This is a genomic window from Leucobacter sp. WKLB1, assembly GCF_059696215.1.
The window spans coordinates 791,994-907,336 of sequence record NZ_AP046115.1 but is presented as its reverse complement, the minus strand read 5'-3'; the positions used below and the strand labels follow the sequence as shown (position 1 = coordinate 907,336).

Genomic DNA, 115,343 nt, shown 5'->3' with positions numbered 1-115,343 from the left:
ACGGTCTTCGACCTGGTCCGCAAACTCGCGCAGATCGGGGCGACCGTTCTCGTCGCTCATGGTCGAGACGACGCCGGTGGGCTTGTTGAGCACGAAGTAGCGCTTTGAGACGTCGAGCTGCACGACGACGCCGTCGACGCGCACCTCATCGGTATCCGGATCTACGCGTGAGCCCAGCTCGCGCTCCTCCACGCCGTTCACGGCGACGCGTCCGCTCGTGATCAGCGTCTCGCAGGCGCGGCGCGAGGCGACGCCCGCGTGCGCGAGCGCCTTCTGCAGGCGAACGCGCCCGTCATCGTCGTGCGCCGCATCGCCGCCCTCCCCACCGGCAGCGCCCGAGCCGGCACCGGTGATGGGCCGATCCCACCCGAACTCCGCGAGGTCGACCTCGATGTTCTCGCCGTCGACGGAGAATGATCCGCCTAGGCCCTCCGAGCGCGTCATTCGTCGAATCCTTCCGTGGGCTCATCGAGGAGCGGTGAAATGGGCGGCAACTCCGAGATGTCGCCGATGCCGAGGTACCCCAGCAGCGCGTCGGAGGTGCCGTAGAGAATGGCGCCGGTCTCGCCGTCTTGCCCAACCTCGGTGACGAGGCCGCGGCCGAGCAGCGTGCGCACGACCGAGTCGACGTTCACCGCGCGAATCGATGCGATCGCGCCGCGCGAGATCGGCTGGCGGTAGGCGATCACCGAGAGCGTTTCGAGGGCCGCCTGCGAGAGGCGCGACGGCGACTGCTGCTGCACGAAATCGGCGACGACGGGGTCGAGGCTCTCGCGCACGTAGAAGCGGTATCCGCCGGCGACCTCGCGGAGCTCGAAGCCGCGGGGCGATCCGGAACCCGCGCTTTCGCCCGCTGCGCCCGCCGCTCCAGACCCCACAGCGTCACCGTTGAACTCGGCAACGAGCGCCGACAGTGCCGCCCGTACCTCGCGCACCGGCCGGTCGGTCGCCGTCGCCAGGGCGACCGCGCTGAGCGGTTCGTCGGCGACGATGAGCAGCGCCTCGAGTTGTTGCGACAGGGAGTGGGCGGCGCGGGCGCGCTCGAGCTCGGGGTTCGCGCCCGGCTCGGCCGTCTGCTCGAGTGTCGCCTCAGTCATAATCGTTCCCTAACGTAGCAAGTTCGTCGTCTGACCAGCTCTCGCCGACCCACTGCACGTGCAGCTCTCCGAGCGGCTCGGCCTGCTCGAACGTCACTGCAGCCCGGCGATACAGCTCCAGAATGGCGAGAAAGCGCGCAACCACCACCCCCCGCTCCGGCTCCCCTGCGATGAGCTCTCGGAAGCTGCGCACGCCGCCGGTGCGCAGCAGCGCGACCACGACCGCCGCCTGCTCACGAATCGAAACGAGCGGCGCGTGCAGGTGGTCGAGGCCGACCGTCGGAATCTCGCGCGGCGCGAACGCCAGCGTCGCGAGCGCGGCGAAGTCGGCGGCGTTCAGCGTCCAGACGAGTTCGGGCCCACGGTCGCGGTACTTCGCGTCGAGCGGCACGAGACGCGCGTGCCGGTCCCCCTCGGCCTCGAGCCGGTCGCGGAACCACGCGCTCGCCTGCTTGAACGCCCGGTACTGCAGCAGCCGCGCGAAGAGCAGGTCGCGCGCCTCGAGCAGCGCGATATCTTCGGCGTCGACCGCCTCGCCCTGCGGCAGCAGGCTCGCGATCTTCAGGTCGAGCAGCGTCGCGGCGACGACAAGAAACTCCGAGGCACGGTCGAGGTGCTCGACGCCCTCGCCCTCGATCGTCGCGAGGTAGGCGATGAACTCGTCGGTCACGAGACTCAGCGACACCTCGGTGATGTCGAGCTCGTGCTTGCCGATGAGGTTCAGCAGCAGGTCGAACGGCCCGTCGAAGATTTCGAGACTGACGCGGAAGCCGGCGGGCGCGACCTCGGTCGCTTCCGCGGTCGCAGACGCAGACGCTGACGCAGAGGCAGACGCCGGATCGGCCGCTCCCTGTGCAGGCGCGGCCGCATTCGCCGCGGGCACCGGATCCGTGCCTGCCGCAGCGGCGCCCGGATCGGTGCTCACCACCATGGCGCTAGGCGACGACGCCGCGCTGCACGAGCTCGCGGGCCAGCTTGAGATACGCCTCGGATGCGGCGTTGGAGGGGGCGTAGTCGAGAATCGGCTTCGCAGCGATCTGCGCGTCGGGCAGCTTCACCGTGCGGCCGATCACCGTGTCGAAGACCTTGTCGTCGAACGTGTCGACGACGCGTTCGAGCACCTCGCGCGCGTGCAACGTGCGGGCGTCGTACATGGTCGCGAGAATGCCGTCGAGCTCGAGCGCGGGGTTCAGACGATCGCGCACCTTGTCGACGGTCTCGACGAGCAGCGCGACGCCGCGGAGCGCGAAGTACTCGCAGGCAAGCGGAATCAGCACGCCGTGGCTCGCGGTCAGTGCATTGACTGTGAGCAGACCGAGCGAGGGCTGGCAGTCGATCAGAATGACGTCGTAGTCACCCGCAACCTTGCGCAGCACGCCGGCGAGAATCTGTTCGCGGGCGACCTCGGTCACGAGGTGCACCTCAGCTGCCGAGAGGTCGATGTTGGCCGGGATCACGTCGAGACCCGCCGTCTCGGTGTGCTGGATCGCCTCGTGCGGATCCTTCAGCTTGCCGAGCATGAGGTCGTAAATCGTGGGCACGTCGTGCGCCTGAATGCCGAGACCTGCCGAGAGCGCACCCTGCGGATCGAAGTCGACCGCGAGCACGCGACGGCCGTAGCGCGCGAGCGCGGCAGCCAGGTTGATGGTGCTCGTCGTCTTGCCGACGCCACCCTTCTGATTGCACATCGCGATGATGCGCGCAGGGCCGTGGCGGTCGAGCTTCTTCGGCGCCGGAATGATGCGATCGGGTCGCCCGGTGGGCCCAAGTTCGACCTGCTTCGCCATACCCGGTCTCCTCCCGCTCGCTGACATTCCATCCTAGCCTGGAGCGGCCGTCGCTAGGATCGGGGAACGTGACCGAAACCGACGCGCCCCCGCTCTCGCAGCTCACCGACCGGGTGGGCAACGCCGCCACCGCTCGCGGCATCGACCTCGATGCGCAGCAGCACGAGCTGCTCGCCGAGATCGCTCAGCTCTCGGAGCGCTGGGCCGATCCGGATGCGCTCGTCGGCGCCTTCGTGCACGGGCCCGCCGGTCGTGGCAAGACCTGGCTCATGAGCGAGATCTTCACCGCCGTTGATCTGCCCGAGGCCGCGAAGCGCCGCGTGCACTTCCACACCTTCTTCCAGGAACTGCAGCGCCGCTTCGGCGCGCAGGTGACCGCGCGCGAGGCGATCGATGACACGGTCGCCGAACTGCTCGACGGCGCCGAACTGTTCTTCTTCGACGAGCTGCACGTGCACGATCCGGGCGGGGCGAGCCTGCTCAACCGGCTCATCGCGGTGCTCGTCGAGCGCCGCATCCCCACGCTCTTCACCTCGAACTACGCCCCCGAGGGGCTGCTCGCGAACCCGGTGTTCCACCACGTGGTCGAACCGAGCGTGCGCCTCATCCGCGAGCATTTCGCGGTGCGCACCCTCGACGGAGGCACCGACTACCGCACGGCGGCAGCGTCCGCGGGCGATGCGCGGCCCACGACCGGGTTCGCATCGGGGCGCTGGATCGCGGTGCCCACCGGCACCCCTGCGGCGAGCGCCGTCAGCGCGGCCCAGCTCACCCCGCCGACCGCCGCTGAGTCCACGCTGGTGCTCGACGGCCATCGCGCACTGCGCGCGCTCGCGGTGCGCCCGGTCGCGCCGGCTTCCACCGAAATCTGGTTCTCCTTCGACGACCTCCTCGAGGCGTCGTCAATCGCCGAGGACTTCCTCGACCTCGCCGCGCAGCACGACCGCTGGGTGCTCGTCGACGTGCCCCCGCTGTCGCGCGCGAGCCGGGAGGCGCGTCAGCGGTTCGTCGCGCTGCTCGACGTGCTCGTGCACGCCGACCTGCCCTTGACGGTGTTCGCGAGTACCGACCGCGCCGGGCTCGTCGATATCGCCGACCCGCCGGCCGACCTCTTCCGCACCGTCAGCCGCCTCGCGCTGCTGGGCGAATGACGCCCGTCGCGCAGGGCCTGCTCCCGTTCGGGGTGCGCCTCGCGTGGCGCGCGTACCCCGCCGACCAGCCGAATGACACACACGCTCCGGATCGCCGAGACATCGCCCACGAACTCCTCGCGGGCCTGCTCCACGAGCTGCACCGGGGCCTCGCCCCCGAGGCATTCGCCTTCGCCCGCCAGTGCGCGTCGTGCGGCAGCACCGAGCACGGCGTGCCGAGCGCCCGCGTCCTCGGCGAGCACAGCTCGCCGGTCCCGGCGCTCCCCCGCATCGGCATCAGCTACGCGACGGGCCTCGTGGCGGTCGGCGTCGCGCCGCCCGAGGCCACGGCCTTCGCGATCGATGTCGAGCTCGACGACGCCCGCACGCGCGCCCGCATCGCGGAAGCGCTCGACCTCAGCCCGGCCGACACTGATACCCGCACTTGGACCCGCCTCGAAGCCATCGCGAAGGCTTCCCGCACCGGCCTGCGCACCCGGCTGAGCCCACCAGCGGTCGAGAGTCGCGCCGACGGCACCTGGCGCACCAGCACGCAGCCGACTCTGGTCGGTACAGACCTGCCCCTGGCGGTCCCGAACCCGATGCCCCGGGCGATCCTCACTGTCGCCGTACAACATCCCCGCCACCGAACACGCTGACCAACGAGCGCCCACCCAGGCGTTCGCCGAGCACCGCCCAACACGAGCGGCCGGGCGCGCACGGGGCGGCGGGCTCCCCGGTGTCGCATTTGCGACCGAGAAGCGTGCGACCATGCACGCGCCGAGGTCGCAATGAGCGACGCCGGGGAGCCTGCCGCCCTGTGCGCGCCCGGCAGACCTACCGAGCCGGCAGCGCAGGCAACGCCGCAGCAAACACCCAGGAGTCGAACACCCCGTCGACCGGTACGGGGCTCATCTCTTGCACGAGCGCGATGAAGTCGGGGGTGCGCACCAGGCTGTGACGTCGTTCGGTGGCCCAACGCAGCAGCAGTGCCCGGAAGACGTCGTCGCCGAGGGTGCGTCGCAGCGTTTCGAGCACGAGTGCGCCGCGTTTGTAGACGCGGTCGTCGAACATGTCGGCGGGGCCGGGGTCGGCGAGTACGAGACGCTGCGGCAGCTCGGCGAGTCGTGCGTGGTGCTGCTCGGCGAGGTCGGCGATGCTCGGCCCGCCCGAGGCTTCTGACCAGATCCATTCGGCGTAGCAGGCGAAGCCTTCGTTGAGCCAGATGTCTTGCCATCGGGCGAGGCCGACGGAGTTGCCGAACCACTGGTGGGCGAGTTCGTGCGCGATGAGGCGCTGTTCGCCGGGGGCTTCGTGGTTGCGCCCGAACGTCGCCATGCCTTGCGCTTCGAGGGGAATCTCGAGCTCTTCCTCGGTGACGACGATGGTGAGGTCTTCTTGCGGGTACGGCCCGAACCACTCTTCGAAGACGTCGATGATGCGCGGCACGGGTGCGAAGGCGCGTTGCACGGCGCGTGAGCGCGCGGGTGGTGCGATGAGGCGGGCGCGGTCTCCGAGACGGTACTCGGCGTATTCGCCGATGTGCGCGGCGAGCAGGTAGGTGGCGGTCGGCACGGTCGTTGAGAACGTGCGCAGGGTCTTGCCGGATCGCCCGGTCACCGTGCCGGGCACCCCGGTGATGGCGACGAAGAAGCCGCGATCGGTGGTGAACGAGACATCGTAGGTGGCGCGGTCGTCGACGCGGTCGTTGCAGGGGAACCAGGTTGGTGCCCCCGTGGGCTGCGATGCGACGAGGGCGCCGTGTTCGAGTTCTTCCCAGCCCAGTTGGCCCCAGCGCGATCGTCGGGGCGCGGGTCGACCGGCATACTCGATGTCGAGCTGCAGTTCGGCACCGGGTTCCGTCGGAGCATCGAGGCGGATCGTCAGCGCGTGCGGGCCCTGCTTCACCTGCCGCTGCAGCGCGCCGTCGACGCGTACCTTGCTCGCACTGAGCCCGATGAGGTCGATGCGCAGCTGGTCGGTGGCCTCGAGCACACGCACCTGCAGGCAGGCGCGCCCTTCGAGCCGGTTCGTGCGCGGGGTGTAGCGCAGGTCGAGGCCGTAGTGCGCGACCGAGTATCTCGGGTCGCCGCTGGTCGGGGTGTAGGGGTCGCTCATCGCGGCCTTTCGCAGGTGCATGCTCGACTACTACTTCGTCGTTTGATAGGCGCGCAGCTTGAGCGCGCGCCAGGGTCCGATGGGGTTGCCGCTCCAGCGCGAACCGACGGGCACGCTTTCACCACGCATGACGAGTGATGCGGGGCCGACGGTGGCGTGGGCACCGATGACGGCCGCGGGCAGAATGACGCTGTGCGGCCCGAGGGTCGCGCCCGCGGCGAGTTCGACGGTATCCATGCTCATGATTCGATCATGGAACAGGTGCGTCTGCACGACGCACCCCCGGTTGACGGTGGATCCATCGCCCAGTGTCACCAGGTCGGGTTCCGGCAGCCAGTACGATTCGCACCACACGCCCGAGCCGATTCGGGCCCCGAGCGAGCGCAGCCAGACGGCGAGAGCGGGAGTGCCGGTGGCTGCGCGAGCGAACCAGGGCGCCGCGAGCATTTCGGTGAACGTGTCACTCACCTCGGTGCGCCAGACAAAGCTCGACCACAGGGGCGCTTCGCCTGCTCGGATCGGGCCGACAATGATCCACTTGGCCGCGGTCGAGATTCCGGCGGCGACGGCGCCCGCGGCGAGCATCACGAGGCCCGAGAGCAACGTCGTCCAGACGGCGCCGACCGAGGTCCAGAGCCAGGCGAACACGAAGAGCACGGTGAGGCCGAGCGCGGTTGTCGCGAACACGGCGAGGATGCGTCCGAACTCCCAGAGTGCCCGCGCCAGGCGCAGCGCGGCACCCGGGTGGTAGGTGCGACTGTCGTCGCCGTCCTGCGCCAGGCGGCGCAGGCGCACGGGCGGCGAACCGAGCCATGAGGAGCCCGCCTTCGCTTTGCCGGGTGCCACCGAGAGCACGGCGACGAGCGAGTCCTTGGGTACGCGGTGCCCGGGACCGGCCATCCCCGAGTTACCAAGAAAGGCGCGCTTGCCGATGCGCACGCGGCCGATGCGCATCCACCCGCGGTGCAGCTGGTACGACGCCACCATCGTGTCGTCGGCGAGGAAGGCGCCATCGTCGATGCGCGTCATTTTCGGCAGCAGCAGCACCGTCGACGCCTCGACGTTGCGGCCGACGCGAGCGCCGAGCAGACGCAGCCATACCGGTGTGAAGAGGCTCGAGTAGAGCGGGAAGAGGAAGGTGCGTGCGGCGTCGAGCAGCCGCTCGGTCGTCCAGGTTTGCCAGCCGACGCGGCTGTGCACGGGGAAGGTGCCTTCGTCGAGCCCGATCGCGAGCAGCCGCACGAACAACACGACCGCGCCGGCGTAGACGACACCGGTGACCAGTGCAGCCGGAACCAACCAGAGCAGTGCCGCACCGAAAGCAGCGCCGAGCGACTCCGCACCGCGGATTCCGGCAGCGATGAGCAGGCCGCCGACGGCGAACGAGACAAACGGCAGCAGCGCGAGCACGATCGACGACCCCGCGTACGCGAAGCGCCACACGGGCTTGTGGTGCGGCTGGCCGTCGGGCCACTCCTCCGCTCGATTGCCGCCGATGCGCACGGCCGGCGATCCTGCCCAGGTCTGCTCCGACTTCACGCGACCGAACACCGCCGAACCGGGCGCGATCTCCGCGCCGTCGTCGATGCGGGTGCCCGGCGCGAGCGTGCTGCGCGAGCCGACCGTGACATCGCTGCCGATGCGTACACCGCCGACGCGCAGCAGGTCGCCGTCGATCCAGTAGCCGGTGAGGTCGACCTCGGGTTCGATGGCCGAGCGCGCACCGACCTCGAGCATGCCCGTGATGGGCGGCAGCGTGTGCAGGCTGACATCGCGCGCGATCTTCGCGCCGAGGGCACGGGCGTAGACCGTGATCCAAGGCGCGCCCGCGAGCCCGACCGCGTCGATCTGCTGCGCGAACTGCTCCGCGAGCCATAGCCGCATGTGCGTCACGCCGCCGCGTGGGTAGTCGCCGGCGCGCACCCCGACGAGCAGCACGCGCGCCACGAACGCCGCGATCGCCATCTTGCCGAACGGCGTCGAGAGCACCAGAATGCCGATGAGCAGCATCCAGATCGGCACGCTCGGCAGCACCTCGAACCCGGTCGTCAGATTCAGGATCGTGCCCGCCGTCAACAGATACACGAGCCAGCGCAGGCCGCTCGCGATGAACAGGGGCACGCCGGCCAGCGTCTGCGCCCACTGCGTGCCGCGCGGCGTCGGGGCGGGCTGGTGGAAGCTGCTCGCGTCACCCGCATCATCGACCGCCGCGATCGCCTTCGCCATTGCCGCGAGACGCGGCACGTCGTAGATGTCGGCGACGGTGAACTCGGGCACCCGGGTGCGAATGCGCGAGACGAGCTGCGCCGCCGGCAGCGACCCTCCGCCCAGATCGAAGAAATCGGCGTCGGCACCCGGCACGGGCACCCCGAGCACGGCCTGCCACTGCTCCGCCAGCCAGGCCTCGCTCGCGTTCAGCCCCTCGGCCGCCGGAGCGTCGGCACCCGGGAGCGGCCACGGCAGCGCCGCGCGATCGACCTTGCCCGAGGTGCGAATGGGGAGCTCGTCGACCACGGCGAGCAACGGCGTCACTCCGGCCGCGAGCCGCGCGGCGAGGTGCTCGCGGGCGAGCGCACGATCGAGCGGCGCCTCTCCCTCGACCACGAGGTAGCCGACGAGCACCGGTACGCCGGCGTCGCTCGATCGCACCGCAGCGGCGGCCGCCGTCACGCCGGGCAGATCCTGCAGCGCGTTCTCGACCTCGCCGAGCTCGATGCGCCGACCGCCGACCTTCACCTGATCATCGGCACGGCCCAGGAACATCAGCCCCGTCGGCTCGTAGCGCACCAGATCGCCCGAACGATAGGCGCGCTCCCAGCCCAGCTCGGGCATCGGCGCGTACTTCTCGGCGTCTTTCGCGGGGTCGAGGTAGCGCGCGAGGCCGACTCCCCCGATGATCAGTTCCCCCGACTCCCCCGGTGCCACGCGGCGCCCTTCGCCGTCGACGACCGCCAGGTCCCAGCCGTCGAGCGGCAGACCGATGCTGATCGGCGAGACGCCGTCGAGCGGGCACCCGCAGGCCACCACCGTCGCCTCGGTCGGGCCGTACGTGTTCCAGACCTCGCGACCGTCTTCCACGAGACGGGCGGCGAGCTCGGGCGGGCAGGCCTCGCCGCCGAAGATCAGCAGGCGCACGTGCTCGATCGCCTCACGTGGCCACATGGCGGCGAGCGTCGGCACGGTCGACACGACGCTGATGCTCTGCCGCACCAACCACTGCGCCAAGTCTTCCCCGGCCCGAACGATCGCCCGCGGAGCCGGCACCAGGCAGGCGCCGTGCCGCCACGCGAGCCACATCTCTTCGCACGAGGCGTCGAACGCGACCGACAGGCCCGCGAGCACCCGGTCTCCGGGGCCGAGGGGCTCGCGCTGCAGGAACATGCGCGCCTCGGCATCCACGAACGCGGCGGCGGATCGGTGGGTGACGGCGACGCCCTTCGGTACGCCCGTCGACCCCGAGGTGAAGATGATCCACGCATCATCATCCGGGGTCGGGTCGACCAGGGTGCCTGCGTCGATCTCAGTCGCCTCAGGTGCAGGCACCTCGATCGCGGATTCGATGACCGCCGGCGCATCACTCGCCGGCTCATCAATTGTCGGCACGTCGCTTGTCGCTTCGTCGCGTCTCGGCCCGTCACTCGCCGGCCCGTCACTCGCCGGCCCGTCATTCGCCGGCCCGTCACTGGCACGCGGCACGAAGCCGTGGTTGCCGAAGGTGCCCACCACTCGAGCCTCGCCAAAGACAAGGCGGGCCCGCTCGTCGGTATCGTCGGCGTCGACCGGCACGTACGCCGCCCCCGCGCGCATGATCGCGAGGATCGCGATGTACAGGTCCTGCGATCCCGAGTCCACACGCACGCCGACGCGGTCGCCGATCCGCACCCCCGCCGCCCGCAGTTCGCTGGCGCGCTCATCGACCGCCGCGACGAGCTCGCGGTAGCTCAGCGCCCCCGATCCGGCGTCGATTGCCGAGGCCTCGGGGTATGCCGCCGCTGTCGCACGCAGCACGTCGATGAGTGTGCGTTCGGGGGCGGCGTGCGCACCGCGGGTCAACGGGATCTGAGGATCTTCACGCAGTGAGTCGTTCAAGAGGCGGAGTCTTCTCGCAGTCGTTCGGGCGCGACGCGACCGGTCGGCGCGCGCGGGTGCTGCTTCGAGAATGTCACCCGCGCGCGAGCTGGCGGGCCCGTATTGCCGAGATTTCCGCTCGCAGCACCGAGTCTTTCCCCGTTGGCTACCCGGCGTTCACCTGGAGGCCGCTCCAAGCCATTCGGGTCACCGGCATCCGGAGGAAGATCTGCGCCCAGAGGAACCCCAGACCCGAAACGAACCTGCTGAGTGCAGATCTTCCTCTGAACGCGCGGCGAGATGGGAGCGCGACGGCGTAAGCCCGTTGCGGCGCGTGCGGCCGAACCCCACGCCCGGCGGCTGCTACTTCGCGCGCGGGTGCGACAGGAGGTAGTGCTCACGCAACGTGTCGGCGGTCACCTGTGTGTAGATCTGCGTCGTGGTGACCGAGGCGTGTCCCAGCAGCTCTTGCACGGTGCGCACGTCGGCGCCACCGGCGAGCAGGTGCGTGGCGAACGAGTGCCGCAGGGTGTGCGGAGATACCTCCTGCGTGATGCCGGCGCGGTCGGCGGCGGCGCGGATCACGAGCCAGGCGCTCTGACGCGACAATCTCGCCCCGCGCGGCCCCACGAAGAGCGCCGGTGTGCCCCGGCCGCGCGCGACCATGGTCGGTCGAGCGCGTACGAGGTACGCGGCGAGCGCGCGACCCGCATAACTGCCGTAGGGCACGATGCGCTGCTTCGATCCTTTGCCGGTCACCCGCAGAAAGCCGCCGTCGCCGAGCGCAGCTTCGGGTTCGCTCACCGCGTCGGCACGGCCCGGAACCGCCAACAGATCATCGACGTCGAGCGCCGTCACCTCGCTGACGCGCGCGCCACTCGCGTAGAGCAGTTCGAGCAGCGCTCGGTCGCGCAAGTCCACGGGGTCGTCACCGCCGACCGCGCCGAGCAGCGCCTCCACGGATTCGACGGGCAGGGCCTTGGGCAGACGCTGTGCGCGTTTCGGTGTGCGCAGTCCACTGCCGGCGTGCTCGGTAAGCAGCCCTTCCTCAAACAGGAAGCGGTGCATTCCGCGCACCGTCGAGAGTCGACGCGTGATCGACGCCGGAGCGAGTGCAGACACCGAGTGGCCTTCGCTCGACCGGGGCGGCTCGGCGAGGTCTGCGACGTAGGCCGCGAGGGTGTCGGGGTGAACGTCGGCGAGGTCGCCGACGCCGCGCTCCCGCAGCCAGCCGCCGTAGGCGATCAGATCGCGGCGGTACGCGGCTTGGCTGTTGGCCGATAGCCCGAGTTCGAGGGCGACGTGGCGCAGATAGCGCTCCGCACCCTGCTCCGGGCTCAGTGGCATCAGCGCGAACGTTCTCCGCGCACGGCCGCGCGGCCAGCCCATGGGAGGGCAGGATCGCGCAGCGTTGACCACCCGCGCGCCCGTGCCGCTTCTGCGGCGAGCACGGCATTCGCGGTAACCGTGTTCTGCACACGACCGTCGAGCACTGCTGCCACAACCTCGTCGAGCGGCACCCATTCCGGAGTGAGCTCGGCTTCTTCTTCCGAGCGCACGTAGTCGTGCGCAACCGGCTGCAGGTCTCGGGCGAGAAAGACTCGCATGGCCTCGGTCGAGCTGCCGGGCGCCAGAAACAGATCGAGCAGCAGATGCCAAGAATTGGCCTGCAGATCGGCCTCTTCGGCAAGCTCACGGCGCGCGCCGGTCAGGCCCGATTCACCGGGTACATCCATCAGCCCTGCGGGGATCTCCCAGAGTCGGTGCCCGGTGGAATGCCGGTATTGCTTGATCAGCAGGACGCGGTCGTCGGCGTCGAGTGCGAGCACCGACACGGCGCCGGTGTGATCGAGGTAGTCGCGCGTGAGCTCGGTGCCGCCAAACGGAAAGCGATCTCGTCGCATGTCCCAGACGTGCCCCTCGGCAAGCACCTCGCTCGCCGCGACGATGACGTCGTCGGCACGGGAATCAGCGAGGGAGCCGTTGCGGCCCGCCTCACCGACTCCCGTGCCGAACGTGTCACTCACCGTGCTCGGCGGCTTCCTCGGGCTCGACCTCGAAGAGGCTCGCGGCCTCGCGGCGATCGATTGCGGCACCGACCAGCCCGGCGAAGAGCGGGTGCGGGGTGCCTGGGCGCGAGCGCAGCTCGGGGTGCGCCTGCGTTGCGATGTAGAACGGATGCACGTCGGTCGGCAGTTCGACGTACTCGACCAGCGCGCCGTCTGGGCTGGTGCCCGAGAATGACAGGCCCGACGCCGCGATCTGATCGCGATAACGGTTGTTGACCTCGTAGCGGTGACGGTGACGCTCGCTGGCGCTCGGGGCACCGTAGAGCTTCGATGCCAACGACCCGTCGGCGAGCGCGGCCTCGTACAGGCCGAGGCGCATCGTGCCGCCCAGATCGCCGCCGTCGATGATATCGACCTGCTCGGCCATCGTCGCAATGACCGGAACCGGCGTCTCGGGGTCGAACTCGGTTGACGACGCGCCCTCAAGGCCGGTGACGTGGCGCGCGTACTCGATCACCATGCACTGCAGGCCGAGGCACAGGCCCAGCGTCGGAATGTGATTCTCACGGGCGAATCGCAGTGCGCCGAGCTTGCCCTCGATGCCGCGGATGCCGAAGCCGCCCGGGACGCAGATGCCATCGACGTCTCCGAGCGCCTCGCGGGCGCCCTCGGGCGTCTCGCAACTATCAGAGGGCACCCACCGGATGTTGACCTTGGTCGAGTGCGCGAACCCGCCGGCGCGCAGCGCCTCGGTGACCGAGAGATAGGCGTCGGGCAGATCGATGTACTTGCCCACGAGCGCCAGGGTGACTTCGCCCTTCGGCTGGTGCACGGCATCGAGCACGGGCTGCCAGCCGGTCCAGTCAACGTCGCTCGAGCGATCCGAAAGCCCGAGGTTCTCAACGATGATGCTGTCGAGCCCCTGCGAGTTCAGCAGCTGCGGCAGGTCGTAGATGCTCGGCACATCGATCGCATTGACGACCGCGTTCTCATCGACGTCGCACATCAGCGCGATCTTGCGCAGGTTGTCGTCGGTGACCGGGCGATCGCTGCGCAGCACCAGCGCGTCGGGCTGGATGCCGATCGAGCGGAGGGCCGCGACGGAGTGCTGCGTCGGCTTGGTCTTCTGCTCGCCCGAAGCCCCCATGAAGGGCACCAGCGAGACATGCACGAAGAACACGTTCTTGCGGCCGAGTTCGTGACGCACCTGGCGCGCCGACTCGAGGAACGGCTGCGACTCGATGTCGCCCACTGTGCCGCCGACCTCGGTGATGATGACGTCGGGGCGCGGGGTCTCCGATGCCTGGAGGCGCATGCGGCGCTTGATCTCGTTGGTGATGTGCGGGATCACCTGCACCGTGTCACCGAGGTACTCGCCGCGCCGCTCCTTGGCGATCACCGTCGAGTAGATCTGTCCGGTGGTGACGTTCGCCGCCTCCGAGAGGTTGATGCCGAGGAATCGCTCATAGTGCCCGATGTCGAGGTCGGTCTCAGACCCATCGTCGGTGACGAACACCTCGCCGTGCTGGAACGGATTCATCGTTCCGGGATCCACATTCAAGTAGGGATCCAGCTTCTGCATCACGACGCGCAACCCGCGCGCGGTAAGCAGATTTCCGAGGCTCGCGGCCGTCAGGCCCTTGCCCAGCGATGAAACGACACCTCCGGTCACGAAGATGTGTTTGGTGATTCCGGTCTGGTCCGCGCTCTGCTCTGTTCCCACGGGCTTCAATCCTATCAGTTCAACTCGGACGTGTTCGCTTCGGGCCTATCGCAGCTCTTGCCGCGGCACCCAGACTTGCTTGATGATCATCAGCACCATCGCGGTGACGGGGATCGAGATCAGTGCTCCCAGCAGGCCGAGCAGGGTGCCGCCCGCAAGCGCGCCGATCACGACGAGCGCGCCCGGAACCGAGACCACCCGATTCATGACGCGCGGGGTGAGCAGATACGACTCGATCTGCATGTAGATGAGGTAGTAGACGGCCACGATGATCGCAGCGGAGGGCGACTGGAACAGCGCCACGATCGTCACCAGCACCGTCGCCATCACGGAACCGATCAGCGGGATCAACGCGAGGAAGAAAACGCCAACCGCCACCAAACCAGCGAACGGCACATCGACGATCGTCATCATGACGAAGCCGAGCACGGCGTTCACGAAGGCCAGAATCACCATGCCGTTGACATAGCCGCCGACGGACTTCGTGACCTGCTCGGTGATATCGATCACCTTGGCCCGACCGGAGCGCGGCACCAGTGAGTAGAACGCCCGCTTGATCGACTGCAGCGAGGCGAGGAAGTACAACGTGAGGATGAGCACGATGAGGCCCGCGGTCAGCCCGTTGGCGATGCCGATACCGGCCTGCCAGACGCCGCCGGCGACCTGGGCCCAGTTCTCGGGCTTGCTGACGAGATTCTGCCCCATCTGGAGCAGACCGTCGAAGTCAACGAACTGCCCGAACCGCTCGTTGAGATCGAAGAACCACTGCTGATGGGTGATGTCACGGAAGAGCGCCGGTGCGCTGCGCACAAGCAGCGTGATCTGGTTCGCGATCATCGGAATGATGATCGCGAGGAGTCCCGCGATGACCAGCACGAAGCCGCCGAACACGACGGCGATGCCGAGCGGGCGCTTCAACCCGCGGCGCTCCAGTGCTCGGACGACGGGGTCGAGGCCGAGCGCGACGAACAGCGCCGCCGCGACGTACATGATGATCGTCGTGAGCTGCTCGATCATGCCACCGAAGAGCATCGCAACGAGCACGCCGAGGGTGATGGTGAATCCCAGCTGGAACGGGCTCCGCACGACGAATTCGCGGGTCTGCGTCTTGGCCCGCTCCTCGCGCGCGTCGACCGCGGCGTCTCGCGCGTCGCGGTACATCTCCCGCGTGTCGGCGTCCATCTGTTCGATGTCGGCATGCTTCACGTCGGGGTGCGCATCGAGGTATGCGGCCTTCGCGGCGGCGTTGTCGTTGAGATCGGGCTTCCGGGCAGCCGAGGGCCGCAGGCGGCCGAAGAACTTCACCATGTGGGGAGCGTAGCAGTGACCACGGACAGGGAGTGCCGACTCACGCGGCGTCACGCAGTGCGAGCAATTCGGCGGCGTGTTCGAGCGCACTCCCGGAGTCGCTGAGCCCCGAGAGCAGTCGAGCCATCTCGGCGAGCCGCGCGTCTCCCTCCAGTCGTTGGCAGCTGCTCTCGGTGAATCCGCCCGCAGAGTCTTTCACCACCTGCAGGTGATTCGATGCGAACGCGGCGACTTGCGCGAGATGCGTCACCACGATCACCTGAGACGTGCGCGAAAGTCGTGCGAGTCGCCGCCCGATCTCGATCGCGGCTGCCCCGCCGACGCCGGCGTCGACCTCGTCAAAGACGAAGGTGGGCACCGGATCGACCGCCGCGACGACCACCTCGAGTGCGAGCATCACGCGCGAGAGCTCACCACCGGAGGCCGTCTTCGCGACCGGGCGGGGTGCCGCTCCGGCATGAGGACTGAGCAGCAGCTGCACTTCATCGGCTCCGGAGCCACCGAGCGCCGACAAGGGCGCGACCTGCACGACGAATCGGGCATCCGGCAGCGCCAACTGGCGCAATTCGGCGCTGACGAGTTCAGAGAGTTGTTCGGCTGCGGCCGTACGCAGCTCGGTGAGCCGCTCGGCAAGGCCACGCTCACGGGCCGCCTCGGAGTCGAGACGCGCAGCGAGCTCGTCCACAAGGTCGCCGTCGCCGTCGAGCTCTGCGAGTCGCTGGGCGGCTGTTTCGGCAGCAGCGATGACGGTGGCCGAATCGTGGCCGTATTGGCGGAAAAGCACGTTCAGCGCGGCCAGGCGCTCGTTCGCTCGCGCGAGTTCTCCCGGACCTTCCTCATCGAGGTCGCCGGCGTACGCGGCGAGTTCTCGGGCCGCATCTGCGACTTGAAAACTCACTGCGCGCAGCGATTCGAGCACGGCAGCGAGGCGCGGGTCGTACTCCGCGACCCGTTCGAGCTCGCGCGCGGCTTCGTCGATCAGCCCCGATGCATCGCGCGCGAGGGGGTCGTCGGATTCGCTCGCCAGCGCCTCGTGAGCGGTCGCCGTGGCGGAGCGCAACGCCTCGACATTGCTGAGCAGCTCGATACGGCCCGAGAGCTCGATCTCCTCGCCCGCTTGCGGATCGACCGCTGCGATCTCGTCGAGCTCAGTGCGCAGGCGCACCGCCTCCGCCGCGCGCTCCTCGCGTGCTTCGGTGAGTTCGTGCACGCGTGCGGAGAGGAGCTGACGCTCCCGATGCGACTCGCGGTACTCCACCAGAGTCGTCGCAAGCATCTCGCCGCCGAAACGGTCGAGCGTTTCTCGCTGTGCCGACGCCGACTTGAGGCGCAGCTGCTCAGACTGGCCGTGCACCGCGAAGAGCCGGTCAGCCAGTTTGCCCAGGCTGCCAACCGGCGCGCTCGCTCCGCCGATGCCGGCGCGGCTGCGCCCCTCGGCGCTCACCGTGCGGCTGAGCACGAGCTCGCCGTCTTCGACTTCTCCACCGAGCTCGTCGACGAGGTCGATGACCACGGAATCCTGCGTGCGCACGATGCCGTGCACGCGGGCCTGAGCGGCACCGGATCGCACGGCGCCAGCGTCACTGCGCTCGCCCATAAGCAGCCCCAGCGCGCTCACCACCATCGTCTTGCCGGCACCTGTCTCACCGGTGATCGCGGTGAAACCCGGGCCCAGCGGTACTGTCGAGTCGACGATCACGCCCAGGTCTCTGATGCGAAGTTCCTCGATCATGCGACTTCCCCTCCGCGTCGACTGCCTCGCCACCCCGAGGTCGGCAGGTGGAACTTGCGCACGAGTCGATCGGAGAACACGCCTCCGGTGAGTCGTCCCAGGCGCACCGGGAGGTCTGACCGTCGCACCGTGACCATCGAACCCGCGGGAAGCTCGGTGCGGCGACGACCGTCGCACCACAGCACACCCGGGCCGATGTTCTCGGGGAGAATGCGCACTCGCAGTTCGGAGTCGGTGCCGGTGACGAGCGGGCGGTCGAAGAGCGCGTGCGCGGCAATGGGCACGAGCAGCATCGCCTGCACCGACGGCCACACGATGGGGCCGCCCGCGGAGAATGCGTACGCCGTCGACCCGGTCGGTGTCGCGAGCACGACGCCGTCGCAGGCAAAGGTCGAGATCGGTTTGCCGTCGACGCCGATCTCGACTTCGAGCATGCGCCGCTGCTTCTCGACGCTGGCTTCGTTGAGCGCCCAGGTCTCAGCGATCACGACGCCGTCGTGGCTGGCCTGCACGTCGACCGTCAAGCGTTCTTCGACGGTGTAGTCGCGACGCAGTACGCGATCGATCGTAGTCGTGAGATCGACGCTCTCCATCTCTGCAAGAAATCCCACGTGCCCGAGGTTGACCCCGATGATGGGGCATTCCGAGCCTCGAAGCAGTTCCGCAGCGCGGAGAATCGTGCCGTCGCCACCGAGCACGATCGCCGCTTCGAGCTCATCGATCGAGACGTCGTCGCCGAGTCGACCGATCTGCTCGACTTCGAGATGCGGTGAGAACGCCTCGCGATCCGGCGCATCAAAGACAGGCAGTACCCCCGCTCCGATCAGCGTGGTCACCGCTTCGACCGTCGCCGACACCGCCTCGTCGCGGTGCGTGTGCGAGACGATCAAAATACGCCGTTGCTCGGACTGCTGCTGCGCGTTCATCGCCCTCCATCCGCTGTCGATTGCGTGCCGGCCGTTTCGACCGCACCCGCATCGGACTCAATCGCATCGGGCTCAACCGTCGCCGCCGCACCGGTGAGTGCAGCGATGCGCGACTCCCATTCTGTCGGAACCGGTGCCGCGGCGCGCTCGAAGTGCGCCAGATACTCGCGGTTGCCCGCCCCGCCCTCGATCGGGGAGTCGGCAATGCCGCGGGCCGCGAAACCGTGTCGCGCCGCAGCTTCGAGCACGATGCGGATGGCTTCGGCCCATTGCTCGGGCGAAGTCACCACCCCGTCGCGCACGCGCCCCACTTCGAACTGCGGTTTGATGAGCAGCAGGAGCTCGGCTTCGGGAGCCGCGCACTCCGAGATTGCGGGGAGCACCAGGCTGAGCGAAATGAATGAGAGGTCGGCGACCACGAGACTGGGGCGCTCGTCGAGCCCGGTGTCGGCGGCGAGATTCTCAGGGGTGAGTTCGCGGGCGTTGCGCCCCTCCACCAGATGCACGCGCGCATCGCCACGCAACTGCGCGGCGAGTTGATCATGCCCGACATCGATCGCCTGCACCGCGGTGACCCCGCGCTCGAGCAGCACCTGCGTGAACCCGCCGGTGGACGCCCCCAAATCGAGGGCGATTCGGCCCGCCGGGTCGACGTCGAATTGTTCGAGTGCGGCGATGAGCTTGTGCGCCGCTCGCCCGACGTAGTGATCGTCACCCGACACTCCGACCCGGGCTCCACGAGGCACGTTCAACGAGGCCTTCGTTGAGCTACTGCCATCGACCGTGACACCACCGGCTGCGATCAACTCGGCCGCCCGGCTGCGGGAGCGAGCGAGGCCGAGCTCTGCGAGCACCCGATCGAGACGCTCGGGTGCCGCACTCCACACCGCCTCACGAGCGTGCTCGACAGCTTCCGGCGGCCGGTTCATGTCAGCCTTCACCCCGGTCGCCTCTCTGGAGTTCGGAGAGCAACTCATCGTGCACCTGTTCGAAACCTGCCGCCCGCTGCGCCAGCGGCTGCGACTCGATCACATCGAGACGACTCATCAGCCCGTCCTCAGACACCGCCGGGGTCGCCGGAGACCCGGCCGAGCCCGAGTCGGTGTCAGGAGCGGCTGATTCCTTCATGACACCAGACTAGCGATGACCGGGGACATCTACCCGCGCTTTCCACAGGCTAGACGCGCCAGTGATCCTCATACAGAATCTCGGGCACTTGCAGCCCGTAGATCGCGAGACCGGAGGCCCAAATCGCCGCGCACCCCGCCCGCAGCAGGTTGATCGGCGAATCGCCTTCGGCGACAACCGAAGCGATGTGTCCGTCCATCCGCACCTTCGCCGTGCCCACCTGCATCGTGCCGTCTTTCAGGCGCTCGGTCGTCGGATAGGGCTCGTGCAACTCGGCCAGCGTCGCGACGATGAACTCCGGGCGCATGTCCTGCGACGCGGCGACGAGCTGCTTCGGACGGTCGACACCGGTGAGCACGTGGAGTGACGGAATGCCAGCCGCCACCGCGCCCTTGATGTCGGTGTCGAGACGATCCCCGATCATCAGCGCATTGCGCGTGCCGAATCGTTCGAACGCAGCCTCGAAGATCGGCGTCTCGGGCTTGCCCGCGAACACAGGAAGCCGCTGCACCGCGGTGTGCACCGCAGAGACAAGGGTGCCGTTGCCCGGGGCGAGACCGCGCTCGACGGGGATCGTCCAGTCCGTATTCGTGGCGATCCAGGGCAGCGGCTCGCGACCTGGCTGCTCGGCAAGCGCGAACGCGGCCTCGGCCAGATGCACCCAGCCCACATCGGGCGCGAAGCCTTGCACCACCGCCGCAGGCGCGTCATCCGCGCTGCGAGTGACCTTGAACCCGGCCTTCGTGAGCTCATCGACGAGCCCGTCACCACCGATCACCAGCACGCGCGAGCCTGCGGGGACCGTGCGCGCGAGCAGTGCCACGGCCGCCTGCGGAGACGTCACGACGTCCGATGGCGTAACGTGCAGGCCGAGCTCTTGCAGATGGTGCGCGACGGTCGCGTCAGTGCGCGACGCGTTGTTCGTCACATAGCCTAGGCGCAGATGCTCACTCGCACGGTTCAACTCGGCAACCGCGTGCGGGATCGCCTGTGGCCCGCGATAGATCACCCCGTCGAGGTCCGCGAGCAGCAGCTCACGCCCCGCGAGCGGGGTGTCGCCGAGGGCTGTGGAGCGCCTGCCGAACAACCCCATCAGTTCTTGCGATCCGCGTCGTCGTCCGACTCATCCGCGTCGAGCACGCCGATGCCGGCCGCGGCGAGCAGCTCGTCGACCTCATCTTCGATTGACATGTCCTCGGGCAGGTGGGCTTCTTCAGCGCGAGCCGCGTCAATCGGCGAGACGCTGGGCTCAGCTTCAACCTCTGCCTCAGCCTGGGCATCAACATCCTCGCTTGAGGCAATGGGCTCAGCTTCAGCGGTCGCGCCATTGTGGCGGGCGCCGTCTGCGTCGGCCGACATGCCGCGAGAAGCGTCAACGGCGAACTCTTCGCGCGCACCTTCATGATCGGTAATGCGTTCATCCGAGGATCCGAGCGACTCAGCCTGAGTTTCAAACTCTTCGGGCTCGGACTCGTACACCTCGAACACCTCGAGTTCGTCTTGCGAGCCGTGGTGCGCCTGCAGAGCCCGCGCGGCGTGGTTCGCATGCTCGAGCCACGTCGCGGCTTCTTCCGAGCGCCCCAAATCTTCGAGTACTGCGGAGTAGGCCGAGAAGAGGTCGGGGCTCCATGAGAACGCCTTTGTCGGGTTCAGCTCTGGAATCTCGAGCTCGAACAGCGCTTGCTGGGTCTGCCCGAGATCAAGTCGCGCGCCCGACATCGCAATCGCCAAGTGCACTCGCTGGTCGGTGTCGAGCGCCGACGCGTCGACAGCCAGACCGGTCTCAAGCGCCTTATCAGGGCGACCGAGACCGCGCTCGCTGTCGACCATGATCGCGACGTGCCCGTCGAGACCGCTCAGTCGGCGGTAGGTGCGGAGCTCTCGAAGTGCGAGTGCGAAGTCTCCGGTACGGTACGCCGTGATCGCGAGTGTTTCGCGCGCGACGGGAATGCGCCCCGCTCGTCGACTCGCCGAAAGCGCATGCTGATGCGCGAGCTCGGGATCATCGTCGATCAGGAATGCCACCATCGCGAGGTGACGCGCGACGCGCTCCTGCACGTCAGCTTGCAGCGTCTTCAACTCGTTGCGTGCGGCAGGGTGCAGATCGCGCGGCTCAACGGTCTCCGGGAGTACTGGATCCCGATGGTCGGCGCGGACCGGACGGAGCTCGTGCTGGAGGCGCTCCGCCTCGGTGAACACCCGGTCTTTGCCGCCACGGTCGCTTCGGCCGCCACCACGAGTACCGCCGCGACCGTAGTCGGCGCGATCGTCGCGCTGCGGGCGACGATCTTCGCGGTCGGAGAACTGACGACGCGGACGATCACCGTCACGCTGGGGACGACGATCATCACGGCCACCAAAGTCGCGACGCGGACGATCTTCGCGGTCGGAGAACTGACGACGCGGACGATCACCATCGCGCTGCGGACGACGATCATCACGGCCACCAAAGTCGCGACGCGGACGATCATTCCGATCGCCAAAGTCCCGACGCGGACGATCGCCGTCACGCTGCGGACGACGATCATCACGGTCAGAGAACTGGCGACGCGGGCGGTCGTTCCGATCGCCGAAATCACGACGCGGACGATCTCCATCGCGCTGCGGACGACGATCATCACGATCGCCAAAGTCGCGACGCGGACGATCATTCCGATCGCCGAAATCACGGCGCGGACGGTCACCGTCACGCTGCGGACGACGATCACCACGGTCATCGAACGAACGACGCGGACGATCGTCACGGTCGCCAAAGTCGCGACGCGGGCGATCGCCGTCGCGCTGCGGACGACGATCATCACGGTCGGAGAACTGCCGGCGCGGACGATCAGTCCGATCACCGAAGTCACGACGCGGGCGATCACCATCGCGCTGCGGGCGACGGTCAGAGCCTCCGTCGCGCCGATCGCGGTCGTAGGGCTGGCGACCTCCGCGATCATCGCGGCGCGCACCTCCCCCACGGGAGTCGTTGCGCTGGTTTCGGGGTCCGCGATCCGAGGATTCGTTCCGATCGGGTCGTTCATTCATGGGGTGCCTCCGAAAATCAGCGCTGTTGAAATGTCGTAAAATAGCGAAAGGGCCGCACGGTGACTGCCAGCTTTGGCATTCACTGTACGACCCTTTCTGTAAAAGGTGTCCGGCGGTGTCCTACTCTCCCACAAGGTCCCCCTTGCAGTACCATCGGCGCTGTCAGTCTTAGCTTCCGGGTTCGGAATGTGACCGGGCGTTTCCCTGACGCTATGGCCGCCGTAACTCTATTCACATATGACCACACCCCAACCATCTCGGGGGTGTGTGGCCGTACGTCTAGAACCACAAAGTGGACGCTTACATCGTTACTGAAGATACTCATGCCCCAACCACTCAAGGTTGGGAAGAAATCAAGTCATCGGCTTATTAGTACCAGTCAGCTCCACAAGTTACCCTGCTTCCACATCTGGCCTATCAACCCAGTCATCTACTGGGAGCCTCACCACCACAAGGGTGACGGAGATCTCATCTCGAGGCCGGCTTCCCGCTTAGATGCTTTCAGCGGTTATCCATCCCGAACGTAGCCAACCAGCCATGCCCTTGGCAGAACAACTGGCACACCAGAGGTCCGTCCAACCCGGTCCTCTCGTACTAGGGTCAGATCCTCTCAAATCTCCAACGCGCGCAGAGGATAGGGACCGAACTGTCTCACGACGTTCTAAACCCAGCTCGCGTACCGCTTTAATGGGCGAACAGCCCAACCCTTGGGACCAACTCCAGCCCCAGGATGCGACGAGCCGACATCGAGGTGCCAAACCATGCCGTCGATATGGACTCTTGGGCAAGATCAGCCTGTTATCCCCGAGGTACCTTTTATCCGTTGAGCGACAGCGCTTCCACAAGCCACTGCCGGATCACTAGTCCCGACTTTCGTCCCTGCTCGACCTGTCAGTCTCACAGTCAAGCTCCCTTGTGCACTTACACTCGCCACCTGATTGCCAACCAGGTTGAGGGAACCTTTGGGCGCCTCCGTTACTTTTTGGGAGGCAACCGCCCCAGTTAAACTACCCACCAGGCACTGTCCCAGAACCCGATCAGGGTCCGTAGTTAGATGTCCAATATGACCAGAGTGGTATTTCAACAACGACTCCACCCAAACTAGCGTCTGAGCTTCACAGTCTCCCACCTATCCTACACAAGCCACACCGAACACCAATACCAAGCTGTAGTAAAGGTCACGGGGTCTTTCCGTCCTTCTGCGCGTAACGAGCATCTTTACTCGTACTGCAATTTCGCCGAGTTCACGGTGGAGACAGCTGGGAAGTCGTTACGCCATTCGTGCAGGTCGGAACTTACCCGACAAGGAATTTCGCTACCTTAGGATGGTTATAGTTACCACCGCCGTTTACTGGGGCTTAAATTCAAAGCTTCGACCAAGGTCTAACCTCTCCTCTTAACCTTCCAGCACCGGGCAGGCGTCAGTCCGTATACATCCACTTGCGTGTTGGCACGGACCTGTGTTTTTAGTAAACAGTCGCTTCCCACTGGTCTCTGCGGCCACCACACCCTTTCCGGAGTAAATCCGTATAAGTGGGTGGCCCCCCTTCTCCCGAAGTTACGGGGGCATTTTGCCGAGTTCCTTCACCATGATTATCTCGATCTCCTGAGTATTCTCTACCTGACCACCTGAGTCGGTTTGGGGTACGGGCAACAGCAAACCTCACGTCGATGCTTTTCTTGGCAGCATAGGATCACCTGCTTCCCCAAACGGGTCCGCATCATGTCTCACCCAAAGCCGAAAACTGTTCATAATCGACGGGCTACACATTTACACCGGGACAACCATCGCCCGGCACAGGCTACCTTCCTGCGTCACACCTCACGCTCACCACCCCAGTTCGGGTTCGCAACCGCCACCCCACATCACCCGAAGGATCCATGAAGTATTGGATAGCTGAGCACTACTGGTTAGGTCTTTGACGGTTTACCGCCGGTACGGGAATATCAACCCGTTGTCCATCGACTACGCCTGTCGGCCTCGCCTTAGGTCCCGACTTACCCAGGGCAGATTAGCTTGACCCTGGAACCCTTGGTCTTCCGGAGGACGGGTTTCTCACCCGTCTTTCGCTACTCATGCCTGCATTCTCACTCGTGTGGCATCCACGACTGGTTCACACCGCCGCTTCACTCGCCACACGACGCTCTCCTACCCATCCATACGGCTGGACCACGAAGGCCTACCTGTTATATGAATGCCACAACTTCGGTGGCGTGCTTGAGCCCCGTTACATTGTCGGCGCGGAATCACTTGACCAGTGAGCTATTACGCACTCTTTCAAGGGTGGCTGCTTCTAAGCCAACCTCCTGGTTGTCACAGCAACTCCACATCCTTTTCCACTTAGCACGCGCTTTGGGACCTTAGTTGGTGATCTGGGTTGTTTCCCTCTCGACAATGAAGCTTATCCCCCACTGTCTCACTGCTGCGCTCTCACTTACCGGCATTCGGAGTTTAGCTGACGTCAGTAACCTTGTAGGGCCCATCGGCCATCCAGTAGCTCTACCTCCGGCAAGAAACACGCAACGCTGCACCTAAATGCATTTCGGAGAGAACCAGCTATCACGAAGTTTGATTGGCCTTTCACCCCTATCCACAGCTCATCCCCTCAGTTTTCAACCTAAGTGGGTTCGGTCCTCCACGACGTCTTACCGTCGCTTCAACCTGGCCATGGATAGATCACTTCGCTTCGGGTCTAGGACATGCGACTGAACCGCCCTATTCAGACTCGCTTTCGCTACGGCTACCCCACACGGGTTAACCTCGCCACATATCGCTAACTCGCAGGCTCATTCTTCAAAAGGCACGCTGTCACACCTACAAGGGTGCTCCAACGGATTGTAAGCAAACGGTTTCAGGTACTATTTCACTCCCCTCCCGGGGTACTTTTCACCTTTCCCTCACGGTACTAGTCCGCTATCGGTCATCTGGAAGTATTTAGGCTTATCAGGTGGTCCTGACAGATTCACACGGGATTTCTCGGGCCCCGTGCTACTTGGGATACACACCACGCGGTAAAACCATTTCGGATACGGGACTCTCACCCACTCCGGCCGCCCATTCCAAGGCGTTCTCCTATAGCTTCACTCTCACGTCCGAAGCTCAGCAGCGCTCCGAGGCATGTCCCACAACCCCGACCATGCAACCCCTGCCAGGTATCACACATGATCGGTTTAGCCTGATCCGGTTTCGCTCGCCACTACTCCCGGAATCACTATTGTTTTCTCTTCCTGTGGGTACTGAGATGTTTCACTTCCCCACGTTCCCTCTACCCGCCCTATATATTCAGGCGGGAGTCACCAGGTACGCACGCGCCCTGGCGGGGTTTCCCCATTCGGAAATCCTCGGATCACAGCCCGTTTATCGGCTCCTCGAGGCTTATCGCAGATTACTACGTCCTTCTTCGGCTCCAGATGCCAAGGCATCCACCGTTTGCTCTTTGAGACTTGAAATCACATAAGTATTCAGAACCACACACCCACCACCAAAACCCGAAAGCTTCGACAGTCAAAGTGTGTGACCAATGAAATTATTAGTATCAGCAGCACCAAACCACCCCGAACCACACCCAAAGGCATGTCCCTGATGTTTTGACGCTGCAAGATGCTCGCGTCCACTGTGTAGTTCTCAACGTACGGTCGATCCCACCCCTGAAGACAACACGTTCTCCAACAGTGGGTCAAGGATCCAGTCCACCACACCCCAAGGTGCGGCCGGCTGGTCTCCCAGGACCCAATAGTATGCACTCTTTACGCAAACCAGACCACTCACCCACGCGTTCCAATCACCCCGCCAAAACGGAAGTGACGTACTAGCACAGGCGAGCCATCAAAGCTTGCTTTGTCGTATGTTCCACCCATGAGCTGTGTGCGTCACGCGTTTGGTGACGATCACACATTCTCTGCACCAACCAATGGTTGGTGAGTGCTCCTTAGAAAGGAGGTGATCCAGCCGCACCTTCCGGTACGGCTACCTTGTTACGACTTAGTCCTAATCACCAGTCCCACCTTCGACGGCTCCCTCCACAAGGGTTAGGCCACCGGCTTCGGGTGTTACCGACTTTCATGACTTGACGGGCGGTGTGTACAAGGCCCGGGAACGTATTCACCGCAGCGTTGCTGATCTGCGATTACTAGCGACTCCGACTTCATGGGGTCGAGTTGCAGACCCCAATCCGAACTGAGACCGACTTTTTGGGATTCGCTCCACCTCGCGGTATCGCAGCCCTTTGTATCGGCCATTGTAGCATGCGTGAAGCCCAAGACATAAGGGGCATGATGATTTGACGTCATCCCCACCTTCCTCCGTGTTGACCACGGCAGTATCCCATGAGTTCCCACCATAACGTGCTGGCAACATAGGACGAGGGTTGCGCTCGTTGCCGGACTTAACCGAACATCTCACGACACGAGCTGACGACAACCATGCACCACCTGTTTACGAGTGTCCAAAGAGTTGACGATCTCTCGCCCGTTCTCGTATATGTCAAGCCTTGGTAAGGTTCTTCGCGTTGCATCGAATTAATCCGCATGCTCCGCCGCTTGTGCGGGCCCCCGTCAATTCCTTTGAGTTTTAGCCTTGCGGCCGTACTCCCCAGGCGGGGAACTTAATGCGTTAGCTACGACACAGAACCCGTGGAACAGGCCCTACATCTAGTTCCCAACGTTTACGGCATGGACTACCAGGGTATCTAATCCTGTTCGCTCCCCATGCTTTCGCTCCTCAGCGTCAGTTACGGCCCAGAGATCTGCCTTCGCCATCGGTGTTCCTCCTGATATCTGCGCATTCCACCGCTACACCAGGAATTCCAATCTCCCCTACCGCACTCTAGCTTGCCCGTACCCACTGCAGGCTGGAGGTTGAGCCTCCAGTTTTCACAGCAGACGCGACAAGCCGCCTACGAGCTCTTTACGCCCAATAATTCCGGACAACGCTTGCACCCTACGTATTACCGCGGCTGCTGGCACGTAGTTAGCCGGTGCTTTTTCTGCAGGTACCGTCACTTGCGCTTCTTCCCTACTAAAAGAGGTTTACAACCCGAAGGCCGTCATCCCTCACGCGGCGTTGCTGCATCAGGCTTGCGCCCATTGTGCAATATTCCCCACTGCTGCCTCCCGTAGGAGTCTGGGCCGTGTCTCAGTCCCAGTGTGGCCGGTCACCCTCTCAGGCCGGCTACCCGTCGTCGCCATGGTGAGCCATTACCTCACCATCTAGCTGATAGGCCGCGAGTCCATCCCGAACCAAAATTCTTTCCACCTACACACCATGCGGTGATAGGACATATCCAGTATTAGACGCCGTTTCCAGCGCTTATCCCAGAGTTCGGGGCAGGTTACTCACGTGTTACTCACCCGTTCGCCACTCATCCACCCCCAGCAAGCTGGGAGCTTCAGCGTTCGACTTGCATGTGTTAAGCACGCCGCCAGCGTTCGTCCTGAGCCAGGATCAAACTCTCCGTAAAAAACGATTGTCACAAGCTCCCGGGGAAAAACCGGAAACCGCAACGAGTTCAATCAGGCAACAGAACCATCAATACTGACGATTCTTGTTATCCAAAAAAGGAATCTCCCACACCCACACGAATGTGAATGTCGGGGATTGTTAAATAATTGGCATATGACAATTAAAAGTGCACACTATTGAGTTCTCAAAGACCAGACACCACCCGTCACCCCCAACCAAGGAGGCTCCGAACAGCAACCTGTCTAACTTACCACATGAACTGTGGTGAGAAGCGCATGAAGAAGAACCGGACCGTTTCAGTCCGGCTTCGTCGCGCTGACAAGGGAATAGATTACGTGGATCCCACACCCCCAGCAACACGAGCCCACATCCCGGGCGTGTTGCCGCAGGAAACCGCCAATTCATGTTCCCGATATCCCCACGACACCCACACCCACACACGGCGACCAGCAACCCAAAACACCCCAAAACCCGGCGCACGCGCCCAGAAACACCGAATCCCGGGCGCGCCGCGCCCCGGCGCCCAGGCGCCAACCTCCGAAACGCACGAAACGGGCGCCGCCTCCCAGGTCTGGAAGGTGACGCCCGTTCATTCGCACTCGCGAAGGGGTGTGTCTACAGCAGCGCGACTCCGCGCTCGCCTGCCACGACGGCGCGCGGCAGCGTACCCGTGCTGAGCCACTCCACGATCGCCCGGGCTGGGTCCAGCGTGTAGTGCTCGAGCGATCCGTCCGAGAGGAATGCCACGTGCGGCGTCACCAGCACGCGCTGATCATCACGCAGTGGGTGATCCGCCACCGGGGGCTCCCCGTCGAGCACATCGAGAGCGGCGCCACGCAGGGTTCCCGTATCGAGGGCGGCCCCCAGCGCAGCACTGTCGACGAGTTCACCGCGCGACACATTGATCAGGCTCGCGCCCGGGCGCATCGCCGCGAACGCCTCGGCGCCGATCGCTCCCTCGGTCTCGGGCGCCAGCGGAAGGTGGAGCGACAGCACGTCGGCGCCCGCCAGGAGCGAATCGCGGTCGACCAGTTCGACGAGCCCGTCGCCGTCGGCGACGAAGGGGTCGTGCGCGATCACGGCTCCGAAGGTGGGGGCGGCGATCTCGGCGAGGCGGCGAGCGATGCGCCCGTAGCCAAAGAGACCGAGCGTCAATCCGCTCAAGCGCCGCGGCACCGCAGCGACGTCTTCGGTCCACCCGCCGGCGGCGGTCACCGCCCAGCTGTCTCGCAACCCGCGCTCCAGCGCCAGAATCAGCGACAGCGCGTGCGCAGCCACCTCTTCTGTCGCGGCATCCACGAGGTTGACCACCCAGATGCCCCGGTCGCGCGCGGCGTCGAGGTCGACCATGTCGACGCCGGCGCTCATCGTCGCGATGCAGCGCACCTGCGGCAGATGATCCAGCACCTCCGCATCGATGCGCGCATAGCCGACCACCAGGGCAACGGCTGCTTCTGCCCCGGCGGGGAACTCACGCATCGCACCGGGTGCCGCCGGCAGATCGAGCAGCATGGTCGCGGCGCCGGCCCGCTCGAGCAACGCACGCCCGGGCGCCGGATCGAGATCGGTGGTGTCGGTGAAGAGGACGAGCGGGCGGCTCACTCCCCCGCCCCCGACAGACGATGGAGGTGGGTCGGCGCGAACAGCTCGAGCACGGCCGGGAGCACGACGACGCGGGGGCCGCCGGCTGCGAGCGCGCGCGCGACGGCATCCGGTGCGTCGGCGAGCGAGGTCAGCTCGGCGGGGATGCCGAACGACTCGGCGAGCGCCACATAGTCCGGGCGGGCGAGTTCAGTCGCGGTCGCGGTGCCGAACGCTCCCTCCATGTACTCGCGCAGCACGCCGTAGCCGCCGTCATCAACGATCAGCCACACGACCGGCAACTGGTGCTGCGCGGCGACCGCGAGCTCTGCGATGCCGTAGAGCGCGCCGCCATCGCCCGAGACGGCGAGCACCGACGGGGCTTCGGATCCGGCCACCACGCGGCGACCGAAGGCCGCACCCAGTGCTGCGGGGTACCCGTAACCGAGGCCGCCGGCGCCCTGGGCCGATGCGAACTCCAGCCCGCGCGGGTCCCAAGCCGACCAGCCCCAGTACGCGAGGATCGTCATGTCCCAGTACACCGGGGTTGAGGCGGGCACGGCCTCGCGCAGCCCACGGACCAGCGCGAGCTCGGAGTCGAGCCCCTGGCCTTCAACGCGGGTGAGTACCGTTTGGAGCAGCGTGCGCACCGCGTTGACCGATGCCTCGCGGCGCGGCGCGGTCGACGCGCGCCCAGCACTCGCAATCGCGCCGTCCAGCTGCGCGAGGGCGATCTTCGCGTCGGCGTGCACTCCGATGCCGGGGTGATTCGAACCGAGCTTGCCGAGGTCGGCCTCGATCTGCACCACGCGACCTCGCGGAGCGAAGGTGTGGTAGTTGCTCGACAGCTCACCGACGCCGCTGCCGACGATGAGCAGCGCATCCGCTGCTTCGAGAAACTCGGTCGTCGCGATGTCTTCGATCCAGGATCGCGCGGAGAGCGGATGCTCCCAGTCGATCGCACTCTTTCCACCGATCGTGGTCACCACGGGAGCATCCAGCCGCTCCGCGAGTGCGACGAGCTCGGCCTCGGCCTCGGCCCGCACCACGCCGCCGCCCGCGAAGATGACGGGGCGCTCGGCCGCCGCGAGCACATCGGCCGCGAGCGCGATCGCCTCGGGCAGCGGTGCGAGCGGTGCCGCCGCCGCGATCGCGGGGGCCGAGGTGATCTCGGGGACGCGGCCATCGGCCGGCTCGAGCAGGATGTCTTGCGGCACCTCGACGAGCACGGGGCCGCGCGGCGCGGTATCGGCGATACGCCAGGCGTTCGCGATCGCGGTCGGGATCTGACTCATCGATCGCACCGTCACCACGTGCTTCACGACACCGCGGAACGAATCGGACTGCTGCGGCAGCTCATGCAGGTAGCCGTGACGGCCGCCGCCGAGGCCCGCCACCGGAATCTGCGCGCTGATCGCGAGCACCGGAATCGACGAGGCAGCGGCCTCCTGGAGCGCAGCGAGCGAGGTCAACGCTCCCGGGCCAGTTGAGAGGAGCAGCGGGGCGACGTCGCCGGTGACGCGGGCCAGACCGTCGGCCATGAAGCCCGCATTGTTCTCGACGCGGGCGCTGAGATACGCGAGGTCGGATCGGCGCAGCGCGTCGAAGAGGCCGAGTGCGTGCTGCCCGGGAAGGCCGACGATGCCGCGCGCACCGAGCGCGCGGAGCGTCTCGAGCACGACGTCGCCGCCGATGCGGCGGCCATCGTCGCCGGCGGGCGAGGCAGCGGCAAGTGAAGCGGCAGCCGAAGCCGCGGCGGTGGGTGAAACGTCAGCGGGCACGCCCGGCGATTCGATGGTCATCTATTCCTCCTGAAAGGGGTCGATGGCACTCGTTGCGCGGGCGTGCCCTCCGTGTCCGGGCCGGCGGGGTGCCGGCCCGGGGAATTCGGGTGCGAGTCGGGTCAGCGGGTCTGCTGCACCTCGTCGTACACGACGTCGTTGACCGCGGTGCGGTCGTCGAGGCTCAGTCGCATCGTCCACTCATCGAGAATGGGTGCGGGCGTCGGCTTGGTGGCCAGGCTGACGATCACGTACGTGAGCAGGCTCGCGATGAGGCTGTAGTAGATGGGCTCGTTCGCGAGGATGCCCCAGATGGCCATCGAGACGATCACGACGATCGTGCCGACGAGCATGCTGCTCACGGCGCCGATGCGGGTGCCGCGCTTCCAGAACAGGCCGCCGATGATCGCGACGCCGAGGCCGCCCACGAGAATGTCGTACGCGACGGTGAGCGCTGCGACGACATCCGTCACGATTGTCGCGATGAACATCGTGATGCCGGCCAGGATGAAGATGGTGACGCGGTAACCGAGCAGGCTCTCGCCCCCGACGTGGCCGTCGTGCATCTCGACGCGCGCCGTCTTCACACCGAAGATGCGCTTGATCGCGGGCAGGAGGTCGGTCGAGAACACCGTCGCCGAGGCGATCAGCGCACCGCTCGCGGTCGACATCATGGCCGAGAGCGCCGCAGCGAGCACGATGCCGCGCACGCCCGGGGGCAGCATCTCCTGCGCCATGAAGGCGAAGGCGTCGTTGCGGTTTTCCATCTCGGGGAAGAGCACGCGCGCCGCGATGCCGATGAGTGCACCGGCGAACGCGTAGAGCAGGCAGTACACGCCCGAGGTGATGCCGCCCCACTTCGCGACGCGCGGGGTGCGCGCGGTCACCACGCGCTGCCAGATGTCTTGCCCGATCAGCAGTCCGAGCGTGTAGACGATCACGTAGGTGACGATGGTCATGCCGCCGATCGACCACGGCGAGAAGAACGAGTCGCCGAGGCGCTCGCGGATGCCGCCCCAGCCGCCGGCCTGATCCGACGCCGTCATGAGCGCGATCGGGAGCAGCAGCAGGAACATGCCGACGGTCTTGATGACGAACTGCACGACGTCGGTCATGGTGATCGACCACATGCCGCCCATGATCGAGTAGATCGCGACGATCGTGCCGCCGATGACGACGCCCCACAGGTTCGAGATGCCGAAGAGCACGTGGAAGATCGTGGCGTAGGCCAGCGTCGAGGTCACCGTGAGCATCAGCGTGTACAGGAACATCACGATGCCTGAGATGAGCCCGTTCGAGCCGCCGTAGCGCAGATCGAGCATCTCGGTCACCGTGTAGACCTTGAGCTTCACGATGCGCTTGGCCAGGAAGGCGCTGAGCACGAGGATGCCGAGACCGATGCAGGTGACGAGCCAGGCGCCCGAGAGGCCGTACTCCCAGCCGAGGCCGATGCCGCCGACGGTCGATGCGCCGCCGAGCACGATCGCCGACATGGCGCCCGAGTACATGAAGCCGCCGAGGCGGCGGCCGGCGACGAGGTAGTCGCTCTTCGACTTCGAGCGGCGCATGCCCCAGTACCCCACGCCGAGAATCCCGACGAGGTAGACGGCCATGACGATGTAGTCCAGGACCACAGTGTCCTCCTAGTGGGAACGGATGGTGCAGCGCCGCTTCCCACACTCAGCGACACTGATTTCGTACGCTGAACGCTACCTGGGAAACGCGCGTGCGTCTTGGGCGATTCATCCCGAATGCAAGAGACTCGGGATGTTCTATCCTGGCCTCATGGAATTCGAACCCGAGTCGGTGGCCGCGCAGGCCACCGTGCCGCTCTCGACCCTGCTCGACGCCCCGGCCTTCGAAGCCAGTCTGCGGTCGCCGGCTCCTGAAAAGCTGGCGCAGGATCCCACAGCCTTCGACCGCGTGCGCGCCACAGAGGTGTCGGCCTCGATCGTCATCGACCTCGCCGACCCGAGTCGCTACGTCACGCGGGGCGACCTGCTCCTCATCACCGGGCTCGGCCTCCCCGAGCACCCCACCGCCATCGACGCCTACGTCGAGGGTCTGCGCGAGGGCGGCGTCGCCGCGCTCGTCTTCGGCGTCGAACCGGTCTATGACGCGGTTCCCGAGGCCCTCGTCGAGGCCTGCCGTCGCCAGTCGTTCCCGCTCATCGAGCTGCCTCCGCACGTGCATTTCGCGCCGATCACGATGCACCTGAACCGTGCGCTCGAGACCGAACGCACCCGCACGCTCGAGGTCATGAACACGTTCGCACGACGGGTGACCGAGGCGGCGCTGCAGCACGGACCCGCGCAGCGCATCACCTCCGTGCTCGCGCAGAGCGGTGAGGGGTGGGCGCTGCTGCAGATCGATGAAGACACGTACACCGGAGGGCCGGTGCCGGAGGCGCTCGACATCGATTCCCTGCTCGCCGATGTCGCGACCAGATTCGACGCGCAGGGACGTGCGCGCGGTGCCGTGCCGACCGCATTCACCACGGTGGAGGCCGCCGGCCAGCGGTACGAGGTCACCGCGCACCGCATCACACCGACCCGCACCCGAGCCGGAATCGTCGCGCCCTCGGCGGTGCTGCTGCTCGGCCGGGCCCCGCGACTCACGAGCACCGACCGCACGGCACTCCTGCTCGCCGCGAACCTCATCGGGCTCGTGGTGCAGCTTCCCGTGGAGCAGTCAATGGCGGTGGACCAGTTGCTCATGCACCTGATGGTCGACGCGAACCAGCGACGGGGCGGCGGGGGCGAACGCGACCGCTTCGCGCGGCTCGTCGCGAACTCGTTCGGCGGCGGCGCGCGCACCGTGCACGGGCTGGTTGCGATTCGGGATCCGCAGCACCCGCGAGACCAACGCGGTTCAGACGAAACCTACTCCTCAGACGCCGGTTGGCTGCGGCGACTGCTGCATACGCCGTTCGTCGAGCACCGCGCGCGCCGCATCCGCGCGTTCGTGTCGCGGCCACCGTCGGCTGCCGACTTCTCGCAGGCATCTGCGCTCGGCTGGCTCTTCGCGGTGAGCCGGCCCCACGAGCTCGACGAATTGCAAGAGGCGATGCTCGAAGCGGAAGAACTGGGCCGCGCCGCACGGCACCTGGGCCGGCACCTGAACGACGGCGATCCCGAATCTGCGGCCGAGGCCTGGCCGACCAGCGCGATCGCCGATCCGAGCGTGGCTCGCGTCGTTGCCGGTCGGTGGCTCGCCCCGCTCGATGACGCGGCGTTCACCGAGCATCGCAAAGCGCTCGCGGAGTGGCTGCGCCAGCACGGATCCTGGGATCGTACGGCACGGGAGACCGGGCTGCACCGCAACACGGTGCGCCGGCTCATCGCCGAGTCGGCGAAACAGCTCGGACGCGATCTCGATGATCCTGTCGAGCGGGCGCGGATGCTGCTCGCATTCACTGCACTCGACGCGAGCAGCTGAAACCCGAGCCGCCTGCCGCTATTCGACGAACGCGACGGCGCGAATGGGCGAGCCGTCACCCGCAGCGATGCGCAGCGGGAGCAGCACGACATCGACCGACTCGGGCAGCTCCGTGAGCCGGGCGAGATTCTCGACAATGACCCCGTCGCCGCCGAGCCAGAACTCGTGCACGGGCATGCCGCTCGCGTCGGAATCAGCCGGGACCGTGCCCGTCGAGTCGGGGCTGAGCACATCGACGCCGAGCACGCGTGCGCCCCGCTCCCACAGCAGCTCGGCGAGCTCCGGCGCCACCGCCGGGTGGTGCAGTGCCACGGACGAGCCGAAATGCGCGTCCCAGCCCGTGGCGATGCAGACGATCTCGGGCAGGCGATCCGGCACCCCGCCTGCAATGCGATCGCTGCCGAGCATCTCCCCCGGCCGCGCCGGTTCGGGGCCGACCACGAGCACCCGTGCCGCGCCCGCGAGCTGCTCAAGCGGAATGCGGTCGACCGTGCGGCCGCCGACGATCGAGTGCGCGGGCGCATCGAGATGGGTGCCCGCGTGCGAACCGAGATTTAGGTGCGCGACGGCGACGCCGTCGATCTCGACCGTGAGTGCCGGCTCCACCTTCACCTCGGGGTCGCCCGGATAGACGGGCATGCCGGAGAGGATCGGGTGGCTGAGATCGACGGCGCGCACGGTCAGTGCTCCAGGCGCAGCGCCGCAGTCTCGTCGGCACCGTCGAGCAGATGCCCCGTGCGCATACGGTCGCGCGGGTCGATGAGCCCGAGCGCGCCCCCGCGACCGATGCCGAGCATGAGCCCGAGGTAGAGCGCGAAGCTGATGACGAACGCCGGAATGTTGGCACCGATCGGGCTCGGGGCGACGTACGACAGCACGTACGACAGCACCGCGCCGACCACCCAGACGAACACGGCGATCCAGTTCACGCCGCCGCGGTACCAGTACCGGCTCTCCGGGCGCTCGTGCAAGATCTGGCGCGAGTAGCCGCGCCGTTTCAGCAGGTAGTAGTCGGCGATCATGATCGCGAACACCGGCACGAAGAACGCGCTGATGATGAAGAGGAAGTCGGTGAACTGATTCAGCAGCCCGAGGAACGTGGACCCGATCACCGAGATGATGCCCAGTACGATCGCGGTCGGCAGGAACCTCAGGTGCCACTTCGACTGCGCGTTCACGACCGAGGTCACCATGCCGAAGACGACCATCGTGTTGGTCGCCATCACCGACAGGAAGATCGCGATGCCGAGCGGCCAGCCGAACTCGGCGACGATCACCGACGGATCGAACGGCGTGGCCTCGTGCCCGCGCAGCAGAACCGCACTGAACGCGACCAGCCCAAGGAACATCGCGATGCTCGTCGAGAGCGTGTAGCCGATACCCGACCCCACGATGCCCGCGGTGCTGCTCTTCGCGTGCCGGTTCATGTCAGCGGAAAGCACGGTCCACGAGATCGCCGTGGCGATCACCATGTCGAGCGTGATGAAGGGGGTGCCGCCGAGCGAGGCGTCGACCGGCATCGCGGCAAACTCCCCGGGGCTGAACGCGCTGAACGCCGCGGCGAAGACGAAGCCCATGACGATGAGGATCGCCAGTGCGAGCCACGGCTCGACGCGTGAGATGCCGGTGTGCCCGAAGATCGCGAGCACGACGACGATCGCCTGGCAGATCGCGGAGAACAGCATCGGGTTCGAGAAGCCCGTCGCCTCGTGGACCAGATAGTTCACGGTGACGCCGGCGAGCATCGCCTGCACCCAGCTCCACCCCATGAGAATGATGAGGTTCGCGACCGCCGGCAGGATGCTGCCGCGGATGCCGAACGACCCGCGCGTGAGTGCCATCGTCGGCAGACCGGTGCGGGTGCCCATGTTGCCGACGAGCACCAGCACGAGCACCCCGATGAGCGTGCCCACCACGATCATGGCGCTCGCCGTGCCGAACGAGACGGCCGGGGTGAACAGGGTGCCGGTGAGCAGAGTCGTGACGACGAGATTCGCCGCCAGCCAGATCATGCCGATGTGCAGCAGCGACTGGGTGCCGCGAACGGGACCCGCGGAATCATGCTGGCCGTCGAGATTGACGGCCATGGTCTCGGGGCTGGTCATGATCAGAGCGCCGTATCGACGGGAGCGGGAGCATCGGGCACCGTCGAGAGGTGCTCGTGCACCGCGACCAGACCGTCGGGCTGGTCGCTGTCGGCGCGGAAGATGATGCTCTCGCGCTCGACGTACGAGTCGGGGCCGTCGGTCGAATCAATGCTCGTGGCGACCGTGTGGCTGAAGATCGCACCGCCCGGGAAGGTCTGCACCAGGCGATCCGTCGAGCTGCACGAGGTGACCCGCCAGCCGGAGGCGACCCACCCGGCCCACAGCGCTTCGTACTCGGCGCGCGAGTTCAGGCGCGACGCCTCGGGGTGGAAGATGAAGCTCGCGTCCTCGGCGAAGCCGGCGAAGTAGGCCTCGGTGTCGGTGGCGGCGAAGGCCTCGATGATGGCGTCGGCGGCGGCGAGAACGGCTGCCTGATCCGGGGTGTGCATGGGGTGCCTCCGTTGGCGAGGTGAATCGGGGTGGTGCGGGGGGTGAAACGGGAGCGGGGTGCGGATCGTGATGATCCGCACCCCGGGTGCACTCAGTCGCGGGCCGCCATGGCGCTCACAAGTTCGTACACGACGTGGCTCGCGGCCACGGCGGTGATCTGCGCGTGGTCGTAGGCCGGAGCGACCTCGACGACATCTGCGCCGACGATATGCAAATCGGCGAGACCGCGGATCAGGCGGAGCATTTCGCGGCTGGTGAGTCCGCCGGCCTCGGGCGTGCCGGTGCCCGGAGCGTGAGCCGGATCCAGCACATCGATATCGATCGAGATGTAGAGCGGCTTGTCGCCCACGCGCTCGCGGATCTTCTCAAGGACTGCGGGAATGCCGTGCTCTTCGATGAACTCGCTCGTGACGATCTGGAAACCGAGCTTCAGATCGTCTTCGAGGTCGCTCTTGCCGTAGAGCGGGCCGCGGGTGCCGCCGTGCATTGACGCGGTGAGGTCGATGAGCCCCTCTTCAGAGGCGCGACGGAACGGGGTGCCGTGGGTGGTGGGGGCGCCGAAGTAGGTGTCCCACGTGTCGAGGTGCGCGTCGAAGTGCAGCACGGCGACCGGGCCGTGCTTCTTGTTGATGGCACGCAGCAGCGGCAGCGCGATGGTGTGGTCGCCGCCGATCGTGACGATCTTGTCGACCTTCTCACCGAGCTCGGTGGCTGCGGCCTCGACCTGGTTCACGGCTTCGTCGAGGCTGAACGGGTTCGCGACGATGTCGCCGGCGTCGACGACCTGCTTCACGTTGAAGGGCGAGACGTCTTGCGCCGGGTTGTAGGGGCGCAGGAGGCGCGAGGCGTCGCGCACGTGCGACGGGCCGAAGCGCGCACCGGGGCGGAAGCTCACGCCGGAGTCGAACGGAACACCGACGACTGCGATGTCGGCGGCCGGAACATCCTCGATGCGCGGCAGCTTCGCGAAGGTGGCGATGCCGGCGTAGCGCGGCGTCTGGCTCGCGTCGACCGGGCCCTGAGGAGTGTGAGAAGTCACGATGCGTCTCATCCTTTCCAAGTTTCCTAAGAGTAAACAAGTGAGTTCTATCGGTGAACTCGCTTTCACTCTAGACTGGTGCTCGCGTCGCGGTCAACGCGGCGAACGAAGAACGAGGACCGCATGCGACCGATTCACCCGACGGCAGCCGTCGATCCCATTCGCATCGGCGCGAAGCTCCGCTCCTCGCGGCTCGCCCAGGGCCTCACGCTCGAGCAGCTCGCGCAGGCGACCGGGCTCACCAAGGGCTTCATCAGCCGCATCGAACGCGATGACACCATGCCGAGCGTGCCCACACTCGTGCAACTGTGCCAAGCACTCTCGCTGCCGATCGGCAACCTCTTCGAGGAGCCCGAGCTGCAGCTCATCCCACTCGAGACCGCGCCCGCCATCAACATGGGCGGCACCGGCGCCGACGAGCGACTCGTGACCCCGCGGTCGGAAGATCGCGTGCAGGTTCTGCGCTCGTCGCTCGAGCCCGATGCCAGCGGCGGCGACCAGCTGTACACCGTCAACTGCAACCTCGAGTCGCTGCACGTCGTGTCGGGCGAACTCGAGATCCAGTTCGCCGACCGGCAGATCGCACTCGTCGCCGGCGACACGCTCACCTTCCCCGGCCGCACCCCGCACACCTGGCGCGCGGGCGCTTCGGGCGCCGAGGCCGTGTGGGTGCTCGTGCCGGCCGCGTGGAGCGGCTCGGCCTGAGCACCCGGCACCGCGTCGACTAGGCGGCGGCTTCGTCGGCGTCGACGACTTCGTCGGCGGCGTCGGCTTCGGCGGCGTCGGCTTCGGCGTCGAACACGATGACACTTCGCGTGCGCTCACCGCGACGCATCGCGTCGAAGGCCTCATTGACTTCGTCGAGCCCGACGCGGGCGCTGATGAGGTCGTCGAGCGGCAGCGCCCCCGACAGGTACGCGCCCGCGACGCGCGGGAAGTCGCGCGCCGGCACGAGCCCGCCGTAGTTCGAGCCGATGATGGTCTTGCCCTCGTAGGCGAGCAGCAGGCCGTCGATCTCGACCGTCTGCCCCTCCGGTGGGAGCCCGACGAACACTGCACGGCCACCCGGGCGAATCAGTTCGGGCAGCTGCTGCATCGTCTGCACGCGGCCGATGGCCTCGAACGCCACGTCGGCTCCCCCGTCGGTGAGCGTCGCGACCTGGTCCGCAAGGTCGGGCGCGCTGAGCACCGTGTGGGTCGCGCCGGCACGCACCGCCTCGGCGAGCTTCGCCTCGGAGACGTCAACTGCGACGATCGGGTTCGCGCCGGCGAGGCGCAGGGCGGAGATGATCGAGAGGCCGACGCCGCCCGCGCCGACCACGACCGCGGACTCCCCCGCGACCACGCGCGCGTTGTTCGCGACCGCGCCGTAGCCCGTGCCCACTGAGCAGCCGATGAGGCTGGCGACATCGAAGGGCACGCGCTCGTCGATCTTGATGGCGGCGAACTCGGGCACCACGATCGACTCGGCCATCGCGCCCGTCGCGAGGTACGGGTACGCCGTCGAGCCGTCGCGGTCGCTCCAGCGGGTCGTGCCGTCGGGCAGCAGTGAATCATTCGACTTCGCGCGGGTGCACGCCCACGGCTTGCCGCCGGTGCACTCGCCGCAACGCTGGCACGCCTGGTGCCACGCGATGACGACGTGGTCGCCGACCGCGAGACCGCGCACTCCGGCGCCCACGGCGTCGACGACACCGGCTGCCTCATGCCCCATCACGGCGGGCAACGGCACCTGCCACTCGCCGTCGAGCACGTGCCGATCCGATCCGCAGACGCCGGCCGCTCGCACACTGACCCGCACTTCGCCGTGCTGCGGCGGGGCGAGCGTGAGCGTGTCGACGGTCAGCCGGTCGCCGTCATCGCCGCGGTAGACCGCCGCCCGTACCTCGATCGCCTCGGTCATCTGCTTACTTCCTTCCGGCGGCCGCGAACGGATCGACCTGCCCGTACGCACCGCGGCCGCGGCGCACGTAGAGCAGCCAGTTGAGCACCAGGTAGACGACGATCGCGATCACCACGGTCGGCACGGTCGCCGTCGCGTAGCGGAAGATCGGCTGCGTCTCGAGGGTGATCGGGTTGTACACCCACAGGTAGAACACCGACGCGATCGCCACGGCTGCCATCGCCGCGAGGTTCACGCCGCCCGTGAAGCGCAGCGGATCCTGCGCACCACTCGCGTAGAGGGCGCGCAGCGGCACGTTCTGTCGACGCAAAATGAGGTAGTCGGCGATGATGACGCCGCAGATCGCCGCGATGAACGCCCCCGAGATGACGACGAAGGTCATGAACTGGCCGTACATGAAACTCGGGAACAGCGCGAGCACTGCGGGGAAGAACAGGAACACCGCGCACAGCGCCGGCCACCGCAGCCTCGCGAGCAGCTGCCCGCTCGACTGCTTGATGGCGAGGACGGTCGAGTAGGCGATCGACCCCATGCTCGTCACGTTCGCGAACCCGACGAAGAGCAGCGTGAGCACGCCGAGCACCGGGCCGCCGAGCGGCACCATCCACGCCGTGGGATCCGCCGCTCCGAGCATCAGCGCCGCGGCCATGCCGACGACCTGGGCCACTGCGGTACCGAAGAAGATCCCGGCGTACGCGGGCCACAGCGCCGCCTTCGGCCCGCGGGTCAGGCGTGCGAGTGTGCCCATCACGGGCCACCACGAGAGACCGGCACCGAGGTTGAACTCCACGGCCATCGCGAAGTTGAGCGTCTGGTCCTCGAAGGGGGCCAGCGGCTCGGCGGCGAAGAGGTCGCTCCAGGAGTGCTGCGACATGAGCAGCACCATCATGAGCGCCACGATGATGAGCAGCCCCGGGGCGACGAAGCGGTTCAGCTTACTGATCGCGACCGGCCCGCGGGAGAGCAGGAACCAGCCGCCGAGGATCGCCGCCAGCGCGAACACTGTGACGATGGGGCCCTCGACGTTGAACGCCGTGCCGAACGCCTGGTTCGAGATCTCCGTGAATGCGCGTCCGAACATGATGCCGAGCAGCGAGCTCCACCCCATCTCGGTGACGAGCACGACGGTGAAGACGACGATGGCGACGCCGACAGCCCCGAACACCGACTTCAGCGCGCGGTACTGTTCGACGCCGAGTCGCTGGCTGAGCAGCACGCTTCCCAGCACCATGATCGCGAGGCCCAGCGTGTTGCCGAGCAGCATCGCGGCGATGCCGTCGCCGAAGCCGACGAGCAGCACGGTGGATCCGCCGGTGAGAAACGCCCAGGTCGCAATGGCGAGGCTGAGCGTGACCCAGCTGAAGTCGGCGGCGCGCCACGTGCGCTCCTGCTTCGTCAGCGGCAGTGAGCCGTAGGTCGCCTCCTCCGCGACCGCCGCTTCGACGCGCACGGCCTGCGTTTCGGTCAGCTCGTCTCGGGCGCTCACAGTGCACCCGCCAGCCACGAACCCACCGCGATCACGGCGACGACGCCGAGAAACAGCGCCAGGCTCGCAGAGCCCAGCTTCGCATGGACGGGGTCGGTCGCCTCGACCGTTTCGACTTCGGTGAGACGTCGCTCGAGCTCTTCGGCGAGCCGCGCTTCTGTACTCATGGGACAGACCTCCTTGTGTATCCGTGCAGATCCCGGTCTCGCCGCAGCGAGAACGGAGCCAGCCTAGGCGAGTCATGCGCATTTCGTTCGCCAGAGTTCGCGGCTTCTGCGCTTCCGCTCACCGTAGCACCCGAATTCGCACGACTCACGCCCTTGAGTCCGATTCAGATGCATAATTGCACGAGAACAATCCGCTGATTTGGGAGACGCATGGAGCACGGAACCGAGACAGCCGAGCTGCGTCGACGCGTGCTCCGCGGCCTGCGTGAAAACGGTCGCGCCAGCTACTCGCGCATCGCCGCTGAGCTCGGGGTCACACGACGGCAGGTGACCCAGATCGTGCAGCACGCGATCTCCCGTGGGGAGCTGCGTCTTTCGGTGTCGATCAGCCCAGATCTGCTCGGCCTCGAGCGCTTCGCTTACCTGCAGCTCTCAGTGACGGGCCCGATCGCCCCGGTGCGCACCGCGCTTGCTGCCATGCCCGAATCAACGTTCGTCGCCGACATCAGCGGGCGGTACTCCATCGATGTGGAGGTGCGCGTCGGCGCCGATCCGCACCTGCGCGACACCGTCGACCGGGTGCGCGAGCTCCCCGGGGTGCACGAAGTGCGCACGCACCTGTACGAGAGCATCGAGGTCAATCGCTACTCGCCACTGCGCACCGGGCGCACCGCATTCGCGATTGACGATGCCGATCGCGCCATCGTCCAGCATCTCCAGAGCGATGGGCGCGCCTCATTCCGAGAGCTGGGGGCAGCAGCCGGGATCTCACCGAGCGGGGCGCGCCTGCGATTCGAGCGTCTGGCCCGCAACGGCGCGGTGAAGGTGGTGGGCATCCCGGTGCGTGGAGCGCTTGCCTCCGCCGACGGCTCGAGCGATCGGGTCGAGACGCCATCATTGGGCGTCGGCGTGCAGATCCGCGGCAAACTCGCCGACGCACTGACCAGCGTGCGCACACTCGACCCCGAATTCGTCGCAGTGACCGTGGGCGACTACGACCTCATTGCAACGCTTTCAGCAGACAGCTACGAGGAGTTGCTCGATCTCGCCGATCAGTTGCGCACGCTCCCCGAGGTAGCCCGCATCGAAACCTGGGCCAACCTGCGCATCGTGAAAGAACAGTACGGCGAGAGCGATCGACTCAGCGCCAGCCCGCGTACACTTCGGGCCGCCGATCGCGCAAATACTGCGCACCGGCGCCCGGCATCGGAAGCGCAGGATCCGCCCCCTCGAAGTCGGGAATCTCAGCGATAAGCAGTTCGGGATCGGCCCCTGCGGCAGCCAGCACCGCACCTTCGATGCCCGCGACCGTACTCAACCCCGCGAAGATGCCGCCCGCGTGGTCCGCATACGCCACGACGATGCGGTTCTCGGCGGATCGCGCGCGCACGAGGAGCTCGGGGACGTAGGCCGAATCGTGATCGATCGCCGTCGGCACGAGCAGCAAATCGGCCCCCTGTGCCGCGACGTATCGCGCAGGCTCGGGGAACTCGATGTCGTAGCAGATCTGGAAGGCGACCCGTCGCCCGTTCCACTCGGCAACGCGCGGGGCCTCGGTCGCGGCGGTGAAGGCGAGGCGCTCGTCTTCACCCCAGAGATGCACTTTCTCGTACTGCAGCACTTCGTCGCCCTCAGCGTTCCAGAGCCCCGCAGCGATGGCGAAGCTGCCGTCGGCTCTGGCCAATGGGAACCCCGCAGCGACCGCGATGCCGTTCTCGCGAGCTATCCGCGCGATCGCTGCCGGAAACCCGGCAACGCGCTCCGGAGTCAGCCAGCCGGCGAGTTCCGCCGGAGCGTATCCCGTGACGAACAGTTCAGGCGTGAGCAGCAGGTCGGCGCCCGCCTCGCGTGCCCGGCGCGCGGCCTCGTGCACCGCCGCCAGATTCACCTCGGGTTCGAGCGCAGACGCCGCCGCCTGCAGAATCGCGATACGCATCTCGGCTACCCCGCAATCACGCCCGCGAGCGTCTTCTTGCCGCGACGCAGCACCGCGACCGCGCCGTGCAGCAGATCATGTGACTCAAGCACGCGATCTTCGGTCTCGACCGCGACGTTGTTCACGTAGACGCCGCCCTGCGCGATTGCGCGACGGGCCTCGCCCAGGCTTTTCACGAGCTCGGTATCGACGAGTAGCTGTGCGATCGCGGCACCGACGACTGCGGGGGTCTGCGCCAGCTCGGACACTGCACCGCGCAGCGACGACTCGTCGAGCGCGGTCAAGTCGCCACGACCGAACAGCGCCTCGGACGCGTCGATCGCGCCCTGCGTCGCAGCCGCACCGTGCACGAGGGTGGTGACCTCGACTGCCAGACGCTTCTGCGCGGCACGTTTGAACGGCTCCTCGGCGACCTGGCGCGCGTACTCCTCGATCTCTGCCCGCGACAGGAAAGTGAAGACCTTGAGGCGATCCACCACGTCGGCATCGGCCTGGTTGAGCCAGAACTGGTAGAACGTGTACGGCGAGCACATCTCGGGGTTCAGCCAAATAGCGTTGCCCTCGCTCTTGCCGAACTTCGTGCCGTCGGCGTTCGTGATCAGCGGGGTGCCGATCGCGTGCGCGGAGGCGCCCTCGGCCTTGCGGATCAGCTCCGTGCCACTCGTCAGGTTGCCCCACTGGTCGCTGCCGCCCGACTGCAGCTTGCAGTCGTACTGGCGGTAGAGCTCGAGGAAGTCGAGACCCTGCAGAATCTGGTAGCTGAACTCCGTGTAGCTGATGCCCTCTTCCGAGTTGAGTCGCTTCGCCACGATGTCTTTCTTGACCATCGTGCCGACGCGGAAGTACTTGCCGATCTCGCGCAAGAAATCGATCGCCGAGAGCGGCGCCGTCCAGTCGAGGTTGTTCACGAGCCGGGCTGCGTTCTCACCCTCGAAACTGAGGTAGCGCGACACCTGCTGACCGAGCGAATCGACCCACTCCGCAACGGTCTCGCGCGAGTTGAGCACGCGCTCCGCGGTCGGACGCGGATCGCCGATCAGACCAGTGGAGCCGCCGACAAGGCCGAGCGGCAGGTGGCCGCGCAACTGCAAACGGCGCATGAGCAGCAGCTGCACCAGGTGCCCCAGGTGCAGGCTCGACGCCGTCGGATCGAAGCCGCAGTAATACGCGAACGGCTCGCCCTCGATCAGTTGCGACAACGCATCGGCGTCGGTCGAAACGTGGATCAGCCCGCGCCACTCCAGCTCGGCCCACAAAGTGGCGAAGCTGTCGTCGTTGCGCTGGGCGGCCAGGATCTCGGTGCGATCGTTCAGTTCAGACACGCCTGACATCGTACCGCTTCCGTGCTGGCGCGCGGGGCCTCACGGCAGGGTCGGGGGCTCCTGTTCGCTCTCCGAGTCGCTGCGCCGGCCGCGCAGCGCGCGCACTGCGCTGAGAAGCGCGGTGACGACGATCGAGACCGCACCGCCCCAGATGAGCAGACCGAGGAACCCCAGCGATCCCGAGCGACGACCGCTGCCGAGCACATCGCCCCAGCCGGTTCCCGTCGCGTGCAGCACGAACGGCCCGACTGACATGACCGCGGCGCCAACGAGGAGCAACACCCAGCCGACCGGCCCCGGAGCACGCTTGCCGCGCGCATCGGCCGGGCCGAAGGCGAAGGTCGCAAGGCCCATGATCGCAAACCCCGCGCTCATGGCGGAGAACCCCCAGCCGGTCGGATCGTCGTTCAAGACCGCGAGTGCAGCCGCGACGAACGCGACGAACCCGAAGAACGCGGTCGCGAGGCCCAGCACGACCCGGGGGTTGCGCGGAGCTTTCAAGCTCACCGAAGACTCAGCCCCGGAACTCCGCAATGCGCTCGGCGAGGCGCGCCAGTTGCTCGTCGACACGCACGCGTGCGGTGCCGCCGGCCCCGACGCGAGAGTTCACCGAGCCCTCGATCGTGAGCACCTCGCGCACCGCAGGCGTCAGGTGCTCGGAAACCGTAGCAAGCTCTTCGTCGCTCGGCTCGTGCAGTTCGATGCCGCGCTCCTCGCAGTACCGCACGAGTTCGCCCGAGATCTCGTGGGCATCGCGGAAGATGACGCCCTGCTTCACAAGCCACTCGGCGACGTCGGTCGCGAGCGAGAACCCCTGCGGGGCGAGCTCCGCCATGCGCTCCGTGTTGAACGTGGCGGTCGCCACCATGCCGGTAAACGCCGGCAGCAGCACTTCGAGCTGGGCGATCGAGTCGAAGACGGGCTCCTTGTCTTCCTGGAGATCGCGGTTGTATGCGAGCGGCAGGCCTTTGAGCGTGGCGAGCAGCCCGGTCAGGTTGCCGATGAGTCGGCCCGACTTGCCGCGCGCGAGCTCGGCGATGTCGGGGTTCTTCTTCTGCGGCATGATGCTCGACCCCGTCGAGTACCCATCGTGCAGGCGGATGAAGCCGAACTCTTTCGTGTTCCAGAGGATGATCTCTTCAGAGAGACGCGACAGGTCGATGCCGATCTGCGCCGCGATGAACGCGAACTCGGCCACCACGTCGCGGGCGGCCGTGCCGTCGATGGAGTTCTCGAGGGGCTCGCCGAGTCCCAGCTCCTGCGCCACGAGCCGAGGGTCGAGACCCAGCGACGACCCGGCGAGCGCGCCCCCGCCGTAGGGCGAGAAGCTGGCGCGCGCCGTCCAGTCGCGCAGGCGCTCGAGATCGCGCACGATCGGCCACGCGTGCGCGGCGATCTGGTGGGCGAGCAGCACGGGCTGCGCGTGCTGCAGGTGCGTGCGGCCGGGCAGGATCGCCTCGGGGTGCGCGGCGGCCTGGTCTGCGATGGCATCGAGCAGGTCGAGCAGCATGCCGCGAATCACTGCAGCGTGGTCGAGCAGGTACAGGCGCACCAGCGTCGCGATCTGGTCATTGCGGCTGCGGCCCGCGCGGAGCTTGCCACCGAGCTGCACGCCGGTGATCTCGATGAGCAGGCGCTCGAGCGCCGAGTGCACGTCTTCATCGTCTTCGGCGGGCAGGGCCCGGCCGTCGGCGACGCGCGCTGCGAGCTCGTCGAGCGCCGCGTGCATGTCGCGAAGCTCGTCGGCCGTCAGGTACCCCGCTGCGGCGAGCGCCGACGCATGCGCCTGCGACCCGCGGATGTCGTAGGGCGCGAGGATCCAGTCGAACTGCGTCGACTTCGAGAGCGCGGCCAGCGCCGGCGCCGGGCCGCTCGCGAACCGACCGCCCCACAGGGCTCCGCTTTCGCCGGCGCGGTTGGTGGTCTCGGTCATTTGCTCTCCTTCAGCAACCAGGCCATCAGGGCCTTCTGCGCGTGCACGCGGTTTTCGGCTTCATCCCAGACCACGCTCTGCGGGCCATCGATCACCTCGGGGGCGACCTCGTATTCGCGGTAGGCGGGAAGACAGTGCAGGAAGACGGCTTCGTCGCTCGCGAGAGCCATCAATTCAGGGGTGACGCGGTACGCGCCGAACGTCGCGACGCGCTCAGCCTTCTCGGCTTCCTGCCCCATCGACACCCAGGTGTCGGTGATGACGGCGTCGGCACCGGCGACCGCTTCTGCGGGATCGGTGAGAATCGTGACGCTGCCGCCGGTCTCGGCGGCGATGCGCTCGGCATCAGCGACGATGTCGGCACGCGGATGGTAGCCCTCGGGGCCCGCGATGCGGATGTGCATGCCCGCGGTCGCGAAGCCGAGCAGGTACGAGTGCCCCATATTGTTCGCAGCGTCGCCGATGTAGGTCGCGGTGAGACCGGCCAGTTCGCCGCGCTGCTCGCGAATGGTCTGCAGATCGGCGAGGATCTGGCACGGATGGAAGTCGTCGGAGAGCGAGTTGATGACGGGCACGTTCGCATGAGCGGCCATCTCTTCGAGACCGGCGTGCGCGAAGGTGCGCCACACGATCATCGACACCATGCGCGACAGCACCTTCGAGGTATCGGCCACTGTCTCCTTGACCCCGAGCTGAGCCTCACCCGGATTCACGATGATCGGGGAACCACCGAGCTCCGAGATACCCGCGGCGAAGCTGAAGCGCGTGCGCGTCGACGTCTTGTCGAAGAACACGGCGACCGACTGCGGCCCCTCGAGCGGTCGCTCCGCGAACGGCTCTCGCTTCAGTCGAGCGGCGAGGTTGAGCACCTCGAGCTGCTCGGCCGGGCTGAGATCGTCGTCACGGAGAAAATGTCGGGTCACCCGCACCAGTCTAGACGCGGCGCGAGCGGCAGTTCGACCGCCCGAGCCACTGGTGATCAGTCGCGCGGTTGCACTGATCGCCGCACTCCTGTCAGGCTTACTGCAGCGACCATCGACCGGCCAGAGCAGGGAGCCCTATGTCCACGAAGATCTTCGACACGATCGCCATCCTTTTCTGCATCGTCTTCGTCGGCACCGCCGTGGCGATGCTCGCGCTCGTCGCCATCACCGCGATCATCGGCCAGTCGCCCATCGACTTCAGCGGGCACTCGACGCTCAGCGTCGAGTAGATCCGCTCAGACGTCACATGGATGCCCCGCTGCAGTCGCTCGAGCTTCTCGGCCAGCCGGGGGGCCTCGAGGCTTTCGCACGGGCGAACGGCTTCAGTTACGCCGCGACGGCGTCTCCGCCCGCGCTCGGAGACAGCCTCTGGGAACAGGCGACGAGCGGCGTGGTGCGGGATCGCATCAGCGGTGCCGACTGGGAGCTCGGGCGCATTACCGGCGGCAATAGATCCGCCACCTCCGTCGAGCAGCGTGGCGGGTTCACCGTCACAAAGACCGTGTCGGTGTCGACACCCGAGCGCAGTCGCAATATTGGCTACTTCGCAATGACGCTTCCGCGCCGCCTGCCACAGATGGTGCTCGATGCCCGGGGCAACGATCGGGGCCCGTTCTCGAGCCTGATGCACCGGCCGAGCGACCACCAGTCGCTCTCACTCGAGGGCGACTTCGACCGGCACTTCCGGCTGTACGCTCCGGCCGGCTACGAGCGGGACGCGCTCTTCGTATTCACCCCCGACGTCATGGCACTGCTCATCGACGAGACGGGCGACCTCGACGTCGAGATTCGCGACGACCGCCTCTTCGTGTACGCACCCCGAGGGTTCGACTTCGGTGATGCTCGCGTGTGGCAACGACTCGCCCGCATCCGTGCAGTGCTCGCCGCCCAGGTGAGTCGCCAGACCGCACGCTACGTCGATGAGCAGCTCCCCGGCCTCACATTCGATGCCGACACTGTTGGGGCCGATGGGCGTCGCCTGAAGCGTCGCCTGCCGTTGTGGGCCTGGCTCGCGATCGGCATCCCCGTCGTGGTGCTGGCCGTCTTCGGCACGATTGCCGCGATCGTGCTCACCGCGGTGCTGCCGCGCTAAGGCCCGTTGCCACCCCGCATCCCCGATCGCCCCCTTACAGTACCGACCTCAAGGAGTTCTCATGCGAGTCGCAGCAGCCTTCCTCGCCGACGCGGCCAACGTGCGCGAGGGCACGCTCGGAGTGCTCTCCGGGTTCATCAACACGATCAATCGCGAGGAGTATCCCGCGAACCTCGGAGCCACCCTCGTCGTCGTCGTGGAGTACGACGAGAACGAGGCGCGGCGCGGCGACCCCGAACGCACCTTCCGCGCCCGGTGCGAGCCCACCGTCGGCGGCGGTGAGATCTTCAACCTCGAGGGCACCTTCAGTCTGGGTGGCGGCAATGACAGCTTCGGGTACATCCCGATGGTCTTCCCACTCAACGATGCCCAGGTGCCGTCACCCGGGAGCTATCGCATCGTGTTCGAGGGCAACGGCCTCGAACGGGTTGACGTGCGCTTCTACGCCAACGCCACGTCGCTTCCCTCGTTCGACGACGAGTAGCGCCGCCCGTGCCGCGCAGTCGCCGCGACGCTGCGCGGCGGCCTGTGGAAGAATCGCTCGTGTGAATTCCCTCCCCCGTCTCATCGCATTCGACCTCGACGACACACTTGCGCCATCAAAGTCGGCGCTCGACCCGCGCATGCTCGCAGTCTTCACCCGACTGCTCGAACGCACCACGGTCGCGGTGATCTCGGGCGGCAACTTCGAGCAGTTCGAGGCGCAGCTCGTCTCGCAGCTCGACGCAGCCGGAGACATCGACGAGGCGGCACTGGAACGCCTGCACCTGCTGCCGACCTGCGGCACCCGGTACGAACGGCGTGAAGGCGGCACCTGGGTCACGGTGTATCGCGAGCAGCTCACTCCGGCGGAGCGCGACGGCGCACTGCTCGCTCTGCGCGAGGAGGCCGAGCGGTTGGGGCTCTGGGAGGCGGAGCCCTGGGGCGACATCCTGGAGGATCGCGGATCGCAGGTGACCTTCTCCGCGCTGGGCCAGCGCGCACCGGTCAACGCGAAGCACGCGTGGGATGCCGACGGGTCGAAGAAGAACACGCTGCGCACCGCAGTCGCAGCACGACTGCCCGAGCTGGAGGTGCGCAGCGGCGGATCGACATCGGTCGACATCACGCGGCGCGGCATCGACAAGGCGTATGGCATGCGGAAGCTCGTGGAGCACACGGGGATCGAGCTCGACGAGATGCTGTTCGTCGGCGACCGTCTCGATCCCGACGGCAATGACTACCCGGTGCTCGCGCTCGGGGTGCGCTGCCACGCAGTGCGCGGGTGGAAGGACACTGCGGTGTTCCTTGAGGAGCTGCTGTCGGAGTAGTCACTGAAACGACCAGAACGGGGCCGGATCGCGCACCTCCCAGCGGGAGGCGGGATCCGGCCCCGTTCTGGTGTGAGCGCCGCGCGAGCGACGGACGGGCTACGCCTCGATGGCCCCCGCGGGAGCTTCAGCCGCCTCGGCGGCGGGACGCAGGCCGAGCACCTTTGAAGTGTGCGCGAGCGACGCCGCTGCGAGCTCGGCGTCGCCATTGATACCGCCGGTCGCGAGGGCTGGCACGTGCTTCGTGAACTGCGCCTCCCACGAGTTCGCGAACTGCTCGGGGAAGCACTTGCGCAGCACACCGAGCATCGCGAACACGGCGGTGGAGGCGCCCGGCGAGGCACCGAGCAGGCCCGAGATCGTGCCCTCGCCGCCGGTGATGACCTCCGTGCCGAACTGCAGGATGCCACCCTTCTTCGGGTCGTTCTTCATGACCTGAACGCGTTGGCCCGCCTCGATCATCTCCCAGTCTTCGGTACGCGCGGTGGGCATGTACTCGCGCAGGGTCTGCATCTGCTGCTCGCGGCTCGCGAGGAGCTCGCCGAGCAGGTACTTCTCGAGCGAGAACTCGGTGAGGCCGACCTTGATCATCGGGCCGAGATTGTGCGCGCGGATGGAGCCGGGCAGGTCCCACCACGAACCCTTCTTGAGGAAGTTCGGGCTGAAGCCCGCGTACGGGCCGAACAGCAGGCTCTCCTTGCCGTCAACCACACGGGTGTCGAGGTGCGGCACCGACATGGGCGGTGCGCCGACCGCAGCCTTTCCGTAGACCTTCGCCTTGTGCGCACGGACGATCTCGGGGTTGCTGGTCTTCAAGAACTTGCCGCTGATCGGGAAGCCGCCGAAGCCCTTGATCTCGGGGATGCCCGACGACTGCAGCAGTGAAAGCGCACCACCGCCTGCGCCGACGAAGACGAACTTCGCGTTAACGACGGTGGTGGAGTACCCCGAGCGGTTGCGCACGAAGACGTCCCAGGTGCCGTCGGCACGACGACGCAGCTTGCGCACCTGCGCGCCGAGGTGCAGCTTGGCGCCCTCACCGACGAGGTGATCGACGAGCTGACGGGTGACCGAGCCGAAATCGACATCGGTGCCGCTCTCCGAGCGGGTGGCGGCGAAGACCTCGTCTTTGGCACGACGGTCGACGAGCAGGGGCGCCCATTCGGCGATCTGCTCCGGATCTTCGCTGAACTGCATGTCCGAGAACAACGGCTCGGTGCGCAGCAGCTCCCAGCGGCGACGCAGGTACTCGACGTTTTCGGCACCGCGCACGAACGTCATGTGCGGGGTGGCGTTGATAAACGTGGAAGGTTCGCCCAGCACGCCCTGCTCGACGAGTGCCGACCACCACTGACGCGAGAGCTGGAACTGCTCGTTGATGTCGATGGCCTTGGCCGATGACAGGCTGCCGTCTTTGCCCTCGGGCATGTAGTTCAGCTCGCAGAGTGCCGCGTGCCCGGTGCCCGCGTTGTTCCAGGCGTTGCTGCTCTCGGTCGCGACCTCGGTGCGGGACTCGAAGATCTCGATGGACCAATCGGGCTGGACCTGCTTGATGAGGGTACCCAGCGTGGCGCTCATTACGCCGCCACCGATGAGGACGACGTCTACCGTGTTGTTGCTCACGGTCTGCAAGTCTAGCCCCGCTCGCAGAGCGCTAGAACCCTGCGTCTCGCTTGGCACGGTCCAGAGTCCGAGCGCCCGCATCGACAATCCGCACGTAGCCTAGGCGCGCGGCCTCCGTGGCCCGCTGCGGCCCCGCAACAACTGGCCGAATCTCACCGGCCAGACTGATTTCGCCAAAGGCTGCGAGGTCGTGCGGCAGCGGTTGATCGGCGATGGCCGACAGCACGGCCAGGGCGATCGCGAGGTCGGCCGCGGGCTCCGACAATTTCACCCCACCGACCGTCGACACGTAGACGTCTTGATCGTGCACTCGGGCGCCGAATCGGCGCTCGAGCACCGCCAGAATCATGGCGACGCGCGACGGGTCGACACCGCTCGTCACGCGTCGCGGGTTGGGGGTCGCGCTCTTGGCCACGAGCGCCTGCACTTCGACGGGGAGCGCACGGCGCCCCTCCATTGCGACTGTGGCGCACGTGCCGCTGACGGGTGCACTCGTTCGGCTCAGAAACAGACCGCTCGGGTCAGGCACCTCAGAGATGCCGCGATCGGTCATTTCGAAGCACCCGACCTCGTCCGTGGGCCCGAATCGGTTCTTCAAGGTGCGCAGAAAGCGCAGTGATGTCTGACGATCGCCCTCGAAATGGCACACCACATCGACGAGGTGCTCGAGGAGCCGCGGGCCGGCCACCGAGCCGTCTTTGGTGACATGGCCCACCAGGATCACCGGGGTGCCGCGCCCCTTGGCCGCACGAATCAGCGCAGCAGCGACCTCACGCACCTGGGCCGGCCCGCCGGCCCCGCCGTCGACCTGGTCACTCGCCAGCGTCTGCACCGAGTCGACAATCACCAGCTCGGGATCAACAGATTCGATGTGCCCGAGCACCGTTGCGAGGTCAGTCTCGCTGGCGAGGTACAGCGTGTCGTGCAGGGCCCCGGTGCGCTCGGCGCGCATGCGAATCTGGCCGGTCGATTCTTCGCCGCTCGCATACAGCACCCGCGCGCCCGTCGAGGCGGCCCGTGCCGCCGCATCAAGCAGCAGCGTCGATTTGCCCACCCCCGGCTCACCCGAGAACAGGATTGCCGCTCCGGGCACGACCCCGCCGCCGAGCACGCGGTCGAGCTCACCGATACCCGTTTGGTGGTGGCGCACCGCGTCGCCCGAGAGCTCGGTGATCGGTCGGGCCTCGCGACCGGCCGCGGGCGCCACAGCCTTCGTCGTGCGCGCCAGGGATGCCCCGGTTCGAGCCGGCTCTGCGACCGTGCCCCACTGTTGGCACTCACCGCAGCGGCCGACCCATTTTGCCGTCTGCCACCCGCACTCGGTGCAGACATACGTGCCGCTTGATTTCGCCATGCTGCGAGCCTACTGGCGGCCTCCGACATCGGTGCGCGCGTGTGATGTCGGAGGGCGGCGCTACGGTGAGTGCGTGCCCGAATCTCCCGAACAGCGCCCTCCGCGGGCAGCGTCCACGACGACGCCGCGATGGTGCGTCGTCGGTCGAGCGCGCGACGGATGGCAGGTGGCCGCGGTGAGCGCCGACGGCTCCACCGCGGCCACCACGCGGGTCGACGAAGGTGCCCTTGCGGCGACGGTCGCGGCGTACGAAGCCGACCATGCGCCCCGCTGGGTCTGGTTCGATACGGCGCACGTGTATGCGGCGCTGCTCGCCTCGGGCGTGCGCGTGGGGCGGTGCCACGACCTCAGACTGGTGCACCAGATCCTGCGACACGCGGCATCGGTCGGCGCGGCGACCGCGGCTTCTGGTGCGGCGGCTCGAGAACTCCGCGACGCAGAGGCCTGGAACGTGCCGCCTGAGGCCCTTCCCGCTCCCGTGGCAGAAACCCCCGAGTCTCCGACGCTCTTCGACGTCGCGGTGCCGGTCGCAAGGTCACCACGCGGCGTACCGCAGACGATCGAGGCGGCCCTCGCCGAGTTCGCCCGGCAGCGCGCCGCACTCGCCGAGAGCACTGCGGGTGCCGGTCTCGCGCGACTCATCGCCGCCGAATCGGCCGGCGCACTGGTCGCCGCCGAACTGACGGCGGCGGGGTTGCCCTGGGACGTCGCCGAGCACGATCGCATCTTGAGCGAGGCGCTCGGCCCGCGACCGGCACCGGGCCGCAAGCCCGAACGCATGACGCAGGTCGGTGACGAGGTGCGTCGGGCGCTCGGTGCCCCGGATGCCCCGCTCGACTCGCCGCCCCGACTTCTCAAGGTGCTCCGCGCGGCCGGCATCGAAGTCGACTCGACGTCGCGCTGGGAGCTTGCCGAGCATGAGCACCCCGCGATCGCTCCGCTGCTCGCCTATAAGAAGCTCGCCCGGCTGCTGACGGCGAACGGATGGGTCTGGCTCGACGAGTGGGTGAACGACGGGCGCTATCGACCGATCTACATTCCGGGCGGTGTGGTCACCGGCAGGTGGGCGTCGAGCGGTGGCGGTGCCCTCCAGATCCCCCGCCAATTGCGCCCGGCGATTCGCGCGGACCCGGGCTGGGTGCTGGTCTCCGCCGACGTCGCCCAGCTCGAACCGCGCGTGCTCGCCGCCATGGCCGGCGATCGCGCGATGGCGTCCGCAGGCGCGGGCAAAGACCTCTACGCCGGCATCGTCGAGAGCGGGGCCGTCGCGACTCGCGAAGAGGCCAAGTACGCCGTGCTCGGCGCCATGTACGGCGCAACCACGGGTGAGAGCGGGCGGCTCGTGCCGAGACTGCGCCGCGCCTACCCCGCAGCGATGCGACTCGTCGACGATGCTGCCGCCCGTGGCGAGGCCGGCGGCACGGTCTCGACCTGGCTCGGCCGCAGCTCGCACGCCCCGGGTGACGACTGGAACGCCGTGCAGTCGGCCGCGAGTCTGCCCGGGGCGACCCCGCGCGACGAGTCGTTGGCGCGGCGTCTCGCCCGCGAACGCGGCCGCTTCACCCGCAATTTCGTCGTGCAGGGTACCGCCGCCGAGTGGGCGCTGTGCTGGCTCGCCGAACTGCGCGCACGACTCGCCGTCTTCGAGACGGTGAGCTCTGACCGGGCAGCGCGCGCCTCGGGTCCGGTGTTCTCACGACGCGCGCACCTCGCGTTCTTCCTCCATGACGAAGTCATTGTTCACGCGCCCGCCGACCAGGCAGAGCTGGTCGGCGCGGCCATCACGGAGTCGGCCCACGCCGCAGGCCGACTCCTGTTCGGCGAAACCCCGGTTGAGTTTCCCCTCGACCTCAGAGCGTCTGAGCGGGCGTCGAAGCACTAGCTTCGGCGGGCGGCTGCGGCCCGGCGCCGGGCGATCCGGCACCCGAGTCATCGCGAGGCGCCGTGCCGCGCTGCTCGGCTTCGAGCCGCTCGGCCTCGGCGCCCGAGATCGCCTCGCCGCGGGCGACCAGACCCGCATGATCGGAGAGGGGGATTTGCTTGAGCACGAGCGACAGGATCAATGCCACAGCGATGAACGGAATCAAGTACCAGAACACCGGTGCGAGCGCGTCTGCATACGCGGTGACGATGCCACTGCGCACGTCTTCAGGCAGCGCATTCAGTGTCGCCGGGTCGATCGTGGAGGTCGCGGTCGCCGCGTCGGCCGCACTCGCGCCGGCCTTCGTGAACACGTCGGTGAGGTTCTCAGCGAGGCGCGTCGTGAAGATCGTGCCGAACACCGCGGTGCCGAGCGAGGCACCCACCTCGCGGAAGTAGTTGTTCGTGCTCGTCGCGGTACCGATCTGCGCGGCCGGCACCGCGTTCTGCACGACGAGCACCACCACCTGCATGATGAGGCCGAGGCCGGCGCCGAAGAAGAACAGATAGACGCAGATGAGCCAGATGGGTGTCGTGGCGGCGAGCGTCGTCATCGCGGTCATCGCGATACCGGTGACGATCGTGCCGATGATCGGGTAGATCTTGTACGCACCCGTCTTCGAGATGGCGATGCCCGACGCGATCGAGGTGCCCATGAGCCCGACCATCATCGGAATCATGAGGAGCCCCGATGCGGCCGCCGACGTGCCCGACGACATCTGCAGGAAGGTCGGTACAAACCCGATCGCGGCGAACATGCCGACGCCGAGCACGAGCCCGATCGCGGTCGCGTTGACGAAGATCGGGTTGCGGAAGAGCCCGAGCGGAATGATCGGATCCTTCGCACGAGCCTCGGTGAAGATGAAGGCCGCGGCCGAGACGATGAGGCCTGCACCCCACGCCCACGTGGCCGGCGAGCTCCAGCCATAAGCTTTGTCGCCGCCGAAGTCGGTGAAGAAGATGAGGCAGGTGGTCGCGATCGAGAGGAAGATGACGCCGAAGATGTCGATAGGTTGCGTCGCCTTCTTCGTCGGCAGTTTGAGCGCCACGAGACCGATGATGAACGCCGCGATGCCCACCGGGATGTTGATGTAGAACGCCCACTGCCAGGTCAGATGGTCGACGAAGTAGCCGCCGAGCAGCGGCCCGGCAACCGCCGAGAGTCCGAAGACGGCGCCCAGCGGGCCCATGTACTTGCCGCGCTCGTTGGCGGGCACGATGTCGGCGATGATGGCCTGCGAGAGGATCATCAATCCGCCGCCGCCGAGACCCTGCATCGCGCGGAACACGACGAAGCCCCAGAAGTCGGTCGCGAACGCGCAGCCGACCGATGCGAGCGTGAACAGTGCGATCGCGAGCAGGAAGAGCCAGCGCCGCCCCAGCACGTCGCCGAATTTGCCGTAGATCGGCATCACGATCGTCGTGGCGAGCAGATATGCCGTGGTGATCCACACCTGGTGCTCGACGCCGCCGAGCTCGCCGACGATGGTGGGCATCGCCGTCGAGACGATGGTCTGGTCGAGGCTGGAGAGCAGCATGCCGGCGATCAGTGCGCCGAAGATGATCCAGATTCTCCGCTGCGTCAGCAGAAAAGGGGTGGGAGTTGCGGTGGGTGCGGTCATGGTTCCACTTCCGGGAAGGGCGGGTGAGGGGGCGTGTGGGGCGGCCCGCAATCGGGCCGGGTGCGTCAGCGCAGCAGCGAGCGGGCGACCTCGACGCGCTCGCGCAGCATCCGCGCGTAGGTGTCGATGCCGATCCTGCCGTGCTCGGGGAGGTGCTCATGCGCCGTGAAGTATTCTTCAGCGACGATGCGATTCATGGCTCCCAGAAGGTGCACCAGCGTCGAGGCTCGCGCATCACCTGCATCGAGCCCCTCGCGCTGCTCGATCAGGCCGATATCGACGAGTTCGCTCTCGCGCAGGTGCTCCAGCACGCGGCGGTGCAATCGTGGCTCGCGGTCGAGCGCCGCGAACAGGGATTTAGCGTCATCCATCGTGAGATCGAGATGTTCCCACCGAGCACGGAAGAGCTCGATGAGGTCGTCGACCACCGAAGCGGTCAGCCCGGATGCCCCGCGCGGCGCGTCAACCGCCCCGGCGATGAACTCCGCGCGCAGGTGCGCGTCATCGCGCTCGACGGGCACCCCGAGCACGGCGTCTTCTTTCGAGGCGAAGTAGTTGAAGAATGTGCGCCGCGAGACCCCTGCGGCCTCGCACAGCTCCTCGACGGTGAATCCACCGATGCCCCGATCGGCAGTCCAGAGTCGCGCGTGCGAGGTGAGCGCTCGGGCGGTCAGCAGGCGGCGCCGCTCACGCGGGCTTGTTGCACTATCGATCATAGAATGCATTTTTGCACTCTGATACTGAAAGTGCACTGAAAAGGGCGCAGGATCCACCGGCCCGTGGATCCTGCGCCCTCATGAGGCGACCGCGTCAGTGGGCCGCGACAGCCCCCGCCTCGACCTCGGCAGCTGCCTCGGCGTCAGAAGCTGCCGGCTCCTCGTTCTTCGACGGGCGGCCCATGTGCGCCTTCCACCGCCGCGAGACCGAGGTGCTGAGCCGCTCCCAACTCCGGTCGCGGATGAAGATCGAGTCGATCGCGATCATCGTGAGCGAGAACCATGGCAGCCCCATGAGCACACCGATCATCACGTGGAAGCTCAGGATGCCGAAAAGGGCGAACAGCCGCGTCGGCCGCGAGAGCAACATCAGCAGGAATGTGATCTGGAGCACGATGGACCCCCATGTGCCAATCGCAACCGCGGGCCCCCACGCCGTGATGAGGTCGCTCAGAATCGGCCACGTACCGAACCGCATCGTGTGCAGCGGGTTGTACACGGCGTATCCTTCGGCCCACGGTGAACCCTGCGCTTTGTACAGGCCGCCCGAGGCGTAGACGAACGCCACCTGCGCAGTGAGCGCGACGAGCGCGAGGTTGTGCAGCACGGTGCCGAGATGGTTGCCCGAGGTGCCGACGGGGAACCACTCCCCCTTCGCGCGACGACGCGCATCGAGCGACCATCGAGCCGCCGGATCCGCGAAGAACATGAGCACGAGCGCAATGCGGAACATGTTGTCGCCCTGGTCGCCCACCATGTCGTTCATCTCGATGAACCCGACCCACAGCACGAAGAAGACGGGCAGCACGATGCGAAAGCGCCACCCGAGCACGAACAGCACGGCCAGTGCCATCAGCAGCAGGTACAGCAGGGTGAACGCGACATCGTTGCCCGCGACGGCGTGGAACGCGCTGAAGATCCAGATCTTCGGGAAGTCGCTGACGGGTTCGGCGAGCTCACCGTTCCATGCCGACCCCGAACCGAACGTGTAGAGACGCGTCGCGAAGTTGGTCGCGAGCAGCCCGAACGCCGTCAGGCCGAACACGATGCGTGTCACCGCCAAGCCGTACAGCGACTTCTTCCCGGAGAACAGCCAGTGCTCGACGAAATCGATGGCGCGACCGATCGTGCCGGTCGCCGCAGCCCACGCCGCCTCGATCAGACTCCCGATGAACGCCCCGAACTGACCGACCGGGGTCGTAGGCTGCTCGCTCATTCTGAGATCCTCTCGAATTGGCGGCGGAAGACGTCGGCGAAGTTGCCGGAATTCTGGCCCTCCTCGACAACGAGTGCGCGCCACCCCGGCAGCACCACCGTCGGCTCGGGACGCTGCGCCTGCGGGTTGTGACGCTCGGCGAACGGAATGATGTTCTGGCGGCTCACGCGATACTGCACTTCAACGACCTCATCTCCCCAGACGGCCTCCGCGACCTGCGTGGCGTACGCGGTCGAGCGGTGCTCCTGATGCAAGAACTCGTCGACTTTCTGGGCGTTCTTATCGGCCTGCGTCGTATCGGTGGCGTTCTTCGCGTCGTTCTCGAGCGCGGCACGCAGACCGACCTCCCATTCCGCGGCGGTGAAGTCACCCGCGGCGATGGTGCGCTGCGTGTCGGTCAACGCGTCGTAAGCCTTCTTGAAGTTCGAGGCGACCTCGGTCGACTGAATGCCGGCCCGGGGTGGCGTCAAGTTGTACCGGATCATCGAGAGCTCGACATCGGTCGCACTCACCCATCCGGTTTCCGAGCGCGTCCCGGCGTCGTCTTCGAGCACCGCGCGCACGTTGAAGTGGAAGTCACCATTCACCGGTTCGGGCGCGAAGACGCTCCACGACTGGCCGAACATCGGCAGCATGTACGAACTCAGCGCGTTTCCGGGAACGATCTCACGCGCATTCGCCGAGAACGGCGCGATCCAGAGAAACGAGGCGAGGATGTGCCACCCCGCGAACAGCACCGCGATAAATGCCACCAGTCTCACCCAGCGCTTCGGGCTTGCCTGCCGAGGCGCAGGCGCCTGCGGGCCCGCGCGATCCACCCCCGCGCTCGGGGTGTCCGACGACGGGGAATCGTCATGTCCGTTCGAATTCGATGGGGACGCTGTTGATGTCACACCTGCTCCTGTCTCCATGAGGGAGTTGTTGCGAATGTAGCAGTTGGGCGAACGCTCAGGGAGGCGGCGCGTCGGCGCGGTGCGCCACGGGTCCGCGCAATCGCGGCGCCACGCGAAAACAGGTGTGCGGCCGGGATCGCTCCCGGCCGCACACCTCCCCCTTACCCCTTAATCGCGACGCAGCGCGTGGCGCCGTCGCATCGCGAGCGTGAGACCCGCGCCGGCGAGCAGCAGAACGATGCCTGCCGCGCCGAGCCCGACCAGGCTCTCACCACCCGTATTCACCAGGTGCTTGGCACCGCCCGACGCGTTGCCCGAGGCGTTCGCCGAAGTGCTCGATGAGGTTCCCCCCGATGCGTTGGCGCTAGCGTTGGCCGTGGCGTTAGCCGCTGCACCGCTCGCGTCCGCCGTGCCGCCGCTGTCGCTATCGGCGTCAACCGCTGCGGCGGGATTGACCGTCAGCTCCGCCGCCGCCGAGATATCGGTCGCAGTGCCATCCGTTGCTACCGCTCGGTACAGCGTTCCATCCAGAGTCAGCGCTGCTGCAGGCACCGTCAGCATGAGACCGTTGTCCGACAGCGTTCCCACTGCCGGCGACCAAGCACCGGCGGCAAGACCCACCGGGCCGCCCGCCGCGTCAGAATCGACCACCGGGGTGAACTCTTCCCACGTAACGGAGGTCGGCGTACCTTGCACGACCTCGACAGTGAAGACAGCGTCTTCGCCTTCGGTGACTGTGCGATCGGCCGGATCCGAGATCTGGAGCACATCGGTCGGGTTGGCACCCGCGTCAGCGTCCGCATCCGCAGTCGCATCAGCCGAAGCCGCCGACGACGCATCCGCCGACGACGTCGCCTCAGCCGCAGCCTCAGACGCCGCATCCGCAGCCGCCGACGCATCCGCATTCGCCGCGGCCGAGGCCGCCGCCGAAGCATCCGCGTTCGACGCCGAATCAGCCGTCGAATCCGCACTCGCCGTCGCCGCCGCCGAAGCCGCAGCGTTCGTCTCAGCCGAGGCCTCAGACGAGGCATCCGCCGTCGCCGCAACCTCAGCCGCCGCGTTCGCCGACACATCCGCAGCCGCCGAAGCATCGCTCGTATTGTCGTCGTTCGCCGCAGCCTGAGCCGCCGCCTGAGCCGAAGCCGTCGCATCATCATCCGCTGCCGCATCGGCCGAAGCCGAAGCCGAAGCCGACGCATTCGCATTCACGCCCGCATCCGCATCCGCAGTCGCATCAGCCGAAGCCGCCGACGACGCATCCGCCGACGACGTCGCCTCAGCCGCAGCCTCAGACGCCGCATCCGCAGCCGCCGACGCATCCGCATTCGCCGCGGCCGAGGCCGCCGCCGAAGCATCCGCGTTCGACGCCGAATCAGCCGTCGAATCCGCACTCGCCGTCGCCGCCGCCGAAGCCGCAGCGTTCGTCTCAGCCGAGGCCTCAGACGAGGCATCCGCCGTCGCCGCAACCTCAGCCGCCGCGTTCGCCGACACATCCGCAGCCGCCGAAGCATCGCTCGTATTGTCGTCGTTCGCCGCAGCCTGAGCCGCCGCCTGAGCCGAAGCCGTCGCATCATCATCCGCTGCCGCATCGGCCGAAGCCGAAGCCGAAGCCGACGCATTCGCATTCACGCCCGCATCCGCATCCGCAGTCGCATCAGCCGAAGCCGCCGACGACGCATCCGCCGACGACGTCGCCTCAGCCGCAGCCTCAGACGCCGCATCCGCAGCCGCCGACGCATCCGCATTCGCCGCGGCCGAGGCCGCCGCCGAAGCATCCGCGTTCGACGCCGAATCAGCCGTCGAATCCGCACTCGCCGTCGCCGCCGCCGAAGCCGCAGCGTTCGTCTCAGCCGAGGCCTCAGACGAGGCATCCGCCGTCGCCGCAACCTCAGCCGCCGCGTTCGCCGACACATCCGCAGCCGCCGAAGCATCGCTCGTATTGTCGTCGTTCGCCGCAGCCTGAGCCGCCGCCTGAGCCGAAGCCGTCGCATCATCATCCGCTGCCGCATCGGCCGAAGCCGAAGCCGAAGCCGACGCATTCGCATTCACATCGGCATCCGCCGCGGCCTCGACCTCGGTCGTGGCCGTTGCGGTGCGCCCGCTCGTGTCACCGGTCGCAGAGAACTCAGCGTCTCCCGTCGCGAAATCGGCCGGAACGTCCCAGGTCGTGCTGAACGTGCCGTCGGCCTCAGCGGTGACCGTGGTGGTCGTGCCGTCCGGCAGCGTCACCGTCACATCTTCGCCACCAACGAACCCGCTGCCGGAGAGCGTGACCGTGCCGCCCTGCTCGACCGGATTCGGTGTCGCAGAGAGGGTGGCTTCGGCTTCGGCAGAGATGACCGTCGAGGATCCCAACTGTAGGTTCGCCGAACCGGCGCCAAGAATCGGGAGCAGCTCGATCGAGAGGGCGCGAACCGTGAAACTTCCGGGTCCAAGATCCCCTTCCGCGGGCTGCTCATTCACCGTTACTTCCAGCAGATTCGAGAGCACGGGTCCAAGAGCGTCATCAAGCAGAGGAGCAAGCACGGCTCCCACTGCCGCAGTGAGTGCAGGCTGCGCGTTCGTCAGCAACGTCTGCACGACGGGAAGCACAGTCCCGCCAATCGTACTCACGGTGCCGGCGAGCAGATTCGCAATGGGTTGCACAATGGTGCCGACAGGGATCCCGGCCACCGTGATACCGCTCACGTCAAAGACTGCGGGCGTGTAGCCCGGCTGGCCGGTCAGCCCACCGAGATTCGTCGCCAGCGTGACGGGCGCGTTGACCAGTGACAGGCCTGTCAACGGATTAGTGATCTCGATCTGCAGCGATATGTCGAACGAGACGTTGTAGATGCCCTCATTCAGCAGGTTAACTACTTTTGTCACCAGCGAGTTCGGGCCATTTCCGAGCAGCAGCTCGGATACTCCGTCGACAATGCTGGTGACGGCCTCGCCACTGAGCAGATTCGTGTTCGGCTCGAGTGAGCTGAGCCCGACCGCTCCTCCGCCATCGGTGAGCAGGTCATCGAGATCGACGTGAATCACACCGGTGCTCAGGTCAACAGATAGGCTGCCTTCCGCGTTCTCCAGAGGCTCTGCGAGCAATGAACTCCGAATTTCGTCGGTAAGCGGCGTTGTGTCGAGCGACAGACTGTTGAGCGATGCGTTCACCTGTGCCACCAGCGGAACCTCGATACCGTTGAGCGATGCAATCAGCGTTCCAAGGGTGTTCTGGATGGCACCCCCAGGGCCGACCAGGGCGTTCAGCGGGGCCAAGAGCGTTCCCAGCGCGCTATCCACGGTGGTGGTCAGGTCACCAACGACTGGGCTATGCACGTCGAGGCCAACACCCGAGAGCAAATACTCGCTCGAGGGCTGACCGTCGACTGATTCTGCACGAGATGCCAGGGCGCCGACGCTCACCGACGCCTCGTCAAGAACCGTGTCAACCAGCACGTCTGGAAGAACCTGGCGCAGCAATCCGCTCGCATCGAGGGTGGCTCGATCAAAATCTGCGGGGGCAGACTCCGGATTGAGGCTGATGCCACCATCCTCTCCAATGAGGCCCGCGGAAGCGACCGAGTGCTGCGCATCTACCGATTCCGAGAAGCTCGAAATCGCCCCCAGACCACCAAGATCCAGCAGCCCGCCGTTCGTGCCATCGCCGATCAACGGAATGTTGACCCCGGTGCCGATGTCGACGGTGAGTGCGCTCAAGACCGAGAGGTCAAGATCTTCACCATTCGGCCCGACGTTGTCGGGGAATTCTGACAACACCGATCCGGTGCCCACCACATCCAGGCCCAACGCATCGAGCCACAGCGCATGCCCGTGCCCGGCAGACTCAGCAGTGGCGCTCGGGGTGTGCGTGTCGGCAGAGGCAGCGGTGGCCGCGATCACCGATGTCGATGCAAGTGCAGTGAGCGCGACCACACCCACCGCAAGCGGTTTCATTGAGCGCCTGAGCCGCCTTCTCCGTTGATCTTGCCTGTACCACCTCACGAGATACCCCCTCCGTTGGTTTGCAGAACCCGCTGCGGAGCGGGCACGGAGGTGGACAGAGTCCGGGCCTCCATACGGGGAGGCTAATAATGTGTATTTACTGAGAGCCACACATTTCAGCAATGCGGATGTCATGTTTACTTCATACTGAGAAGATATTTCTTGACTACTGAGAACACATACGCTTCTCACTGATGCAAAGTTATCTTGCGCTTGCGTCAAAGAGGCGCAGCACGCCTGTTCTTTCGCTATGGTGATACCCAACGCGGATTATGGTGACGGCATATTCGGCGTCGGGGTTCGTCTTTTCAGGGGGGGAGGGGCGTGATTCGTCACAAGCGGGGCGGGGTACGGAGCGAGGTCGCGGAGCGCCTCATCGAGGAGTCGGGGAGACCCGGATTGCTCATCTTGATGGGCGCCCGGGGAAGCGGAACGTCTGGTGTGCTCGCCGATGTGCTGCACATGTGCGATGCCGCCGAGGTTGCAGCATTCCTGGTGAGCATGCGCGATGCCGCGGCCGCCGAGGAGTTGACCCAACACCCGATCACTGCGCTGCACCTCGTCGACGACCTCGAGTTCGCAACTCCAGAAGCATTGGAGGCGCTCGCGACACGGCTGCGAAGGGGCGGCCGCGGTGCCTGCGCACTCGTGGAGGATCACCTCACCGCTGAGCGCTCCAGCGGTCCCGGGTGGCGAGCGCTCTTCGCACCTGAAACCGAGTTGCCGTTGACGAGATATGTACACCTTGCACCACTCTCAGCGCTGGAGTCGTTGCGCATCATTACCGAGACCAGCTCGGAATACGTCGATGCCCATACTGCGGTCACGCTGCATGGCATGTCGTTTGGTCGACCAGCTTGGCTGCTCGAACTGCTGCAGCTCCAGGCCATGGGAGCGCTGCAGGCGAACCCTTGGCCGGGTCTCTCAGTAACCCAGGTGCGCGATCTGGGCCTCGACACTTTCCGATTCGCCGACAGTCTGGCCGCGAGTCGCCTCGCCCCGGAAATCATCGCTGCAGGGGCGGCGCTCGCCCGCCTGGATCCGCGCACGCTCAGCGGTCATGGCGACTTGATCAGTGGGGCTTCGACGTCGGTACTGCTCGCGCAGGGCCTCCTCGTCGCCGTACCCGGGCACGCCTCGATGTACGCGGTGCCCGAGCTCTACGCGGCGGCATTACAGCTCCGGGCCGATCCCGCGCTCCTCACCCAGGTCACACAGCAGATCTCCGAGCGGCTGCAGATGCAAGAGCTGCTCGGCATTCAGCTCTCAGAACGGGAGGCCTACTTCTGCGCCACCGCCGCCGAACCCGCCAGTGCCGAGGCTGCGGGTGATCCGGTGCGAGCCGCACTGCACCACCGGGTCGCCCGCGAGTTCTTGGCGTTCGGCGGAACCGGAGAAGTGCGCGATCTCCTGCTGCGCGGCGCAGCCCTCGGGTTGCGTCTCGATCCACTCGAACGCAGCCGCGTCGCGACGGCCTTGCACGGCCCGCTTGCCGGCATGCGCAGTTTGCAAGCCGCCCGGGAGCACCCGAAGAGTCTCGCCGAGCACGTCGCGTTCGACGCTCTCGCGAGCTACGTCGTCGCGAACGCCCCCGTACCGCATGATTCACTCCGAGTATCGGTCGGGTCAGGGCCACAGCAGTCGAGCGACGATGACGAGCAGGCCGCACGGTGGCTCCTCGACCGATGGAACGCGCTCGGCCCGATCGACTCAGACGCACGACGTATCGAGCGCATTGCCGCGCGGCATCCGGTAGCAGAAGTCGCGCTGCTCGCACGGCTGCTTCTCGATCTCGAACAGGTGAAGTGTGGGCTGCAACCGCAATCAACCGCCGACTGCGTCGCGCGCATCACGCAGATCACCGGCATCGCAATGAGCAGCCCGCCCGAGCTGCGCGATCTGCTCACGACCGCCGTCGTCGCCGAAGCAATAATCGCGTTCTACCTGGGCGACACCTCGGGAAGCGATGTCGCACTCGACGCACTGACCGACACACTGCCCGCCGCCGCGCTGCACCACCGCTGGCTCATGCATCTCGGTGCCGCGGGTAAAGCCATCCTCGCCGGCGACATCTCACGCGCCGCGGTCGAGTGGAAACACCTCGTAACGCGGCTCCCGCATTTTCTCCCGGTGCGACTCGACGCCCTGGTCTCGGATGTCGGCGAAGCGATCGAGCGCGCCTCGATCAACTCCGCTGCGGTCCGAGAACACGAGCCGAGCACGGACACCGACGACCTGTCATCGCAGTATCTGGCCTATTTCAGCGGACTTCTTGAGCACATCGCCCCCCGTATCAAGCGCTACGGATTTCTGCACGATGCGCCCATCGACGATGCGCGTTCGCTCGATATCCCCCGGCTTGCCCGCGTGCACATCCAGGCAACGAACGCACAGAACCCAGCAGCGCTCATCACCGTTGCCGAGCATCTCACCGAACGCCGTTTCTGGGGGCCCGCCGCCTACGCATTGCGCGAGGCGAGACGCATATTCGTGCAACGGCGCGCCACCGGAAGCGTGAATCGCTGCACCGAACTGCTGACCGATCTGGAGCGCTCCGCGCAGCTGACCGACCCGTGGTTCAGCATCGAGGCGCTCCCTGAAGTTGAGTTCGCCCGACTCACCCCGCGCGAACTTGCCACCGCGCGGCTTTCGGTCGACGGGCTGAGCAATAAGGAAATGGCCTCGCAACTGCGCTGCAGCGTGCGCACCGTCGAATCGCATCTGGCGCAGGCTCGGGCGAAGCTCGGGGCATCCGATCGTGAGGAACTCGCGGAGATCATGCGCGAGTTCGCGCAACCCGAAACTGCACGGAGCTCACGGCATCGATTCCGCCTCGATTCGCGCACCATCGAGCACATGCGCTAATCTCGTGAGCGGTGACGTGTCCGAGCGGCCGAAGGTGCAACTCTCGAAAAGTTGTGTAGGGTAACCCCCTACCGTGGGTTCAAATCCCACCGTCACCGCCACAGAAAACCCCCTCTTCGTGAGGGGGTTTTTGCGTTGCTGATCGCTTGGCTCCATCGCAAATCTGCGCTGCGCCCCGCCGACACTGCACCGTCTAACCCTCGCCAACCCACCGAATCGGTGTCGCTTTCTGCGCGAGCAGCGGCTCCAATCGCGCAGAAAATGACACCAATCCGCAGACGCTCGCGGCTCCGCGGCTCCACGGCTCCGCAGCTCAGGCGTCGACGGCGTCGACCCGGTCGGTCGAGCGCGGATTGCGAATGCCGACAAACGAGACGATGGCGCCGGCGATGAACAGCGCTCCCGTGACGAGCGCTGCCGTGTGGAACCCGCGAAGGTCGAGCGTGCCGCCGACGATCGTCGCCAGGAGGGCGATGACGATGAGCCCGGCGACTCGCGAGATCGCATTGTTCACGGCCGAAGCGATGCCGCTGCGTTCGGGGCCGATCGCGCCGAGGATCGCAGCGGTGAGCGGGGCCACCATGATCGACAGGCCGAGGCCCATCACGAGCATCGTGGGCAGCACCTGAGTCCAGTAGGAGAACGGCGTGTCGACGAGCAGCAGCAGCCACGCCCCGATGCCGAGCAGCAGCGGGCCGACGGTCATGAACAGTCGGGGCCCGTACCGCCCGGCGAGCGCTCCGGCACGAGAGCTCAGCAGCACCATCAGTATCGTGATGGGCAGACTCGCGAGCCCCGCGAGCGTCGCCGTCAGCGCGGGCCCCTCGGGGTTCTGCAGGTACACCCCGACGACAAAGCCGTTGAGCGCGAGTGCGGCGTAGATGAAGAGGGTGGCGAGGTTGCCCGCCCAGAAATTGCGCACGCGGAACAGACTGAGCGGCAGAATCGGCGACGCCACACGCGTCTGCGACCAGAGGAAGGCCACCAGGAGCAGCGCCCCGACGCTCAACGGGACCCAGATCACGGGGCTCTCCCAGCCGTGCACGGGCTCTTCGATCAGCGCCCAGACAGCGAGCCCCAGGCCGAGCGCAGCGCCGATGCCGCCGAGCCAGTCGATGCGCACGCCGCGACGTCGATCGTCGGTGCCGCGCAGTTTCTGCAGCATCCACAGCGTGAGCCCGATCGGCACCACATTGATGAGGAAGACGAGCCGCCACGACAAGTAGTCGGTGAACACCCCGCCGAGCAGCGGCCCGATGATCATGGCGCCCGTGGTCGCCGCCGTCCACACGCCGATCGCGTGCCCCTGCGCCGGGCCCGAGACGCGCGACGTGATGAGCGCCAAGGAGCTGGGCAAGAGAAACGCCCCGGCGGCCCCCTGCAAGGCTCGGGCGGCGATCATCATCTCGGGAGAGATGGCGAGGCCGACTGCGATCGACGCGATGCCGAAGCCGATGAGCCCGATGCGCATGATGAAGATGCGCCCGTACGCGTCGGCGATCGACCCGGCGAGCAGCATGAGCGCGCTCAGTGTGACGAGGTACGCGTCGACCACCCACTGCTGCGTTGCCAGCCCGCCGCCGAGGTCGGCAGAAATGCGCGGCAGCGCGACGTTCGTCACCGACATGTCGAGCGACGTCACGAACGACGCGAGAATTGCGATCGTCACGACGAGCCGCTGAGCCGGGGTGAGCGCGGTGTCGGTCATGGAAGCAGGATACGACGAGCCTGCGACATTCGGAGGTCGCGGACGGCCCCGCATCGCATGAGCGACGCCGCGCTCGGCTGATGCCGCGCGGGTTACTGCCCGGCCTGCACCAGAATCTTCGCTCCGACGCCGCCGCGCAGGGCGTGGATCGCGTCGACGACGCCGTTCAGCGGCACCTCCTGCACCCAGCCGGTCGTGTTGTACTTGCCGTCAGCCATCGCCGTGATCACGGCGTCGAAGTCTTCGGGCAGATACGCCAGCGCACCGGCGATCTCCGTTTCGCCCATCACGAGCTGCGTCGGCAAGAACTCCATGGGACGTTCGTGAATCGCCACCACAACAACGCGACCGCCCGGCGTGAGGCTGCTGAGCGCCGAGGTGACCGCCGGGCCAGCCCCTGCAGCGTCGAACGCGACGTCAACGCCCGCGCCGCTCGTCAGCTCGGCCACGGCCGCCGCGAGATCCTCGTGGACCGGGTCAACGACGGTGGCCCCCAGTGCCGCGATCGTCGCTCGGCGGTCGGCGCTGGGCTCGGAGACGAGCACGCGATCCACCCCGCGCGCCTTCAGCGCGAACCAGACGCCGATGCCGATCGCACCCGCACCCGCGACGATGGCCGTTTGGCCGGCTTCGACGTGGCTGCGCGACACCGCGTGCCACGACACCGACATCGGCTCGACGAGAGCTCCCATGCGCAGGTCGACGTTCTCGGGCAGCACGTGCACCTTGCTCGCCGGTACCGTCGTGAATTCGGCCATTCCGCCGCCCTGCGAGCTGAGCCCGTGGAAGCCGATCTTCTGGCAGACGTTGTACAGGCCCTTGGCGCATGCCGGGCACTCGCCGCAATAGTAGATGGGCCAGACCGCGACGCGATCCCCCACCGCCACGTCAGTGACCCCGTCGCCGAGCTCGACGATGGTGCCCGAAAACTCGTGACCGAGAATCTGCGGCAGCGTCGAACCCGTCACCGGGTGCGGGTGGTCGAAGTCGAGCCCCGCCGCTTCCGGCGAGTAGTAGACGTGCAGATCGGAACCGCAGATGCCGGCGAAGGCGTTGCGAATCTTTACCTCGCCCGGGCCCGTCGTGGGCTCCTCGACGTCGACGATGCGAAGGTCTTCCTTCGCGTAGAACTGTGCTGCCTGCATGGCGTGCTCCTTCTTCTCGGGCCGCGGATCAGCGCAGCCACCATTCCGGGGATGCCGCGAGGATCAGCTCGACGGCACGTTCGATATCGTCGGCGCCCGAGTCGAGCCACGCCTCGATGGCTCCAACCGTGCCCGACGCGGCATACGCGATGGCGATGCGCTGCCCGATGGCGTCGTCGCGCAGGGTGCGCGGCAGGATCGCCGGACGCAGAGCGATCCAGGTCTCGAGGCCGTGCCGCACCGACTGTTCGAGTGCGCTTCGCACGGGAGCTACAAGCGTTGGGCGCATCGCCCCGCGGTAAATATCGGCGCGCGCGGCGACGTGCGCGATGAGCAGATGTTCGCCGTCGCCGATCGTTTGCGCGGTGGGCAGGGCCTCCATGGCGGCATCGATCTCGTGCGCGAGTGCGTCGGCGAGAAGATGCGCGGGGGTGTCAGCGTGACGGTAGAAGGTGTCCCGCGTGATCCCGGATTCGCGGCAGATTGCGGCGACGGAGATGTCGTCGATCGGCGTCGCGGTCGACAGCTGGAGGATCGCGGCGCGCAGCTGGCTCCGACTACGGAGCGACCGGGCGTCCATGCATTCAGCCTATCTGACACATGTCAGATAGGCCAATGGTGCGCGCTCCGACCCTCTCGCACACGGCCCGCACGGCCCGTCACTGCCGACCTCATACGAATCGGTGTCACTTTCTGCGCGAATGAAGCTCGTTTTCGCGCAGAAAGTGACACCAATACGGAGCTGCCACGTGAGCAGCACCATCCGAGAACGCGAAAACCCCCTCACGAAGAGGGGGTTTTCTGTGGCGGTGACGGTGGGATTTGAACCCACGGTAGGGGGTTACCCTACACAACTTTTCGAGAGTTGCACCTTCGGCCGCTCGGACACGTCACCGCGGAAGAGCTTATGCGATTCGCGTACGCATTGCGAATCGGGACAGACTCAGGCGAGTCGCGCCTCCCAGAACTCGCGCAACTGCTCGCTCTTGCGGAAGACAATCGTGTCCCACTCCTCATCAGTAGTTGACGAATCGGCGAAGTCCGACGGAATTTTGAAGAGCTGCAGCGCGACCCCGAATCGCGCGCACACGCTTGCGTAGGCGTAGGCCTCCATGTCGACGAGGTTCGCGCCGAGCCCGGCGATGGTCGCCCTTTGGTCGTCGTTCTGCACGAAAACATCGCCGGTGGCAATCACCGCGGTCGATTCCGCGGGCAGGATCACCGCACCGGTCGGGGCGAGCTCGGGCGAGGGCAGCGAGAAGTCGTGCTGCACGACCCCGGCAATTTGGTACACCTCGTCGAGCGAGGGGCATTCCGACGCATCGCTCACAACACCCGCGGTGCCGAGCACGATCACCCGGTCGACCGGGCGGGCGGCGAGCTCGGCGGCCAGCGAGACAGCAGCGTTGATCTTGCCCACCCCGGTGACGAGGTGCGGCACGTCGGCGAAGGCCGAAGCCTCGTCGCGATGCGCGAACACGAGCAGAGTGGTGAGGTCAGACATCGGCGCTCCCAGCGGCGCATGCACGCCCGTCGATCAGGAATTTTCGACTCAACACTAGCGCTTTTCGAAACCTTGTTCTAATATTGGGGAGTCGGGTTCGCGAGCCGTACGCGTGATCGCCCTGAAACGGGACGTCGAGATCACCTCAACTCCGCGACAATCGCAGCGAAACCCACCCGCACCGCAGACCTGTACACGAGGTCGATCCTCCCGATGAGGCCGGTGCAGATGCGCTCACGCATCGATCCCGCAGATTCCACAGACGCTGCAGGCTCGATCGGGCTGTGCCGACGCAGTCCCCGCGATGCAGCGCGAGGCCCCGACGGGCCGCCCCCGAGACATGCTCGGCGGGATACGCACCATGACGGTGCGTCAGAAAGGAACACCATGACTTCGCATACCCGTATGCCTGAAACCGCAGCCCCGCGCCCCGTCGCGACGCTGCGCACCCCGTACCACTCGCTCAGCGGCGCCAACGACATGCTCGTGCCCGACTGGGCGCAGCGCCGCTCCGTCTACCGCAGCTCGGGGCGCACGCTGTACGTGGTCGAGACCGATCGCCTGAGCGACGCCCGCGTCGATCTGAAGCGTCTCGACCGCGCCGGCTGGGACGTTCGCGTCTCGCCACTCACTACGGGCGACCATGCCCGTATCGCGCTCACGCGCCGCGACCTCGCTCGCGCTGCGTAGCGATTCGCGCACGCTGCCCCTGACGAGCGCCGCGTAACGCGACGCCATCACCTCTGCGGCCCAGTGGATCCCCTGGATACACTGGGCCGCATGAGTGATGTCGAGCTTGCCGAAGTCGAGAGCTTTTCCCTGGACCACACGAAAGTGCTGGCACCCTACGTGCGCCTCATCGGCGTCGAACGCGGCCCCCAGGGCGACGCGATCTCGAACTTCGATATCCGCCTGGTGCAGCCGAATGAAGGCGAGATTCCGACCGCGGGCCTGCACACCATCGAGCACACGCTTGCCGCGCTGCTGCGCACCCGCTTCGACGGACTGATCGACATCTCCCCTTTCGGCTGCCGCACCGGCTTCCACCTCATCGCGTGGGGTGAGCCGAGCGCCGAAACCGTCGCCGCGGCGATCAAGAGCTCCCTCGAAGACCTGGTGGAGCGCGTGACCTGGGACGACGTGCCCGGCACCGAGGCTGTCAGCTGCGGCAACTACCGCGACCACAGCCTGCACTCCGCGAAGGAGTGGGCCAAGATCGTGCTTGCGCAGGGCATCAGCCTCGACGCTTTCGATCGCTCGCGGATCGCCTAGCGAAGTAGGGCTCCCCGCCCGGCCGCACACCCCGGGCTGTCGAGCCCTGGGCTGTGAATCCTCGAACGCACCGGTTTCGTGCGAGCGTACCCCCATCACCGGGGTGCGCTCGCGCGAAACCGGTGCGTTCGTTGCCGTGCGGTGCCAGCACGCCGGCAGAACCGCGACGGTGCAGCGAGGCGCCGGCACGCCGACGGTGCGGCGCCGAGCCCTGCCGCGGCAGCGGCCATTTACTCCGCCGCGCCCCAGCCGTCGACGAGCCCGGCGAGCTCCGACATGCTGCTGAACACGAGCGTCGCACCGGCGGCACTCAGCGCATCGGGTGCGGTCGCGACCGGGCTGTCGGGCGAGAACCCGAAGACGGTCGCTCCTGCGGCGATGCCCGCGGTGACTCCGGCGACGGTGTCTTCGACGACCAGCGCGGTCGAGGCGTCGATGCCGAGTGCTGCGGCCGCTGCCAGGTACACATCGGGGGCCGGCTTGCTGCGCGGCTGATCCATGCCGCTGAACACGCGGTCACCGAACCAGCGGCCGAGACCGGTGACCTCGAGCTGCATGTCGATTTTGACGCGGTCTGCCCCGGATGCGAGCGCGATGCGGTCGCCGAAGCGATCCGTGGTCTCGGCCAGCATTTCGGGGACACCGTCGATGGGAGTCACACTCACCCGCAGCGCGTCGTCGCGACGAGCGTGGAACTCGTCGATCCAGTCTTCAGTGATGCGAATACCGGTGTGGGTGAGAATCACTTCCCACTCGTCGCGGAGCGCGCGCCCGATGAACGTGCGGATCGTCTCGGCTTCGGAGATCTCCCACCCGAGTTCGCGCAGCATCTCGGCGAGCAGGCGCTGGGTGATCGTCTCGGAATCGACGAGCACGCCGTCGCAGTCGAACAGCACCGCCGAGAACGGAGTCCTCACGGCAGCGCCACCCGCAGCAGTGTCGCCCATACTCACCCCACCAGCACGTCGAGCGCAGCGGTGAGCGCACCGTCGACGGCCTGCGTCACGATCTCGCGGTAGGGGTCGTATCCGTCCATCGCCTCGTCTTTCGCGGCGAGCGGGTTGCCGTCGATCGCGAAGACGGCCCCCGACTCGATGCCGTGCAGCGACGCGATCACGAAGAGTGCTGCGGCCTCCATCTCGACGGCCACGATGCCGGCGCGCTGCCAGGCGTGATGGTCGACCCCGACGATGACGTCGCTCGGGTAGAACATATCGCCGGTGAGCACGATGCCGCTGTGCACGTCGAGCCCGGTCTGGGCCGCGGCGGCTTTGAGCGCGATCGTGAGTTCAGGCGTCGCGATGGCCGGGAACTCGGTGGGCACCAACTGGTGACTCACTCCGTCGGCGCGCACGGCACCGGTGGCGACGACGATCGCACCGTCGACGACCTCGGGCTGAATGCCGCCCGCGGTACCCGAGCGCACGATGCGGGTGACGCCACCGCGTGCGAGCTCCTCGAAGCACACCGCAGCGCCAGCAGCGCCCACACCGTGCGAGGCAACCGTCACGGGCACGCCCTTCCAGGTGCCCGCGTACACGTGGTACTCGCGGTTCGCCGCGAGCTGGCGCACGTCGTCGAGCCGCTCGGCGACGCGTGCGGCCCGGGCAGGGTCGCCGACGACGAGCGCGCGGTCGGCGAGATCGGAGACCTGTGCGCGCAGCAGGGGAAGTTCGGCATCGGAGGGAAGACGTACGGGCATGACGGGCCTTTCAGTGACAGCGAAGCGATGCCGTGCAGCGATCGCGCGAGGTGGGAAGCAGTTTTCGGGAGTGGTGCCGGATCGCGCCGGCGTCACTCCGCGGAGCGACTGGCGGCGGAGAGACGTGCACGCGCTGCCGCGGCGCGCGCCCGGATCGCGTCGGCGTCGAGCGTGAGGTGCTCGCCCTCCGCGTAGACGTGACGACCGCCGATGAAGACGTGGCGCACATCGGCACCGGTGGCGGCGAACCCGAGGTGTGAGATCAACGACGCAGCCTCGAAGGGAATGGCGGCGGATCCCGTGACGTCGAGCGCGATCACGTCTGCGAGGCGGCCGGCCTCGAGTGCCCCGGTCTCGGCAAACCCGATCGCTTCGGCGCCGCGTCGCGTCGCGATGTCGAGCACGTCGGCGGCGCGCACGATCGCGGCGTCTTGGCGCGCACCGCGGTGCAGAATCGTGCCGGTCTTGATCTCCTCGAAGAGGTCGAGCGTGTTGTTACTTGCGACCGAGTCGGTGCCGAGCGAGATGCGCAAGCCGGCCTCCTGCCACTCGGGCAGCGGGGCGATGCCGTTGCCGAGTTTCAGGTTGGAGACCGGGTTGTGGCTGACTGCGGTGCCGGTGCGCGCGAAGAGTGCGATCTCGCTCTCGGTGAGGTGCACGCAGTGCGCGGCGAGCACCTCGGCTTCGAAGAGCCCGAGCGAGTTCAGGTGATCCGCCGGCGTCGTGCCGTACTGCTCCTGAATTTGCGCGACCTCGGCCGCCGACTCAGAGACATGTGTGTGAATCGGAATACCTCGCTCGACCGCTCGACGTGCGATATCGCGTAGATAGTCGGGCGGGCACGTGTAGGGCGCGTGCGGGCCGTAGGCGATCGAGATCTGCGCGTCGTCGGCGTAGCGTGCGGCCAACACCTCGGTCTCGTTCGTCGCGTCGGCGCCGTTCCAGGGCGAGACGCCCGGAAAGCCGACGGTGTCAGGCGTGAACGACGCGACCGCGATGAGCGCGCGCATGCCTGCAGCGCGCACCAGCTCGATGAGCTCGGTATCCCAGTGATACATGTCGGCGAACGCCGTCGTGCCCGTCTCGATCATCTCGACCATCGCGAGCTGCAGGCCGACAGCAACGTCGTCGTGGGTGAGGTGCTGCTCGAGCGCTTGCACGGCCGCAAGCCACGGCATGAAGCCCTCGTCGTCGGAGACGCCGCGCAGCAGGGTCATCGCCGAGTGGGTGTGCCCGTTCACGAGCCCCGGCATCAGCACGTGGCCGGCGAGATCGTGCACGACGCGGTCACCGGCGGACTCGGCGTCGGGGCGGGCGGATCCTGCGTAGGTGATGCGCCCGCTGCTGTTGAAGGCGAGTTCAGCGTCGACGATGACGCCGCCCGGGGTCAGCATCGCGTCTGCGCGCAGCACCGTTTCGAAGAGCACGGTGTCAGACGCTGCTGCCTGGGGGGTCTCGATGTCGCTCATGCGGGGCTCCATTCTGCGGTGGGCGTCAAGTGTCGGGGTGAGCAGGGTGCAAGTGGTCAGGGTGATGCGGCGGTGCCGGATCGCCCGGCGCTCACCACCCGGGCGTCGCGAGCATGCCGCCGTCGACGGCCAGGTCTTGGCCGGTGATGAAGGTCGCCGCGTCAGATGCGAGGAGCGCGCAGGCACCGCCGATGTCGGCCGGTGTGGCCAGTCGGCCGAGGGGCGCGTGGCGCGTCCAGCTCTCGACCCCGGAGGGCCAGGCCTCAGCAAGGCCGGGCCGATCGACGAGCCCGGGCGACACCGTGTTCACGCGGATGCCCTGCGGCCCGAGCTCGAGCGCTGCGGCGCGCGCGTGCATCACGAGACCGGCTTTCGCTGCGGCGTAGTGCGCGTGCGCCGGGCTCGGCCGCGACGCCTCGACGGAGGCGATGTGTGTGATCCAGCGATTCGCAGGGGCCCCGTCAACCAACCCCCCGGCAGCGCCGGTCATCGCGGCGGCCGCGGCCTGCGACAGTTCGAAGACGGCGCCGAGGTTGGTGCCGAGCACCTCGTCCCATTCGGCGCGCGTCGTCTCGGCGAGCGGGGTGACGGGTTGCACGCCGGCGTTGTTCACGAGGCCGTCGATCCCACCTAGGCCGGCGACTGCTTCTGCGATCAGTGCGGCCGCCGCACCGGGCTCGTTCAGGTCTGCACGCACGCCGATGACTCGGGGCGTGGAATCAGCATCCGGGGCCGCGCCCCCGCCTGCGGCCTCCGCGAGTTCGCGCAGCTCGGCGACAAGCCCCTCGCCGGCGCTCACCGACTCGGGAGTGAGCCCGCGGAAATGGACGGCGACGCTCGCTCCGGCGAGCACGAACGCGCGGGCGATGCCGCCGCCGACGCCCCCCGACGCACCGGTGATGAGCACGCGCTGCCCCGACAGGTTCGGCAGGCCGCGCGGGCGGTATTGAGAAATCACAGTCACCCTCCGAGGCGTCGTTGGCGGGTCGAGTAGTCGCGCAGGGCGCGCAGGAAGTCGACCTCGCGCAGGTCGGGGTACAGCGCTTCGACGAAGTAGAACTCGGAGTGCGCCGACTGCCAGATCATGAAGTCGCTCAGCCGCTGCTCGCCCGAGGTGCGAATGACGAGGTCAGGGTCTGCCTGACCCCGAGTCCAGAGATGCTCGCCGATCAGCTCCGGTGTGAGTCGTTCGGCAAGCGTGTCGATGGTGCCGCCCGCGGCCTGGTGCTCGGCGATGACGCTGTGCATGGCGGCGGTAATTTCGCTGCGACCTCCGTAACCCACGGCGAGATTGATGTGCAGGCCCGTGCGATCTTGCGTCGCCGTTTCGGCCGTCTGCAGCGCCGAGGCGAGCTCGGGGGCGAGCCCCTCGCAGGTGCCGACGTGCTTCACGCGCCACCCGGGATGCTCGGCGAGCAGGCCCGCGAGCTCGGCGATGATGCCGAAGAGGTCTTCGAGTTCTTGCCGGTCGCGTGCGTTCAAGTTATCGGCTGAGAGCAGGTAGAGCGTGACGGTGCCGACCCCCGCTTCTTCGCACCAGCCGAGAAACTCCGGAATCTTGCGCGCCCCGGCACGGTGCCCAAACGCCGCGCGCTCTTGCAGCCGCTGCTTGGCCCAGCGCCGATTGCCGTCGACGATCACCGCGATGTGGTGCGGCACCTGCTTCGGATCAATCTCGTGACGCAGGCGTCGCTGATACAGCCGGTAGAGCAGACCGGCCCGCGGTTTCGACGGCTGGGCACTCACCCTCCGAGTGTACCGGTCGGGCAGCTTGGCGCACCCCGCTCGTCTGCGACGCGCGACGGCAGCGACACGACTGAGCGACTGGGGGTTCTCCACATATATGCCCCCGCCACGCTGTAGCGAACATACACTCGAGATATGACCCCGCAGAGCTCGCCCGCGCCCGAATCACCTACGCCGGATGCGGGCGCGAGCGCGGCGACCGCGGGCACGGGCGGCGAGCGCCGTTTCCCGGAGCCCGACAGCCTCTCACTTCCGCTCCTCGACGATGCGCTCGATCACCGGCATGATCAGCCGGGCGGTGCACCCGACGATGCGAAGCCCCGGTGGCGTGGATGGATTCACGCGGGCACGTTCCCCGTCACCATCGCCGCGGGGATCGTGCTCATCTGCCTCGCGCACGGCGCCGTCGCGAAGTGGGCCTCGGTCGTCTACATGCTCTCGAGCATGCTGCTGTTCGGCGTCTCGGCGCTCTACCACCGCTTCAATTGGAAGCCGACGACCAAGCAGGTATTCAGGCGCCTCGACCACGCGAACATCTTCGTGCTCATCGCGGGCACCTACACGCCGATCGCCCTGCTCGCCCTGCCGCCGTCGCAGGGCATCCTGCTGCTCGTGCTGGTGTGGGCGGGCGCGCTGCTGGGCATCGGTTTCCGAGTGTTCTGGATCGGCGCCCCGCGCTGGTTGTACGTGCCGCTGTATCTGCTGCTCGGCTGGGCAGCAGTCATGTACCTCGGTGCGATCGCTCACGCGAATCTCGCCGCGATGGTGCTCGTGGTGGTCGGCGGCCTGCTCTACTCGCTCGGCTCTGCGGCGTACGGCTTCAAACGCCCGAACCCCGTGCCCGGTGTCTTCGGGTTCCACGAGATCTTCCACGCGCTCACGGTGCTCGCGTTCCTGTGCCATTGGACGGCGGCGTTGCTGCTCGCGCTCGACCCCTACTTCTTGCGTTAGTTCACACCGATCGCCCCGCCCGCCGAACGCCAGCGCTGCACCTGCGCCGCGAGTCGGTCGACGAGACTCGATGCGGGGATCGCGCCGTCGATCGTGAGCCCCGGCTCGTCGGCACCGAGCGGTTCGAGGGTCGCGAGTTGGGAGTGGAGCAGCGTGACGGGCATGAAGTGGTCGGGGCGCCCCGAGATGCGCTCGGCGAGTTCGGATCGCGCCACGTCGAGGTGCACGAACACGACCGCACTGTCGGGCCCGATGCCCGTGCGCAAACGGTCCCGATAGCTGCGCCGCAGCGCTGAGCAGGCAGCGAACACCGGCCCGTGCCCGGTCGCCGCGGTGTCGCGCATGCGCTCGGCAATACGGTCGAGCCAGGGTGCGCGATCCACGTCGGTCAGCGGCACTCCGGCGCGCATCTGGGCCACCGCGGCGGGCGAGTGCAGCGCATCGGCTTCGATGAACGCTCCCCCGGCGCGCGCGGCGAGTGCCGCGGCCACCGTCGTCTTTCCGCACCCTGAAACCCCCATCACCACGACGGCGAGGCCGAACTCCGGCACTGCCGCCGCACCAGCTCGCGTGCGGGCCGCGGACTCGGGCTCACTCATACGAGCCCGAAGCGCGCCGAAGTCGAGGTGATCCACCGTTCAAGCAGTTCGCTGCCATAGGCAGACAGCACACTGCCGAGTTGCTCGAACACTTCGGCGCTCACGAGCCCGATGAGCGCCGACCAGGCCTCGACGGCATCAGCGGCGAAGCCGGGTGCATCGTGCGCTTCGGCCGTGAGTTCAGCGCCCGCCGCGCCGAGAAGCGCCGCGACGCCGTGTTCGAGTACGGCCGCGAGGCCATCGCTGACCGGTGGTCGCGCGCCGTGCCGCACCGTGCGATCCCCGGCTGCGAGCGCCTCGACGAACCGCATCATCACGCGGGTGCCGGCGGGAGTCGTCTCATCGGCGGGCGCCGCGTACCCGGGCACGGGCGATCCGTAGAGCAGCGCCCACGATTCGGGGTGCGCGACACCCCAGGCACGGGTCGCCCGGGCGATGAGCGCGAGCCCTTCGACTCCCGCATCACCCGCCGCATCGAGCTCGGCATCGACCGCATCGGCGAGCTCGGTGTAGGCGTCGACGACGAGCAGGGTGAGCAGCGCGTCGCGATTCGCCACGTGCCGGTAGATCGCCGACGAGGCGACCCCCAGCCCCCGCGCGATCTCGCGCACCGACAGCCCTGTGGCGCCGGCATCGGCGAGCTGCGCCCGCCCGAGGCGCAGGATCCCCGCGCGCATCTGCGCGCGGGCCTCGGCGTGGGTGCGGCGGGGGCGTTCCATGCCCCCAGTGTGACAGTCGGCGCCCCGCGATGCAATTCAGAGATCAGTGCTCTTGTTTTTTCACGAACGTCGATCTACAGTGAATCTCACCAATTAGTGAGCACCGATCACAGAATGGAAGTCCCGCATGCACGCACTCATCACTGGAGCCGGTCAGATCGGCACTCAGCTCGCCCGCGAACTCTCCGCAGCCGGCCACGAGGTCACCGTGCTGCGCCGCGGCGCAGGAGCCGTTCCCGGAGCCCGCGTCATCAGCGGCGACGCGGGCGACCGCGACACCTTGCGCGCGATCGCCACGGGGGCCGGAACGGAGGCCTGCAAGATCGACGTCATTTTCCACTGCATCCACGCGGCGTACTCCGCGCCGGTTTGGCGCCGCGAGCTCCCCCATCGCGAGCTCGCCGTCATGGATATCGCCGCCGAATTCGACATTCCCGTCATCTTCCCGGAGTCGGTCTACGCCTATGGACGCGGGGCACGGCAGCTGCACGAGGACTTGCCCCTCGCGCCGGTCTCCCCGCTCGGCGAGGTGCGCGCCGAGTTGCTCACGGCTCGGGCGGCACACCCGGCGCGCACGGCCTCGGTGATCGCCTCGGATCTCGTCGGCCCCACCGCCACCGCGCAGTCGTCGGTGGTACTCGGCATGGTGCTCACGCCCTCCGCCGCCGGGCGCGGCGCGTGGGTGCTCGGCGATCCCGATGCTCCGCACGCCGTCACCACGATCCCGGATCTCGCTCGCGCGATGACCACCGCGATCCCGCTCGCGAGCGCCGCCGACACGCGCCTCACCGCGCCCACCGACACCGCCCGCTCGCAGCGGCAGATGGCCGCCGATGCTGCTCGCGTCGCAGGCCGGCCCGCGCGCGCCACGCACCGCATCCCCGGCGCGCTCTTCGCACTCGCCGGGCCGTTCTCGCCGATGATGCGCGAGATGCAGCGTCAGCAATATCTCTGGGCTGCCCCGAGCGTCATTGTGCCGGGCCGTCTCACGATCGAATTCGGGTTGGAGCCGACGCCGTGGGAAGAGACCTTGATCGAGTGGCACAGCGGACGCGCGGTTGATCCGGCACACCGGTAACGCGCACGCACTCGCGAGCCTGAACCTTCAGCGCTCGCGGCGCGGCGCCGGCACGAGGAAGGCCGCGGTTACGCCGACGAGCGAGACTGCGGCGGCGATCCCGAACAGCACACGGAACGTCTCGACGCCCGGCTGACCGGCCGCCGTGACCCCGATGGTGGTGAGCACCAGCGTCGCGATCGGAGTGCCGAAGGCCGAACCGACCGTGCGCAGCACGCCGTTCACGCCGAGGGCCGCGCCGATACCGGCCGGGGGCACGTTGCCCGCGATGAGCTCGGCGATAACGGCAAACCCGATGCCGTTACCGAGGCCGATCAGGCAGAAGAATCCGATCACCACGGCGACGGAATCGGGCCGTGCCGCAATGCCGACGCCGCCGATCACCATCACTGCAAGCGCGATTGCCGCGACCACCCGTCCGCTGAGTCGGCCGAGCAGCCATGGCGCGAAGCGTCCGCCCAGAAAGACGAGCACGGCCCCCGGCAGGAGCGCCGCTCCGGTCGCGGTGACGCCGAGACCGTGGCCGGCACCCGAGGCGCCCGGCAGCACTGATCCACCCGGCAGCACCGGCGCCTGCAGCAGCACCGGCAGGCCAACATAGAACGCGTACGGAACGAAGCCGAGGAAGAGGGTGAGCACGTTTGTGGCGGCGAGCGCGCGGTGCGTGACGAGAGCGGGATCCACGAGCGGCGCGGCGACCCGGCCTTCGACGAGCACGAGAGCCACCAGACTCAGCACGGCCACCACGGCGAGCGCAATCGTGGAGGGCGCGCCCCACCCCCACCGGGCTCCCTGCGACACGACGAGCAGCAGCGGCAGCAGCGTCGTCACCAGCAGCACGATGCCGGCCCAATCAGGTCGGGATCCCGCCGCGCGAGACGCTCCGGCCGGCACACGCCACAGCACGAGCAGCACGGACACCAGGCCCAGGACGCCGCCGGCGATGAACAGCCACGGCCAGCTCAGCAGGTCGGTGATCGCTCCGCCGACGACCAGCGCGAGACCGGCGCCGAGCCCGAGTGTGCCCGACAGCCAGCCGATTGCGCTGGCCTGCGCACGACCGGTGAGCCGCACGCGCACGATGGCGACCGCGAGAGGGAACGAGGCGGTGGCCGACCCCTGGAGCACGCGCCCGGCGAGCAGCAGTGGGAACGCTGCCGCGACCGGGATCAGTGCGCTGACGGCGGCGAGCGCGGCACCGAGCACGAACACGAGCATCGCGACCACGAGCGTATGCCGGTGGCCGAATCGGTCTCCGAGCGAGCCGATGACGGGTGCGGCGATGGCCCCGCTCAGCAGATATGCGGTGAGGATCCATCCGGCCGTGGCCCCGTCGACGCCGAGTTGCTCGGCGAAGACCGGAAGCGCCGGCACGAGCAGTGTCTGCATCATCGAGAAGGCCAGCACCGCCGATGCGAGCGCGAGGGTGAACCCGGTGGGTGGGGCGGCGAGGCGAGCGGTGCCCTGCGCGGGTGCAGCTGCGGTCGAATCGGGCACGGCGATCGTCGGATTCGGGGCGGTCTGCGCGGTCATAACGTCCTTTCAACTCCGGAACGGAATGATTCGTTCCGATTCAGAATTGTAACACCGCCCTCGCTACGATGGAAGCCATGAGTCAGCAGACGGAGCCGACACGGCCCGAAGCGAGCGGCGACGGCGCCGCTCCCCTGCGCGGGCGCGCGCGCGAGGCCCGCGACAACGACCGCATCCTGATGCAGGCGGCACGCGAGGTGTTCTCGCAGCGCGGCTGGCAGGCCCCGATGTCGGCCGTCGCCGAGCACGCGGGCATCGGCATCGCCAGCATCTACCGCAGGTTCCCCAGCAAAGACGACCTGGTACTGCACCTGCGCACGCTCGCGATCTCCGACATCACCGACGTGGCTCGCGCGAGCCTGCCGGGCGCGGGGTCAGCCGTCGCCCGCTTTCTGCGCCGGCACATCAGCGAGGCGGCGTCGCCCCTCATGGTCGGTTCCTGGCGCCAGGCGGTGTCGTCACCCGAGATCGATCGGCTCGCTGAAGAACTCCGTGAGGGGCTCGACGCCCTGGTCGCGCAGGATGCGTCGGCCGGGCTGATCCCGAGCGCGTACACCGCAGCCGATCTCATGCTGGCCGTCGCGCACCTGCGCCCGAATCTGCCGGCCGCGCGCGAGCGCACCACCGAGATCCACCTGCGGCACGTCGACATCTACCTGCTCGGGCTCACCGCGTCGGTGGCGCACCCCGAACTCGTGAGCGGCACTGGCTCGACCTGGGACGAGTGGCTGTCGTTCAACGTCGCCGAGGCCGACGCCGCGGGCTCGCCGGGCGCGAGCTAACCTGCCGCGAGCGTCTCGAGCACGGCGGCGCCGTAGCGCTCGAGCTTGACCTGCCCGATGCCGGAGATGGCGAGCAGTTCGTCGTCGCTCGTCGGCTGGTGCACGGCGAGCGCCGCGAGCGTCGCGTCACCAAACACCACGTACCCGGGCACACCCTGTGTGCGGGCCTCGCCGGCTCGCCACGCGCGCAGGCGCTCGAACACTTCGGCCTGCTCGGGCGACAGATCAGCAGCCGCGGCCGATCGTTTCTCGCCGGCGGCCCCGCGCGACGCTCGGCTGCCGCGGCCGCCGCTTGCGGCGCGCGTCACGACTTCCTCGCGCATGTGTACCTGCTCCTCGCCGCGCAGTACCGGCTTCGACGCCTCGGTCGGGGCGAGTACGCCCCATTCGCCGCGGGCTTCGAGCAGCCCGGCCGCGAGCAGGTGTCGCACCACGCCGCGCCACTGCGCCACCGACCACTCGGTGCCGATACCCCACGTCGAGAGCTCGTCGAGTCGCATCTGCGTGGCGCGCTCCGAAGTGACGCCGCGCAAGACATCGATGTGCTGACCCGCCGCGTAGGTGCGTCGGCGTTCTTTCTCCGTGCGGATGACGGTCGACAGCAGCATCTGCGACGGCACGGTCGCGTCCCACAGCTTCGGCGGGTTCAGGCAGACGTCGCAGTTGCCGCAGGCCTCGCTGCGTTCTTGACCGAAGTAGCGCAGCAGGAACACGCGCCGACAGGCCACGCCCTCGCACAGCGCGAGCATCGCGTTGAGATGCCGCGTCTGGCTGGCGCGCGTCACCTGATCGCCATCGCCCGACTCGATCATCTGGCGCTGCTGCACCACGTCTTGCAGCCCGTACGCGAGCCACGCCTCCGAGGGCAGGCCGTCACGGCCCGCCCGGCCGGTCTCCTGGTAGTACCCCTCGACCGACTTCGGCAGGTCGATGTGCGCCACGAACCGCACGTCGGGCTTGTCGATGCCCATGCCGAACGCGATCGTCGCGACCACCACGACCCCGTCTTCGCGAAGGAAGCGCGTCTGCGCGTCGAGGCGCACGTGCGCCGGCAACCCGGCATGGTACGCAACGGCGTCGACACCGACGTCGCGCAGCGCGGCCGCCGTCTGCTCCACGCGTTTGCGACTCAGGGCGTAGACAATGCCCGCCTCGCCGGCGTGCTCGCCGCGCACGAACTGAATCAGCTGCGCCCGCGCGTTCTGCTTCGATTCAATGCGGTAGCGAATGTTGGGGCGGTCGAAGCTCGACACGAAGTGCCGCGCGCGCTGCAGGTGCAGCCGTTCGGTGATCTCCTGGTGCGTTTCGGGCGTCGCCGTCGCGGTGAGTGCGATGCGCGGCACGTCGGGCCAGCGCTCCGCGAGCGCACCGAGCCGCAGGTAGTCGGGGCGAAAGTCGTGCCCCCACTGCGACACGCAGTGGGCTTCATCGATCGCGAAGAGCGCGATGCGGCCCTGCGCGAGCAGCTCGACCGTGCCGGGAGCCGACAGGCGCTCGGGCGCGAGGTAGAGCACGTCGAGCTGGCCCTCGCGGTAGGCCTGCTCGACGGCGCGGCGATCCTCGATCGACATCGCCGAGTTCAGGGCGGCCGCGCGCACGCCGACGAGCTGCAGCGCCGCGACCTGATCGTGCATCAGGGCGACGAGCGGCGACAGTACGATGCCGGTGCCCTCGCGCACGAGCGCGGGAATCTGGTAGCAGATCGACTTGCCGCCACCGGTCGGCATCAGCACGACCGCGTCGCCGCCGCCGATCACCTGCCGAATGATCTCTTCCTGCTCACCGCGGAAGGCGTCGTAGCCGAAGACCTCGGCGAGCACCTCGCGCGGATCTTGACCGACGTGCGGCCCGGTGCCCGAGGTGGTGGCGGGCGCGGTGACCAGGGTCGCAGTGCGCTGCTGCGGGATCGCCGACGGCGCACCATCCCCTACGTTTCCGGGCGGCGGCTCACCCCAGGCCTCACCGGGCCAGCGTTCGTCGTCACCGAAGTCGAAGTCTGCCGGCTCCTCGTCGGGGCCGGGGGTCCAGCCGCCACTCACGCGGTCAGCTCCGCTGCCCGGATTCCGGATCGGCCGGGCGCGCAGGTTCGGCAACGTCCGTGCCGCCCTGCTGCTCGGCGAGCTCGAGCTCGATCTGCTCCCGAATATCGGCGCGGTAGCTGTTGCGACGCAGACGACGCACCATGTTGAACCCGAGCAGGATGATGCCGACGGCGAGCGCCGCGACGGCGAAGAACCCTGCGACACCGGGGCTGACGGTGTTCGGGTCGAATTCGGTGTCTTCGGCGGCGCGGGCGATGGTGAACAGCAGGCTCATGCGCCCTCCTCGATTCCTTGGAACAGGTCAGCTTCGAACTCGCTGGTCGCCACGCGAGAAGCGGCCAGCCGATAGTCTTCGAACGGCCAGGCCTGACGCTGCAGCTCGTTCGGCCAGAAGAAGAACGTGCTGTCGGGCGGCACCTGGCTCGCGTGGGCGCGCAATGCCTCGTCACGGCGTTCGAAGAAGCGCCCCACGTCGACGCTCGCGGTACCCACGTAGGGGCGGCGCATCATCCACTCGCGAATTTCGCTGAACTGCTCGATGATCGGCGACGACGGATCGTTGTCGGTGAGCCACTGGTAGATCGTCTCGACGCGCTTCGCGTTGAAAATCTCTTCGTAATAGAGCTTCGACATCTCCCAGGGCTCCCCGGCATCGGGGTAGGCCTCGGGGTCGCCCGAGAGCTCCCACGCGCGACGGCTGATCTCGTGGCAGCGAATGTGGTCGGGGTGCGGGTAGCCGCCCTGCTCGTTGTAGGTGATCATGACGTGCGGGCGGAACTCGCGCACGACGCGCACGAGCGCTTCGGCGGAAACTTCTGCCGGGATGCCGGCGAACGAGGTCTCGGGCACGCCCTCACCCTCGTCGGGCAACCCCGAATCTTGGTACCCGAGCCACGTGTGGCGGAAGCCGATGATGTCGCGTGCGCGCGCCATCTCGTCACGGCGCAAACCGGGCAGATCGCGTCGACTCTTCGGATCGCGCGCGACGAGCTCGTTGAGCAGATCACCGCGCTCGCCCCCGGTGCAGCTCACGATGAGCACCTCGACGCCCGACTCGACGTAGTGCGCGTACGTCGCGGCACCCTTGCTGGACTCGTCGTCGGGGTGCGCGTGCACCGCGATCAACCTGAGCGTCATGAGGGTCCTCTCACATGCTTCCCGGGCGCTTCCCGGTACTCTGGCAACAGACACCCAGTTTACCCAGGGCAGATCGGAGGATGCCGTGCCAGAGGCCGCTGGTTCGACCCCGATCGCGCAGGATTCGTCGACCTCGGCGACGCAGTCGCTGGAGGATCGCTACGGCACGAATCGTCGCCGCAGTTTTGATCGTCGATTCGCCTGGGGCGCCGCCGTCGCGCTCGTCGCGGGCGGCGTCGCGTTTCTCGCGTTCAGCGGCTGGCAGCAGACCAGCCAGGTCTCTGCACAAGACATCGGGTACACAAAGAACGGCGATGCGAGCGTCGACGCCAAGTTCATCGTGACCGCTCCGGCACACACTCCCGTGGCCTGCGCGATCGAAGCCCTGAACAAGGCGAAGGCGCCGGTCGGCTGGAAAGTTGTCGAGGTGCCCGTTTCAGACGCGACTTCGCACACGGTCACCACTCGCGTCATCACCACGAATCCGGCCACTGCCGTCACCGTGCAGGAGTGCTGGGTCATCGAGGAGCGCACCACGGCCTGACATCTGGAGCGCGCTCCTGATATCCTGGAAGTTGCGCCCTGGTCATTCAGGGCGTTGCGTATATCTCGCGCGACCCCTCCGGCATTGCCGGCATTCATCTGAAACGAGGATCGACTATGGCCGAGCCCACCCAGACCTGGCTGACCCAGGAAGCCTTCGACCGGCTCAACGGTGAGTTGGAGCAGCTCACCGGGGCAGGCCGCAAAGAGATCGCCGCGCGCATCGAGGCGGCTCGCGAAGAGGGCGACCTCAAGGAGAACGGCGGGTATCACGCCGCCAAAGACGAGCAGGGCAAGATGGAGGCGCGCATTCGCGACCTCGAAGAGCTGCTGAAGCACGTCGTCGTCGGCGAGGCACCGCAGGCGAGCGGTGTGGTCGAGATCGGCACCGTCGTCACCGCCGATATCTTCGGCGACGAAGAGCGCTTCCTGCTCGGCAACCGCGAGCTCGCGAATGGCTCCGACCTCGACGTGTACAGCGCGGAGAGCCCGCTGGGCGCCGCCATTCTCGGCCGCAAGGTCGGCGAAGAGGTCAGCTACGCGGCCCCCAACGGCAACCAGATCGGCGTCAAGATCCTCGCGGTCGACACGTACGCCGGCTGATCGGCGCGCCGGCCGGGTGCCGGCTCACGACCGAAGGGGCGGGATCGCGCAGTGCGATCCCGCCCACTCCGTCATTTTCCGTGGCTCGACAACCCTCGCTACTCGTACATCGCGATGTTGACCGGCCCGGTCAAATCGGGTGCGGCCCGGCGCAACCCGCGCGTGGAGATCAGCAGGTACGTGACGCCGAGCGCCAGCCAGATGCCGCCGATGAGCATGGAGATGGCATCGAGGCTGAGCCACAGCCAGACGTTGATCGCCACACCGATCGCCGGGATCGCGACGAACGTTACCCACGACCCCGCCGTGCGCCGATGCAAGAAGCGGAAGAACACGAAGATCACCGACAGGTTCACGAAGGTGAAGGCGATGAACGCGCCGAAGTTGATCATCGAGGCCGCCTGATCGAGGTCGACGAAGAGCGCGGTGAGCGCGACAGCGGCGACGAGCAGCACGTTCGCGACCGGCGCGCCCGTGCGCGGGTTCACCCGACCGAACAGTCGCTTCGGAAGCGCGCCGTCGCGACCCATCGCGTACAGCAGACGCGCGGCGCTCATCTGCTGGGTGATGCCGCAGCCGAGCACGGCCATCATGTAGCCGCCGACGAAGATGGCTTGGAACGCCGCCCCGCCGATGTACTTCGCGATCTCGGGTGAGGCGCCGACGATGTCCGCGAGCTGGGTGACGTCAGGGAAGAGCGTCTGCATCACGTAGGTCACGGTGATGAAGAAAGCCCCCGCGACGGCGATGATGATGAAGATCGCGCGCGGAATGTCGCGCTCGGGCCGCTCCGCCTCTTCGGCGAGCGTCGACACCGCATCGAATCCGAGGAACGAGAGCGCGAGGATCGCCGCCCCCGCGGCGATTGCCGCACCCTGCACATCGCTCGAGATGAACGGCCGCGCCGTGAACTCCGAACCGTTCGCGCCGTTCACGATGTTGATGACCGTGAGCACGACGAAGACGACCGCGACGACGAGCTGGATGCCGACGAGGATCACGTTCATGCTCGCCGCCAATTTCACGCCAACCAGGTTCAGCACGGTGCAGATCGCAACGGTGAGCAGCACCCACACCCAGAACGGCACCCCGGGAATCACCGCGGTCATGTAGATCGCCGAGAGAATCGCGTTGATCATCGGCAGCAGCAGGTAGTCGAGCGTCGCCACCCAGCCGACCAAGAACCCGAGGTGGGCGTTGATCGCCTCTTTCGTGTACGTGTACGCCGACCCGGCGATCGGGAAGAAGCGCACCATCCGCGAGTAGCTGAAGGCGGTGAAGAGCACCGCGATCATGACGACGAGGTACGCGAGCGGCACGTGCCCGCCGGTCACGTCCGCCACGATCCCGAACATGTCGAAGACCGCGAGCGGCGCCATGTACGCGAGCCCGATGAACACCAGGTGGCGCAGCTTCAGGGTGCGTTTGAGCCCGCCGGGTTCAGTGCTCGGAGTTCCGGTGATCGCGTGGGCGATCTGGTCGTCACCGGCGGCGACTGCGGAGTGCGATGGCAACGTCGACATCAGGGGTCCTCGGTTTTCGTCAGGGGTTCAGTATTCGCGAGCGCGCTCGCGGTCAGTGCGCGTGCGCGTGACAGTGGTGGTCGTCGGCGGGTTCGGCGCAGACCTGGCTGGCGCCGGCCGGATCCTGCACTCGCGCCGCGGCCGCGACGCCGTCGAGCTCGCCGCGCACGTCGTGGATCGCGGCGCCCCCGACGACCGTGAGCTCGGCGCGGTGCTCGAGCAGTTCGGCGGGCTCCATCGCGTAGAGGTCTCCCGACCACGCGACGACGTCGGCGAGCGCGCCGACCTTGAGCACGCCGAACGCGTCCTCGCGATGGAACGCCTCGGCGCCGCCCAGCGTGTACGCGCGAAGTGCGCGGTCGAGGTCGAGCCGCTCGTCGAGGGTCCAGGCGTCGCCGCCGTCGAGGCGGGCTCGGGTCATGGCGCTGTAGAGACCGATCAGCGGATCCATCTCGCCCACCTGCCAGTCGCTCGAGAATGTGACGCGCGCGCCCGACTCGATCATCGACTTGAAACGCCAGGCGCGATCCCACCGGGCCTCGCCCACGTTGTCCATCCAGGTGCCGGCGACGAGATCGGGCGAAGCGTGGCGGGGCTGCATCGCGGCGACGACGCCGAGGTCGGCGAAACGCGTGAGGTCCTCCGGGGCCAGGCACTCGACGTGCACGATGCCGTGGCGCGTGTCACTGCGTCGGTTGGCCCGTTGCGCCGCCTCGATCGAGTCGAGCGTGAGACGAATGCCCCAGTCCCCCGTCGCGTGCGTGTGCACCTGGTAGCCGAGACGGTCGAGTTCGACGAACAGTTTCGTGAACTCGGTCGGCTCGAGGCTCGGGTGGCCGCGATGCCCGGGCCGGTTCGCGTAGTCCTCGAGCATCGCCGCGGTGTGCGGTTCGATGACGTCGTCGGCGTACAGCTTCACCGGGCCGAGCCGGAAGCGCTCGTGCTGCGGCGTCTCGCGGATCGCGTCGGTGATACGCGCGCGGAAGTCGCCGTCGGCGCCGACCGGATGGTAGATCGCGGCAATGGTGCGGCTCGTGAGCTTGCCCTCGCGCTCGGCGCGGGCGAAGAGGTCGAGCTCGGCGAGCGGCACCTGTGGTTCGACGACGGTGGTGATGCCGGATCGCGCGGCCATCTCCAGGCTGTTCGTGATCTTACGGTAGCGCCGGTCGGGCGAGTACATCGGAATGTCGCGCTGCAGCTCGGCGAGCCCGTCGATGGTCATCGCGCTCGTGTAGAAGTCGGTGACCCACCCGGTGGGTTCACCCGTGACGTCGTCGATCTCGGGATTGCCCCAGGCGATGTCGGCACCCTGCAGAATTCCGAGCTTCGCGAGCGCCGGGCGGTTGAGCCATACCGAGTGCTGGTCGTAGGTCGTGATGAACACCGGCTTGTCGGTGACGCCCACGAGGTCGTCGGCGCGCGGGCGGCGCCCCTCTACGACGGAGTAGAGGGCGTTCTCGGCGCAGATCCAGTCGAGCTCGGGGTGCGTCTCGGCGAAGGCGGCGATGCGGGATCGCACGATGTCGAGGCTCTGCACCTGGTCGAGGCTGACCGCGAGGTCGTCGAAGCCGAGCAGCAGGTGGTTGTGGGTGTCGGCGACGCCCGGCGTGAGCAGGCGCCCCTCAAGCTGCACCGTGCGGCGAGCGGCGGGCGCGTCGGCGGCCGACCCCACGTAGCTGATGCGATCGCCCGTCACCCCGAGGGCCTCGGCCCACGGCTGTGCGGGGTCGAAAGTGCGGATTCTTCCACCGGTGAAGAGGGTGTCGACGGCCATGTCTGCTCCTGCGCGCTCGGCTCGCCGGCCTCCCCGGCGAGTTCTTTGACTTAAGAGTAAATTAATTTACTCAGATGTCAAATAACGAAGCTGTGCTCGACATGCTGCGCTCCGGTGCCGTGCGCCGGATCCCCCGCTCCCTGGCATACTGGCAGGCATGGCACGACCGAGCACCCAGCAGCAGCGCCGCAAAGAGGTCGTCGACGCCGCACTCGCTGCTGCCGCCGAGCACGGGCTCCGCAGCCTCTCATTGACCGACGTCGCGAACCAGGCCGGCGTCACGCGCGGCGCCCTGCTGTACTACTACGACGACCTCGAGGCGATCCTCGTCGAAGCCCACGCCGCCGGTCTCGCGCGCGTCGGCTCGGAGCGCGTCGCACTGGTCGCGCAGCAGACGGGCGCGCCAGCGAAGCTCGACGTCGCGATCACCGCGGGGCTGCCGACCGGGCCCGACGACGCCCTCATGAGCCTGCTCTACGAGTTCGACGTGCTCGGCGGCAAATCGCACCTGCACGACGAGCTCGTGCAGCAGCTGTACCGGGAGCAGCTCGAACTGTACCGCGACATTCTCACGGAAGGCGTCGCCGGCGGAGACTTCGATCTCACCGGCCCGCTCGAAATCGTCGCCATGAACTTCGTGGCACTCGAAGACGCCTACGGCCTGCACATCACGGGCGGCGGCAGCATCACGGTCGCCGACGCGCGCGCCGCGATCGCGATCTACGCCCAGCAAGCGGGAGCGCCGCTGCCGGTCGCCTGAGCGCGAGTGCCCGTCGGCTGCCGCCGTGGGCGGCACCGAGCGCTACGGCGCCACGCTGTGCGTGGCGCTCTTAGTAGCGCTCCACCCCGCGCTTCGCTCCGTAGGCTGCCGCCGTGGGCGGCAGCGAGCGCTACGGCGCCACGCTGCGCGTGTCGCTCTTAGTAGCGCTCGCCCACCCGCACGGTGTAGCCGGCGTCGCGCAGCGCCTGCGCGACGACCTCGCCGTGATCGTGCCCACGGGTCTCGATGTGCAGCTCCAGCTCGACCTCACTGATCGGCAACTCGGTCGCGTGGCGGGTATGAATCACCTCGACGACGTTCGCGTTGTTTTCGGCGACGATCGACGCGGTGCGCACGAGCTGACCCGGCACATCGGGGAGCAGGATGCGCAGCTTCATGTACCGAGCAGACGCCGCGAGGCCGTGACCGATGACGCGCTGCAGCAGCAGCGGATCGATATTTCCGCCCGACAGAATCACCGCCGTCGGCCCGCTCACGTTCGCCTTGCCCGCGAGCATCGCGGCCACACCGGCCGCTCCTGCGGGCTCGACGACGAGTTTCGCCCGCTCGAGCAGCATCACGATGGCCCGCGCGATGTCGTCATCGCTGACGGTCACAACCTCATCGACGAACTCGCGCACGAGCTCGAAATTGCGGGCGCCCGGACGCGCGACGGCGATGCCGTCGGCGATCGTCGGCTTCGTCGTGATGGTGACCGGTTCACCCGCGTCGAGTGAGGCGACGAACGGCGACGCGTTCTCCGACTGCACGCCGATGATGCGCATGGGTCGCCCATCGCGCTGAGCGCGAAGCTTTGCCGCGACGGCGACGCCTGAGATCAGCCCGCCTCCGCCGACCGGCACCACGATCGTCTCGACTTCGGGCGCCTCATCGAGGATCTCGAGCGCGACCGTACCCTGCCCCTCGATCACCGCCTCATGGTCGAACGGCGGAATGAACGTCGCGCCCGTTTCTTCGACGAAACGCTGCGCAGCGGCATTCGTCTCGTGGAACGTCAAACCCTCGAGCACAACCTCTGCACCATAGCCGCGCGTGGCTTGCAACTTGGGCAGCGCGACCCCGAGCGGGGTGAAGATCGTCGCCTTGATGCCGAGTTCGCGCGCTGCGAACGCCACACCCTGCGCATGATTGCCTGCCGAGGCCGCAACGACGCCACGGGCGCGCTCGTCGTCTGTCAGCTGTGTGAGGCGATTGTACGCTCCGCGCAGTTTGTAGGCGCCCGTGCGCTGCAGATTCTCGCACTTCATGTACACCGGCACGCCGAGAATCTCGGCGAGGTACCGCGACGTCTCAAGCGGCGTGTGCTGCGTAACCTGATGCACATTCTCGAGCGCACGCTCGAAATCTGCGAGTACCGGTGCCGGCTTCTGCTCGGTCATGGACGTCCTCCCTTGCGACGCAGTTTGGCAATGCTGCGGGCCCGTTGCCGGGCTTCTTGGTGCGCGTGATCGTTGCGATGGTATTCGGCCACCGGGTCGGTTCCGGCCTCCCACTGTCGCTTCACCAGAGTGTTGACGATCGAGTTGGCGGCTGCAGCCAGCGGTACCGCGAACAGCGCACCGGGAATGCCCGCAACCAGTGCGCCGGTGGACACCGCAAGCACGACGCCGAGCGGGTGCACGCGCACTGCGCTGCCCATGACGAGCGGCTGCAGCACATGGCCTTCGATCTGGTTGACGAGGATCACCACGCCGAGCATGATCAGCGCGTTCACCGGCCCGTTGTACACGAGCGCAACGAAGGCCGCGAGGAGGCCGGTGCTGATGGCACCGAGGAACGGAATGAACGAGCCCAGGAAGACGAGAATGGCGATCGGAATCGCGAGCGGAACACCGAGCACTGCAGCCCCCACGCCGATGCCGACCGCGTCGACGAATGCGACGAAGATCTGCACGCGCACGTACTGCCCCACCGAGACCCAGCCGGCACGGCCCGCGGCGTCGACCGGAGCGTGTGCGCGGGCCGGCAGGAAGCCGAGCACCCAATTCCAGATGCGTCGACCGTCGATGAGCATGAAGATCAACGAGAAGATGGTGAGGAGCAGCCCGGTGACGAACTGGCCTGCGGAGGTGGCGACCCCCAGCGCACCGTTCCACAGCTCTGATTGGTGCCCCTCGATGGTCTTCAAGAGCTGATCGGTGAACCCGCCGATCTCTTTCGCCGAGATACCGAACGTTGCCTCGGCCCAGCGCAGCATCTCCCACCACACCTGCTCAGAGCGGTTTGCGACATCGCCGAGCCCGTCGCGCAGTTGCGTGATGATCAGGGTGAGCAGCACCCAGACGAAGGCTCCGAAGATTGCCAGGGCGAAGACGACGCCAAGCCACCGCGGCAGTTTCTGACGCTCGAACCAGTGCACGATCGGGGCGAGCAGCGCCGTGAGCAGAATCGCGATCAGCAGCGGAATCACAATGATGCGCACCTGCACCACCAGCCAGAGGAAACTGGCGAAGGCGATGCCGATCAGCAGCAGTCGCCACGACCACGCCGCGGCGACTCTCACCCCCAGCGGCAATTCGTGGGCAGCGTTTGTGCCCTCGACTTCCACGCCGCTCTCAGCGGCGGTGCTTCTGCGCTCTTCCACAGGCCAATCCTAGCGACGGGCAGATTCGAAACCGCTTATACGCTGCGATCGAGCAGTTTGCCGAGCCACCGTCGAGCGAACGCATCTTTGCCGGCGGTGTACGGCGGCATGATCGTCGACGCGAGAGTGTCGGGTGCGAGCGGCTTCGCGAGCACCGCCTTCTCGTGGCTGAACAATCGGAACGATCGCTCACCGTGGTAGGCACCGCTCCCACTCTCCCCGACTCCGCCGAACGGCAAGTCGGGGACAACGAGGTGCAGAGCCGGCACGTCGAATCCAAGCGCGCCCGAACTGGTCTCGCGTTCCCATTTCCGCCGAACCGTGGCGTCCCCACTGAAGACGTAGGCGGCGAGTGGCTTGTCCCGGGTGTTCACGAACGCGATCGCGTCGTCGAGACTTGTCATGGGCACGAGCGGCAGGATCGGCCCGAAGATCTCGTCACTCATGACCGGTGCCCCCCGATCGACATCCGCGAGCACCGTCGGAGCGAGGTAGCGCGTCGCGGCATCATGTTCGCCCCCGGTCACCACTGTCCCGTCGCCCAGATACCCGACCAGGCGTGCGAACTGCGCGTCGTTCACGATCCGCCCGTAGTCGGGGTTCGCGTGGACCGCGCTGCCATACAGTTCGTGGATCGCATCGACGAGGTGTCGCTGCAGCGCTGCGAGCACCGTCGGCGTTCCGAGCACGTAGTCGGGTGCGACGCACGTCTGGCCCGCGTTCATGAACTTGCCCCAGGCGATGCGGCGAGCCGCATCCGCCAGCGAAGTCGTCGTATCGATGTAGACCGGAGACTTGCCTCCGAGTTCGAGGGTGACCGGGGTGAGGTGATCCGCCGCCGCGTGCGCGATGATGCGGCCCACTCGCCCGTTGCCTGTGTAGAACAGGTGATCGAATCGCTCGGCGAGCAGCGCCGTTGTCTCGGGTACACCGCCCTCAATCACCGCGACGGCGCGCCGGTCGAGTACCTCGGGCACCAGACGACCGATCAGCGCCGACGTCGCGGGGGCCAGCTCGCTGGGCTTGATCACAACGGCATTGCCCGCAGCCAGCGCACCGATGACCGGTGAGAGCGCAAGCATGAGCGGGTAATTCCACGGTGCGATCACGAGCACGACGCCGAGGGGCTCCGCAATGACCCGGGCAGCGGCCGGCTGCACCGCGAGCGGCACGCGCATGCGACGCGCCCGCATCCACTGACGCAGATGCCGAAGGGCGTAATCGATCTCGGCGATCACGAAACCGATTTCGGTCAACTGCGACTCGGTACCCGATTTGCCGAGATCGGCGTGTAACGCCGCCTCGAACTCGTCGGCACGATTGGCGAGTGCGTCTCTGAGTCGCCGCAGTTGCTCGCGGCGCCAGGTCTCGGGTCTGGTCACTCCCGCCGCAAAAGAATGCCGCAGGCCTGCGGCGATGTCAGGAATCCGCTCGAGCGTCGTGCCGTTCATACGGCCACCTTACGCACCGCGTCTCAGTGCGCGCGCAAGGTCAGGGGGTCACCAGAAGTGCAGCGCCGGAATGATGAGGAAGATGCCGATCAGCACCACGACCACTGAGAGACCGAAGCAGACGTTCGCCGCGATCGTCGCCCACCGCGGGCGGCCGATGTCGTCGACGTCGTCGTCTTCATCGTCGCGCGAGGGGCCGTTTGGCTCGAACGTGCCGTCTGCAAGTCGCGCCGGGGGTGCCGGGGTGGCCAGGAAGCGAAGGCCGAGCGAGTACAGCGCGACCACGAACACCGCAGCGAAGAGCGCGGCGCCGAAGACGATCAGAAATGCCATCCAGTCGATCATCGTTCGCCCTCCGATTCCTTCGCGTCAGCCACCTGTGACTGCGCCGAACGCTCCGCTCGGGCGGCCTCGCGCGCGAGCCTCTCGGCTTCTCGTGCCGCCTCTTTCGCAGCGATGTCATCGAGCACGGCCGCCTGGGCAACCGACGTCAGGGGCGGCATCGTGCCGGTCTCAGTCTTGACCTGCTTGACCTTGCCCTTGCGAATGCGCACGGCATAGCCCGATTCCGCGACGTCTGGCACCGGAATCGCGTTGCCGTGATCGACCTTGTTGCGGCTCGAACGCCAGAAGATGAAGAGGATGAAGGCGAACCCGAGCACGGCGTCGATGATGACGCCGACGAACCCGGTGTGCGCGATGGCCGCGGCGATCGCGCCGACGGCGCCCGACGCGGGAAGGGTGAAGAGCCACCCCGAGGCGATGCGCCCAACGGTGCGCCAGCGCACACTTGACCCGCGGCGACCCAGACCCGAACCGATGACGGAGCCCGATGCGACCTGCGTCGTCGAGAGTGCGAAGCCGAGGTGGCTTGACGCCAGAATGGTGGCTGCGGTGCTCGTCTCAGCGGCGAACCCTTGCGCGGGCTTCACCTGGGTCAGACCTGCACCGAGCGTACGAATGATGCGCCAGCCGCCGGAGTACGTGCCGAGCGCAATCGCGAGCGCGCAGGCCACGACGACCCAGAGATGCGGGCCGGTGCCCGGGTCTTGCAGGTTGGCGGCGACGAGCGTGAGGGTAATGACACCCATCGTCTTCTGCGCGTCATTCGTACCGTGCGCGAGCGCGATGAGTGACGACGACGCGATCTGGGCGTAGCGGAATCGACCGCGGCCGTCTTTCTTGCCGTCGTTGCGCTTGGTGATCGCGTACGCCACCTTCGTCGCGGTGAACGCAACGATGCCGGCGGTGAGCGGGGCCGCGACCATCGGGATCAGAATCTTCGACAGGAAGACGCCGCCGTTAATCGCTGCGACGCCGGCACCGACGATCGCTGCACCGATGAGGCCGCCGAAGAGCGCGTGCGACGAGCTTGACGGGAGACCGTAGAGCCAGGTGACGAGGTTCCAGACAACCGCGCCGATGAGACCCGCGAAGATCAGCTCAGGCGTAATGAGTACGCCATCACCACCCTCGTTGATGAGCCCACCCGAGATCGTCTTGGCGACCTCGGTCGAGAGGAACGCGCCCACGAGGTTGAGAATCGCGGCGAGGAGCACCGCGGTCTTCGGCTTCAGCGCACCGGTCGCGATGGGCGTCGCCATCGCGTTCGCGGTGTCATGGAAACCGTTCGTGAAGTCGAAGAAGAGGGCCAGTACGATGACCAGCAGCACGATGAGGGTGAGTTCCACCGGCGTCTTTCGTTCGGGAGCGGGACCCTGTCGGGCCTTCCGGTACACACCGGCGAAGTCACCTCGTATTCACGTTTCCGTGAGGCTCGAGAGTCACTGCGCAAGCGCCGTACATCATGGTTACATCTGGCTCACGGCAGGTCAAGCTGAGCCGATGAGTTCACCTGTCGTTCACCTTGAGGTCGAGACCTGCTGCCGCACAGCCACCCGGAGTACGCTGGTGGGGTCGATCGAGAGGACCACATGAGCACCGCAGCACTCACCGATTTCACGCCCGAGTCGGGCACCGTCACGATGTTCTCCACCGTCTGGTGCGGGTACTGCAAGCGTCTAAAGCTCATGCTCGACAAGACGGGTATCGGCTACACCGTCGTCGATATCGAGGAGACGCCCGGCACCGAAGAACTCGTCAAGTCGGTCAACGGCGGCAATGCGGTCGTACCGACGCTCGTGTTCCCTGACGGGTCCACCGCGACGAACCCGTCACTGAAAGACGTGCAGGATCGCCTGAACGCCTGACCCGCTCCACCCGAGGCGGTGTTCGGCTCACCCGAAGTTGAGTCGCGCCTCTTCGTACCGGGCATCTGACACGGTCTTCAGGTGCCCGACTGCCTCGGCGAGCGGCACCATTTCGATGCGATCGCCGCGCAGCCCCGCCATGGTGCCCCACTGCCCTGCCTCCGCGGCGTCGGCCGCAGCGATACCGGTGCGCGTCGCGAGCACGCGGTCAAACGCCGTCGGCGATCCGCCGCGCTGCACGTGCCCGAGCACGGTTGCGCGAGTCTCGATGCCGGTGTGCTGCTCGATGAGCGGCGCGAGCACCTCGGCGATCCCGCCGAGCCGGGGGCGCCCGAAGCCGTCGAGCCCCTGGCGCGTCGTCTGCTCCGCTTCACCCGCGAGCCGGAACCCCTCCGCGACAACCACCAGAGATGATCGTCCGCGGTCGCGCACGCTGAGCACCCACTCGCTGATCTGCTCGATCGATTCGGGGAATTCGGGAATCAGTGTGACCTGCGCACCTCCCGCCATACCGGCGTGCAGGGCTATCCAACCGACATCGCGGCCCATCACTTCGAGCACCATGCAGCGGCGGTGCGATTCGCCCGTGGTGCGCAGACGGTCGATAGCCTCCGACGCAATCGACACCGCGGTATCGAAGCCGAAGGTGAAATCAGTGCCACCGAGATCGTTATCGATGGTCTTGGGCAGGCCGATCGCGGGGATACCGTGTTCGGTGAGCAACTGCGCGACGGTCTGGGTTCCATTGCCGCCGATGAGCAAGAAGGCGTCAATGCCGTACTCGGCAACGCGATCCCGAATCGCCTGAATGTCGGCTTCGTCACCCCGCCCCGAGAGGAAGGGCTGCACGCGACTCGTGCCGAGGATCACTCCACCCAACGGTGAGATGCCACGCACCGCCGCACGGTCGAGCGGCACCAGATCGCCTTCGTGGAAGCCGCGCCAGCCGTCCATGAAGCCGACCATGTCGAAGCCGTGGACCTCGACCCCGCGGAGCACTGCTCCACGGATGGCCGCGTTCATCCCGGGGCTATCTCCGCCTGAACACAACACTCCGATACGCATGCGACACCTCATCTTTCGACGCGCGAACACTTTCGGGCAGACGCGTGCCACGGTGCCCGAAGTCCAGCTTAGCTGGCAGGATCCTCGCGCATGTTCACGTTCGAGCCAAAATGGAGACGCATGCGGCCAGAGAACCGAACACCTCGACCCGCTGCAGCGTTACTCCCCTGACTGCTCGACGGCCTTCGTCAGCACACCAATCAAGGCCTGCAGCTGCACCGAGTCGACGTCCTCCGCCGGAGCCGCGGCTCCGTCGAGTGCACGAGCGGCGAGCCCGGCCTTGCCGTCGATGAGCTCGGCGATCTTCGCGTCGATGGTCTGCGCGGCGACGATGCGCCACGCGGTGACCGGCTCGTCTTGGCCGATACGGTGCACACGGTCGATCGCCTGCGTCTGCTCGGCATCGGTCCAGCTGAGCTCAGCAAGCACCACGTTCGAGGATGCCTGCAGGTTCACGCCCACGCCGGCGGCGGTCAACGAGCAGACCGCCACAGAGATCTCGGGGTTCTGGTTGAATGCATCGATCTGCTCCTGGCGGAACGCCGCGGTCTGATCTCCGCGGATGGAGACCGTCTTGAGCCCGGCCTCTGCGAGCTGTCGCTCGACACGATCCATGACATCGATGTGCTTCGCGAAGAAGACGACCTTGCCGACCGATCGCGCGAGCTGCGCCGCATAGTCCGCGGCGAGCGCAGCCTTCGCCTGGCCGATCTGGCGCACCATGGTGAAGACGTTGAGCCCGTCTGCCGACGAGTTCGACTCCTCCAGCTCTTGCGCGGCGACCATACGAATGATCGCGGTGTCATCGAGCTTCTCGCCGAGCTTGCCGCGCTTCACGACACGGAAGCGGTCGAGCAGTTTCTTCGCGAGCTGGGCCTCGGCCTCGCGGATGCCGCGGCCGAGGTCGTCATCGAGTTCGACGGGCAGATCGACGACGCGCTTCGCGGGCAGGTCGGCGGCGACGTCGATCTTGCGGCGACGCACGATGCCCATATCGATCACGCTCTGGCGCGCTTCACGGTAGAACGACTGGTCTGCCGGCGTCCATCCGTTGTTCTCGAGACGCGCCATCAGGTCGGAGCCCGGCTTGTCGCTCTCGGTCCACCCGAGGAAACGCCAGATCGCGCGGAAATCATCGATGTCGTTGATGAGCGGTGTGCCCGTCAGCGCGATCAGCAGGGGCGAGACGCCCGGGGTGCGTTCACGGATGCGCTCAGAGATGGCGAGCACGTTGCGCGAGCGCTGCGACTGCACGTTCTTGATCATGTGCGCCTCATCGACGACCATGCCCTTGAATCCGAAGTCTGAGATCCAGCTCAGGTGGCGATCAAGGATGTCGTAGTTCACGACGAACACATCGGCGAAGGCATCGATGTTCTGTCCGTCGCCATGGATGACCGTGACTCGACGCTGCGGCGTCCACCGCTCGACCTCGCGCGCCCAGTTCATCTTCACGACGTTGGGCACGACGACGAGCAGCGGGTAGGCGTCGGCAACCGACGCCGCGAGCACGGACTGCGCAGTCTTGCCGAGGCCCGGCTCATCGGCGAGCAGGAAGCTGCGGTGCCCGTCGCGCACACCGGCGAGGAAGCGGGCCTGGTGCGGCATGAGTTCGCGCCCGGCGGGGGCGAGGCGATCCGGCACCGGTGGCGCCGGAAGATCCATGCACGCCGACCCGCCACCGCCCTGCTCGAACGACTTGAGCAGCGGACCGAGCAACTCCCAGTTCGCGAGGCGCACGACCGGGGTCGGCTGCTTCGGCGGGGCGAGGTCGGGTGACAGGAACGGGTTCGCGAGCATGCGGGCCTCGATGCCCGCGGGCTCGACCTGGCGCTCCGCGAGCTCGGGCGGCACAATCGCTCGCGCGGGTTCGGGTGCCGCCTTCTCTTCTTCGGGAAGCTCGATGCCAGCTTGTCCGAGCATCTTGCGCTTCAGAAGTCGAGTGGCCTCCGTGATCGCTGCGGTCGGTTCGAGCAGCGTGATGAGGCTGGTGTCTCGGGCAGCGGTCTTGGCGAGGATCGCCGCCACGCCGTCCAGACGCTTGAGCGTCTCTGCGCGCTCCGAGTCGCTGACCTGATCATCGGTCTTCACCCGGGCGCGCTCTTCGCGCATGAGCAGGGCGATGACGTGAAACTTGGTGCGGTTCGCCGGGGTGGCCTTGCCCCGTTGCGCCGACGATTCGACCTCGCGCACGGCACGCGCGAGCAGCGGAATGATGCCCTCGTTGTGCGTGTGCTTGCGGCGGCCGTTCGAGCGCGACTGACCGCGCTGAGCGCCGCCCTTTTGCTGGGACTGGCGCGTGGCAGTGGTGGTTGCCAAAGGATCTCCTGATCGGCGAGTTGCAGTCTCGGAACGCGTACCGAGTCGCGGGCCGCTCGCGGGTTCGGAGCCTGACCTCATGCGCGGCATGGGACTCACGAACCGCAGAAAACGCGACCGTGCTCACGATTCTAGCATTCGCCTCGCTGCGTTCGGCCAAACGATGACGGAATACGAAGCTCGCAATCAGTTGGCGAGCAACTGTCGCGCACGCGCGACGTCGTCATCCATCTGCTCGATGAGCGCGTCGAGCGAGTCGAAGCGCACCATGCCGCGAAGACGGTGAGCGAAGCGCACCTCCATGACGCGCCCGTACAGGTCGCCCGAGAAGTCGAGAATGAACGCCTCGACGCGCGAGACCTCATCGGGAGTGAAGGTCGGGTTGTTGCCGACGGAGATCGCGGCCGCCCGCTCCTCCCCGTCGATGACGACCCACCCGGCGTAGACACCGTCGGCGGGCACGAGACCCTCGAGCGCACCGCCGAGATTCGCGGTCGGAAACCCGAGCTCGCGACCGCGGGCATCGCCGTGCACGATTTCGCCGCGCACCGCGACAGGCCGCCCGGTCATGCGGGCTGCCGCCTCCACGTCTCCGGCGAGCACGGCGGTGCGAATGCGCGACGACGACACCTGCCCGGCCTCATCATCTTCCACGAAATCAAGCACCTCTGCGACGAACCCGTGCTGCGCACCCAACGCACGCAAGAGGTCTCCATCACCGGCTCCGCGATGCCCGAAACGGAAGTCCCCGCCCATGATGATGTGCTTTGCATTGAGACGGCCGACGAGCACATCGACCACGAACGTCTCCGCCGGAATCGACGCGAAGTCGGCGTCGAAATCGACCATGACGCACGCATCGAGTCCGAGTGCCGCGATGGCCTCGAGTCGCTGGGTACGACTCATCAGCGGGCGCGGGCACGCCTCGGGGTTCAAGAACCCGAGTGGGTGGTTCGCGAACGTGAAAGCGACACTGCGAGTCTGCTCATCAGTCGCGGCGACGCGCATGCGCTCGAGGATCGCCTGGTGCCCGAGATGCAACCCGTCGAACTTGCCGACTGCGACACAGCTCCCGTCGGCAAAATCCGCGGGGTCGATCGCGTCGATCGATTCGATGATCTGCATCACGCAGACCCGGCTGCTGCGCGTTCCGCCTTGCCCGAGCTGCGGAGCCAGAGCAGGCCAAGCACCGGAAGCACGAGCGGAATGAAGACGTAGCCGCTGCCGAAGAATGACCACACAGAAGGGTGGCCGAAGAGCTGCGGCTCGATCACGCTCAGGAGGCCCACGACGAGCACACCGGCGAGTTCGAAGATGAGCGCCGCCCAGGCGATCGTGCGCCAGATGCCACGGCGCTTGATCAGTGCGATCGTCGCGACGATGTAGACGACGCCCGACAGTGCCGACAACGAATACGCGAGCGGTGCCTCATCGAACTTCGCGATGATCTGGTAAACCGAGCGGAATGTCGCTGCGATCGCGAGCACGATGTAGACCGTGATGAGCACACGGCCCAGGCCACCGAGACGATCGGCGCGCTGGGCGCGCTTCTCGACAGGTGTTGCGGGTGAGGCGGTGGCTCGTGATTCGGCATTCGACACGCGGATCAGTGTACTCGCCCCCGAACCCGAGCTCGTGCGCATCGCACGAAGCTTCGGGGAACGGATACCGGCACTGCCGAACGCTCAGGTCTCCGCGAGCTCGCTCGCGATGCGATCGGTGACTTCGGCTCCGACACTCGCGAGAAACACCTCGCCATTGCCAGTGATTCGAATCGGCTCGCCCGCTGAGACGTACAGGCTTTGACCGCGGCGTACCCGAGCGACCTCGGCGAGTGGCGCTTCCGGTCGTTCGATGCGTACCGTGCCTTCCGTCACGATCAGCACGACCGGGCAGAGCACGGGCAGTTCGACTTCCGTCGCCGCTTCGCCGACCGAAGCTTCGGAGCCGCTCTCCAGCGCCGCATCCCGCACGCGCACGCGCACCAACTGGAACTCGGGCACCTGCGGACGCCAGGCCAGCACTCCTGGCCGTACCCGTTCCGCGGGAAAGCGAGGATCGTCGAGCTCGTCGGTGTCGACGATGCGGCAGAGCTCGACGATGTCGACGTGTTTGCGCGTCAGGCCCGCGCGCAGCACGTTGTCGGAGGACGCCATGACCTCGACCGCGACCCCGCTGAGATAGGCGTGCAGCTGACCTGCGCCGAGGTAGATTGCCTCGCCCGGCTTCAGACGCACGAGATGGAGCAGCACCGAGACCAGCACCCCCGGGTCTGCCGGATGCGCGGCGACGAGCGAGCGCAGCGCGGTGAGGCGATCCGGATCGACCGCACCGTCTTCCAGTGCGCGCACCCAGAAATCCACCTCGCCGTGCTCCGCCGCGCCCAACACCTCGTCGATGCAGCGCAGCGCATCGAGAATCGCGGGGTCGTCGCTGAACACCCAGGTCAGAAACTCTCGACGCAGCGCCTGCGGATCGCGCCCGACGAGTCGGCACGCTGCACGCTCGAACCCGGCGGCTCCAGCGTCGTGACCGACTTCGCGGGCCGCGGCGGCCAGCAGCAGCAGGTCTTCCCTGGCCGTCGCGAGATCGCGGAACCCGCTGAGCGCCGTGACCTCCCCGAGCGCGACCAGCAGCTCGGGTTTGTGGGTCGGGTCGCCATAGTTGCGGTGGCGTGCGTCGCGCGCAACGCCCGCGGCTTCTTCGGCGGCGAACCCCGCAGCCGCCTGCTGCTGATTCGGGTGCACCTGGAGTGAGAGCGGAGCGCCGATAGCGAGCACTTTCAGCAGGAACGGGAGCGGCCCACCGTCGACGCCATATCGTTCAGGGTCGCTCTCAACCAGATCGATGAGCGTGTGCTGCACTGGAGTGGCTTTCGCGACGTGCGCCGGGCTGCCGGGATGCGTACCGAGCCAGAGTTCCGCTTGCGGCTCGCCGGTCGGGGCGGTGCCGAGCATCTGCGGCAGCGCGTCCGTCGAACCCCAGTCGTATGCCCTGGGGGTGTTCTCGATGAAGATCAGCACGTCTTTCCTCCGCTGCCCGCAGGCGTCAGCTGCACATGGTCCCCCGTGAAGCATGAACTACCATACCGACTATGTCGGAGAGCAAGACGAGACTCGGAGTGAGCGCGTACGCGATCTGCGTGTTCATCCTCACTTTGGGCGCGAACGGCCTGCGCAACATGGTCGACTGGCCCGGTTTTCTGGGGCTCGGTGCTGCGTTGGTGGTCTGGGGCATCGTCATCTTCGTGCGCGAGCGCCCCGATCGGTTCCGCTGGTACCGGTTGCCTGCACCGCTGTACTGGTTTCTCGGTCTCGCGATCCTCTCCATCGCATGGTCGCAGTACCGCGTCGAGAGCGTACTCGGCGTGCTCGCCCAGTTGGCGACCACGCTCCTCGCCGTGGTGATCGCGTTCGTGCTGTCGTGGCACGAAGTGCTGCGCACGCTCGGCACGGCCCTGCGCTATCTGCTGGGGCTCTCGCTCGTCTTCGAGCTGTTCGTCGCGGTAATCGTGCGCGAACCGCTGCTGCAGAACTTCATCGACGTGCCAGACGGCAAAATCCCCAAACTGCTCTACTGGAGCCGCGACCTGCTGTTCGCCGGTGGGCCGATTCAGGGTCTCGTTGCGAGCTCGGTGCTGCTCGGCTTCCTCGCGCTACTCGGCGTCATCATCTTCGGCATTCAATTGCGAGCGGGCCTCGTGCGCCCCGTCTGGGGCTGGTTCTGGGTGGTGGTGTCGTTCGGCATCATTCTGCTCACCCGCGCCGCCACCGTGTGGGTCGCTCTGGCGGCGGTGCTCATCGCGCTCGCCCTGGCGCTGTGGGCGCGTCGCCTCGGCCCGGAGCGCCGCGTACCGCTCTACGTGACCGGCGGCGTGCTGCTCGCCGCCGCGATCGGGGCAGCGCTGTTCGCCCGCGACTTCGTCTTCGGCCTGCTCGGCAAGAGCGGCGACCTCACCGGCCGGGTCGAGACGTGGCACAAGGTCATCGAATTGGCGGATCAGCGGCCCTGGTTCGGCTGGGGCTGGGTGAGCTACTGGGCGCCCTGGGCAGAACCTTTCAAGTCGCTCGATGTCAAGGCCGGCATCTCGGTCATGAGTGCGCACAACGCCTGGCTCGACGTCTGGTTCCAGCTCGGCATCGTCGGGGTGCTCGCGTTCGCGCCGCTGATCGTGCTGACCACGTGGCGAGTGTGGTTCCGTGCGGTCGATCCGCCGCGTCGTGGTTACGGCCCGCCGCTGCCCTACGCAACAAGCGCGCTCTGGCCGTTCCTGCTCGTCGTCGCGCTGCTGGTGCAGTCGCTCACCGAGAGTCGATTGCTCATCGAGGGCAACTGGCTGCTGCTCGTGCTGCTCGCGGTCAAGTCGCGGTTCGACTTCGCCCTGCCGTCGCTTGAGGCAGAACCCACGCTCATTCCGTGGCGGCGCGTGCCCATCACGCACGACACGGGCGCGATCGGTGTGTCGCGCGGCGCGGCTGCAGCACCGGGTGGCGAGCAGGCTGCGCAAGCACGACAGCGGGCAACGCGATGACGACCCTTCACCTGACGACGGAACGGCTCGTGCAGCTGCGCTCGGACGCGCGGCTGGAGCGGCAAACCATTCTCGAACACCGGGTACGCGATGGTGAGGATCCGGCAGAGGCGTTTGCCGAGGTGCCCGACGTCGACGATTTCGTAGTCCTCGCGCTGCGCGACGAGATGCTCGAGGAGCGCGGCCTGCTCGCGGAGTTCGGCCTCGCTCGGCTTGCGGCGCGTGCCGGAGGCGCGGACGCAGAGATCCATCGGCGCAATGCGGACCGCGTCGAGTTCGAGCTCTTGCGCGAGATTGCGGAGAGCGCGCCTCCCCTGACCGTGGCGGTGTGGCGCGCGGGCCAGGAGCTGCGCGTTCACTGACCCGCGTCGCCGCGGCTGCACCGAGCCAGGCGAGGGCTTAGTAGCCTACGCTCCCGGTGCCGCCGTCGAGCACGGTTCGGCTCGACGACAAGCCGAGACGAGATGCCCCGGCGCGCAGCATGGCCTCTGCGTCGTCACGATTGCGGATGCCGCCGGAGGCTTTAATGGCGAGGCGATCCCCCACCGCAGCGCGCATCACCTCGACGGCGTGCACGGTCGCCCCACCCGCCGGGTGAAAGCCCGTTGAGGTCTTCACGAAGTCAGCTCCCGCCGCCTCCGCAGCACCGCACACCGCGGTGATCGTGGCGTCGTCGAGCGCCGCCGATTCGATGATCACCTTGAGCACCGTGGGTGCGGGCACGGCCTCGCGCACCGCGCGAATGTCGGCTTCGACGGCATCGATGCGGCCGTCGAGCGCGGCGCCGAAATCGATCACCATATCGATCTCGTCGGCGCCCTGCGTGACGGCGAGGGCCGCCTCCGCCGCCTTCACCGACGACTGGTGCTTGCCGCTCGGAAACCCGCACACCGCGGTGATCTTGAGCGAGCTGCCCTCGGGCAGCACGAGCGGCAACTCCGATGGCGAGACGCAGACGCTGTAGGTACCGAGGGCGGCGGCTTCGGCGACCGCCTGCTCGACATCGGCGCGACGTCCCTCCGGTTTCAGAAACGTGTGGTCGATGGTGCGGGCGAGGTCGAGTGATGCGCTGTTCATGAGTATTCTCCTCGGTGTCGAGTCAGCGGGCGGCGGCCTGAGCGCGAGCGTCCAGGACCTTGTTCAAAATGAGTGCGAGCACGAGGATCAGACCGGTGGCGATCATCTGCACGAACGACCCGATGCCCATGAGGTTGAAGAGGTTCTTGAGCACCGAGAGCAGCAGCACCGCGACGAAGGTACCGCCCACGCTACCGCGACCGCCGAAGAGGCTCGTGCCGCCCAGCACTACGGCGGCGATCGCGTCGAGCTCGGCCCCCTGGAACGCGGTCGGCTGACCGATCGTGAGTCGGCTGGTGAGCAGCACGCCGGCCAGCGCCGCCGTCAGGCCCGAGAACCCGAAGACCGCGGTCTTGACCCAGTTCACGGGAACACCGGAGAGCCTTGCAGCTTCTTCGTTACTGCCGACGGCGTAGATGTACTCGCCGAAGGTGGTGTATCGCAGAATGAGCGCGGTGCCGATGGTGACCGCGATGAAGATGAGGCCGGTGAGCGGCAGGATTCCGAGATATCCACCACCGATGATCGTGAATGAGTCGGGCAGCCCCGAGCCTGCCGGTCGACCGTCTGTCAAGGTGTAGGCCCACCCGCGCACCGCGGTGAGCCCGGCAAGCGTCACGATGAACGCCGGCAGCCTGATCCACGACGACACCGCCCCCATGAGCAAGCCGATACCGATGCCGGCGGCGAGCGAGACGATGATCGCAAACGCGATGGGCATCTTCCCATCGAGCAGGATCGCGACCAGCATGCCGCTCAGCGCGGCGGTCGAGCCGACCGCCAAGTCGATGCCGCTCGTCAGAATGACCAGCGTCATACCGATGGCGATGATGCCGGTGAGGCTCGACTGCTGCAGCAGATTCGAGATATTGCGCACCGTCAAGAAGTCGGGGCTGAGCAGCGCGGCGATCGCGCAGATCACCACGAAAACGATCAGGAGGTTGCCCTTGATGAGCCACCCGGAGCTGCGCTGCTTCCAGGTCGGTCGGACGACGGCGTCCGTCTGCACCGGCTTCGGTGCGGTCTGCGTTGCGTTCATGATGCCTTTCCGCTGATAATCGCGTGACTGATCGTCTCTTCGGTGTCGACGATCGGATCGAATTCTCCGATGTTGCGCCCCTCGTGCAGCACGACGATGCGATCCGCATTCGCCATGAGCTCGCCGAGCTCGCTCGATGCGACGAGCACGGCTGCGCCCTGGTCGGCGAGCGCGCGCACTTGCCGATACAGGTCGGCTTTCGCGCCGATGTCGAGGCCGCGCGTGGGCTCGTCGAGCAGGAGCACGCGGGTGTCGCGTGCGAGCCACTTGGCCAGTACGACCTTCTGCTGGTTGCCGCCGGAGAGCAGGCCGACGGCCTGGTTGCCATTGGCGTGCTTCACGGCGAGATCACGCAGGATCGGCGCCGTGCGGGCCGCCGATCGCTCGCGGGGCCGCAGCCATCCGCTTCCCCGCAGTGCCGCGAGGCCCGCATTGCGGGCGACCGAGAGCCCGAGCAGCAGCCCCTCGGTCTTGCGGCTTTCGGGCACCAACCCGAAGCGGTGCCCGATCGCGTCTTTCACCGAACGGATCGACGCGGGCTTGCCGAGCACCCGAAGGCGTCTTGCGGCAGGCCGTGCCCCGAACAGTGCGGAAAGCAGCGTCGTGCGACCGGCGCCGCCGAGGCCCGCGAGACCGACGATTTCGCCGGATCGCACCTCGATGTCGCGAATCTCGATCAGCCCGGGAATGGACACTTCATCAATGCCGAGGGCGACCTCGTCGGAGAACACCCGGCGTTCCCGGTGCTCGGTGAGCTCGGCCTTTTTGTCGCCGATCATGTCCGAAATCCACTGCTCGGCATCAGTGTCTGCGACGGCGTACCTGGCCGCACCCACCCCGTCGCGCAGCACGGTGATGCGCGTGCCGATCGCCCGAATCTCGTCGAGACGGTGGGAGATGTAGATGACCGCCCGGCCTTCTTCGGTGAGCCGACGAATGACGCGAAACACGTTTTCCACGTCAGCCTCGCCGAGCGTCGCTGTGGGCTCATCCATCACGATGATGCGCGCGTCCGTCGTGAGCGCCCGGGCGATCGCTGTGAGCTGCTGGTCGGCGATCGAGAGATCGGCCACGCGCGCATCGGGCGAGAAGACCGCTCCGACGCGCGCGAGGGCGTCGAGCGCCAAACGGCGACGTTCGCCGCGCTGCACGATGCCGCCGCGCGCCGGCGCGTGCCCGAGGAAGAGGTTCTGCGCCACAGTGAGGTCGGGGAACAGATCGAGCTCCTGATAGATCACGGCGATGCCCGCGGCAATGCCGTCGAGCGGACGCTGCATGACGACGGGCGATCCCGCAATCTCAATGGTGCCGGCATCGGGAACGTAAGAGCCGGCCAAGATCTTCATCAGGGTCGACTTGCCTGCCCCGTTCTCGCCGAGCAGGCAGTGGACCTCTCCCCCGTGCACGTCGAGGTCGACGGAGGAGAGCGCGAGCGTGCCGGGAAACCCCTTGCGAATACCGCGCATGCGCAAGAGCGGTGCCGCGGCGTCGTCGATGACGGCCTCGGCTGTGGAAGTGTTGATCACGATGTGTGCTCCTTCAACAGGTGTGTGGCGCATTCCTCGTCGGTGACGAGTACTGAGCAGGTGCCGCTGCGCACGACCGCGCGGCAGACAGGCCACTTCGCCCGCCCCGAGATCACCGCGATCGCGGTGTCGGCCGACTGCAGATCGGCGATCGTCAGCCCGAGCGTGCGGGCGTTCAATGAGGGATCGACGATGTTGCCGTCGGCGTCGATGTAGCGGCCGAGCACGTCGCCGACGGCGCCGAGTTCGGTCAGTCGGGTCAGGTCCGCGGCTTCGAGGTACCCGCTGCTCACCAGCACCGAATCGCCGCCCACGGCACCGGCGCTGAACACGTAGGCCGACGCCTCGCGCGCCGCCTCGAGAATCCCGGCGACCGTGCGGTCGCCCTCGATCGCTTCGCGTGTCGACGCCTGCTCGAGAATGGCCGGGCTCGGCAACAGCGTGACCGTGCCCCCGCCCTTCTGCGCGATGGTGGTGGCGGTCGACGAAGCCATGCCCGCTTTGCGATTCACGGTGACGCCGCCGTTGATCTGGATCACCTCGATGCCCGATGCCCACGCCTCCGGCAGGTCGGTAGCGATCTGCTGCAGCGTGCGCCCCCAACTGATGCCGAGGCTCCGCGGAACCGGGCGCATCGTCGCGAGGAATTCCGCCGCGGCCATGGTCGTGCGCTGGAACGACTCGCGCTCGTTCGCCGCCTGCGGCACCACGACGGCGTCGCGCAGCCCGAACGTTTCGCGCAGGGCGCGCTCGAGCGGCAGGCGTCGGGCGCGCGGGTGGATGACTTCAATCTGCACATAGCCGCGCTCTTTGGCGTAGCTCAGCAGGCGGCCGACTTTCCACCGATTGATGCCGAGGATCGCCGCGATCTCGGCCTGGTTCTTGTCATCCTGGTAATAGAGCTCGGCGGCGCGCACCGCCAGCGTGTCGTCATCGCTCTTCACGCTCCCACCTCCACACGTTGGCCGCGCGCTGCGGCGGAATCGGCGAGCCGGTGGCTGATCTCGGTCAGCGCCGAGGTCGCCTCCAGATACGCGGCGTACCCGTCGTCGAGCGCCGCAGTGGCGCTATCGTCGGGTTCGATCGTCGTGCATTCGGGGGCGAAGCGGCCGGCAACCGTCTCCAGCGACTCGCCCGAGAGTGCGGCGACGCCCAGCACGGCGAGGGCACGGGTGGTCAAGTTCTCACCGGCGACGAGCTTCACCGGACGGCCGAGTGCGTCGGCCGTCGTGCGCAACCAGAGCGGGTTGTGTCGGATCCCTCCGGTGAGGAATGTGTCAGTCGTGTTCACGCCGACCTGTTCGAACGATTCGAGCACCTGACGCGTGCCGTAGGCGACGGACTCGACGGTCGCCCGGTAGAGCTCCTCGGGCGTCGTCCCCAAGGTCAGGCCGAGCACCGCACCCCGTAGTTTGGGGTCGCGGAGTGGGGTGCGATTGCCCATGAAGTGATCGAGCACGATCAAGCCGTGCTGACCCGCCGGCACGTCAGACGCACGTGCGACGAGCTCCCCGATGCGTTCGCGCCCGACGCCGAGCACACGCTCGGACAGCCATGACAGCGCCGCCCCGGCCGAGATCTGCCCGCCCTCGATCAACCACCGGTCCTCGCGCAGCGCGCCGGGATACGGCCCCCAGATCGTGGGAGAGAACACCGGGGTATCGAGCTCCGCGATGAACGCGTTCGACGTTCCAGCGACGATCGCCACGGGGTTCGCGCTGCGCCCCCACAGCGAGACCAGCGTGAGGTGCGCGTCGATGCCGCCCGTCACGACCGCTGCGCCGGGCTCGATGCCGAGTTCCCTCGCCGCACGCACACTGACCTCGCCCGCGATCGCGCCGACCGGCAAGATGCGCTGCGGCAGCTTTTCCGAGAGCCCGGCAACCCCGAGCTCGCGGTACAGATCCTCGGGCAGCCCATCGCCGCGGTGGTCGTAGTTCCATTTGCAGGTGGCGTTCATGCGCGAACCGACCCAGTCGCCCGTGAGTTTGAAGGTCAAGTAGTCGACCGACTCGGCGATGCGGTGCGCCCCCGCGTAGATCTCTGGTTCGTGCTGCGCGATCCACATCGCCTTCGGCACGAGCCACTCCGCGCTATCCGCACCTCCGGCAAACTGCATGGCCGGGTGATCGAGGTGTGCGGTGCGAGCCGCCTCCTGCGCTGCACGCCCGTCCATCCACAGCAGTGCGGGCCGCAGCGGCTCACCGTCGGCACCTGCCACGACCACCGATGACGCCGTGGTCGCGACGCTGACTGCCGCAACTCGCACGGCGTCGGCTGCGGCGAGCGCCGAACGCGACGCCCGCACGGCCGCCGCCCACCAGTCGGTCGGATGCTGCTCCGCCCACCCCGGGGCGGGGAAGTGCGTGGGGTACGACGCCGATGCGTCTGCCAGCCGCGTTCCCGTTTCGTCGAAGACTCCGGCGCGAGCACCCTCGGTGCCGATATCGATCGCGAGTACGAACATGTTGTCTGCCTCCTGCTGCGCTTCAGCCCTGGTTCGGCATGAAGAGCACCTTCGAACTGAAGATGGAGCGCTCACCGAGCTGCCGCATCGTTTCGGGAAGCGCTTCGAGCCCGAGCTCGTGAGTGATCATAAACTCCCACTTCAACGACCCGTCGGCGAACGCACGCGCCGATTCCACCCATTCGCGGCCGGGGAACGGCGCGGAGAACGAGTTCCAGCTGCCATGCAGTGATGCCTCACGGCGCAGGAAGTGACTGAAGGTGTTCTTCGCGAGTTCGACCGGCGTGTGTGGGATCCCGATGAACACCGCTTCACCGTGACGCGCGGTGAGCTGGGTCGCCAGCGCGACCGTCTGCGCAGCACCGGCCGACTCGATGACGACGTCGAATCCCAGCCCCGCCTGCTCGAGGGCTTCAGCGTCGTTGTTCGCCGTCATCGTGGCACCGGCTTCACGAGCCATTGCTGCCTTCTCCGGGCTCAGGTCGACGGCGAGCACCTCGGTGGCGCCGAGTAGGCGAGCCCACTGAATTGCGAAGAGGCCGATCGGCCCGGCACCGGTCACTGCGACACGGCTTCCAGCCCCGAGCTTCGTACGGTAGATGGCGTGGAGCGCGATGGCTGACGGATCCATCATCGCGGCTGCTCGGGGGTCAACCCCCTCGGGCATCGGGAACGCGTTTGCAGCGTTCACTGCGACGTACTGGGCGTAGGCGCCCTCCTGCCGGCTTCCGAAGTAGCCGTAATCTTCGCAGAGGCTGAAGTGCCCCGCCAGGCAGCTGTCGCAGGTGTAGCAGGGAATGAGCGGGGGCACCGTGACCAGCTGCCCGACCGCAAGACCTTCGACCGCGTCGCCGACCTCGACGATCGTGCCCGAGAACTCGTGACCGCAGATGATGGGGGTGTAATAGGCGCCGGCAAAATTCATGCGCGGAATGTCGGATCCGCAGACGCCGCAGGCCTCGACCCGCAGCAGCACATCACCCTCGGTGATCTCGGGGACCGGCACCTCCTCAACGCGGATATCGCCGGGCTCGTGCATGACCGCAGCGGTCATCGTTCGCGTCATGTTCTCTTCTCCTCCAGGGGCAGCAAATCTGTGCGGTGCAGCGATCGGGGCCTGCCCGCCCCGATCGCTGCGTCGCCGGGGCCTACTTGGACTCGGCGAACAGGGTGTCGCCGACGTAGTCGGCAGCGTTCTTCGCGGTCACGAGCTCGGTGCCCGCGTCGATCTCGGCCTCGACGTCGTCGCCGGCGGCGGCCGACAGCGCGGTTTCCGCAGCCGTGCGCCCGAGTTCGATCGGGTCGTTCAGCGAGGTCGCCACGTACTGCTTGCCGTCGGCGATCGCCTTGACTGCTTCCATGAGGCCATCGACCCCCGCAACGAGCACGTCTTCTCGGCCGCTCTCGCGGAGCACCTGAAGCGCCCCGAGCGCCATGTCATCGTTGTGCGCGTACACGACCTTCACATCGGGGTTCGCCTGCAGCAGGTCCTGCATCGCGGTGACCGCATTCGCGCGAATGTACTCGGCATACGGGCCGGCTACGATTTGCACTGCGTCATTGCCCTCGAACGCGCGGTGGAATCCCTCGGAGCGATCCATCGCCACCGTTCCGCCGGCATCTCCCTGGATCTCGATGATCTTGCCACCGGCGTCGCCGAGCGCGTCGCTCACGGCTTCGCCCACGAGCTCACCCATGGCGACATTGTCACGACCCACATGAGCCGCGGCGCCTTCGGCCGAGCGGTCGACTGTGACCACGGGAATGCCCGCGGCCTTCGCCGATGCGATGCTCGGTGCGATGCCCTGCGGGTCGACCGGGTTGATGAGCAGCACGTCCACGCCACGGGTGATGAGGTCTTCGATGTCGTTGTTCTGCTTCGTGACATCTCCGTTGGCATCGACGTATTCGAGCGACGCACCGTTGCTCTCGGCAGCGTTCTTCACGCCTTCGCCGAGTTCGACGTAGAACGGCGACTGCTGCGTCGCCTGGCTGAAGCCGATCGAAAGCTCGCCGCTCGACGAACCTGCCTCATCCCCGCCACCACCACCTGGGGTGGTCGAAACCGAGCAGCCCGACAGCATGAGTGCCGCCGCAGCGAAGCCTGCCACGAGCAGACCTGTTTTCCGTAGTTTCACCTGAGCCTCCTTGATCAGTAACTGGTGTCCCTCGGGAAGCGTAGGTGCGGTTACGAGCGTGTTACAACTTATGAGCACCCCTTTGCTCACATGAGCAGAATGTGTGCCCTGAACTGCTCGTACGAGCAACCGGAGGCCGCCCGCACCCGACTCCACAGACTCTCGGCTCCAGCGGCACCCCAGTATCGACACCAGTGCGCGCCGGTAGACTGACCCGGTACTCCGACCGCCGCACGCCGAGAGAGGCTCGTTCCCGATGCCGACCATTCTGCAGAACGTTGTGTTCCCCGTTGCCAAGGACCCCGACGTCCTGCCGCTCTACGCCGACGCCGAGACGTGGACGTCCGTGCGCAGCAAGCCGGTGCGCCTCAGCGAGAACGCGCACATCGATAACGTGCTCTCGCGCGACAGCACGCGGGTGCGGTCGGGCAACCGCGTCTCATTCGCCAGCTACTTCAACGCGTTCCCGGCGTCGTACTGGCAGCGGTGGACGGTCGTCGACCAGGTGCAGCTCGAGCTGCGCACCACCGGCCCGGGCACCATCATCGTCTACCGTTCGAACGCATCCGGCGTGCAGCAGCGCGTCGACTCCTGCAGCGTGACGGGTGAGGCCACGTCAACATTCGATTTGCCGCTGCGCTCGTTCAGCGACGGCGGCTGGTACTGGTTCGACCTCATCGCCAGCACTGAAGATCTGGTGCTCGATGGCGGCCGCTGGTCGACAGAGGCCGAAGCCGTGGAGACCGGCAAGCTCAGCCTCGGCATGACGACGTACAACAAGCCCGACTACTGCGTCGGCACCCTGCGCAACATCTCCGAGAACCCCGAGCTGCTCGAGGGCATCGATCGCATCTTCCTTGTCGATCAAGGTACCCAGAAGGTGCGCGACGAGCAGGGGTACGACGACGTCGCGGCTTCGCTGGGCGAGAAGCTGCAGGTCATCGAGCAGGGCAATCTCGGCGGCTCGGGCGGCTTCGCTCGATCGATGGCCGAGACGCTGGAGCGCGAAGACACCGACTTCCTGCTGCTGCTCGATGACGATGTCGAGTTCGAAACCGAGAGCGCCCTGCGCGCCCTGCAGTTCGGTCGTTTCAGCCGCACCCCGGTCATCGTCGGCGGGCACATGTTCGACCTGCTCGATAAGCCGGTGCTGCACGCGTGGGCCGAGGTCGTGCGCCCAGCTCCGTTCATGTGGGGGCCGTCGTTCGAAGAGCAGTTCCGCCATGATTTCCGCAAGCGCAACTTGCGCCAGACGAAGTGGATGCATGCGCGACTCGATGCCGACTACAACGGCTGGTGGATGTGCATGATCCCGAAGAAGATCATCGCGGATATCGGCCTTTCGCTCCCCGTATTCATCAAGTGGGACGACGCCGAGTACGGCATCCGCGCGCGCAACGCGGGGTACCGCACGGTGTCACTGCCGGGAGTCGCGCTGTGGCACATCTCGTGGCTCGACAAAGACGATTCGCAAGACTGGCAGGCCTACTTCCACACCCGCAATCGCATCATCGCGGGGCTGCTGCACTCAGACCAGCAGGGCGGCGGCAAACTGCTGCAGAACAGCGGCCGGCAAGACATCAAGAAGCTACTGAACATGCAGTACTACGCGACGCAGCTGGCCGTGGACGGCATGCGGGCGGTGCTGCGGGGGCCGAAGGGGCTCCACGACGACCTCTCACGGGTGATGCCCGAGGCGCGCGCGCGAGCCGCAGAGTTCCCCGAGACGAAGGTGTACCGACCGGGCGACCCCGAGACGCCGTATGCCCGCGGCGGGCGCGCCTTGCCGCTCCTCGAGAAGCCGAACGATTACCCCACCGGGGTGCGCCTCGCGGCATTCACCGCGCGCATGCTGCCGAAGCATTGGCGTCGCACGGTGAACGAAGCCGACGCACAGACCCCGGAGCTCGAGTATGCCAAGGCCGATGCGCTGTGGTGGCGCATTCCGCATCACTCCAGCGTGATCGTCGGCGCCGCCGACGGCAGTGGCAAGATGTGGTACCGGCACGACCGCGCGAAGTTCCGCCGTCTCCTGAAGGAGTCGCGCGCGCTCACCCGCGAGATCGAGAAGAATTGGGATCGGCTGGCAGCGGAGTACCGCGCCGCTCT

General features: G+C 67.2%; 95 protein-coding genes, 2 tRNA genes, 3 rRNA genes and 1 pseudogene (2 of these 101 cut by a window edge). 25 read left to right on the top strand and 76 right to left on the bottom strand.

The features are described 5' to 3' along the window. The 4 genes and pseudogenes from ACZF5Y_RS04230 to ACZF5Y_RS04215 form a co-directional block, all read right to left on the bottom strand. Window positions 1-279, bottom strand: a pseudogene (locus ACZF5Y_RS04230) (pseudouridine synthase); its annotated part reaches 423 nt to the left of the window's first position; the annotation flags it as partial. Window positions 280-440: 161 nt separating this feature from the next. Then, entirely contained in the window at window positions 441-1,097 is a 657-nt protein-coding gene (gene scpB / locus ACZF5Y_RS04225) for an SMC-Scp complex subunit ScpB (protein WP_497534577.1), read from the bottom strand. Next, window positions 1,090-2,028 (bottom strand): segregation and condensation protein A, encoded by a 939-nt coding sequence (locus tag ACZF5Y_RS04220; RefSeq protein ID WP_497534576.1) that lies wholly within the window; start codon window positions 2,026-2,028, stop codon window positions 1,090-1,092. Before ACZF5Y_RS04220 ends, scpB begins: the two co-directional genes overlap by 8 nt. A 4-nt stretch (window positions 2,029-2,032) precedes the next feature. Beyond that, window positions 2,033-2,884 (bottom strand): ParA family protein, encoded by an 852-nt coding sequence (locus ACZF5Y_RS04215; RefSeq protein ID WP_497534575.1) that lies wholly within the window; start codon window positions 2,882-2,884, stop codon window positions 2,033-2,035. Window positions 2,885-2,904: 20 nt separating this feature from the next. Between ACZF5Y_RS04215 and zapE the strand changes: the two genes are divergently transcribed. Together zapE and ACZF5Y_RS04205 are read left to right on the top strand one after the other, a co-directional pair. Further along, window positions 2,905-4,035 (top strand): cell division protein ZapE, encoded by a 1,131-nt coding sequence (gene zapE, locus ACZF5Y_RS04210; RefSeq protein ID WP_497535292.1) that lies wholly within the window; start codon window positions 2,905-2,907, stop codon window positions 4,033-4,035. After that, complete coding sequence (locus ACZF5Y_RS04205; RefSeq protein WP_497534574.1) at window positions 4,032-4,673, top strand: 4'-phosphopantetheinyl transferase family protein; 642 nt, start codon at window positions 4,032-4,034, stop codon at window positions 4,671-4,673. Before zapE ends, ACZF5Y_RS04205 begins: the two co-directional genes overlap by 4 nt. A gap of 178 nt (window positions 4,674-4,851) precedes the next feature. On the opposite strand, the gene ACZF5Y_RS04200 is transcribed toward ACZF5Y_RS04205, so the two are convergent. The 12 genes from ACZF5Y_RS04200 to ACZF5Y_RS04145 all read right to left on the bottom strand — a co-directional run bounded on the left by ACZF5Y_RS04200 (window position 4,852) and on the right by ACZF5Y_RS04145 (window position 21,054). Beyond that, window positions 4,852-6,153, bottom strand: coding sequence for a M1 family metallopeptidase (locus ACZF5Y_RS04200; protein ID WP_497534573.1), 1,302 nt, complete (start codon window positions 6,151-6,153; stop codon window positions 4,852-4,854). Between the two features lie 9 nt (window positions 6,154-6,162). Continuing rightward, a complete protein-coding gene (locus tag ACZF5Y_RS04195; RefSeq protein ID WP_497534572.1) occupies window positions 6,163-10,221 on the bottom strand; it encodes a Pls/PosA family non-ribosomal peptide synthetase in 4,059 nt (1,352 codons plus the stop codon). 342 nt (window positions 10,222-10,563) lie between these two features. Beyond that, window positions 10,564-11,547 (bottom strand): site-specific tyrosine recombinase XerD, encoded by a 984-nt coding sequence (locus ACZF5Y_RS04190; RefSeq protein ID WP_497534571.1) that lies wholly within the window; start codon window positions 11,545-11,547, stop codon window positions 10,564-10,566. Then, a complete protein-coding gene (locus tag ACZF5Y_RS04185) occupies window positions 11,547-12,227 on the bottom strand; it encodes an NUDIX domain-containing protein (protein WP_497534570.1) in 681 nt (226 codons plus the stop codon). The genes ACZF5Y_RS04190 and ACZF5Y_RS04185 overlap by 1 nt, the downstream gene beginning before the upstream one ends. Next, entirely contained in the window at window positions 12,220-13,932 is a 1,713-nt protein-coding gene (gene pyrG / locus ACZF5Y_RS04180; protein ID WP_497534569.1) for a CTP synthase, read from the bottom strand. Before pyrG ends, ACZF5Y_RS04185 begins: the two co-directional genes overlap by 8 nt. Window positions 13,933-13,977: 45 nt before the next feature. Beyond that, window positions 13,978-15,240: an AI-2E family transporter gene (locus ACZF5Y_RS04175; RefSeq protein ID WP_497534568.1), complete on the bottom strand. Its 1,263-nt coding sequence runs from the start codon at window positions 15,238-15,240 to the stop codon at window positions 13,978-13,980. A 40-nt stretch (window positions 15,241-15,280) separates the two neighbouring features. Beyond that, the gene (gene recN, locus ACZF5Y_RS04170) at window positions 15,281-16,972 is read right to left on the bottom strand and encodes a DNA repair protein RecN (RefSeq protein WP_497534567.1); all 1,692 of its coding nucleotides are present in this window, start codon (window positions 16,970-16,972) and stop codon (window positions 15,281-15,283) included. Next, window positions 16,969-17,898 (bottom strand): NAD kinase, encoded by a 930-nt coding sequence (locus ACZF5Y_RS04165; protein ID WP_497534566.1) that lies wholly within the window; start codon window positions 17,896-17,898, stop codon window positions 16,969-16,971. Before ACZF5Y_RS04165 ends, recN begins: the two co-directional genes overlap by 4 nt. After that, window positions 17,895-18,827, bottom strand: coding sequence for a TlyA family RNA methyltransferase (locus ACZF5Y_RS04160; protein WP_497534565.1), 933 nt, complete (start codon window positions 18,825-18,827; stop codon window positions 17,895-17,897). The genes ACZF5Y_RS04165 and ACZF5Y_RS04160 overlap by 4 nt, the downstream gene beginning before the upstream one ends. 1 nt (window position 18,828) lies before the next feature. Then, entirely contained in the window at window positions 18,829-19,026 is a 198-nt protein-coding gene (locus ACZF5Y_RS04155; RefSeq protein WP_497534564.1) for a hypothetical protein, read from the bottom strand. 49 nt (window positions 19,027-19,075) lie between these two features. Then, window positions 19,076-20,119 carry an HAD-IIA family hydrolase gene (locus ACZF5Y_RS04150; protein WP_497534563.1) on the bottom strand — a complete coding sequence of 348 codons (1,044 nt, stop codon included), beginning with the start codon at window positions 20,117-20,119 and terminating at the stop codon, window positions 19,076-19,078. Next, complete coding sequence (locus ACZF5Y_RS04145; protein ID WP_497534562.1) at window positions 20,119-21,054, bottom strand: hypothetical protein; 936 nt, start codon at window positions 21,052-21,054, stop codon at window positions 20,119-20,121. Before ACZF5Y_RS04145 ends, ACZF5Y_RS04150 begins: the two co-directional genes overlap by 1 nt. On the opposite strand from ACZF5Y_RS04145, the gene ACZF5Y_RS04140 reads away from it, so the two are divergent. Next, window positions 21,007-22,092: a hypothetical protein gene (locus ACZF5Y_RS04140; protein ID WP_497534561.1), complete on the top strand. Its 1,086-nt coding sequence runs from the start codon at window positions 21,007-21,009 to the stop codon at window positions 22,090-22,092. The genes ACZF5Y_RS04145 and ACZF5Y_RS04140 overlap by 48 nt on opposite strands. A gap of 68 nt (window positions 22,093-22,160) precedes the next feature. On the opposite strand, the gene rrf is transcribed toward ACZF5Y_RS04140, so the two are convergent. From rrf to ACZF5Y_RS04110, 6 genes are all read right to left on the bottom strand, one after another. Continuing rightward, a 5S ribosomal RNA gene (rrf, locus tag ACZF5Y_RS04135) occupies window positions 22,161-22,277 on the bottom strand. Window positions 22,278-22,402: 125 nt separating this feature from the next. Continuing rightward, window positions 22,403-25,503 (bottom strand): 23S ribosomal RNA (locus tag ACZF5Y_RS04130). Window positions 25,504-25,986: 483 nt separating this feature from the next. Beyond that, window positions 25,987-27,512 (bottom strand): 16S ribosomal RNA (locus ACZF5Y_RS04125). Together the 16S, 23S and 5S rRNA genes form the textbook arrangement of a ribosomal RNA operon. A gap of 617 nt (window positions 27,513-28,129) precedes the next feature. Then, window positions 28,130-29,116 (bottom strand): C-terminal binding protein, encoded by a 987-nt coding sequence (locus tag ACZF5Y_RS04120; RefSeq protein WP_497534560.1) that lies wholly within the window; start codon window positions 29,114-29,116, stop codon window positions 28,130-28,132. Next, window positions 29,113-30,897 (bottom strand): thiamine pyrophosphate-binding protein, encoded by a 1,785-nt coding sequence (locus tag ACZF5Y_RS04115; RefSeq protein WP_497534559.1) that lies wholly within the window; start codon window positions 30,895-30,897, stop codon window positions 29,113-29,115. Before ACZF5Y_RS04115 ends, ACZF5Y_RS04120 begins: the two co-directional genes overlap by 4 nt. 101 nt (window positions 30,898-30,998) lie before the next feature. Next, window positions 30,999-32,510: a sodium:solute symporter family protein gene (locus ACZF5Y_RS04110; protein WP_497534558.1), complete on the bottom strand. Its 1,512-nt coding sequence runs from the start codon at window positions 32,508-32,510 to the stop codon at window positions 30,999-31,001. 151 nt (window positions 32,511-32,661) lie between these two features. Here ACZF5Y_RS04110 and ACZF5Y_RS04105 point away from each other — a divergent pair, with 151 nt between their 5' ends. Then, on the top strand, window positions 32,662-34,314 hold the full coding sequence (locus ACZF5Y_RS04105) for a PucR family transcriptional regulator (protein WP_497534557.1): 1,653 nt from the start codon (window positions 32,662-32,664) through the stop codon (window positions 34,312-34,314). An 18-nt stretch (window positions 34,315-34,332) separates the two neighbouring features. Here the strand turns inward: ACZF5Y_RS04105 and ACZF5Y_RS04100 are convergent, their stop codons facing one another. The 4 genes from ACZF5Y_RS04100 to speB all read right to left on the bottom strand — a co-directional run bounded on the left by ACZF5Y_RS04100 (window position 34,333) and on the right by speB (window position 37,890). After that, window positions 34,333-34,992: a cyclase family protein gene (locus tag ACZF5Y_RS04100; protein WP_497534556.1), complete on the bottom strand. Its 660-nt coding sequence runs from the start codon at window positions 34,990-34,992 to the stop codon at window positions 34,333-34,335. A gap of 2 nt (window positions 34,993-34,994) precedes the next feature. Next, a complete protein-coding gene (locus ACZF5Y_RS04095) occupies window positions 34,995-36,419 on the bottom strand; it encodes a purine-cytosine permease family protein (RefSeq protein ID WP_497534555.1) in 1,425 nt (474 codons plus the stop codon). A 2-nt stretch (window positions 36,420-36,421) separates the two neighbouring features. Further along, the gene (locus tag ACZF5Y_RS04090) at window positions 36,422-36,850 is read right to left on the bottom strand and encodes a YybH family protein (RefSeq protein ID WP_497534554.1); all 429 of its coding nucleotides are present in this window, start codon (window positions 36,848-36,850) and stop codon (window positions 36,422-36,424) included. Between the two features lie 92 nt (window positions 36,851-36,942). After that, window positions 36,943-37,890 (bottom strand): agmatinase, encoded by a 948-nt coding sequence (speB, locus tag ACZF5Y_RS04085; protein ID WP_497534553.1) that lies wholly within the window; start codon window positions 37,888-37,890, stop codon window positions 36,943-36,945. Window positions 37,891-38,013: 123 nt separating this feature from the next. Here speB and ACZF5Y_RS04080 point away from each other — a divergent pair, with 123 nt between their 5' ends. Continuing rightward, window positions 38,014-38,595, top strand: coding sequence for a helix-turn-helix domain-containing protein (locus tag ACZF5Y_RS04080; RefSeq protein WP_497534552.1), 582 nt, complete (start codon window positions 38,014-38,016; stop codon window positions 38,593-38,595). 19 nt (window positions 38,596-38,614) lie between these two features. Here ACZF5Y_RS04080 and ACZF5Y_RS04075 read toward each other — a convergent pair whose 3' ends face one another. Genes ACZF5Y_RS04075 through ACZF5Y_RS04065 form a run of 3 tightly spaced genes read right to left on the bottom strand, consistent with a single transcriptional unit; the run spans window position 38,615 to window position 41,446 of the window. Continuing rightward, window positions 38,615-39,793 carry a zinc-binding dehydrogenase gene (locus tag ACZF5Y_RS04075; RefSeq protein WP_497534551.1) on the bottom strand — a complete coding sequence of 393 codons (1,179 nt, stop codon included), beginning with the start codon at window positions 39,791-39,793 and terminating at the stop codon, window positions 38,615-38,617. Window positions 39,794-39,797: 4 nt separating this feature from the next. After that, complete coding sequence (locus ACZF5Y_RS04070) at window positions 39,798-41,279, bottom strand: purine-cytosine permease family protein (RefSeq protein ID WP_497534550.1); 1,482 nt, start codon at window positions 41,277-41,279, stop codon at window positions 39,798-39,800. Continuing rightward, the gene (locus ACZF5Y_RS04065) at window positions 41,276-41,446 is read right to left on the bottom strand and encodes a hypothetical protein (RefSeq protein WP_156316644.1); all 171 of its coding nucleotides are present in this window, start codon (window positions 41,444-41,446) and stop codon (window positions 41,276-41,278) included. The genes ACZF5Y_RS04070 and ACZF5Y_RS04065 overlap by 4 nt, the downstream gene beginning before the upstream one ends. 210 nt (window positions 41,447-41,656) lie before the next feature. Here ACZF5Y_RS04065 and ACZF5Y_RS04060 point away from each other — a divergent pair, with 210 nt between their 5' ends. Beyond that, window positions 41,657-42,700 (top strand): Lrp/AsnC family transcriptional regulator, encoded by a 1,044-nt coding sequence (locus ACZF5Y_RS04060; RefSeq protein ID WP_497534549.1) that lies wholly within the window; start codon window positions 41,657-41,659, stop codon window positions 42,698-42,700. Here the strand turns inward: ACZF5Y_RS04060 and ACZF5Y_RS04055 are convergent. Genes ACZF5Y_RS04055 through argF form a run of 5 tightly spaced genes read right to left on the bottom strand, consistent with a single transcriptional unit; the run spans window position 42,588 to window position 47,560 of the window. Next, entirely contained in the window at window positions 42,588-43,382 is a 795-nt protein-coding gene (locus tag ACZF5Y_RS04055; protein ID WP_497534548.1) for a nitrilase-related carbon-nitrogen hydrolase, read from the bottom strand. The genes ACZF5Y_RS04060 and ACZF5Y_RS04055 overlap by 113 nt on opposite strands. A gap of 5 nt (window positions 43,383-43,387) precedes the next feature. Then, a complete protein-coding gene (gene tyrS / locus ACZF5Y_RS04050; RefSeq protein WP_497534547.1) occupies window positions 43,388-44,704 on the bottom strand; it encodes a tyrosine--tRNA ligase in 1,317 nt (438 codons plus the stop codon). Window positions 44,705-44,743: 39 nt separating this feature from the next. Next, a complete protein-coding gene (locus ACZF5Y_RS04045; RefSeq protein ID WP_497534546.1) occupies window positions 44,744-45,211 on the bottom strand; it encodes a hypothetical protein in 468 nt (155 codons plus the stop codon). Between the two features lie 7 nt (window positions 45,212-45,218). Next, window positions 45,219-46,637, bottom strand: coding sequence for an argininosuccinate lyase (gene argH / locus ACZF5Y_RS04040; RefSeq protein ID WP_497534545.1), 1,419 nt, complete (start codon window positions 46,635-46,637; stop codon window positions 45,219-45,221). After that, window positions 46,634-47,560, bottom strand: coding sequence for an ornithine carbamoyltransferase (gene argF, locus ACZF5Y_RS04035; protein WP_497534544.1), 927 nt, complete (start codon window positions 47,558-47,560; stop codon window positions 46,634-46,636). Before argF ends, argH begins: the two co-directional genes overlap by 4 nt. Window positions 47,561-47,697: 137 nt before the next feature. Between argF and ACZF5Y_RS04030 the strand changes: the two genes are divergently transcribed. The 4 genes from ACZF5Y_RS04030 to ACZF5Y_RS04015 all read left to right on the top strand — a co-directional run bounded on the left by ACZF5Y_RS04030 (window position 47,698) and on the right by ACZF5Y_RS04015 (window position 50,023). Continuing rightward, the gene (locus tag ACZF5Y_RS04030) at window positions 47,698-47,850 is read left to right on the top strand and encodes a hypothetical protein (protein WP_497534543.1); all 153 of its coding nucleotides are present in this window, start codon (window positions 47,698-47,700) and stop codon (window positions 47,848-47,850) included. A gap of 17 nt (window positions 47,851-47,867) precedes the next feature. Beyond that, a complete protein-coding gene (locus ACZF5Y_RS04025) occupies window positions 47,868-48,713 on the top strand; it encodes a hypothetical protein (RefSeq protein WP_497534542.1) in 846 nt (281 codons plus the stop codon). A 61-nt stretch (window positions 48,714-48,774) separates the two neighbouring features. Next, window positions 48,775-49,197, top strand: a complete 423-nt coding sequence (locus ACZF5Y_RS04020; RefSeq protein ID WP_497534541.1) for a DUF6941 family protein — start codon at window positions 48,775-48,777, stop codon at window positions 49,195-49,197. A gap of 61 nt (window positions 49,198-49,258) precedes the next feature. Further along, on the top strand, window positions 49,259-50,023 hold the full coding sequence (locus ACZF5Y_RS04015) for an HAD-IIB family hydrolase (protein WP_497534540.1): 765 nt from the start codon (window positions 49,259-49,261) through the stop codon (window positions 50,021-50,023). 99 nt (window positions 50,024-50,122) lie between these two features. On the opposite strand, the gene mqo is transcribed toward ACZF5Y_RS04015, so the two are convergent. Beyond that, a complete protein-coding gene (gene mqo, locus ACZF5Y_RS04010; RefSeq protein ID WP_497534539.1) occupies window positions 50,123-51,646 on the bottom strand; it encodes a malate dehydrogenase (quinone) in 1,524 nt (507 codons plus the stop codon). A 31-nt stretch (window positions 51,647-51,677) separates the two neighbouring features. After that, complete coding sequence (gene radA / locus ACZF5Y_RS04005; RefSeq protein WP_497534538.1) at window positions 51,678-53,000, bottom strand: DNA repair protein RadA; 1,323 nt, start codon at window positions 52,998-53,000, stop codon at window positions 51,678-51,680. Between the two features lie 73 nt (window positions 53,001-53,073). On the opposite strand from radA, the gene ACZF5Y_RS04000 reads away from it, so the two are divergent. Beyond that, the gene (locus tag ACZF5Y_RS04000) at window positions 53,074-54,882 is read left to right on the top strand and encodes a bifunctional 3'-5' exonuclease/DNA polymerase (protein WP_497534537.1); all 1,809 of its coding nucleotides are present in this window, start codon (window positions 53,074-53,076) and stop codon (window positions 54,880-54,882) included. Here the strand turns inward: ACZF5Y_RS04000 and ACZF5Y_RS03995 are convergent. From ACZF5Y_RS03995 to ACZF5Y_RS03975, 5 genes are all read right to left on the bottom strand, one after another. Next, on the bottom strand, window positions 54,851-56,542 hold the full coding sequence (locus ACZF5Y_RS03995; RefSeq protein ID WP_497534536.1) for an MDR family MFS transporter: 1,692 nt from the start codon (window positions 56,540-56,542) through the stop codon (window positions 54,851-54,853). The genes ACZF5Y_RS04000 and ACZF5Y_RS03995 overlap by 32 nt on opposite strands. Window positions 56,543-56,607: 65 nt before the next feature. Then, window positions 56,608-57,258, bottom strand: coding sequence for a TetR/AcrR family transcriptional regulator (locus ACZF5Y_RS03990; RefSeq protein ID WP_497534535.1), 651 nt, complete (start codon window positions 57,256-57,258; stop codon window positions 56,608-56,610). Between the two features lie 94 nt (window positions 57,259-57,352). Then, on the bottom strand, window positions 57,353-58,474 hold the full coding sequence (locus ACZF5Y_RS03985) for an HTTM domain-containing protein (RefSeq protein ID WP_497534534.1): 1,122 nt from the start codon (window positions 58,472-58,474) through the stop codon (window positions 57,353-57,355). Then, on the bottom strand, window positions 58,471-59,226 hold the full coding sequence (locus tag ACZF5Y_RS03980; protein ID WP_497534533.1) for a DUF5819 family protein: 756 nt from the start codon (window positions 59,224-59,226) through the stop codon (window positions 58,471-58,473). The genes ACZF5Y_RS03985 and ACZF5Y_RS03980 overlap by 4 nt, the downstream gene beginning before the upstream one ends. Window positions 59,227-59,535: 309 nt before the next feature. Further along, window positions 59,536-63,303, bottom strand: coding sequence for a choice-of-anchor G family protein (locus ACZF5Y_RS03975; RefSeq protein WP_497534532.1), 3,768 nt, complete (start codon window positions 63,301-63,303; stop codon window positions 59,536-59,538). Between the two features lie 372 nt (window positions 63,304-63,675). Between ACZF5Y_RS03975 and ACZF5Y_RS03970 the strand changes: the two genes are divergently transcribed. After that, window positions 63,676-66,216, top strand: coding sequence for a helix-turn-helix transcriptional regulator (locus ACZF5Y_RS03970; RefSeq protein ID WP_497534531.1), 2,541 nt, complete (start codon window positions 63,676-63,678; stop codon window positions 66,214-66,216). A 10-nt stretch (window positions 66,217-66,226) separates the two neighbouring features. Further along, window positions 66,227-66,317: transfer RNA gene (locus tag ACZF5Y_RS03965), tRNA-Ser, on the top strand. 212 nt (window positions 66,318-66,529) lie between these two features. Here the strand turns inward: ACZF5Y_RS03965 and ACZF5Y_RS03960 are convergent. The 5 genes from ACZF5Y_RS03960 to ACZF5Y_RS03940 form a co-directional block, all read right to left on the bottom strand. Continuing rightward, window positions 66,530-67,924, bottom strand: coding sequence for an MFS transporter (locus tag ACZF5Y_RS03960; protein ID WP_497534530.1), 1,395 nt, complete (start codon window positions 67,922-67,924; stop codon window positions 66,530-66,532). A 92-nt stretch (window positions 67,925-68,016) separates the two neighbouring features. Beyond that, window positions 68,017-69,069, bottom strand: a complete 1,053-nt coding sequence (locus ACZF5Y_RS03955) for a 2,3-butanediol dehydrogenase (RefSeq protein WP_497534529.1) — start codon at window positions 69,067-69,069, stop codon at window positions 68,017-68,019. A gap of 28 nt (window positions 69,070-69,097) precedes the next feature. Beyond that, entirely contained in the window at window positions 69,098-69,649 is a 552-nt protein-coding gene (locus tag ACZF5Y_RS03950) for a TetR/AcrR family transcriptional regulator (protein ID WP_497534528.1), read from the bottom strand. A gap of 224 nt (window positions 69,650-69,873) precedes the next feature. After that, window positions 69,874-69,964 (bottom strand) — tRNA-Ser (locus ACZF5Y_RS03945). 48 nt (window positions 69,965-70,012) lie between these two features. Next, complete coding sequence (locus ACZF5Y_RS03940; protein ID WP_497534527.1) at window positions 70,013-70,573, bottom strand: phosphorylase family protein; 561 nt, start codon at window positions 70,571-70,573, stop codon at window positions 70,013-70,015. Between the two features lie 405 nt (window positions 70,574-70,978). Here ACZF5Y_RS03940 and ACZF5Y_RS03935 point away from each other — a divergent pair, with 405 nt between their 5' ends. Next, on the top strand, window positions 70,979-71,263 hold the full coding sequence (locus tag ACZF5Y_RS03935) for a hypothetical protein (protein ID WP_497534526.1): 285 nt from the start codon (window positions 70,979-70,981) through the stop codon (window positions 71,261-71,263). A gap of 90 nt (window positions 71,264-71,353) precedes the next feature. Then, window positions 71,354-71,845 (top strand): S-ribosylhomocysteine lyase, encoded by a 492-nt coding sequence (locus tag ACZF5Y_RS03930; protein WP_497534525.1) that lies wholly within the window; start codon window positions 71,354-71,356, stop codon window positions 71,843-71,845. Between the two features lie 230 nt (window positions 71,846-72,075). Here ACZF5Y_RS03930 and ACZF5Y_RS03925 read toward each other — a convergent pair whose 3' ends face one another. The 5 genes from ACZF5Y_RS03925 to ACZF5Y_RS03905 all read right to left on the bottom strand — a co-directional run bounded on the left by ACZF5Y_RS03925 (window position 72,076) and on the right by ACZF5Y_RS03905 (window position 76,762). Next, entirely contained in the window at window positions 72,076-72,792 is a 717-nt protein-coding gene (locus tag ACZF5Y_RS03925) for an HAD family hydrolase (RefSeq protein WP_497534524.1), read from the bottom strand. Between the two features lie 2 nt (window positions 72,793-72,794). Then, window positions 72,795-73,547 (bottom strand): nucleoside phosphorylase, encoded by a 753-nt coding sequence (locus tag ACZF5Y_RS03920; protein WP_497534523.1) that lies wholly within the window; start codon window positions 73,545-73,547, stop codon window positions 72,795-72,797. Window positions 73,548-73,639: 92 nt separating this feature from the next. Continuing rightward, window positions 73,640-75,016, bottom strand: a complete 1,377-nt coding sequence (locus ACZF5Y_RS03915) for an amidohydrolase (protein WP_497534522.1) — start codon at window positions 75,014-75,016, stop codon at window positions 73,640-73,642. Window positions 75,017-75,107: 91 nt separating this feature from the next. Continuing rightward, entirely contained in the window at window positions 75,108-75,974 is an 867-nt protein-coding gene (locus ACZF5Y_RS03910) for an SDR family NAD(P)-dependent oxidoreductase (protein WP_497534521.1), read from the bottom strand. 2 nt (window positions 75,975-75,976) lie between these two features. Further along, window positions 75,977-76,762, bottom strand: coding sequence for an isoprenyl transferase (locus ACZF5Y_RS03905; RefSeq protein WP_497534520.1), 786 nt, complete (start codon window positions 76,760-76,762; stop codon window positions 75,977-75,979). A 135-nt stretch (window positions 76,763-76,897) separates the two neighbouring features. On the opposite strand from ACZF5Y_RS03905, the gene trhA reads away from it, so the two are divergent. Further along, entirely contained in the window at window positions 76,898-77,713 is an 816-nt protein-coding gene (gene trhA / locus ACZF5Y_RS03900) for a PAQR family membrane homeostasis protein TrhA (protein WP_497534519.1), read from the top strand. Here trhA and ACZF5Y_RS03895 read toward each other — a convergent pair. Both ACZF5Y_RS03895 and ACZF5Y_RS03890 read right to left on the bottom strand, forming a co-directional pair. Continuing rightward, window positions 77,710-78,312, bottom strand: a complete 603-nt coding sequence (locus ACZF5Y_RS03895; RefSeq protein WP_497534518.1) for a gluconokinase — start codon at window positions 78,310-78,312, stop codon at window positions 77,710-77,712. The two genes, trhA and ACZF5Y_RS03895, sit on opposite strands and share 4 nt — an antisense overlap. After that, complete coding sequence (locus tag ACZF5Y_RS03890) at window positions 78,309-79,031, bottom strand: TetR/AcrR family transcriptional regulator (RefSeq protein WP_497534517.1); 723 nt, start codon at window positions 79,029-79,031, stop codon at window positions 78,309-78,311. Before ACZF5Y_RS03890 ends, ACZF5Y_RS03895 begins: the two co-directional genes overlap by 4 nt. Before the next feature lie 127 nt (window positions 79,032-79,158). Between ACZF5Y_RS03890 and ACZF5Y_RS03885 the strand changes: the two genes are divergently transcribed. After that, window positions 79,159-80,109 (top strand): NAD-dependent epimerase/dehydratase family protein, encoded by a 951-nt coding sequence (locus tag ACZF5Y_RS03885; RefSeq protein ID WP_497534516.1) that lies wholly within the window; start codon window positions 79,159-79,161, stop codon window positions 80,107-80,109. A 27-nt stretch (window positions 80,110-80,136) separates the two neighbouring features. On the opposite strand, the gene ACZF5Y_RS03880 is transcribed toward ACZF5Y_RS03885, so the two are convergent. After that, window positions 80,137-81,642, bottom strand: a complete 1,506-nt coding sequence (locus ACZF5Y_RS03880) for an MFS transporter (RefSeq protein ID WP_497534515.1) — start codon at window positions 81,640-81,642, stop codon at window positions 80,137-80,139. A 77-nt stretch (window positions 81,643-81,719) separates the two neighbouring features. Here ACZF5Y_RS03880 and ACZF5Y_RS03875 point away from each other — a divergent pair, with 77 nt between their 5' ends. Next, a complete protein-coding gene (locus ACZF5Y_RS03875) occupies window positions 81,720-82,424 on the top strand; it encodes a TetR/AcrR family transcriptional regulator (protein ID WP_497534514.1) in 705 nt (234 codons plus the stop codon). On the opposite strand, the gene recQ is transcribed toward ACZF5Y_RS03875, so the two are convergent. The 3 genes from recQ to mca are packed head-to-tail and all read right to left on the bottom strand — an operon-like array spanning window position 82,421 to window position 85,603. Further along, complete coding sequence (gene recQ, locus ACZF5Y_RS03870) at window positions 82,421-84,463, bottom strand: DNA helicase RecQ (RefSeq protein WP_497534513.1); 2,043 nt, start codon at window positions 84,461-84,463, stop codon at window positions 82,421-82,423. The two genes, ACZF5Y_RS03875 and recQ, sit on opposite strands and share 4 nt — an antisense overlap. 4 nt (window positions 84,464-84,467) lie before the next feature. Continuing rightward, on the bottom strand, window positions 84,468-84,740 hold the full coding sequence (locus ACZF5Y_RS03865) for a hypothetical protein (protein ID WP_497534512.1): 273 nt from the start codon (window positions 84,738-84,740) through the stop codon (window positions 84,468-84,470). Then, window positions 84,737-85,603 carry a mycothiol conjugate amidase Mca gene (gene mca, locus ACZF5Y_RS03860; protein ID WP_497534511.1) on the bottom strand — a complete coding sequence of 289 codons (867 nt, stop codon included), beginning with the start codon at window positions 85,601-85,603 and terminating at the stop codon, window positions 84,737-84,739. Before mca ends, ACZF5Y_RS03865 begins: the two co-directional genes overlap by 4 nt. Window positions 85,604-85,688: 85 nt before the next feature. Between mca and ACZF5Y_RS03855 the strand changes: the two genes are divergently transcribed. Both ACZF5Y_RS03855 and greA read left to right on the top strand, forming a co-directional pair. Beyond that, window positions 85,689-86,147: a DUF4307 domain-containing protein gene (locus tag ACZF5Y_RS03855; RefSeq protein ID WP_497534510.1), complete on the top strand. Its 459-nt coding sequence runs from the start codon at window positions 85,689-85,691 to the stop codon at window positions 86,145-86,147. A gap of 116 nt (window positions 86,148-86,263) precedes the next feature. After that, window positions 86,264-86,749: a transcription elongation factor GreA gene (greA, locus tag ACZF5Y_RS03850; RefSeq protein ID WP_053354071.1), complete on the top strand. Its 486-nt coding sequence runs from the start codon at window positions 86,264-86,266 to the stop codon at window positions 86,747-86,749. 98 nt (window positions 86,750-86,847) lie between these two features. On the opposite strand, the gene ACZF5Y_RS03845 is transcribed toward greA, so the two are convergent. After that, complete coding sequence (locus ACZF5Y_RS03845) at window positions 86,848-88,272, bottom strand: APC family permease (RefSeq protein ID WP_497534509.1); 1,425 nt, start codon at window positions 88,270-88,272, stop codon at window positions 86,848-86,850. Between the two features lie 52 nt (window positions 88,273-88,324). After that, window positions 88,325-90,046 carry an amidohydrolase gene (locus tag ACZF5Y_RS03840; RefSeq protein ID WP_497534508.1) on the bottom strand — a complete coding sequence of 574 codons (1,722 nt, stop codon included), beginning with the start codon at window positions 90,044-90,046 and terminating at the stop codon, window positions 88,325-88,327. A 157-nt stretch (window positions 90,047-90,203) separates the two neighbouring features. Here ACZF5Y_RS03840 and ACZF5Y_RS03835 point away from each other — a divergent pair, with 157 nt between their 5' ends. Continuing rightward, on the top strand, window positions 90,204-90,806 hold the full coding sequence (locus ACZF5Y_RS03835; RefSeq protein ID WP_497534507.1) for a TetR/AcrR family transcriptional regulator: 603 nt from the start codon (window positions 90,204-90,206) through the stop codon (window positions 90,804-90,806). Between the two features lie 158 nt (window positions 90,807-90,964). Here ACZF5Y_RS03835 and ilvA read toward each other — a convergent pair whose 3' ends face one another. The 5 genes from ilvA to ACZF5Y_RS03810 are packed head-to-tail and all read right to left on the bottom strand — an operon-like array spanning window position 90,965 to window position 96,553. Further along, the gene (gene ilvA / locus ACZF5Y_RS03830; protein ID WP_497534506.1) at window positions 90,965-92,206 is read right to left on the bottom strand and encodes a threonine ammonia-lyase; all 1,242 of its coding nucleotides are present in this window, start codon (window positions 92,204-92,206) and stop codon (window positions 90,965-90,967) included. Then, a complete protein-coding gene (locus tag ACZF5Y_RS03825; RefSeq protein ID WP_497534505.1) occupies window positions 92,203-93,411 on the bottom strand; it encodes an AI-2E family transporter in 1,209 nt (402 codons plus the stop codon). The genes ilvA and ACZF5Y_RS03825 overlap by 4 nt, the downstream gene beginning before the upstream one ends. Window positions 93,412-93,446: 35 nt before the next feature. Then, a complete protein-coding gene (locus tag ACZF5Y_RS03820; RefSeq protein ID WP_497534504.1) occupies window positions 93,447-94,862 on the bottom strand; it encodes an aldehyde dehydrogenase family protein in 1,416 nt (471 codons plus the stop codon). 48 nt (window positions 94,863-94,910) lie between these two features. After that, window positions 94,911-95,207 (bottom strand): hypothetical protein, encoded by a 297-nt coding sequence (locus tag ACZF5Y_RS03815; RefSeq protein ID WP_497534503.1) that lies wholly within the window; start codon window positions 95,205-95,207, stop codon window positions 94,911-94,913. Next, window positions 95,204-96,553: an inorganic phosphate transporter gene (locus ACZF5Y_RS03810; protein ID WP_497534502.1), complete on the bottom strand. Its 1,350-nt coding sequence runs from the start codon at window positions 96,551-96,553 to the stop codon at window positions 95,204-95,206. The genes ACZF5Y_RS03815 and ACZF5Y_RS03810 overlap by 4 nt, the downstream gene beginning before the upstream one ends. Before the next feature lie 243 nt (window positions 96,554-96,796). Between ACZF5Y_RS03810 and ACZF5Y_RS03805 the strand changes: the two genes are divergently transcribed. After that, the gene (locus ACZF5Y_RS03805) at window positions 96,797-97,072 is read left to right on the top strand and encodes a mycoredoxin (RefSeq protein WP_053386855.1); all 276 of its coding nucleotides are present in this window, start codon (window positions 96,797-96,799) and stop codon (window positions 97,070-97,072) included. Window positions 97,073-97,099: 27 nt separating this feature from the next. Here ACZF5Y_RS03805 and ACZF5Y_RS03800 read toward each other — a convergent pair whose 3' ends face one another. The 5 genes from ACZF5Y_RS03800 to manA all read right to left on the bottom strand — a co-directional run bounded on the left by ACZF5Y_RS03800 (window position 97,100) and on the right by manA (window position 103,479). Beyond that, a complete protein-coding gene (locus ACZF5Y_RS03800; protein WP_497534501.1) occupies window positions 97,100-98,137 on the bottom strand; it encodes a 6-phosphofructokinase in 1,038 nt (345 codons plus the stop codon). A 159-nt stretch (window positions 98,138-98,296) separates the two neighbouring features. Continuing rightward, window positions 98,297-100,456: a DEAD/DEAH box helicase gene (locus ACZF5Y_RS03795; protein ID WP_497534500.1), complete on the bottom strand. Its 2,160-nt coding sequence runs from the start codon at window positions 100,454-100,456 to the stop codon at window positions 98,297-98,299. A 186-nt stretch (window positions 100,457-100,642) separates the two neighbouring features. Further along, a complete protein-coding gene (locus ACZF5Y_RS03790; RefSeq protein WP_497534499.1) occupies window positions 100,643-101,581 on the bottom strand; it encodes a bifunctional riboflavin kinase/FAD synthetase in 939 nt (312 codons plus the stop codon). Next, entirely contained in the window at window positions 101,581-102,057 is a 477-nt protein-coding gene (locus ACZF5Y_RS03785) for a hypothetical protein (protein WP_497534498.1), read from the bottom strand. The genes ACZF5Y_RS03790 and ACZF5Y_RS03785 overlap by 1 nt, the downstream gene beginning before the upstream one ends. Window positions 102,058-102,141: 84 nt before the next feature. Next, entirely contained in the window at window positions 102,142-103,479 is a 1,338-nt protein-coding gene (gene manA / locus ACZF5Y_RS03780; RefSeq protein WP_497534497.1) for a mannose-6-phosphate isomerase, class I, read from the bottom strand. A gap of 71 nt (window positions 103,480-103,550) precedes the next feature. On the opposite strand from manA, the gene ACZF5Y_RS03775 reads away from it, so the two are divergent. Beyond that, a complete protein-coding gene (locus ACZF5Y_RS03775; RefSeq protein ID WP_497534496.1) occupies window positions 103,551-104,987 on the top strand; it encodes an O-antigen ligase family protein in 1,437 nt (478 codons plus the stop codon). A 29-nt stretch (window positions 104,988-105,016) separates the two neighbouring features. Further along, complete coding sequence (locus ACZF5Y_RS03770; RefSeq protein WP_497534495.1) at window positions 105,017-105,349, top strand: hypothetical protein; 333 nt, start codon at window positions 105,017-105,019, stop codon at window positions 105,347-105,349. Window positions 105,350-105,386: 37 nt separating this feature from the next. Here ACZF5Y_RS03770 and deoC read toward each other — a convergent pair whose 3' ends face one another. The 7 genes from deoC to ACZF5Y_RS03735 form a co-directional block, all read right to left on the bottom strand. Beyond that, window positions 105,387-106,064 carry a deoxyribose-phosphate aldolase gene (gene deoC / locus ACZF5Y_RS03765; protein WP_497534494.1) on the bottom strand — a complete coding sequence of 226 codons (678 nt, stop codon included), beginning with the start codon at window positions 106,062-106,064 and terminating at the stop codon, window positions 105,387-105,389. A gap of 22 nt (window positions 106,065-106,086) precedes the next feature. Next, window positions 106,087-107,103 (bottom strand): ABC transporter permease, encoded by a 1,017-nt coding sequence (locus ACZF5Y_RS03760; RefSeq protein ID WP_497534493.1) that lies wholly within the window; start codon window positions 107,101-107,103, stop codon window positions 106,087-106,089. Then, the gene (locus ACZF5Y_RS03755) at window positions 107,100-108,629 is read right to left on the bottom strand and encodes a sugar ABC transporter ATP-binding protein (RefSeq protein WP_497534492.1); all 1,530 of its coding nucleotides are present in this window, start codon (window positions 108,627-108,629) and stop codon (window positions 107,100-107,102) included. The genes ACZF5Y_RS03760 and ACZF5Y_RS03755 overlap by 4 nt, the downstream gene beginning before the upstream one ends. Then, complete coding sequence (locus ACZF5Y_RS03750) at window positions 108,626-109,573, bottom strand: sugar-binding transcriptional regulator (RefSeq protein ID WP_497534491.1); 948 nt, start codon at window positions 109,571-109,573, stop codon at window positions 108,626-108,628. The genes ACZF5Y_RS03755 and ACZF5Y_RS03750 overlap by 4 nt, the downstream gene beginning before the upstream one ends. Beyond that, window positions 109,570-111,096, bottom strand: coding sequence for an FGGY-family carbohydrate kinase (locus tag ACZF5Y_RS03745; protein ID WP_497534490.1), 1,527 nt, complete (start codon window positions 111,094-111,096; stop codon window positions 109,570-109,572). The genes ACZF5Y_RS03750 and ACZF5Y_RS03745 overlap by 4 nt, the downstream gene beginning before the upstream one ends. Window positions 111,097-111,118: 22 nt before the next feature. Next, window positions 111,119-112,162, bottom strand: a complete 1,044-nt coding sequence (locus ACZF5Y_RS03740; protein WP_497534489.1) for a galactitol-1-phosphate 5-dehydrogenase — start codon at window positions 112,160-112,162, stop codon at window positions 111,119-111,121. A gap of 82 nt (window positions 112,163-112,244) precedes the next feature. Next, window positions 112,245-113,234, bottom strand: a complete 990-nt coding sequence (locus tag ACZF5Y_RS03735) for a substrate-binding domain-containing protein (RefSeq protein WP_497534488.1) — start codon at window positions 113,232-113,234, stop codon at window positions 112,245-112,247. Window positions 113,235-113,490: 256 nt separating this feature from the next. On the opposite strand from ACZF5Y_RS03735, the gene ACZF5Y_RS03730 reads away from it, so the two are divergent. After that, window positions 113,491-115,343, top strand: the 5' portion of a protein-coding gene (locus ACZF5Y_RS03730) for a glycosyltransferase (RefSeq protein WP_497534487.1). It continues 52 nt past the right edge of the window; 1,853 of the gene's 1,905 nt are visible here — the first part of the coding sequence; the start codon lies at window positions 113,491-113,493; the stop codon falls past the right edge of the window.

Excerpts from the sequence above, each read along its gene's own strand:
- ACZF5Y_RS03915 (WP_497534522.1), bottom strand. The coding sequence starts at position 75,016 with ATGAGCGACATCGAGACCCCCCAGGCAGCAGCGTCTGACACCGTGCTC.
- ACZF5Y_RS04140 (WP_497534561.1), top strand. The coding sequence starts at position 21,007 with ATGCTGATGCGCGAGCTCGGGATCATCGTCGATCAGGAATGCCACCAT.
- ACZF5Y_RS03890 (WP_497534517.1), bottom strand. The coding sequence starts at position 79,031 with ATGGAACGCCCCCGCCGCACCCACGCCGAGGCCCGCGCGCAGATGCGC.
- ACZF5Y_RS03930 (WP_497534525.1), top strand. The coding sequence starts at position 71,354 with ATGAGTGATGTCGAGCTTGCCGAAGTCGAGAGCTTTTCCCTGGACCAC.
- ACZF5Y_RS03865 (WP_497534512.1), bottom strand. The coding sequence starts at position 84,740 with ATGAGCCTGCTGTTCACCATCGCCCGCGCCGCCGAAGACACCGAATTC.
- ACZF5Y_RS03790 (WP_497534499.1), bottom strand. The coding sequence starts at position 101,581 with ATGCAGATCATCGAATCGATCGACGCGATCGACCCCGCGGATTTTGCC.
- ACZF5Y_RS03975 (WP_497534532.1), bottom strand. The coding sequence starts at position 63,303 with ATGAAACCGCTTGCGGTGGGTGTGGTCGCGCTCACTGCACTTGCATCG.
- ACZF5Y_RS04145 (WP_497534562.1), bottom strand. The coding sequence starts at position 21,054 with ATGGTGGCATTCCTGATCGACGATGATCCCGAGCTCGCGCATCAGCAT.
- ACZF5Y_RS03920 (WP_497534523.1), bottom strand. The coding sequence starts at position 73,547 with ATGCCCGTACGTCTTCCCTCCGATGCCGAACTTCCCCTGCTGCGCGCA.
- ACZF5Y_RS04020 (WP_497534541.1), top strand. The coding sequence starts at position 48,775 with ATGCGAGTCGCAGCAGCCTTCCTCGCCGACGCGGCCAACGTGCGCGAG.
- ACZF5Y_RS03800 (WP_497534501.1), bottom strand. The coding sequence starts at position 98,137 with ATGCGTATCGGAGTGTTGTGTTCAGGCGGAGATAGCCCCGGGATGAAC.
- ACZF5Y_RS04090 (WP_497534554.1), bottom strand. The coding sequence starts at position 36,850 with ATGCACACCCCGGATCAGGCAGCCGTTCTCGCCGCCGCCGACGCCATC.
- ACZF5Y_RS03740 (WP_497534489.1), bottom strand. The coding sequence starts at position 112,162 with ATGACGCGAACGATGACCGCTGCGGTCATGCACGAGCCCGGCGATATC.
- ACZF5Y_RS04160 (WP_497534565.1), bottom strand. The coding sequence starts at position 18,827 with ATGAACCGGCCGCCGGAAGCTGTCGAGCACGCTCGTGAGGCGGTGTGG.
- ACZF5Y_RS03960 (WP_497534530.1), bottom strand. The coding sequence starts at position 67,924 with ATGACCGACACCGCGCTCACCCCGGCTCAGCGGCTCGTCGTGACGATC.
- recN (WP_497534567.1), bottom strand. The coding sequence starts at position 16,972 with ATGATCGAGGAACTTCGCATCAGAGACCTGGGCGTGATCGTCGACTCG.
- ACZF5Y_RS03835 (WP_497534507.1), top strand. The coding sequence starts at position 90,204 with ATGGCACGACCGAGCACCCAGCAGCAGCGCCGCAAAGAGGTCGTCGAC.
- radA (WP_497534538.1), bottom strand. The coding sequence starts at position 53,000 with ATGGCGAAATCAAGCGGCACGTATGTCTGCACCGAGTGCGGGTGGCAG.
- ACZF5Y_RS04215 (WP_497534575.1), bottom strand. The coding sequence starts at position 2,884 with ATGGCGAAGCAGGTCGAACTTGGGCCCACCGGGCGACCCGATCGCATC.
- argH (WP_497534545.1), bottom strand. The coding sequence starts at position 46,637 with ATGACCGAGACCACCAACCGCGCCGGCGAAAGCGGAGCCCTGTGGGGC.
- ACZF5Y_RS03775 (WP_497534496.1), top strand. The coding sequence starts at position 103,551 with ATGTCGGAGAGCAAGACGAGACTCGGAGTGAGCGCGTACGCGATCTGC.
- ACZF5Y_RS04220 (WP_497534576.1), bottom strand. The coding sequence starts at position 2,028 with ATGGTGGTGAGCACCGATCCGGGCGCCGCTGCGGCAGGCACGGATCCG.
- ACZF5Y_RS03895 (WP_497534518.1), bottom strand. The coding sequence starts at position 78,312 with ATGAGTGAGCCCGAGTCCGCGGCCCGCACGCGAGCTGGTGCGGCGGCA.
- ACZF5Y_RS03995 (WP_497534536.1), bottom strand. The coding sequence starts at position 56,542 with ATGACCGCACCCACCGCAACTCCCACCCCTTTTCTGCTGACGCAGCGG.
- ACZF5Y_RS04075 (WP_497534551.1), bottom strand. The coding sequence starts at position 39,793 with ATGACCGAGGCGATCGAGGTACGGGCGGCGGTCTACCGCGGCGATGAC.
- ACZF5Y_RS04190 (WP_497534571.1), bottom strand. The coding sequence starts at position 11,547 with ATGCCACTGAGCCCGGAGCAGGGTGCGGAGCGCTATCTGCGCCACGTC.
- ACZF5Y_RS04155 (WP_497534564.1), bottom strand. The coding sequence starts at position 19,026 with ATGAAGGAATCAGCCGCTCCTGACACCGACTCGGGCTCGGCCGGGTCT.
- ACZF5Y_RS04200 (WP_497534573.1), bottom strand. The coding sequence starts at position 6,153 with ATGCACCTGCGAAAGGCCGCGATGAGCGACCCCTACACCCCGACCAGC.
- ACZF5Y_RS04205 (WP_497534574.1), top strand. The coding sequence starts at position 4,032 with ATGACGCCCGTCGCGCAGGGCCTGCTCCCGTTCGGGGTGCGCCTCGCG.
- ACZF5Y_RS03845 (WP_497534509.1), bottom strand. The coding sequence starts at position 88,272 with ATGTCGACGTTGCCATCGCACTCCGCAGTCGCCGCCGGTGACGACCAG.
- ACZF5Y_RS03760 (WP_497534493.1), bottom strand. The coding sequence starts at position 107,103 with ATGAACGCAACGCAGACCGCACCGAAGCCGGTGCAGACGGACGCCGTC.
- ACZF5Y_RS03815 (WP_497534503.1), bottom strand. The coding sequence starts at position 95,207 with ATGATCGACTGGATGGCATTTCTGATCGTCTTCGGCGCCGCGCTCTTC.
- ACZF5Y_RS04150 (WP_497534563.1), bottom strand. The coding sequence starts at position 20,119 with ATGGGGTTGTTCGGCAGGCGCTCCACAGCCCTCGGCGACACCCCGCTC.
- trhA (WP_497534519.1), top strand. The coding sequence starts at position 76,898 with ATGACCCCGCAGAGCTCGCCCGCGCCCGAATCACCTACGCCGGATGCG.
- ACZF5Y_RS03880 (WP_497534515.1), bottom strand. The coding sequence starts at position 81,642 with ATGACCGCGCAGACCGCCCCGAATCCGACGATCGCCGTGCCCGATTCG.
- ACZF5Y_RS03985 (WP_497534534.1), bottom strand. The coding sequence starts at position 58,474 with ATGAGCGAGCAGCCTACGACCCCGGTCGGTCAGTTCGGGGCGTTCATC.
- ACZF5Y_RS04095 (WP_497534555.1), bottom strand. The coding sequence starts at position 36,419 with ATGACCAGCCCCGAGACCATGGCCGTCAATCTCGACGGCCAGCATGAT.
- ACZF5Y_RS03940 (WP_497534527.1), bottom strand. The coding sequence starts at position 70,573 with ATGTCTGACCTCACCACTCTGCTCGTGTTCGCGCATCGCGACGAGGCT.
- ACZF5Y_RS04175 (WP_497534568.1), bottom strand. The coding sequence starts at position 15,240 with ATGGTGAAGTTCTTCGGCCGCCTGCGGCCCTCGGCTGCCCGGAAGCCC.
- deoC (WP_497534494.1), bottom strand. The coding sequence starts at position 106,064 with ATGAACAGCGCATCACTCGACCTCGCCCGCACCATCGACCACACGTTT.
- ACZF5Y_RS03955 (WP_497534529.1), bottom strand. The coding sequence starts at position 69,069 with ATGCAGGCAGCACAGTTCTACGCGAAGGAAGACCTTCGCATCGTCGAC.
- ACZF5Y_RS04060 (WP_497534549.1), top strand. The coding sequence starts at position 41,657 with ATGGAGCACGGAACCGAGACAGCCGAGCTGCGTCGACGCGTGCTCCGC.
- ACZF5Y_RS03935 (WP_497534526.1), top strand. The coding sequence starts at position 70,979 with ATGCCTGAAACCGCAGCCCCGCGCCCCGTCGCGACGCTGCGCACCCCG.
- ilvA (WP_497534506.1), bottom strand. The coding sequence starts at position 92,206 with ATGACCGAGCAGAAGCCGGCACCGGTACTCGCAGATTTCGAGCGTGCG.
- greA (WP_053354071.1), top strand. The coding sequence starts at position 86,264 with ATGGCCGAGCCCACCCAGACCTGGCTGACCCAGGAAGCCTTCGACCGG.
- ACZF5Y_RS03820 (WP_497534504.1), bottom strand. The coding sequence starts at position 94,862 with ATGAACGGCACGACGCTCGAGCGGATTCCTGACATCGCCGCAGGCCTG.
- ACZF5Y_RS03925 (WP_497534524.1), bottom strand. The coding sequence starts at position 72,792 with ATGGGCGACACTGCTGCGGGTGGCGCTGCCGTGAGGACTCCGTTCTCG.
- ACZF5Y_RS03990 (WP_497534535.1), bottom strand. The coding sequence starts at position 57,258 with ATGATCGATAGTGCAACAAGCCCGCGTGAGCGGCGCCGCCTGCTGACC.
- ACZF5Y_RS03745 (WP_497534490.1), bottom strand. The coding sequence starts at position 111,096 with ATGTTCGTACTCGCGATCGATATCGGCACCGAGGGTGCTCGCGCCGGA.
- ACZF5Y_RS04030 (WP_497534543.1), top strand. The coding sequence starts at position 47,698 with ATGTCCACGAAGATCTTCGACACGATCGCCATCCTTTTCTGCATCGTC.
- ACZF5Y_RS03885 (WP_497534516.1), top strand. The coding sequence starts at position 79,159 with ATGCACGCACTCATCACTGGAGCCGGTCAGATCGGCACTCAGCTCGCC.
- ACZF5Y_RS04115 (WP_497534559.1), bottom strand. The coding sequence starts at position 30,897 with ATGACCATCGAATCGCCGGGCGTGCCCGCTGACGTTTCACCCACCGCC.
- ACZF5Y_RS03950 (WP_497534528.1), bottom strand. The coding sequence starts at position 69,649 with ATGGACGCCCGGTCGCTCCGTAGTCGGAGCCAGCTGCGCGCCGCGATC.
- ACZF5Y_RS04165 (WP_497534566.1), bottom strand. The coding sequence starts at position 17,898 with ATGAACGCGCAGCAGCAGTCCGAGCAACGGCGTATTTTGATCGTCTCG.
- ACZF5Y_RS04105 (WP_497534557.1), top strand. The coding sequence starts at position 32,662 with ATGGAATTCGAACCCGAGTCGGTGGCCGCGCAGGCCACCGTGCCGCTC.
- ACZF5Y_RS04080 (WP_497534552.1), top strand. The coding sequence starts at position 38,014 with ATGCGACCGATTCACCCGACGGCAGCCGTCGATCCCATTCGCATCGGC.
- ACZF5Y_RS04025 (WP_497534542.1), top strand. The coding sequence starts at position 47,868 with ATGGATGCCCCGCTGCAGTCGCTCGAGCTTCTCGGCCAGCCGGGGGGC.
- ACZF5Y_RS03875 (WP_497534514.1), top strand. The coding sequence starts at position 81,720 with ATGAGTCAGCAGACGGAGCCGACACGGCCCGAAGCGAGCGGCGACGGC.
- ACZF5Y_RS03805 (WP_053386855.1), top strand. The coding sequence starts at position 96,797 with ATGAGCACCGCAGCACTCACCGATTTCACGCCCGAGTCGGGCACCGTC.
- ACZF5Y_RS04065 (WP_156316644.1), bottom strand. The coding sequence starts at position 41,446 with ATGAGTACAGAAGCGCGGCTCGCCGAAGAGCTCGAGCGACGTCTCACC.
- ACZF5Y_RS04055 (WP_497534548.1), bottom strand. The coding sequence starts at position 43,382 with ATGCGTATCGCGATTCTGCAGGCGGCGGCGTCTGCGCTCGAACCCGAG.
- mca (WP_497534511.1), bottom strand. The coding sequence starts at position 85,603 with ATGACGCTCAGGTTGATCGCGGTGCACGCGCACCCCGACGACGAGTCC.
- ACZF5Y_RS03840 (WP_497534508.1), bottom strand. The coding sequence starts at position 90,046 with ATGGCCGTCGACACCCTCTTCACCGGTGGAAGAATCCGCACTTTCGAC.
- scpB (WP_497534577.1), bottom strand. The coding sequence starts at position 1,097 with ATGACTGAGGCGACACTCGAGCAGACGGCCGAGCCGGGCGCGAACCCC.